The organism is Ruegeria sp. ABM4_193 (assembly GCF_056158705.1).
In genome coordinates, this window is sequence record NZ_JBSWTT010000001.1 from 1,820,973 (window position 1) to 1,936,315 (window position 115,343).

108 protein-coding genes and 3 tRNA genes (2 of these 111 cut by a window edge) are annotated in these 115,343 nt (G+C 55.6%); 57 read left to right on the plus strand and 54 right to left on the minus strand.

What is annotated here, in order from left to right; all coding sequences use genetic code 11:
- Positions 1-239 carry the beginning of an indolepyruvate ferredoxin oxidoreductase family protein gene (locus ACXADZ_RS09155; RefSeq protein WP_475198539.1) on the minus strand. It extends 3,181 nt beyond the left edge of the window, so the window shows 239 of its 3,420 coding nt (coding positions 1-239); the start codon lies at positions 237-239; the stop codon falls past the left edge of the window.
- A 169-nt stretch (positions 240-408) separates the two neighbouring features.
- On the opposite strand from ACXADZ_RS09155, the gene ACXADZ_RS09160 reads away from it, so the two are divergent.
- The 5 genes from ACXADZ_RS09160 (at position 409) to grxD (ending at position 7,167) form a co-directional block, all read left to right on the plus strand.
- On the plus strand, positions 409-1,317 hold the full coding sequence (locus tag ACXADZ_RS09160) for a LysR family transcriptional regulator (protein ID WP_171089824.1): 909 nt from the start codon (positions 409-411) through the stop codon (positions 1,315-1,317).
- Between the two features lie 270 nt (positions 1,318-1,587).
- Entirely contained in the window at positions 1,588-3,834 is a 2,247-nt protein-coding gene (locus ACXADZ_RS09165) for a mechanosensitive ion channel family protein (RefSeq protein ID WP_475195373.1), read from the plus strand.
- 179 nt (positions 3,835-4,013) lie between these two features.
- On the plus strand, positions 4,014-6,173 hold the full coding sequence (gene purL / locus ACXADZ_RS09170) for a phosphoribosylformylglycinamidine synthase subunit PurL (protein ID WP_475195378.1): 2,160 nt from the start codon (positions 4,014-4,016) through the stop codon (positions 6,171-6,173).
- A gap of 145 nt (positions 6,174-6,318) precedes the next feature.
- On the plus strand, positions 6,319-6,555 hold the full coding sequence (locus tag ACXADZ_RS09175; RefSeq protein ID WP_475195382.1) for a BolA family protein: 237 nt from the start codon (positions 6,319-6,321) through the stop codon (positions 6,553-6,555).
- A gap of 249 nt (positions 6,556-6,804) precedes the next feature.
- Positions 6,805-7,167, plus strand: coding sequence for a Grx4 family monothiol glutaredoxin (gene grxD, locus ACXADZ_RS09180; RefSeq protein ID WP_171089818.1), 363 nt, complete (start codon positions 6,805-6,807; stop codon positions 7,165-7,167).
- 6 nt (positions 7,168-7,173) lie between these two features.
- On the opposite strand, the gene ACXADZ_RS09185 is transcribed toward grxD, so the two are convergent.
- Genes ACXADZ_RS09185 through ACXADZ_RS09195 form a run of 3 tightly spaced genes read right to left on the minus strand, consistent with a single transcriptional unit; the run spans position 7,174 to position 8,767 of the window.
- Complete coding sequence (locus ACXADZ_RS09185) at positions 7,174-7,521, minus strand: MliC family protein (protein ID WP_171183026.1); 348 nt, start codon at positions 7,519-7,521, stop codon at positions 7,174-7,176.
- The gene (locus ACXADZ_RS09190; RefSeq protein WP_171089813.1) at positions 7,521-7,913 is read right to left on the minus strand and encodes a cell division protein ZapA; all 393 of its coding nucleotides are present in this window, start codon (positions 7,911-7,913) and stop codon (positions 7,521-7,523) included. Before ACXADZ_RS09190 ends, ACXADZ_RS09185 begins: the two co-directional genes overlap by 1 nt.
- On the minus strand, positions 7,913-8,767 hold the full coding sequence (locus ACXADZ_RS09195) for a hypothetical protein (protein ID WP_171183024.1): 855 nt from the start codon (positions 8,765-8,767) through the stop codon (positions 7,913-7,915). The genes ACXADZ_RS09190 and ACXADZ_RS09195 overlap by 1 nt, the downstream gene beginning before the upstream one ends.
- 237 nt (positions 8,768-9,004) lie before the next feature.
- Here ACXADZ_RS09195 and tkt point away from each other — a divergent pair, with 237 nt between their 5' ends.
- Positions 9,005-11,026: a transketolase gene (gene tkt, locus ACXADZ_RS09200; RefSeq protein WP_475195400.1), complete on the plus strand. Its 2,022-nt coding sequence runs from the start codon at positions 9,005-9,007 to the stop codon at positions 11,024-11,026.
- Between the two features lie 49 nt (positions 11,027-11,075).
- Here the strand turns inward: tkt and ACXADZ_RS09205 are convergent, their stop codons facing one another.
- Positions 11,076-11,876, minus strand: coding sequence for a thioesterase family protein (locus ACXADZ_RS09205; protein WP_475195404.1), 801 nt, complete (start codon positions 11,874-11,876; stop codon positions 11,076-11,078).
- An 89-nt stretch (positions 11,877-11,965) separates the two neighbouring features.
- Entirely contained in the window at positions 11,966-12,937 is a 972-nt protein-coding gene (locus ACXADZ_RS09210; protein ID WP_171089805.1) for a DUF808 domain-containing protein, read from the minus strand.
- Between the two features lie 181 nt (positions 12,938-13,118).
- Here ACXADZ_RS09210 and gap (ACXADZ_RS09215) point away from each other — a divergent pair, with 181 nt between their 5' ends.
- The 3 genes from gap (ACXADZ_RS09215) to gap (ACXADZ_RS09225) all read left to right on the plus strand — a co-directional run bounded on the left by gap (ACXADZ_RS09215) (position 13,119) and on the right by gap (ACXADZ_RS09225) (position 15,422).
- Positions 13,119-14,120 (plus strand): type I glyceraldehyde-3-phosphate dehydrogenase, encoded by a 1,002-nt coding sequence (gap, locus tag ACXADZ_RS09215; protein WP_171089803.1) that lies wholly within the window; start codon positions 13,119-13,121, stop codon positions 14,118-14,120.
- A 71-nt stretch (positions 14,121-14,191) separates the two neighbouring features.
- Positions 14,192-14,335, plus strand: coding sequence for a hypothetical protein (locus tag ACXADZ_RS09220; protein WP_171089800.1), 144 nt, complete (start codon positions 14,192-14,194; stop codon positions 14,333-14,335).
- Positions 14,336-14,417: 82 nt separating this feature from the next.
- Positions 14,418-15,422, plus strand: coding sequence for a type I glyceraldehyde-3-phosphate dehydrogenase (gene gap, locus ACXADZ_RS09225; RefSeq protein ID WP_475195412.1), 1,005 nt, complete (start codon positions 14,418-14,420; stop codon positions 15,420-15,422).
- Here the strand turns inward: gap (ACXADZ_RS09225) and coaD are convergent.
- From coaD to ACXADZ_RS09240, 3 genes are all read right to left on the minus strand, one after another.
- Complete coding sequence (gene coaD, locus ACXADZ_RS09230) at positions 15,414-15,905, minus strand: pantetheine-phosphate adenylyltransferase (RefSeq protein WP_171668150.1); 492 nt, start codon at positions 15,903-15,905, stop codon at positions 15,414-15,416. The two genes, gap (ACXADZ_RS09225) and coaD, sit on opposite strands and share 9 nt — an antisense overlap.
- 85 nt (positions 15,906-15,990) lie before the next feature.
- Positions 15,991-16,428, minus strand: a complete 438-nt coding sequence (locus tag ACXADZ_RS09235) for a CBS domain-containing protein (protein WP_171089793.1) — start codon at positions 16,426-16,428, stop codon at positions 15,991-15,993.
- A 61-nt stretch (positions 16,429-16,489) separates the two neighbouring features.
- The gene (locus ACXADZ_RS09240; RefSeq protein WP_475195418.1) at positions 16,490-17,392 is read right to left on the minus strand and encodes a LysR family transcriptional regulator; all 903 of its coding nucleotides are present in this window, start codon (positions 17,390-17,392) and stop codon (positions 16,490-16,492) included.
- A 104-nt stretch (positions 17,393-17,496) separates the two neighbouring features.
- Here ACXADZ_RS09240 and ACXADZ_RS09245 point away from each other — a divergent pair, with 104 nt between their 5' ends.
- Both ACXADZ_RS09245 and ACXADZ_RS09250 read left to right on the plus strand, forming a co-directional pair.
- The gene (locus ACXADZ_RS09245; protein WP_475195424.1) at positions 17,497-18,996 is read left to right on the plus strand and encodes a CoA-acylating methylmalonate-semialdehyde dehydrogenase; all 1,500 of its coding nucleotides are present in this window, start codon (positions 17,497-17,499) and stop codon (positions 18,994-18,996) included.
- A 205-nt stretch (positions 18,997-19,201) separates the two neighbouring features.
- Positions 19,202-19,786: a L,D-transpeptidase gene (locus ACXADZ_RS09250; protein WP_475198541.1), complete on the plus strand. Its 585-nt coding sequence runs from the start codon at positions 19,202-19,204 to the stop codon at positions 19,784-19,786.
- A 66-nt stretch (positions 19,787-19,852) separates the two neighbouring features.
- Here the strand turns inward: ACXADZ_RS09250 and ACXADZ_RS09255 are convergent, their stop codons facing one another.
- Both ACXADZ_RS09255 and ACXADZ_RS09260 read right to left on the minus strand, forming a co-directional pair.
- Entirely contained in the window at positions 19,853-20,329 is a 477-nt protein-coding gene (locus ACXADZ_RS09255; protein WP_475195431.1) for a fasciclin domain-containing protein, read from the minus strand.
- A gap of 71 nt (positions 20,330-20,400) precedes the next feature.
- Entirely contained in the window at positions 20,401-21,252 is an 852-nt protein-coding gene (locus ACXADZ_RS09260) for a class I SAM-dependent methyltransferase (RefSeq protein ID WP_475195435.1), read from the minus strand.
- Positions 21,253-21,389: 137 nt separating this feature from the next.
- Between ACXADZ_RS09260 and ACXADZ_RS09265 the strand changes: the two genes are divergently transcribed.
- From ACXADZ_RS09265 to ACXADZ_RS09285, 5 genes are all read left to right on the plus strand, one after another.
- Positions 21,390-22,505, plus strand: a complete 1,116-nt coding sequence (locus tag ACXADZ_RS09265) for a carboxylate-amine ligase (RefSeq protein WP_171183627.1) — start codon at positions 21,390-21,392, stop codon at positions 22,503-22,505.
- Between the two features lie 102 nt (positions 22,506-22,607).
- Positions 22,608-23,750, plus strand: a complete 1,143-nt coding sequence (locus ACXADZ_RS09270; RefSeq protein ID WP_475195438.1) for an acyl-CoA dehydrogenase family protein — start codon at positions 22,608-22,610, stop codon at positions 23,748-23,750.
- A gap of 7 nt (positions 23,751-23,757) precedes the next feature.
- Entirely contained in the window at positions 23,758-24,798 is a 1,041-nt protein-coding gene (locus ACXADZ_RS09275) for an enoyl-CoA hydratase/isomerase family protein (RefSeq protein WP_475195440.1), read from the plus strand.
- A gap of 3 nt (positions 24,799-24,801) precedes the next feature.
- Entirely contained in the window at positions 24,802-25,677 is an 876-nt protein-coding gene (gene mmsB / locus ACXADZ_RS09280; RefSeq protein WP_475195441.1) for a 3-hydroxyisobutyrate dehydrogenase, read from the plus strand.
- Positions 25,678-25,779: 102 nt separating this feature from the next.
- A complete protein-coding gene (locus tag ACXADZ_RS09285) occupies positions 25,780-26,103 on the plus strand; it encodes a hypothetical protein (protein ID WP_475195445.1) in 324 nt (107 codons plus the stop codon).
- 16 nt (positions 26,104-26,119) lie between these two features.
- Here ACXADZ_RS09285 and uvrA read toward each other — a convergent pair whose 3' ends face one another.
- From uvrA to ACXADZ_RS09300, 3 genes are all read right to left on the minus strand, one after another.
- Positions 26,120-28,978, minus strand: a complete 2,859-nt coding sequence (gene uvrA / locus ACXADZ_RS09290) for an excinuclease ABC subunit UvrA (RefSeq protein WP_475195451.1) — start codon at positions 28,976-28,978, stop codon at positions 26,120-26,122.
- Between the two features lie 178 nt (positions 28,979-29,156).
- Positions 29,157-29,233, minus strand: a tRNA-Asp gene (locus ACXADZ_RS09295).
- 45 nt (positions 29,234-29,278) lie between these two features.
- Positions 29,279-29,355, minus strand: a tRNA-Asp gene (locus ACXADZ_RS09300).
- Between the two features lie 180 nt (positions 29,356-29,535).
- On the opposite strand from ACXADZ_RS09300, the gene ACXADZ_RS09305 reads away from it, so the two are divergent.
- Positions 29,536-29,610: transfer RNA gene (locus ACXADZ_RS09305), tRNA-Val, on the plus strand.
- Between the two features lie 111 nt (positions 29,611-29,721).
- Positions 29,722-31,308: an APC family permease gene (locus tag ACXADZ_RS09310; protein WP_475195454.1), complete on the plus strand. Its 1,587-nt coding sequence runs from the start codon at positions 29,722-29,724 to the stop codon at positions 31,306-31,308.
- A gap of 48 nt (positions 31,309-31,356) precedes the next feature.
- On the opposite strand, the gene lon is transcribed toward ACXADZ_RS09310, so the two are convergent.
- From lon to ACXADZ_RS09330, 4 genes are all read right to left on the minus strand, one after another.
- Positions 31,357-33,765 (minus strand): endopeptidase La, encoded by a 2,409-nt coding sequence (lon, locus tag ACXADZ_RS09315; protein WP_171668141.1) that lies wholly within the window; start codon positions 33,763-33,765, stop codon positions 31,357-31,359.
- A 223-nt stretch (positions 33,766-33,988) separates the two neighbouring features.
- The gene (locus tag ACXADZ_RS09320; protein WP_171646887.1) at positions 33,989-34,396 is read right to left on the minus strand and encodes a DUF6636 domain-containing protein; all 408 of its coding nucleotides are present in this window, start codon (positions 34,394-34,396) and stop codon (positions 33,989-33,991) included.
- 93 nt (positions 34,397-34,489) lie between these two features.
- Complete coding sequence (gene tgt / locus ACXADZ_RS09325; RefSeq protein WP_475195459.1) at positions 34,490-35,620, minus strand: tRNA guanosine(34) transglycosylase Tgt; 1,131 nt, start codon at positions 35,618-35,620, stop codon at positions 34,490-34,492.
- Between the two features lie 63 nt (positions 35,621-35,683).
- Positions 35,684-36,595, minus strand: a complete 912-nt coding sequence (locus ACXADZ_RS09330; RefSeq protein ID WP_475195463.1) for a nucleoside hydrolase — start codon at positions 36,593-36,595, stop codon at positions 35,684-35,686.
- Positions 36,596-36,770: 175 nt separating this feature from the next.
- Here ACXADZ_RS09330 and ACXADZ_RS09335 point away from each other — a divergent pair, with 175 nt between their 5' ends.
- The 3 genes from ACXADZ_RS09335 to ACXADZ_RS09345 all read left to right on the plus strand — a co-directional run bounded on the left by ACXADZ_RS09335 (position 36,771) and on the right by ACXADZ_RS09345 (position 38,396).
- Complete coding sequence (locus tag ACXADZ_RS09335) at positions 36,771-37,661, plus strand: SPFH domain-containing protein (protein WP_171089763.1); 891 nt, start codon at positions 36,771-36,773, stop codon at positions 37,659-37,661.
- A complete protein-coding gene (locus ACXADZ_RS09340; RefSeq protein ID WP_475195472.1) occupies positions 37,661-37,939 on the plus strand; it encodes an NfeD family protein in 279 nt (92 codons plus the stop codon). Before ACXADZ_RS09335 ends, ACXADZ_RS09340 begins: the two co-directional genes overlap by 1 nt.
- A gap of 94 nt (positions 37,940-38,033) precedes the next feature.
- The gene (locus ACXADZ_RS09345) at positions 38,034-38,396 is read left to right on the plus strand and encodes an SUF system Fe-S cluster assembly protein (RefSeq protein ID WP_171174302.1); all 363 of its coding nucleotides are present in this window, start codon (positions 38,034-38,036) and stop codon (positions 38,394-38,396) included.
- 40 nt (positions 38,397-38,436) lie between these two features.
- On the opposite strand, the gene ACXADZ_RS09350 is transcribed toward ACXADZ_RS09345, so the two are convergent.
- Positions 38,437-38,778 carry a hypothetical protein gene (locus tag ACXADZ_RS09350; RefSeq protein ID WP_171182994.1) on the minus strand — a complete coding sequence of 114 codons (342 nt, stop codon included), beginning with the start codon at positions 38,776-38,778 and terminating at the stop codon, positions 38,437-38,439.
- Between the two features lie 216 nt (positions 38,779-38,994).
- On the opposite strand from ACXADZ_RS09350, the gene ACXADZ_RS09355 reads away from it, so the two are divergent.
- Entirely contained in the window at positions 38,995-39,360 is a 366-nt protein-coding gene (locus ACXADZ_RS09355; protein WP_171089755.1) for a HesB/IscA family protein, read from the plus strand.
- Between the two features lie 110 nt (positions 39,361-39,470).
- Complete coding sequence (tpiA, locus tag ACXADZ_RS09360; RefSeq protein ID WP_171089753.1) at positions 39,471-40,220, plus strand: triose-phosphate isomerase; 750 nt, start codon at positions 39,471-39,473, stop codon at positions 40,218-40,220.
- Between the two features lie 9 nt (positions 40,221-40,229).
- Here tpiA and ACXADZ_RS09365 read toward each other — a convergent pair whose 3' ends face one another.
- The 7 genes from ACXADZ_RS09365 to ACXADZ_RS09395 form a co-directional block, all read right to left on the minus strand.
- On the minus strand, positions 40,230-40,676 hold the full coding sequence (locus ACXADZ_RS09365; protein WP_475195483.1) for a nucleoside deaminase: 447 nt from the start codon (positions 40,674-40,676) through the stop codon (positions 40,230-40,232).
- A 65-nt stretch (positions 40,677-40,741) separates the two neighbouring features.
- Complete coding sequence (locus ACXADZ_RS09370; RefSeq protein ID WP_171668136.1) at positions 40,742-41,053, minus strand: DMT family transporter; 312 nt, start codon at positions 41,051-41,053, stop codon at positions 40,742-40,744.
- 151 nt (positions 41,054-41,204) lie between these two features.
- A complete protein-coding gene (locus ACXADZ_RS09375) occupies positions 41,205-42,581 on the minus strand; it encodes a TRAP transporter large permease (protein ID WP_171089747.1) in 1,377 nt (458 codons plus the stop codon).
- The gene (locus ACXADZ_RS09380; RefSeq protein ID WP_171089745.1) at positions 42,581-43,258 is read right to left on the minus strand and encodes a TRAP transporter small permease; all 678 of its coding nucleotides are present in this window, start codon (positions 43,256-43,258) and stop codon (positions 42,581-42,583) included. Before ACXADZ_RS09380 ends, ACXADZ_RS09375 begins: the two co-directional genes overlap by 1 nt.
- A gap of 116 nt (positions 43,259-43,374) precedes the next feature.
- Positions 43,375-44,376 (minus strand): DctP family TRAP transporter solute-binding subunit, encoded by a 1,002-nt coding sequence (locus ACXADZ_RS09385; protein WP_475195493.1) that lies wholly within the window; start codon positions 44,374-44,376, stop codon positions 43,375-43,377.
- Between the two features lie 292 nt (positions 44,377-44,668).
- Positions 44,669-45,898: a sigma-54-dependent transcriptional regulator gene (locus ACXADZ_RS09390; RefSeq protein WP_475195496.1), complete on the minus strand. Its 1,230-nt coding sequence runs from the start codon at positions 45,896-45,898 to the stop codon at positions 44,669-44,671.
- Complete coding sequence (locus ACXADZ_RS09395; RefSeq protein ID WP_475195499.1) at positions 45,895-47,676, minus strand: sensor histidine kinase; 1,782 nt, start codon at positions 47,674-47,676, stop codon at positions 45,895-45,897. Before ACXADZ_RS09395 ends, ACXADZ_RS09390 begins: the two co-directional genes overlap by 4 nt.
- Here ACXADZ_RS09395 and ACXADZ_RS09400 point away from each other — a divergent pair.
- Complete coding sequence (locus ACXADZ_RS09400; protein WP_475195502.1) at positions 47,675-48,856, plus strand: cytochrome P450; 1,182 nt, start codon at positions 47,675-47,677, stop codon at positions 48,854-48,856. The two genes, ACXADZ_RS09395 and ACXADZ_RS09400, sit on opposite strands and share 2 nt — an antisense overlap.
- A gap of 34 nt (positions 48,857-48,890) precedes the next feature.
- On the opposite strand, the gene ACXADZ_RS09405 is transcribed toward ACXADZ_RS09400, so the two are convergent.
- On the minus strand, positions 48,891-49,373 hold the full coding sequence (locus ACXADZ_RS09405) for an Lrp/AsnC family transcriptional regulator (protein WP_171089735.1): 483 nt from the start codon (positions 49,371-49,373) through the stop codon (positions 48,891-48,893).
- A gap of 144 nt (positions 49,374-49,517) precedes the next feature.
- Here ACXADZ_RS09405 and cobA point away from each other — a divergent pair, with 144 nt between their 5' ends.
- The 7 genes from cobA (at position 49,518) to infC (ending at position 55,140) form a co-directional block, all read left to right on the plus strand.
- Positions 49,518-50,294 carry a uroporphyrinogen-III C-methyltransferase gene (cobA, locus tag ACXADZ_RS09410; RefSeq protein WP_475195506.1) on the plus strand — a complete coding sequence of 259 codons (777 nt, stop codon included), beginning with the start codon at positions 49,518-49,520 and terminating at the stop codon, positions 50,292-50,294.
- Positions 50,294-50,608 carry a DUF2849 domain-containing protein gene (locus ACXADZ_RS09415; protein ID WP_171089731.1) on the plus strand — a complete coding sequence of 105 codons (315 nt, stop codon included), beginning with the start codon at positions 50,294-50,296 and terminating at the stop codon, positions 50,606-50,608. Before cobA ends, ACXADZ_RS09415 begins: the two co-directional genes overlap by 1 nt.
- Before the next feature lie 66 nt (positions 50,609-50,674).
- Positions 50,675-52,339, plus strand: a complete 1,665-nt coding sequence (locus tag ACXADZ_RS09420; RefSeq protein WP_475195509.1) for a nitrite/sulfite reductase — start codon at positions 50,675-50,677, stop codon at positions 52,337-52,339.
- The gene (locus ACXADZ_RS09425) at positions 52,329-53,090 is read left to right on the plus strand and encodes a phosphoadenylyl-sulfate reductase (RefSeq protein ID WP_171089726.1); all 762 of its coding nucleotides are present in this window, start codon (positions 52,329-52,331) and stop codon (positions 53,088-53,090) included. The genes ACXADZ_RS09420 and ACXADZ_RS09425 overlap by 11 nt, the downstream gene beginning before the upstream one ends.
- The gene (locus tag ACXADZ_RS09430) at positions 53,087-53,494 is read left to right on the plus strand and encodes a DUF934 domain-containing protein (protein WP_171668130.1); all 408 of its coding nucleotides are present in this window, start codon (positions 53,087-53,089) and stop codon (positions 53,492-53,494) included. Before ACXADZ_RS09425 ends, ACXADZ_RS09430 begins: the two co-directional genes overlap by 4 nt.
- A gap of 106 nt (positions 53,495-53,600) precedes the next feature.
- Positions 53,601-54,434: a ferredoxin--NADP reductase gene (locus ACXADZ_RS09435; RefSeq protein ID WP_475195519.1), complete on the plus strand. Its 834-nt coding sequence runs from the start codon at positions 53,601-53,603 to the stop codon at positions 54,432-54,434.
- A gap of 244 nt (positions 54,435-54,678) precedes the next feature.
- Positions 54,679-55,140: a translation initiation factor IF-3 gene (gene infC, locus ACXADZ_RS09440; RefSeq protein WP_475198545.1), complete on the plus strand. Its 462-nt coding sequence runs from the start codon at positions 54,679-54,681 to the stop codon at positions 55,138-55,140.
- A 68-nt stretch (positions 55,141-55,208) separates the two neighbouring features.
- On the opposite strand, the gene ACXADZ_RS09445 is transcribed toward infC, so the two are convergent.
- Together ACXADZ_RS09445 and ACXADZ_RS09450 are read right to left on the minus strand one after the other, a co-directional pair.
- Positions 55,209-56,525: an aspartate aminotransferase family protein gene (locus ACXADZ_RS09445; protein WP_475195523.1), complete on the minus strand. Its 1,317-nt coding sequence runs from the start codon at positions 56,523-56,525 to the stop codon at positions 55,209-55,211.
- Positions 56,522-57,295 carry a beta-keto acid cleavage family enzyme gene (locus ACXADZ_RS09450; protein WP_475195525.1) on the minus strand — a complete coding sequence of 258 codons (774 nt, stop codon included), beginning with the start codon at positions 57,293-57,295 and terminating at the stop codon, positions 56,522-56,524. The genes ACXADZ_RS09445 and ACXADZ_RS09450 overlap by 4 nt, the downstream gene beginning before the upstream one ends.
- Positions 57,296-57,399: 104 nt before the next feature.
- Between ACXADZ_RS09450 and ACXADZ_RS09455 the strand changes: the two genes are divergently transcribed.
- Complete coding sequence (locus ACXADZ_RS09455; RefSeq protein ID WP_475195528.1) at positions 57,400-58,284, plus strand: MurR/RpiR family transcriptional regulator; 885 nt, start codon at positions 57,400-57,402, stop codon at positions 58,282-58,284.
- 38 nt (positions 58,285-58,322) lie between these two features.
- Here ACXADZ_RS09455 and ACXADZ_RS09460 read toward each other — a convergent pair whose 3' ends face one another.
- Both ACXADZ_RS09460 and ACXADZ_RS09465 read right to left on the minus strand, forming a co-directional pair.
- Entirely contained in the window at positions 58,323-59,324 is a 1,002-nt protein-coding gene (locus ACXADZ_RS09460) for a molybdopterin-binding protein (RefSeq protein WP_475195530.1), read from the minus strand.
- Complete coding sequence (locus tag ACXADZ_RS09465) at positions 59,321-60,289, minus strand: XdhC family protein (protein ID WP_475195534.1); 969 nt, start codon at positions 60,287-60,289, stop codon at positions 59,321-59,323. Before ACXADZ_RS09465 ends, ACXADZ_RS09460 begins: the two co-directional genes overlap by 4 nt.
- 228 nt (positions 60,290-60,517) lie before the next feature.
- On the opposite strand from ACXADZ_RS09465, the gene ACXADZ_RS09470 reads away from it, so the two are divergent.
- Positions 60,518-61,018 carry a hypothetical protein gene (locus ACXADZ_RS09470; protein ID WP_171089709.1) on the plus strand — a complete coding sequence of 167 codons (501 nt, stop codon included), beginning with the start codon at positions 60,518-60,520 and terminating at the stop codon, positions 61,016-61,018.
- A gap of 4 nt (positions 61,019-61,022) precedes the next feature.
- Here the strand turns inward: ACXADZ_RS09470 and ACXADZ_RS09475 are convergent, their stop codons facing one another.
- Together ACXADZ_RS09475 and ACXADZ_RS09480 are read right to left on the minus strand one after the other, a co-directional pair.
- Positions 61,023-62,282, minus strand: a complete 1,260-nt coding sequence (locus ACXADZ_RS09475) for a vWA domain-containing protein (protein WP_475195543.1) — start codon at positions 62,280-62,282, stop codon at positions 61,023-61,025.
- Between the two features lie 57 nt (positions 62,283-62,339).
- A complete protein-coding gene (locus ACXADZ_RS09480; protein ID WP_475195546.1) occupies positions 62,340-63,248 on the minus strand; it encodes an AAA family ATPase in 909 nt (302 codons plus the stop codon).
- 161 nt (positions 63,249-63,409) lie between these two features.
- Here ACXADZ_RS09480 and pyrC point away from each other — a divergent pair, with 161 nt between their 5' ends.
- Positions 63,410-64,447 (plus strand): dihydroorotase, encoded by a 1,038-nt coding sequence (gene pyrC, locus ACXADZ_RS09485; protein WP_475195550.1) that lies wholly within the window; start codon positions 63,410-63,412, stop codon positions 64,445-64,447.
- On the opposite strand, the gene ACXADZ_RS09490 is transcribed toward pyrC, so the two are convergent.
- Complete coding sequence (locus ACXADZ_RS09490; protein WP_475195554.1) at positions 64,444-65,736, minus strand: MmgE/PrpD family protein; 1,293 nt, start codon at positions 65,734-65,736, stop codon at positions 64,444-64,446. The two genes, pyrC and ACXADZ_RS09490, sit on opposite strands and share 4 nt — an antisense overlap.
- 37 nt (positions 65,737-65,773) lie before the next feature.
- Positions 65,774-66,220: a type II toxin-antitoxin system RatA family toxin gene (locus ACXADZ_RS09495; protein ID WP_475198547.1), complete on the minus strand. Its 447-nt coding sequence runs from the start codon at positions 66,218-66,220 to the stop codon at positions 65,774-65,776.
- A gap of 72 nt (positions 66,221-66,292) precedes the next feature.
- On the opposite strand from ACXADZ_RS09495, the gene hpt reads away from it, so the two are divergent.
- Positions 66,293-66,829 (plus strand): hypoxanthine phosphoribosyltransferase, encoded by a 537-nt coding sequence (gene hpt, locus ACXADZ_RS09500; protein WP_171668121.1) that lies wholly within the window; start codon positions 66,293-66,295, stop codon positions 66,827-66,829.
- A 27-nt stretch (positions 66,830-66,856) separates the two neighbouring features.
- Here the strand turns inward: hpt and ACXADZ_RS09505 are convergent, their stop codons facing one another.
- Together ACXADZ_RS09505 and lipA are read right to left on the minus strand one after the other, a co-directional pair.
- Positions 66,857-67,999 carry an amidohydrolase gene (locus ACXADZ_RS09505; protein WP_475195561.1) on the minus strand — a complete coding sequence of 381 codons (1,143 nt, stop codon included), beginning with the start codon at positions 67,997-67,999 and terminating at the stop codon, positions 66,857-66,859.
- Entirely contained in the window at positions 67,996-68,946 is a 951-nt protein-coding gene (lipA, locus tag ACXADZ_RS09510) for a lipoyl synthase (protein ID WP_171182947.1), read from the minus strand. The genes ACXADZ_RS09505 and lipA overlap by 4 nt, the downstream gene beginning before the upstream one ends.
- Before the next feature lie 261 nt (positions 68,947-69,207).
- Between lipA and ACXADZ_RS09515 the strand changes: the two genes are divergently transcribed.
- The gene (locus ACXADZ_RS09515) at positions 69,208-69,756 is read left to right on the plus strand and encodes a redoxin family protein (protein WP_475195568.1); all 549 of its coding nucleotides are present in this window, start codon (positions 69,208-69,210) and stop codon (positions 69,754-69,756) included.
- 61 nt (positions 69,757-69,817) lie between these two features.
- Here the strand turns inward: ACXADZ_RS09515 and ACXADZ_RS09520 are convergent, their stop codons facing one another.
- Positions 69,818-70,900 (minus strand): DUF6456 domain-containing protein, encoded by a 1,083-nt coding sequence (locus ACXADZ_RS09520; RefSeq protein WP_475198551.1) that lies wholly within the window; start codon positions 70,898-70,900, stop codon positions 69,818-69,820.
- Positions 70,901-71,140: 240 nt separating this feature from the next.
- On the opposite strand from ACXADZ_RS09520, the gene ACXADZ_RS09525 reads away from it, so the two are divergent.
- The gene (locus ACXADZ_RS09525) at positions 71,141-71,440 is read left to right on the plus strand and encodes a DUF6477 family protein (RefSeq protein WP_475195572.1); all 300 of its coding nucleotides are present in this window, start codon (positions 71,141-71,143) and stop codon (positions 71,438-71,440) included.
- Here the strand turns inward: ACXADZ_RS09525 and ACXADZ_RS09530 are convergent, their stop codons facing one another.
- Both ACXADZ_RS09530 and ACXADZ_RS09535 read right to left on the minus strand, forming a co-directional pair.
- Complete coding sequence (locus tag ACXADZ_RS09530; protein WP_475195575.1) at positions 71,441-72,985, minus strand: trimethylamine methyltransferase family protein; 1,545 nt, start codon at positions 72,983-72,985, stop codon at positions 71,441-71,443.
- 137 nt (positions 72,986-73,122) lie between these two features.
- Positions 73,123-73,818: an MgtC/SapB family protein gene (locus tag ACXADZ_RS09535; RefSeq protein WP_475195579.1), complete on the minus strand. Its 696-nt coding sequence runs from the start codon at positions 73,816-73,818 to the stop codon at positions 73,123-73,125.
- A gap of 159 nt (positions 73,819-73,977) precedes the next feature.
- Between ACXADZ_RS09535 and guaA the strand changes: the two genes are divergently transcribed.
- The 9 genes from guaA (at position 73,978) to ACXADZ_RS09580 (ending at position 83,395) form a co-directional block, all read left to right on the plus strand.
- On the plus strand, positions 73,978-75,537 hold the full coding sequence (gene guaA, locus ACXADZ_RS09540) for a glutamine-hydrolyzing GMP synthase (RefSeq protein ID WP_475195583.1): 1,560 nt from the start codon (positions 73,978-73,980) through the stop codon (positions 75,535-75,537).
- A 208-nt stretch (positions 75,538-75,745) separates the two neighbouring features.
- A complete protein-coding gene (locus ACXADZ_RS09545) occupies positions 75,746-76,651 on the plus strand; it encodes a DMT family transporter (protein ID WP_475195586.1) in 906 nt (301 codons plus the stop codon).
- 127 nt (positions 76,652-76,778) lie between these two features.
- Entirely contained in the window at positions 76,779-77,942 is a 1,164-nt protein-coding gene (locus tag ACXADZ_RS09550) for an OmpP1/FadL family transporter (protein ID WP_475195591.1), read from the plus strand.
- 100 nt (positions 77,943-78,042) lie between these two features.
- Entirely contained in the window at positions 78,043-78,939 is an 897-nt protein-coding gene (locus tag ACXADZ_RS09555; protein ID WP_475195596.1) for a DMT family transporter, read from the plus strand.
- 48 nt (positions 78,940-78,987) lie between these two features.
- Positions 78,988-79,860, plus strand: a complete 873-nt coding sequence (locus ACXADZ_RS09560) for an ATPase (RefSeq protein ID WP_475195600.1) — start codon at positions 78,988-78,990, stop codon at positions 79,858-79,860.
- Positions 79,861-79,896: 36 nt separating this feature from the next.
- Positions 79,897-80,814 (plus strand): homoserine O-acetyltransferase MetA, encoded by a 918-nt coding sequence (gene metA / locus ACXADZ_RS09565; RefSeq protein WP_475195604.1) that lies wholly within the window; start codon positions 79,897-79,899, stop codon positions 80,812-80,814.
- Positions 80,804-81,757, plus strand: a complete 954-nt coding sequence (locus ACXADZ_RS09570; protein WP_475195608.1) for an alpha/beta fold hydrolase — start codon at positions 80,804-80,806, stop codon at positions 81,755-81,757. The genes metA and ACXADZ_RS09570 overlap by 11 nt, the downstream gene beginning before the upstream one ends.
- A 49-nt stretch (positions 81,758-81,806) precedes the next feature.
- On the plus strand, positions 81,807-82,676 hold the full coding sequence (gene ppk2 / locus ACXADZ_RS09575; protein ID WP_475195614.1) for a polyphosphate kinase 2: 870 nt from the start codon (positions 81,807-81,809) through the stop codon (positions 82,674-82,676).
- 104 nt (positions 82,677-82,780) lie between these two features.
- The gene (locus ACXADZ_RS09580; RefSeq protein WP_171089665.1) at positions 82,781-83,395 is read left to right on the plus strand and encodes a TetR/AcrR family transcriptional regulator; all 615 of its coding nucleotides are present in this window, start codon (positions 82,781-82,783) and stop codon (positions 83,393-83,395) included.
- Between the two features lie 6 nt (positions 83,396-83,401).
- Here ACXADZ_RS09580 and ACXADZ_RS09585 read toward each other — a convergent pair whose 3' ends face one another.
- From ACXADZ_RS09585 to ACXADZ_RS09610, 6 genes are all read right to left on the minus strand, one after another.
- Entirely contained in the window at positions 83,402-84,460 is a 1,059-nt protein-coding gene (locus tag ACXADZ_RS09585) for an adenylate/guanylate cyclase domain-containing protein (RefSeq protein ID WP_171089663.1), read from the minus strand.
- Positions 84,457-84,825, minus strand: a complete 369-nt coding sequence (locus ACXADZ_RS09590) for a group I truncated hemoglobin (RefSeq protein WP_171089661.1) — start codon at positions 84,823-84,825, stop codon at positions 84,457-84,459. The genes ACXADZ_RS09585 and ACXADZ_RS09590 overlap by 4 nt, the downstream gene beginning before the upstream one ends.
- 363 nt (positions 84,826-85,188) lie before the next feature.
- Entirely contained in the window at positions 85,189-85,896 is a 708-nt protein-coding gene (locus tag ACXADZ_RS09595; RefSeq protein WP_475195621.1) for an IS6 family transposase, read from the minus strand.
- Between the two features lie 71 nt (positions 85,897-85,967).
- Positions 85,968-87,344 carry a hypothetical protein gene (locus ACXADZ_RS09600; protein ID WP_475195626.1) on the minus strand — a complete coding sequence of 459 codons (1,377 nt, stop codon included), beginning with the start codon at positions 87,342-87,344 and terminating at the stop codon, positions 85,968-85,970.
- Positions 87,345-87,347: 3 nt separating this feature from the next.
- On the minus strand, positions 87,348-90,173 hold the full coding sequence (locus ACXADZ_RS09605) for a peroxidase family protein (RefSeq protein ID WP_475195631.1): 2,826 nt from the start codon (positions 90,171-90,173) through the stop codon (positions 87,348-87,350).
- Between the two features lie 13 nt (positions 90,174-90,186).
- Positions 90,187-91,917 (minus strand): thiamine pyrophosphate-binding protein, encoded by a 1,731-nt coding sequence (locus ACXADZ_RS09610; protein WP_475195638.1) that lies wholly within the window; start codon positions 91,915-91,917, stop codon positions 90,187-90,189.
- Positions 91,918-92,263: 346 nt separating this feature from the next.
- Here ACXADZ_RS09610 and ACXADZ_RS09615 point away from each other — a divergent pair, with 346 nt between their 5' ends.
- On the plus strand, positions 92,264-93,355 hold the full coding sequence (locus ACXADZ_RS09615; RefSeq protein ID WP_475195641.1) for a hypothetical protein: 1,092 nt from the start codon (positions 92,264-92,266) through the stop codon (positions 93,353-93,355).
- A gap of 172 nt (positions 93,356-93,527) precedes the next feature.
- Here ACXADZ_RS09615 and ACXADZ_RS09620 read toward each other — a convergent pair whose 3' ends face one another.
- On the minus strand, positions 93,528-94,913 hold the full coding sequence (locus tag ACXADZ_RS09620) for a glycoside hydrolase family 108 protein (protein WP_475195644.1): 1,386 nt from the start codon (positions 94,911-94,913) through the stop codon (positions 93,528-93,530).
- A gap of 542 nt (positions 94,914-95,455) precedes the next feature.
- Here ACXADZ_RS09620 and ACXADZ_RS09625 point away from each other — a divergent pair.
- Positions 95,456-96,664, plus strand: a complete 1,209-nt coding sequence (locus tag ACXADZ_RS09625) for a hypothetical protein (RefSeq protein WP_475195648.1) — start codon at positions 95,456-95,458, stop codon at positions 96,662-96,664.
- 152 nt (positions 96,665-96,816) lie between these two features.
- On the opposite strand, the gene ACXADZ_RS09630 is transcribed toward ACXADZ_RS09625, so the two are convergent.
- The 4 genes from ACXADZ_RS09630 to ACXADZ_RS09645 all read right to left on the minus strand — a co-directional run bounded on the left by ACXADZ_RS09630 (position 96,817) and on the right by ACXADZ_RS09645 (position 102,456).
- Positions 96,817-97,746, minus strand: coding sequence for a M48 family metalloprotease (locus ACXADZ_RS09630; RefSeq protein ID WP_475195653.1), 930 nt, complete (start codon positions 97,744-97,746; stop codon positions 96,817-96,819).
- On the minus strand, positions 97,740-98,354 hold the full coding sequence (locus tag ACXADZ_RS09635) for a hypothetical protein (RefSeq protein WP_475195657.1): 615 nt from the start codon (positions 98,352-98,354) through the stop codon (positions 97,740-97,742). The genes ACXADZ_RS09630 and ACXADZ_RS09635 overlap by 7 nt, the downstream gene beginning before the upstream one ends.
- Positions 98,355-98,684: 330 nt before the next feature.
- A complete protein-coding gene (locus ACXADZ_RS09640) occupies positions 98,685-101,564 on the minus strand; it encodes a DNA/RNA non-specific endonuclease (protein ID WP_475195660.1) in 2,880 nt (959 codons plus the stop codon).
- A gap of 184 nt (positions 101,565-101,748) precedes the next feature.
- Positions 101,749-102,456, minus strand: a complete 708-nt coding sequence (locus ACXADZ_RS09645; RefSeq protein WP_475195665.1) for an IS6 family transposase — start codon at positions 102,454-102,456, stop codon at positions 101,749-101,751.
- An 815-nt stretch (positions 102,457-103,271) separates the two neighbouring features.
- Between ACXADZ_RS09645 and ACXADZ_RS09650 the strand changes: the two genes are divergently transcribed.
- Both ACXADZ_RS09650 and ACXADZ_RS09655 read left to right on the plus strand, forming a co-directional pair.
- A complete protein-coding gene (locus ACXADZ_RS09650) occupies positions 103,272-105,266 on the plus strand; it encodes a hypothetical protein (RefSeq protein ID WP_475195667.1) in 1,995 nt (664 codons plus the stop codon).
- An 83-nt stretch (positions 105,267-105,349) separates the two neighbouring features.
- A complete protein-coding gene (locus ACXADZ_RS09655) occupies positions 105,350-106,405 on the plus strand; it encodes a hypothetical protein (protein WP_475195671.1) in 1,056 nt (351 codons plus the stop codon).
- Between the two features lie 480 nt (positions 106,406-106,885).
- On the opposite strand, the gene terL is transcribed toward ACXADZ_RS09655, so the two are convergent.
- The 3 genes from terL to ACXADZ_RS09670 form a co-directional block, all read right to left on the minus strand.
- Positions 106,886-108,364: a phage terminase large subunit gene (gene terL / locus ACXADZ_RS09660; protein WP_475195676.1), complete on the minus strand. Its 1,479-nt coding sequence runs from the start codon at positions 108,362-108,364 to the stop codon at positions 106,886-106,888.
- On the minus strand, positions 108,351-108,530 hold the full coding sequence (locus tag ACXADZ_RS09665) for a hypothetical protein (protein WP_475195679.1): 180 nt from the start codon (positions 108,528-108,530) through the stop codon (positions 108,351-108,353). Before ACXADZ_RS09665 ends, terL begins: the two co-directional genes overlap by 14 nt.
- A 146-nt stretch (positions 108,531-108,676) precedes the next feature.
- Positions 108,677-109,384 (minus strand): IS6 family transposase, encoded by a 708-nt coding sequence (locus ACXADZ_RS09670; protein WP_475195681.1) that lies wholly within the window; start codon positions 109,382-109,384, stop codon positions 108,677-108,679.
- Between the two features lie 192 nt (positions 109,385-109,576).
- Here ACXADZ_RS09670 and ACXADZ_RS09675 point away from each other — a divergent pair, with 192 nt between their 5' ends.
- The 7 genes from ACXADZ_RS09675 to ACXADZ_RS09705 all read left to right on the plus strand — a co-directional run.
- Positions 109,577-110,005 carry a MarR family winged helix-turn-helix transcriptional regulator gene (locus ACXADZ_RS09675; RefSeq protein ID WP_475195682.1) on the plus strand — a complete coding sequence of 143 codons (429 nt, stop codon included), beginning with the start codon at positions 109,577-109,579 and terminating at the stop codon, positions 110,003-110,005.
- A 432-nt stretch (positions 110,006-110,437) separates the two neighbouring features.
- Entirely contained in the window at positions 110,438-111,475 is a 1,038-nt protein-coding gene (locus ACXADZ_RS09680) for a TRAP transporter substrate-binding protein (RefSeq protein ID WP_475195685.1), read from the plus strand.
- A 56-nt stretch (positions 111,476-111,531) separates the two neighbouring features.
- Entirely contained in the window at positions 111,532-112,116 is a 585-nt protein-coding gene (locus ACXADZ_RS09685) for a TRAP transporter small permease (RefSeq protein ID WP_475195687.1), read from the plus strand.
- Positions 112,113-113,426 (plus strand): TRAP transporter large permease, encoded by a 1,314-nt coding sequence (locus tag ACXADZ_RS09690; protein ID WP_475195692.1) that lies wholly within the window; start codon positions 112,113-112,115, stop codon positions 113,424-113,426. The genes ACXADZ_RS09685 and ACXADZ_RS09690 overlap by 4 nt, the downstream gene beginning before the upstream one ends.
- 91 nt (positions 113,427-113,517) lie before the next feature.
- Positions 113,518-114,282 carry an SDR family NAD(P)-dependent oxidoreductase gene (locus tag ACXADZ_RS09695; RefSeq protein ID WP_475195697.1) on the plus strand — a complete coding sequence of 255 codons (765 nt, stop codon included), beginning with the start codon at positions 113,518-113,520 and terminating at the stop codon, positions 114,280-114,282.
- A gap of 10 nt (positions 114,283-114,292) precedes the next feature.
- Complete coding sequence (locus ACXADZ_RS09700; protein ID WP_475195700.1) at positions 114,293-115,060, plus strand: crotonase/enoyl-CoA hydratase family protein; 768 nt, start codon at positions 114,293-114,295, stop codon at positions 115,058-115,060.
- A gap of 4 nt (positions 115,061-115,064) precedes the next feature.
- Positions 115,065-115,343 carry the 5' portion of a MarR family winged helix-turn-helix transcriptional regulator gene (locus tag ACXADZ_RS09705; RefSeq protein ID WP_475195705.1) on the plus strand. 195 nt of this gene lie beyond the right edge of the window, so only the first 279 of its 474 coding nucleotides appear in the window; its start codon is at positions 115,065-115,067; its stop codon lies off the right edge, out of view.

The window sequence follows — 115,343 nt, forward strand, 5'->3', positions numbered from 1 at the left end:
AACTGAAACGTCACGTCGTTTTCGGCCAGCGGTTTTTGAGCCCGCATCATTTGCTGATCAACAGCGCCAAGGGGCGACCCCCGATACCCAGTTACAAGACCCGCCGTATTCAGGCCCGCCTGCCGATCTCTGGCTTTTTGCATCAGCATCAACCGAACAAGCGCCTGAGTTCCGTTCAACAGAACGGGGTTTTTCTCAAGATCGAACCTGTCGTTCAATGTTATCTGTGGCTGACTTATCAGACGTCTCCCCTCGTCAGATCAGTGTGCTTTATTTCGGTGCATTTTAGGTCATAATTTCTGACCTGTATAGGATTTATCCACTGATAAGTAACGATTTCGCCCTTTGAATGTGGAACTTGTCACCTCTTTCATATAGGCGTTCAAATGGATAACGAAAGTTGCGGCGATGGATTGGGACAAGCTTAGAATATTTCACGCAGTAGCCGATGCAGGCAGCCTCACCCATGCGGGTGACAAGCTCAATCTGTCTCAATCTGCCGTGAGCCGGCAGATCCGTGCCCTGGAAGAATCGCTGGATTCCACCCTTTTCCACCGTCACGCCCGAGGGCTGATTCTCACCGAGCAGGGTGAATTGCTTTTCGACGCCACTTCCGCCATGTCAAAACGTCTTGATGCAGCAGCCGCGCGCATTCGGGACAGTGAGGAAGAGGTTTTTGGCGTCTTGCGCGTCACAACGACCTTTGGTTTCGGCACACTCTGGCTGGCCCCGCGCCTGCCAAAATTGTACGAGGAATATCCCGACCTCAATATCGATCTGATGCTGGAAGAGAGGGTTCTGGACCTGCCCATGCGCGAGGCAGATGTTGCCATTCGAATGAAAGAGCCCAGCCAGGCCGATCTGGTTCGCAAGCGCCTGATGACAGTGCAAATGATGCTGTACGCGACTCAGGACTATATTGAGACCCATGGCGGAATGCTGAAATCGCTTGAGGAAATCAAAGATCACCGCTTGATCTGCCAGACCCCTGCGGCACCACAGGTCGGTGCAAGTGCCGCCATGGTACGTCACCTGATGACTTATAATCCCGGCTCATTGCTGACCGTGAACAACTATTTCGGTGTCCTGCAAGGGGTTCTGCACAATTTGGGCATTGGCGTTCTGCCGGACTATGTGACCCAGGATTTTCCGCATCTTGTCCCTGTCTTGTCTGACATCGAAACCGCTGATGTTCCTGTTTATCTGGCCTATCCCGAAGAACTCAGACATTCTAAACGCGTTGGTGCGTTCCGAGATTTTGTCCAGGACGAGATCATTGCACAGCGCAAACAACTGAAACAGATGGGAAAACTCTAGCTATGCGCCCATAGCATATCGGGCATGAGGTCTTTACAGAGTTAAATTCCTTGAACGTTCACAAACTGACCCCTAAATGAGCACTCGAAGGCGGTGATGCTGAAACGCTCATCATCTTCATACCTCCCTGTTGGACTACGGCCGAGCTTATAGCTCGGCCTTTTTTTTGCGCGGCCAAAAGCATTTAGCCAGCGAAAGCTCTGGGAAAAATACACGCATAGGCATATGATCCCAAAAAAACGAAACAATTTCGTGTTCGAGGGAAAATCAATGCTCCACCCACTCGGCCTCATGCTGGCGATCATTTCCGCTTTATTTTTAGCAGTGCCGCTATATGCGCAAGACACCGGCACAACCTCTACAGTGACCATTCCTGAAGACCTGACACCCGAACAGGTCGACGATCTGGTTGCGCGTATGTCCGATGACCAGGTACGCGCAATTCTTTTGGAACGGCTGGATGCAGTCGCAGAAAAACAAGCCGCCGAGAAAGCGGACGTGGAAGACCCCTTGACCGAAATAAGCGAAATCTGGGCCGAGATGGTCTCGTCCTGGACACACGTTCTGACCACGCTTCCCAACATCGTTACGGCGCAGATGACCGCGTTCAGCAACTTTAGTGACACGTTCGGAACGACCGGCGTATTTACTTTGTTCGGGCTTATCCTGTCTGTGCTGATTGTGGGATTCATAGCTGAAAAGCTGTTCATTTTCCTGACCCGTCGCTGGCATGAAGCGACTGAAGCCTCGGATGAGGCTGACCTTTGGGGCGCAGTCAGCTATCTATTCCGCCGGTTTTGCCGCGAAATCGCCGGGTTGATCGTGTTCTATGTTGTCATAAGGGCAATTGGTCGTGGTTTACTGACGCCTGAACAAATCACATATGCTGCTCCGTTTGTCTTCTATTTGATTTGGATTCCTCGTCTGGGCGCTGCCGCGTCACGCTTTGTTTTGGCACCTGAGAAACCACGACTTCGGTTGGTTAACGTTGACGACCATTGGGCAAAATACCTGTACCGCAACCTCATCGGTCTGTTGATACTGATCGGGTTTACGCTGTTCATCGTTCGGTTCAACGCGCTCAATGGTGTTACTGCTGGCGAGACACGCCTTGGCTTCTGGCTGAACGCAGCAATCCACATCTACATCGCAATAATCGCGTGGACCGCACGCGAAGGACTTTCTCAGATGATGCTGGGTACAGACCCGGATCATTCAAAATTCGACGAGGAAGTCGCGCATTATTACCCTTATTTCGCCATCGGCGTTTCGGTGGCAATCTGGCTGCTGGTCGAGTTCTTGGTCGCACAGCGCGATCCATCGACATTGAGACTGCTCACCAGCGGTGCGCATTTCACAACCATGTTCTGGTTGTTGATCGCTCCCGCGATGGACACACTGATCCGTGGATTGGTGCGCCATTTGCAGCCCCCCATGTCTGGCGAAGGCCCCTTGGCCGAACGTGCCTACCGTTCTGCGAAACGCAGTTACATCCGGATTGGCCGCGTTATCGCGGGTCTCATCGTGGTGTTCATGATCGCACGCACATGGCAACTTGATCTGCGTAACGTTGCTTCGGCTGGTGTCAGTGCCGAAGTTGGCGGCGCTGTCATCGAGTTCCTGCTGATCATCGCTGTCGGCTATATCCTGAACGAGGTTGTCTCGCTGTGGATCAACCGCCGGTTGGCCAGGGAACAAACTGCGGCCGAGGCCCTTGATGAAGAGGCCGGCGGCGAAGGTGGCGGTGCCGGAGGCTCTCGTCTGGCGACCGTTCTGCCGCTGATGCGGATTACGGCGCAGATCACGATCGCAGTGATATTCGGCCTGCTGGCGCTTGGGGCGTTGGGCATCAACATCACGCCTTTACTGGCTGGTGCCGGTGTTCTGGGTCTGGCCATCGGTTTTGGCGCTCAGAAACTTGTTGCCGATATCGTGGGTGGTGTTTTCTTCTTGATCGACGATGCGTTCCGCGTGGGCGAGTATGTGGATGTTGGAGGCACGATGGGCACGGTCGAGAAAATCTCGATCCGGTCGATGCAACTGCGTCACCACCGCGGTCCGGTGCACACCATTCCTTACGGTGAGATTCAGAAACTGACCAATTTCAGCCGCGACTGGGTGATCATGAAGCTGAAGTTCACCGTGCCTTTCGATACCGACCCCAACAAGGTCAAGAAGATCTTCAAAAAGATCGGTGCCGAGATGATGGAGGACGAAACCCACAAGGATGGTTTCCTTCAGCCCTTCAAATCTCAGGGTGTCTTCGACTTTGACGATGTCGGCATGATCATCCGGGGCAAGTTCATGGCCAAGCCAGGCAAGCAGTTCACCCTGCGCAAGGAGATCTTCAACAGGGTCAAGGCCGCCTTTAAGGAAAACGGCATCGACTTTGCCCGCCGCGAGGTACGCGTCGCGATCCCGGGTCTGGACGAAGCCGAGAACCTGTCACCGGAGCAGAAAGCAGCCGTGGGTGCCGCGGCTGCGGCCGAGCTCAACAAAGATCAAGGTTCAGCGTAATCCGCACTGGGTACGCCAAAGATTTGCGCTTACGATTGAGCGCCTTTTACGGAACCGACCCTAACGTCGGTTCCGTTTTTCTTTGAAAGACGCACCCTGCGCCGTCTTGACCCTTTCCACACGCGCCCGCTTGCCCTAAAAGGCGCGCAATCTCGGCCCACTTGGACACAGGACAGAAGATGCAAGAGCCCGCCATCACACCCGATCTGATTGCTGCACATGGGCTCAAGCCCGAGGAATACGACATGATCCTCGAGATCATTGGGCGTGAACCGACCTTTACCGAACTGGGTATCTTCTCGGCTATGTGGAACGAGCATTGTTCCTACAAGTCGTCCAAGAAATGGCTGCGAACCCTGCCCACCTCGGGCCCTCAGGTGATCTGTGGTCCGGGTGAAAACGCGGGCGTGGTTGATATCGGCGACGGTCAGGCCGTGGTCTTCAAGATGGAAAGCCACAACCACCCGTCTTATATCGAACCTTACCAAGGTGCCGCGACCGGTGTCGGAGGTATCCTGCGCGACGTCTTTACCATGGGTGCCCGCCCGATCGCGTCCATGAACGCGCTGTCCTTCGGTGAGCCCGGCCACCACAAAACCCGCCAGCTGGTGAATGGCGTGGTCGAAGGCATTGGCGGTTATGGCAACTGCTTCGGCGTGCCTTGCGTGGGCGGTGAAGTCCGTTTCCACCCGGCCTATAACGGCAACTGCCTTGTGAACGCATTCGCGGCAGGTCTGGCCGACAGCGACAAGATTTTCTACTCGGCCGCCTCCGGCGTGGGTATGCCCGTCGTGTATCTGGGCGCAAAAACCGGCCGTGACGGTGTCGGCGGTGCGACCATGGCATCGGCTGAGTTTGACGACACCATCGAAGAAAAACGCCCCACCGTTCAGGTCGGCGACCCCTTCACGGAAAAGCGCCTGATGGAAGCGACGCTGGAACTGATGCAGACCGGTGCCGTGATCTCGATCCAGGATATGGGTGCCGCTGGCCTGACCTGCTCTGCCGTTGAAATGGGCGACAAAGGTGGCCTGGGCGTACGTCTTGATCTGGAAAACGTGCCTCAGCGCGAAGAGAATATGACAGCCTATGAGATGATGCTGTCGGAATCTCAGGAACGCATGCTGATGGTGCTGAAGCCCGAACTTGAAGCTGAAGCCCGCGCCGTGTTCGAGAAATGGGATCTGGACTTTGCCATCGTAGGTGAGACCATTGCCGAAGACCGCTTCCTGATCATGCACAATGGCGAGGTGAAAGCCGATCTGGTTCTGTCCAAACTGTCTTCGACCGCACCGGAATATGACCGCCCATGGGAACCGACGCCCGAGGCCGAAGACCTAGCCGAAGTCCCTCAGATCGACCCTATTGACGGGCTGCGCGCCCTGCTCTCTTCGCCCAACTACGCGGGCAAGCAGTGGGTGTACGAACAATACGACACCATGGTCATGGCGGACAGCGCCCGCACACCGGGTCTGGGCGCAGGAATGGTACGCGTCCATGGAACCGACAAGGTGCTGGCCTTCACCAGTGACGTGACCCCACGCTATGTGCGCGCCAACCCGGTTGAAGGCGGCAAACAAGCTGTGGCCGAAGCCTATCGCAACCTGACCGCTGTTGGGGCCAAGCCGCTAGCTACCACCGATAACCTAAACTTCGGCAACCCCGAAAAGCCCGAGATCATGGGCCAGTTTGTTGGCGCCATTCAGGGCATCGGTGCTGCCGTCGGCGCGTTGGATATGCCTATCGTTTCGGGCAACGTGTCGCTGTACAACGAGACCGACGGTCAAGCGATCCTTCCAACACCGACCATCGGTGCGGTTGGCCTGTTGTCCCATTCGGACGAGATCATCGGCAACGAGGTTCGCGAAGGCCACGTCGCGCTGATCATTGGTGAAACCAAAGGCCATCTTGGTCAATCCGCCCTGCTTGCCGAAGTGTTCAACCGCGAAGACGGCGATGCGCCGCATGTCGATCTGGATGCTGAAAAGCGCAACGGTGACTTCATTCGCGCCAACCGCGAGATGGTCAAAGCGTGTACCGACCTTGGCGATGGCGGTCTTGCACTGGCCGCCTTTGAATTGGCCGAAGCGGCTGGCGTTGGTGTTCACCTGGACGAGGCCCCGACCGAATTCCTGTTTGGCGAAGATCAGGCCCGCTATCTGGTCGCCTGCAACTTCGATCAGGCCGAGGCACTGATGATTGCTGCCGGTCAGGCCGGTGTTCCGCTGGTCTCGGTTGGACGCTTCACCGGTGATAGCGTGAAAATCGGTGGCTCCGAGGCTCCGCTTGCCGAGCTGACGGACACCTTCCGCACCAGCTTTGCCGCGGCTGTGGCCTAAAATACAGGCTTCAGCTCGTCTCAAACACGGAAATCCTATGCGTCTAACCGCGCGTAGGATTTGCCGAGTTTGTCGACACGTGCCATCTTGCACGCCCCGCCCCATCGCTCTACATCTTGGGAAAGACTTTCAGGAGTGAACCTACATGCCGATGAGCGCCCACGAGATTAAATCCCTGCTGCGCGAGAGCTTTCCCAACGCGGAAATTCAGGTTGGCGGCAGCGATGGCGTGCATATGTCCGCCATGGTCGTGGACGAAAGCTTTCGCGGCAAGAACCGCGTTCAACAGCAACGCGCTGTCTACGCGGCCCTGAAAGGCAAAATGGACGGCCCGGATGGAGAACTGCACGCGCTGGCGCTGACCACCAAAGTGCCGGAGTGATATGGAGCACGCGATCGTTATTTTGATTGCTGTTTCCGTCTTTGTCGTGCTCATCGCGCTGATAGCGTTGAACCATTCAAAGACTGGGCGCAATACAAACCGAGGATCGTCACCTGGACGTGGAAACCACCTTCTCCACTCATCTTACTCATCACATGACGGTGCAATTGGCTCGGCGCAGACCCATATCCCCAAAGACCCACAAAACTTCGCCAAAGCAATAATGCCGAAGAGCAAAGGAAACGCGAAATGACCGATGTGAAAACCCAGATCGATGAAACCGTCAAAGCCAATGACGTGGTGCTGTATATGAAAGGCACCAAAGAGATGCCCCAGTGCGGCTTCTCATCCCGTGTGGCAGGCGTACTAAACTATATGGGCGTCGACTATGCCGACGTGAACGTTCTGGCAGACGAAGAAATCCGTCAGGGTATCAAGGACTACTCGGATTGGCCGACCGTGCCGCAGCTGTACGTCAAAGGCGAATTCGTTGGCGGTTGCGACATCATCACTGAAATGACCTTGTCGGGTGAACTGGACACACTGTTTGACGAAAACGGTGTCGGCTACAACAAAGATGCAGCCGACAAAATTCGTGAAGCAAACGCTTAAGCCAAATTACCGGCTGGAACAGTCCTGATAGATCGTCTGCTCATTGGCGGCACCTGCCGCCAAATAGCTGATCGACGCGTTCCAGCCTTTTGAGCGCAGGATATAGGTTCCCTCATCGCCGGTGGATTCGTACCGGATGCCTGATCCGCTTTCCACCTGGCGCATGGCGACCAGAGTATTATCCACCATTGTTGCCGCCGCGCCCGAACCATCTGGCGCGTTGAAGTAAGTCACAGGCAAAGGTATGCCGTTCTCGCAGGTGAATGTGACGGACAATATGTCAATCTCTGCCATTGCAGATGTTGCAGGCAAAGCCAGCGCAGCAGCGAACAGCGCGTTTCGCAACAAAGTCATTATGCTTTCTTCTCCTCGACGACAGCTGCAAGGGCTTCTGCCCGTGCTGCCAGCTCTGCCAGTGTGTCCGTGACAGAGGGCGGAACCACCGCCACTTCGACCCGCTCCGGCTCTGGCGGCGGAGCGTTCCTGAGGCCCTGAAGTTCAGCCTCAGCCTCGGCCAGCTTGGCCTCAAGCGATTTCACCTTGTCTTCTGTCGCCGCTGTTTTGTCAGCCAGCATGAGACCCGCCATCAGAAGCATCCGGGATTCAGGCATCCTGCCGATCTGATCGGACAAAACCTGGGCTTCATCATCCAGCATCTTGGCTGCGGAGTGCAGAAAAGGTTCTTCACCGTCCCGGCACGAAACGTCAAAGCCGCGACCGCCGATATTAATGGTCACTTCAGGCATTACTCTACCTCACCTTCTACAAGTTTCGCCTGCGACAGCAGAGGTTCCAGCCGCGCCAGAACAGCCTGCGCTTCAGCCGCGTCCGAGGCTTGCGCCGCGCGCGTTGCCTCTAGTTCGGCGACTGTTGCGCGGTTCAAGAGTTCCGCGTCTGTCAAACCCTCAGTGGCCGCCGCACGCAATTCGTCAACGGCGCTGCGCAATTGTTCATTCGCTTTGCGCATGCGCTGCAAATCGTCATCCAGACGAGACATTGCTGCCCCATGACTGGCCCGTTCAGCACGCAACATTTCCAGTTCAGCGCTCAGATCATCGACACGCACGGTATCTTCCAACTCGGTCTTTAGGCGGTTGTTTTCCGCCTCAACCGCCTTGGCCTGATCCAGCATTCCGCGCAGCTGTTCCAGTTCCGCCTTTAACGGCTCAGGATCTTCCAATGTGTCCAACTCTGCCCGCATCTTTTCGTTTTCGGCTTTTAGTGAGTCCAGCTCCGCGCTGTTGTCCAGCGCTGCCTTGGCTTCGGCCAGCTCGGCACGTGCCGCTTCCACCGAAGTGATCTTGGCACGGGCTTCCTCCAGCTCGGCGCGCAGTGCGTCGGTTTCAGCGCTGTCAGACGGGGCAGCGCGTAGTTCCTCAAGATCGGCGCGCAAGCCATCAACTTGCTGTTCATGCTGTTGTTTCAGAGATTTCAGCCGTTCCTGAAGCTGCGCGTTGGCGACGCGTTCGTCCTCAAGTGCAGTTTGAAGCCCCTCGTCCGGTGCAATATCCCGGGGTGCAGCGCCCAATGCATCGACACCCGCGCCGATGCGGTCCATCGCAGCAATAATGCGGTGCTGTAAGTCTTCTATCTGGCTCATGCCCCTGTCACCTCTTTATCAAGGTTCATTCTGTTTCGATGCGATCCGAATCAAAACCGAATCCCGCCTTCTGACAGTCTAGCGGAATGCGACAGAAAATACCCACTGTTTGCTTTCAACGACTTGAGCCCCGCTCTTCATGCATCCCACCCCGATTCACCCCGGTTCCGCTTGCACTTTGGGTATTGAATGGTATTGAGCGCGCAATCTGCTTCAAAACCCAAAGGAACAACGCCCGTGGACTTGACTGCGCTGCGCAATGCCAACCCCGAACACTGGGACAAAGCTGCGGCCATCCGCACCCTGACCCTTGATGCCGTCGCTGCCGCCAATTCCGGCCATTCCGGTATGCCCATGGGCATGGCCGATGTTGCGACCGTATTGTTCGAAAAGCACCTGAAATTCGACGCATCAAACCCAAGCTGGCCCGACCGCGACCGGTTCATCCTGTCGGCTGGTCACGGCTCGATGCTGGTATACTCGCTGCTGTATCTCACCGGCCACGCAGACGTGACACTGGAAGAGATCAAGAACTTCCGTCAGTTGGGCGCAAAAACGGCAGGCCACCCTGAAAACTTCTTGGTCGACGGTATCGAGACCACCACCGGCCCGCTGGGTCAGGGCATCTCGAACGCTGTGGGCTTTGCCATGGCCGAAGAAATCCAGCGCGCGCATTACGGCAAGAAGGTTGTTGATCACTACACCTACGTCATCGCGGGCGACGGCTGCCTGATGGAAGGCGTCAGCCAAGAAGCGATCACCCTGGCCGGTCGTCATGAACTGAGCAAACTGATCGTCTTCTGGGACAACAACAACATCACCATCGACGGCACCGTCGATATTGCCGACCGCACCGATCAGGTGCGCCGCTTTGCAGCCTCGGGCTGGCATGTGATCGAGATCGATGGCCATGATCCAAAAGCCATTGATGCGGCCATTGTCGACGCTAAGAAATCCAGCAAACCGACCATGATCGCATGTGAAAGCCATATCGCGCTGGGTCATGCAGCACAGGATACGTCAAAAGGCCACGGCGCGCTGACCGATCAGGATCAGTTGAAAGCAGCCAAAGAAGCCTATGACTGGCCTCACGACGCGTTCGAAGTGCCTGCAAACGTGAAATCCGCATGGGAAGCCATTGGCGCACGTGGTGCTGCAGAACGAGCAGCCTGGGAAGAGCGTTTCGCACAACTTTCCGAACGCAAGCAGGCCGAGTTCAATCGTGCCTACGCGTTTGAAGCCCCTAAAAAGCTGGCTGGCGCCATTCGTTCTTTCAAAAAGCAAGTTTCGGAAGATCAACCAAAGCTGGCTACGCGCGCTTCGTCGGAAAAAGTTCTGAACGTCGTGAACCCGATCATGACCGAAACCGTTGGCGGCTCGGCCGACCTGACCGGCTCGAACAACACCAAATCGGCCGATATGGGTGTGTTCCTGCCGGAAAACCGCAAAGGGCGCTATATCCATTACGGTATTCGCGAACACGGCATGGCCGCTGCGATGAACGGCATGGCACTGCATGGTGGCATCCGCCCCTATGGCGGTACATTCATGGCCTTCACCGACTATGCCCGCCCGTCCATGCGTTTGGCGGCTCTGATGAAAATCCCGTCGGTCTTCGTAATGACCCATGACTCGATCGGTCTGGGCGAAGACGGCCCGACCCACCAACCGGTTGAACATCTGGCCATCTCACGCGCAACGCCGAACACCTATGTGTTCCGCCCCGCTGACACGGTTGAAACGGCTGAAGCGTGGGAACTGGCGCTGACCTTCAAGGACAGCCCCTCGGTTCTGTCGCTGACCCGCCAAGGTGTGCCGACAGTGCGCACCCAGCATAAGACCAAGAACCTGGTTGCACAGGGTGCTTATGTTCTGGCCGAAGCCGAAGGCAAACGTCAGGCCATCCTGATCGCCACCGGGTCCGAAGTGTCGCTGGCCATGGAAGCCAAAGCGATGCTCGAGGCCGAAGGCATCGGCACCCGCGTCGTCTCGATGCCCTGTATGGAGCTGTTCGCGCAACAGGACGAAGCCTATCGCAAGCGCGTTCTGCCCGCTGGCCCCGTCCGCGTTGGCATCGAAGCCGCTGTTCGCGCTGGTGGCTGGGACCGTTGGTTGTTGGGCGAGCGTGGCCGCGAAGCCAAGGCCGGCTTCATCGGCATGTCGAGCTTTGGCGCGTCAGCCCCGGCAGGCGAGCTTTACAAGCACTTCGGCATCACCGCAGAAGCGACCGTAGCCAAGGTCAAAGAACTGCTGGGTTAATCCCTGCTTATCAGTTAAAAAAGCCCCGGTTTTTGCCGGGGCTTTTTTGTTAGACGAAAATAATAACTGACTGCATCCCGTCCACAATCAGATCACCGTCAGTATTCCACACACGCATGACTTGCGAGCTGTAGCCATCGTGCCCAGCTGTCAGTTGATGTTCCAACAGGAACCACCCTTCACGCGTCTCAATTTCTTCTGACAACACATTGAAAATCCAGTTCATCGAAGAATTTGGGCCGGGTTTCTTGAGGGTCGGATAGATCGCAGGCGGCGGTAGATCCGCGACCGAGATCAACCCTTCCATCCGGCTCCACATCCGCGGATCTTTGTGACGCGCCCAAAGGCGCAGGTAGCCTCTCTCTGCTCCTGAAAACGGCAAAGCACCGTCAACAAGTCTGACATCGAAATTCTCAAGAAACGGAATGGGTGGTCGGGGTAAACCCGGCGGGAAATAGGGGTCGGTTTCTTCGGGTTTCGGGGCTGGTTGCGCAGGATGATCAAACGCGACGTGGCTGTCCTGAGGGACACCAAACGAAAACGTACCCAGCGCCGCGACTTTTCCTTCGATTTCGGCTCGAACGTTGATGATCGTCACGTTACGGCCCTGCCGCAGAATTTCGGTGCCAATCGTTGGCGGGGTGCCGATCGGGGCCGTGAAATTGATCAATGCGGACCGCAAAGGAGGTAACCCGTCGTGCCGTTCGAAGATGGTAGCCAGCATCAGCGCAGACGAAAACCCACCAAAAGTCGTGCGGCCCTGCATCCAGTTCGCCGGGACAGGAAACTTTAGCCGGTTGTCAATTGTCTCTCGCGCTTCAAGAACATCGACCAATGAATAAGCGGACATGAGGAAACCAGTTCTGTTGCACCTTCGGCGACACTAACCTTTTGGCGGCATGTCGCCATTGCAACCTAACGTCACTTGTCGGCAAGGGTTCAATGCTTTGCTTCAGAACCAGAGAACATACCCAGCGCTGGTCCGATAACCTTGGTCGCTATCGGGATTAACACCAGGCCCCATGCCAAACCGAAAATGCCATCCATTGTAGCTTTGGAAATCCATTCAACTGCCCCAACCCATTGTTCAGACGCCGAATGTCCAATGGCATATGCCCAATCGTGGATGTGATGACCCAGCCAGCCAAAACCCAGAACCTCCATCCCGTGGATGACGATCGATCCCCCCACCCACAACATCGCTGCAGTTCCGACAATAGACAGGGTTTTCATTACGCCGGGCATTGCCTTGACCAACCCTCGACCCAGACCGCGACCGATAGGTGTCGGCGCGTTGTTCGCCAGATAAAGCCCGACATCATCCATTTTCACGATCAGCGCGACGGACCCATAAACGGCGACCGTTACCCCGATCCCGACCACGGCGAGCGTAGCGGCCTGCATCCACAGGTTAGGCGCTTCGATCGCTGCCAAAGCAATGGTCATGATCTCAGCTGACAGAATAAAGTCCGTCTTGATCGCGCCTTTTACCTTTTGTTCCTCCAAATGACCGGGGTCACGAACGTCCATGTCTTGTTCGATGGCGTGGCTGCCATGGGGGAACAAGACGTGAAATATCTTCTCGGCCCCCTCAAAACAAAGATATGACCCTCCAATCATAAGTAACGGGGTGATCAGCCAAGGCGCGAAATTGGCAAGCAACAGTGCCACCGGCAGCAACAGGATGATCTTGTTGAAAATCGACCCTCGCGCAATGCGCCAGATGATCGGCAACTCACGAGCAGGCGCAAACCCCTGAACATATTTCGGTGTGACCGCCGCGTCGTCGATGATCACCCCGGCAGTCTTGGCCCCGGCCTTACCTGCCGCCGCAACCACGTCGTCGACCGAAGCGGCCGCCACTTTGGCAATTCCCGCCACATCATCCAAAAGGGCCAACAGTCCGCTCATCGCGTGTCCTTTCCTGTCACCTGCCGCACCCGGACCCTACCTGATCTCTCAGCTAGCGCAAGCGTTAGCGCAATCGGCGCAGGTTTGCGCTAACACCTTAAAAATATGCCGTTTTTGCCCTTTTGAGATTCCCATTTCGCCGCTATATGGCCCACAAAGCAAGCGCATCTGGAGACGTCACATGACCATCAAGGTCGGTATCAATGGTTTTGGCCGCATTGGCCGCTGCACCCTGTCGCACATCGCCGCTTCGGGGCGCAACGACATCGAAGTGATAAAAGTCAACGCCACCGGCCCGTTGGAAACCTCGGCGCATCTGCTGAAATATGACAGTATCCACGGGCGTTTCCCCCGCGAGGTTTCCATCGAAGGCAACACCATGGATCTGGGCCGCGGTCCGATGCAGATGTTCTCGACCTACGACATGGCCGAGTTGGACTGGGAAGGCTGCGACGTCGTTCTGGAATGCACCGGCAAGTTTAACGACGGCACCAAGGCGAAAACCCACCTTGAGCGTGGCGCTGGCAAGGTTCTGTTGTCCGCCCCTGGCAAGAATGTCGACAAGACCATCGTCTTCGGCGTGAACCACAACACGCTGACCGCAAACGATAACATGGTTTCAAATGGCTCCTGCACCACCAACTGCCTGGCCCCGCTGGCCAAGGTTCTGGACGAAGGTATCGGCATCGAAAACGGCATCATGACCACGATCCACGCCTATACTGGCGATCAGCCGACCCTGGACCGTCGCCACAGCGACCTGTACCGCGCCCGCGCCGCAGCTATGTCGATGATCCCGACCTCGACCGGAGCCGCCAAGGCGTTGGGCGAAGTTCTGCCAAACCTGAAAGGCCGTCTGGACGGGTCCGCGATCCGCGTCCCTACCCCGAATGTCTCGGCTGTTGACCTGACCTTCCGTGCCGCGCGCGATGTAACCGTCGAGGAAGTCAACGCTATCGTCGAAGAAGCCGCCAAAGGCCCGATGCAGCGCGTACTCGGTTTTGAACCCGCACCGCTGGTCTCGACCGATTTCAACCACACCGAAGAAAGCTCGATCTTCGCGCCGGATCAGACCCGCGTTGTCGACAATCGCCTGGTCCGTGTTCTGGCCTGGTATGACAACGAATGGGGTTTCTCGGTTCGTATGGCCGATGTGGCCGTTGCGATGGGCCGTCTTAACTGACCCTTCGGACTTCGCTTGTACCTTAATGCCCGCTCAGGTTATCTGAGCGGGCATTTTTGTTCGGGACGACCATGACCAACCAAATCGCCATCTGGCTCGGCATACTTCTGCTTGGGGGCGTGATGTTGGACATGACGCTGTATAGCGGCGACCACCTGCTGTTCCTTGCCAAGAAGCTCTACGAATTTCTGGACTGGCTCGCTTTCTGGCGCTGACCGAGGTTTTTCTTGACTCTTTCGTTGATCTGGAGTTGTTAGCGCTAACTAATCTGACAGAGAAATTTCGACGGAGCGGACCATGACCCTGAAACTTGCGATCAACGGATTTGGACGGATTGGGCGCGGCGTTCTGCGCGCGGTGATGGAAAGTGGCCGCACAGACGTTGAGATTGTGGCGATCAACGATCTGGGCAAGCCGGACATGAACGCGCATTTGTTTGAGTTCGACAGTGTGCATGGTCGCTATGCCAACCCGGTTACACTCAGCGATGCAGGTTTGGATGTGGGTCGTGGTCCGATCCGTCTGACCAGCGAACGCAACCCCGAAGACCTGCCGTGGTCGGATATTGATGTCGTGCTCGAATGCACCGGCGTGTTCCGCACCCGAGAGGCCGCTGAGCGTCACTTCAAGAACGGCTCGAAAAAGGTTCTGATCTCGGCCCCGGCCCGCGGTGATGGCAACGTCAAGACCGTCGTATTTGGTGTGAACGATCACGAACTGACCGCCGAAGACTTGGTCGTGTCGAACGCATCCTGCACCACCAACTGCCTGTCTCCAGTTGCCGCAGCCTTGGATGCTGGGCTTGGTATCAAGCACGGTAATATGACCACTGTTCATGCATATACTGCCAGCCAGCCGGTACATGACTTGGTCGGAAAAGACCCTTACCTGTCACGCGCCGCTGCGTTGTCGATGATCCCCACCACAACCGGCGCGGCCGCTGCTGTTGGACTGGTTCTGCCGCAACTACAAGGCAAACTGACGGGTCAGGCGATCCGTGTCCCGACCCCGAACGTTTCGGTCGTTGATCTGGTGGCCGAGGTTTCCCGCCCAACCACCGAAGAGGAAGTAAATCAGCTGTTTATTGATGCCGCCGCCAAAATCCCCGGCGTGTTGGCGGCAGAAAGCCGTCCATTGGTTTCCATTGATTTCAACCACGATCCGCACAGCTCGACCGTGTCGCTGGCCGAAACCAAAGTCACCGACGGCACACTTGTTCGCGTACTGGCCTGGTACGACAATGAATGGGGCTTCTCGAACCGGATGCTGGATACAGCCGCCGCAATGGGCGCCCTAGCCTAACCGATCTTTCAGCGCAGTGTTGACTCGGGGCGTGACGAATTTCGACACGTCCCCATTCAACCGGGCGATTTCTTTGACCAGCTTCGAGGCAATTGCCTGATGGCGCGCTTCTGCCATCAGAAAAACGGTCTCGATGGAATCGTCCAATGCACGGTTCATTCCAACCATCTGAAATTCATACTCAAAGTCGGCGACAGCGCGCAATCCACGCACAATGATCTGCGCACCGACATCCCGCGCACAATCGATCAGCAGGTTTTCAAATGGATGGGCGACAATCTCGGTCCCGGTCTGTTCAGAAAGCTGGGCACATTCGGCTTCAATCATGGCGACACGCTCTTCCAACGAGAATAAAGGCCCTTTATCCCGGTTGATGGCAACACCAATCACCAGCTTGTCGACCAAAGCTGCCGCCCGACGAATGATATCGATGTGGCCCATGGTGATGGGATCAAAGGTTCCAGGATACAATCCAACCCGCATCGCGCCCTCCTGCGCAACAAAATTTCTGCGCAAGCAAACATAACTTTGCTGCAGGTGCAAGTGATTGCTGTGGCAACCCTTGCCGTCAGTGCCCCATTATCATGCCTTCCAAAGCATCTTTTTCCATGGCCAATTCGGCCAGCTGCGCTTTCACGACATCGCCAAGTGTGACGATACCGACCAGCTTGCCATCTTCCACCACTGGCATATGGCGGAACCGCCCTTCGGTCATGCGGGACATGATGTCTTCGACCGTCGCCTGACGAGTCGTCGTGACAAGATCTTGCGTCATATAGGACTGGACCGGCTGGTTCAGGCAACCACTGCCACTGGCCGCCAGTTCCCGGACGATGTCACGTTCAGACAGGATGCCGGACGCGGTTTCACCGCCGTCTTCGGAAATGATAACCGTCCCGATCCGCTTCTCCGCAAGAATTTTCGAGGCCTCCGAGACCGTCGCCGTTGGCGCGACCGTCACAACGCCGTCTGTCGCCTTGGACTTCAGGATGGCCTGTACAAGCATGAAGAATACCTCCGGAAATAATGACACTTATTCCAAAGCGTTGCGCGATTGTGGCGACCTGTCAAGCGTCGGCCTCTGCTTCCAAACGAAGCACTTCCTCGCGAATACCGCGTGTCAGGGCGTCAGCAAAGCGGTTCAACCGTTCGTTGCGCTGATCTCCTTCATGCCGAACAAGATAGAAACTGCGCGTCAAACTCACTTGATCCGTCAGGATTTTCCGCAGATCGGAGTGAAACGGCAGCGTGAAATCATGGGCCACACAAACCCCGGTTCCCAGCGTGACCTGTCGCAATTGGACCGAGACCGAGTTCGATGCAAGCGCGACACGGTCAATGCCTATGTCATTCAGGTAATCCAGCTCTCGGTCAAAGATCATGTCGGGGATGTAGCCGATCAACCTGTGCCCTTTCAGATCCGCCACAGATTGGATAGGACCATATATTTGAAGATAGTCGTCCGTGGCAACCATGTGCAGTTTATAGTCGCTGATTTTTTTCACCCGCAACTGTCCGGCTGTTGGCGCGCTCACTGTCACGGCCATATCCGCCTCGCGCCGAGACAGGTTAATCACCCGAGGCAGCGCAAGTATCTGAATGTCCAGATCAGGGTTCGCGTCGCTGATTTTTGCGCAGACCTGCGGCAACAGGTAATTGGCACTGCCATCCGGCGCGCCGATCCTGATCTGCCCGCTCAGCGATTTCGTTGATCCGGCCACCGCCCCGGCGGCTGCGCGCATCGCCTCTTCGGCGTGCAGCCCATGTTCCAAAAGGCGTTGTCCCGCCGACGTCAGAACATAACCCTGCTGCGATTTGGTGAATAAAGTGGACTCTAAGGTGGATTCGAGCCGGGCCACGCGACGCCCTACAGTGGCGGGATCAATCTTCAGTATGCGACCAGCGGATGACAGGCTTTCTTCCCGTGCCACGGCCAGAAAGATCCGCATATCGTCCCAGTTCGGTGTCATCCACAACCCTTTTGCATTTTTGCAAAACTCTTTTGGGACATTGCCTCTGTTCGCGGGATTTCTGCAAGTCTATTCTGCGCGCAAACCTATCGGAGGAGCTCTTGATGCAAGAACTGACCCATTTTTTGAACGGCGAAATGGTTGCCGGAACATCCGGTCGTTTCGACGACGTTTACAACCCGGCGACCGGCGAAGTTCAGTACAAATGCCCAATGGCCAGCGCGGCAGAAACCACCGCAGCCATTGAAGCGGCGGCAGCGGCCCAGCCCGCATGGGGCGCGACCAACCCGCAAAAGCGCGCGCGTGTCATGATGGCCATGGTTGGCCTGATGAACCGCGACATGGACAAGCTGGCCGAAGCGCTAAGCCGCGAGCATGGTAAAACCATCCCCGATGCCAAGGGCGATCTGCAGCGTGGTCTGGAAGTGATTGAATACTGCATCGGTGCGCCTCAGATGCTGAAAGGTGAATTCACTGACAGCGCAGGCCCCGGTATCGACATGTACTCAATGCGCCAACCTCTGGGCGTTGTTGGTTCTATCATGCCGTTCAACTTCCCTGCCATGATGCCGCTGTGGCACGTAGGCCCGGCGCTTGCGTGTGGCAACGCGGTGGTTCTGAAACCGTCCGAGCGTGACCCGTCTGTTCCGCTGATGCTGGCTGAACTCTTCATCGAAGCTGGTCTGCCCAAGGGTGTGTTCCAGGTCGTGAACGGCGACAAGGAAGCCGTTGACACGATCCTCGACAGCGAAATCATTCAGGGCGTCAGCTTTGTGGGTTCGACGCCGATTGCGCAATATATCTACAGCCGCGCAACCGCCAACGGCAAACGCGCCCAGTGCTTCGGCGGCGCCAAGAACCACATGATCGTCATGCCGGACGCTGACATGGATCAGGCGGCCGATGCGCTGGTCGGTGCCGGCTTTGGCGCAGCAGGCGAACGCTGCATGGCAATCTCAGTCGCGGTTCCCGTTGGTGAAGAAACCGCTGACAAACTGATCGAAAAGCTGATCCCGCGTGTCGAAAAGCTGAAAGTTGGTCCTTACACCGCCGGTGATGACGTTGACATGGGCCCGGTTGTGACCGGAGCCGCCAAAGAACGTATCCTGGGTCTGATCAACTCGGGCGTAGAGCAAGGCGCAAAGCTGGTAGTCGACAACCGCGATTTCAGCCTGCAGGGTTATGAAGACGGCTTCTTTGTTGGCCCGCATCTGTTCGACCACGTCACCCCGGAAATGGATATCTACAAACAAGAGATCTTTGGCCCGGTCCTGTCCACCGTGCGTGCCGGTTCGTATGAAGAGGCGCTGAAATTGGCGATGGACCATGAATACGGCAACGGTACCGCAATCTTCACCCGTGACGGTGATACCGCGCGTGATTTTGCAAGCCGGATCAATATCGGCATGGTCGGTATCAACGTGCCGATCCCTGTTCCGCTGGCCTATCATACCTTTGGTGGCTGGAAGAAATCGATGTTTGGTGACTTGAACCAGCACGGCCCTGACAGCTTCAAATTCTATACCCGCACCAAGACCGTCACGTCCCGTTGGCCGTCGGGCATCAAGGAAGGTGGCGAGTTCAACTTCAAAGCCATGGACTGATCTGAACGTCCATTGAGTTTTCAAACCCGGCCCGATTGTTGGCCGGGTTTTTTGCATCTTTCCGCCGATAAACCGCTCTGCGTTCTCGCCTTCACAAGAAATTCAGACACGGCCCACTGGAAAAATGCCTCGAAGACAAATATTTTGTCCGCCAAGTGTGTACCGAGCAGTAAAATTATCGGAGGCAGTTTTGTCACATTCCCGTATGACCCGTCGTTCCGCCCTGTTGGGCGCAGCATCATTGGTGGCAACCCCTGCCCTTGTTCGGGCGCAAAGCACAGATGCTTTCCCAGAAACGGAAGATGCCATCAGCACGCAATTGCCGGTGCGCCGCAACGTGTCTTCCTTCTCGCAACAGAACTGGCAGGATCACTTTGATGAGCTTGGTGTGGGCTGCCTGTTGGCCGATATCACCAGCCGCGCTGTGCATTACTGGAGCCCGGACGGAACTTACAAGCTTTACCCAAGTTCGGTCCCGATGAGTGAAGAACTCACCAAACGCGGTTACACAAAAGTCGTACGCAAAACCGAATTCCCAAGCTGGACACCAACGGCGTCCATGCGTGAGCGCGATCCCTCGTTGCCTGCACGGATGGAAGGTGGCGACCCTGGCAATCCATTGGGCACCCGCGCTATGTATCTGGGCTGGCCAGCTTATCTGGTCCACGGAACCCATGACACGCGCAAGATTGGCCGGCAGAGCTCGTCTGGATGTATCGGACTCTACAATCAGCACGTGGAAGAGCTGTATCCGCTGGTTCAGATTGGGACACAGGTGCGTCTGGTCTGATTTGCCAGTCGTAAAAAGCAAAAGCCCCGGTCAATCGCCGGGGCTTTGTTGTTTTTGAACCGTGGTTTATTCCGGCAGGATAACTGCGTCGACCACGTGAATCACGCCGTTGCTTGCCTCAATATCGGCCTGCACAACCTTGGCATCATTCACTTTTACACCGTTTTTGGCGTTAACACTCAGCCGGTCACCCTGAACGGTCAGAACCTTGGCGCGCTTGCCAGCAATGTCGCCAGACATCACTTTGGCCGGCACAACGTGATAGGTCAGGATCGATACAAGCTGATCTTTGTTCTCGGGCAGCAGAAGGGATTCCACCGTACCTTCAGGCAATGCTGCGAATGCCTCGTCAGTCGGGGCAAATACGGTGAATGGGCCATCGCCCTTCAACGTATCAACCAGCCCAGCAGCCTGAACGGCAGCAACCAAAGTGTTGAACGATCCGGCGGCAACGGCCGTGTCGACAATGTCAGCGGCCTGCGCCTTAAGCGGCATGGCAAATGCAAGTGCGGCGGCTGCGCCAATGAATGTGCGACGGAACATAGCTGTCTTCTCCTCTCCAGCGTGTTATGGAAAGGGGTACGGACCTTTTGCCGCAGCGGATCACTCTGAAATCATTTTTCTTTGAGTTGCACCCAGATGCTCTGTGCTCGCCCCTCAGTCAGAAACGGCAAGGCGGCAACGGCATCCGGGCGTTCCTGTTGAAGGTAATATCCCGGCCAAAGCATTGAATACGCGCCAGATTGCAGCAACGCGTGCAGCATGTACTGCTCTCCCCAACCGGGGCAATCATAGAAGAAACGTTTAGGATATTCGTAGGGTAAAAAAACATCGTGCACGTGAATGACCACACCGGGTTTCAGCGCAGGAATGATGCGGCAGAACAGATGGGCGACGTCGTTGCTCATCCGCACTACGTGGCTTGAATCGATGAACAGAACGTCTCCGGCTTCAAGCTCGGCAAAAAGCGACGGGTCAACTTCTTCAAGACGTTTTTGTTCGAAGTGGTCCACGACATGCGCAATATCGGCCCGCGGGTATGGGTCAATGGCAGTGATCCTAGTGTCCAACCCGCCGTCAATAATCGCTTGCCGGGTCACGCGGGTTGAGTTCCCGCACCCCACCTCGATCACGCGCTTGGGCTGAAAGCGGCGGATCATCAGATACAACGCATCTGCATCCGGGCTGTCGTAATAGCCGTTGCCTGTGCCATAGCCAGTCTGATTGCGCGCCGGGTCTTTCAACGCCTGCAGATCCGCCTTGTGACGGTCATACTCCGCCACCAGTTGCGCGATGTCGAAACCTTCCATACCCGGAGATAACGCGTAGGCCGGGCGTGTCAGCCCACCGGCAGCTTCAAAAGCCTCAAGCCGCGCGCGTTCATCCTGTTCGGTAACCTTGTCGATCAGCCTCACCCCCAACTCGTCCAGAGCGGCGTTAATCTTTGGGAATTTTCTGGGTTTCACGGCGATGGCTCCACGGTCTGTGCTGATCCGTTCCTTACAATTGCCGCCCGTACCAGTGCAAGGACAAGCCGGGCAAACCCTTGGCAAAAGGCAAATTTCCGTATTCACTGGATCGCACGACAGACAAAGGGGTCGCCATGCAGCAGGAATTCACACTGGGCATTGAAGAAGAGTACCTTCTTGTGGATCGCGACAGCCTGCAATTGTCCGAAGCGCCCGAAGCGCTGATGGAGGCCTGTCAAAACGATTTCGAAGGTCAGGTGAGCCCCGAGTTCCTGCAATGTCAGATTGAAGTCGGAACGCGCCCGCACACAACCATCGCCTCGGCGCGGGAAGACCTCAAACGCCTGAGATCTTGCGTGTCAAAACGGGCTGCTGACTACAATCTGTCCCCCATCGCTGTGTCCTGTCACCCCTTTGCCAACTGGAAGGATCAACACCACACCCGTAAGGAACGGTATGACGCGCTGCAACACGCGTTAGGAGGCGTGGCGCGTCGCATGTTGATCTGCGGGATGCATGTGCATGTGGGGGTCGAAGACCCTGCCCTGCGCGCCGATCTGATGCCGCAGCTGTCTTACTTTTTGCCGCATCTTCTGGCCCTGTCCACATCGTCTCCCTTTTGGAGCGGCGAGGATACCGGCCTATCCTCATACCGCTTGACCGTGTTCGACAACCTGCCCCGAACCGGCCTGCCCCCAGTTTTTGGCAGTTGGGCCGAGTATGAGCGCACCACAGGTATACTTGTCGAACTGGGCGTAATCGAGGACACGACCAAAATCTGGTGGGACCTGCGCCCGTCGCATCGCTTCCCCACGCTCGAAACCCGGATCATGGATGTACAGCCCCGACTGGAACACACGCTGTCCTTGGCGGCCCTCGTTCAGGCACTGACCCGAATGCTGTGCCGACTAAAAGACCGTAACTTGCGCTGGCGGCAATATGATCGCTTCCTGATCGGAGAAAACCGCTGGCGCGCGCAAAGATATGGCGTGGGCGAAGGGCTGATTGACTTTGGCGACCGCTCAGTCAAACCGATGTCCGAACTGATTGGCGACCTGATGGGGTTGTTGGCCGAAGATACCGAAGCGCTTGGCACGATGACCGAACTGGCGCGTCTACGGCAGATTGCTGAAAACGGCACCTCAGCCACCCGTCAACGCCGGGTTCACGCCGAGGCTGTCGCGCGCGGAGACGACCCCGGGCAAGCCGTCGTGCGTCACCTGATCGAGGAATTTCACGCGGATCTCTAGGCTGCTCCGCCCTCTTCGCGACCCATTGTTGAGCCTGCAAAATTTCTGTAAGAATTCGGAAATAAACAACCGTTCAATTCATTGCCGACGGGAGGGAACGCCATGGATTTCGCACTCAGCGAGGAACAGACAGCCATTTTCGACATGGCCTACGCGTTTGGGCAGGAAAATATCGCACCCTTTGCGCGGCAGTGGGAATCCGATGGCACCATTCCAAAAACCTTGTGGCCACAGATCGGCGAGCTTGGCTTTGGGGCTTTGTATGTATCCGAGGACAGCGGCGGTTCGAACCTGACCCGCCTGGATGCCACCTTGGTATTCGAGGCGTTGTCGATGGCCTGCCCTTCGGTCGCAGCGTTCCTGTCGATCCACAACATGTGTGCCAAGATGTTGGACAACTTCGCGGATGATGACCTGAAGGCACGTATCATGCCCGATGTTCTCAGCCTCAATACGGTGCTGAGCTATTGCCTGACCGAACCCGGTTCCGGCTCCGACGCGGCGGCCTTGAAGACACGCGCTGAGCGTACGAACGAAGGCTATACGTTGAACGGCACCAAGGCGTTCATCTCAGGCGGCGGATATTCCGACGCCTATGTCTGCATGGTGCGTACCGGCCAAGATGGCCCCAAGGGCATTTCCACCGTTTATATTGAGGACGGCACACCCGGACTTAGTTTTGGAGCACTGGAGGAGAAAATGGGCTGGAAAAGTCAGCCCACCGCGCAGGTGCAGTTCGACGATTGCAAAATCCCGGCTGGCAACCTTGTCGGCACCGAAGGCGACGGGTTCAAATATGCCATGATGGGCCTCGACGGCGGGCGACTGAACATTGCGGCCTGTTCGCTTGGTGCCGCTCAGGCCGGTTTGGATATGACGTTGCAATACATGTCTGAACGCAAGGCGTTTGGGCAATCCATTGATCAGTTTCAGGCCCTTCAGTTCCGACTGGCGGATATGGAGATTGAATTGCAAGCAGCACGGACCTTTCTGCGTCAAGCTGCTTGGAAACTAGATAACGGCGCGCCCGACGCCACGAAATTCTGCGCCATGGCCAAGAAGTTCGTGACCGAAACTGGATCGAAAGTGGTGGATCAGTGCCTGCAACTGCATGGTGGTTACGGATATCTTGCCGATTACGGCATCGAAAAGCTTGTGCGCGATCTTCGAGTGCATCAGATACTGGAAGGCACGAATGAGATCATGCGTGTGATCGTATCGCGCCAGATGCTTGCCAACCGCTGAGGCCCCAATGTCAGACATCGAAATCCGCACCACAGGCCGTGCCGGACGCATCACCCTGACCCGTCCACATGCTTTGAACGCACTGAGTTACGAGATGTGCATGGCGATCGACACGGCGATGCACAACTGGCGCGAAGACGATGCCGTTGACCTGATTATTCTGGACGCCGAAGGGGCAAAAGCCTTCTGCGCGGGCGGTGACATCGCCGAGCTTTATGATACAGGCACCAAGGGCGACTATTCCTACGGACAGACATTCTGGCGCGACGAATACCGCCTGAATGCGATGATCTTTGAATACCCCAAGCCGGTCATCAGCTTTCTTCAGGGCTTTACCATGGGCGGCGGTGTGGGCATTGGGTGCCACGGTAGCCATCGCGTTGTCGGGGAAAGCTCGAAAATCGCGATGCCAGAATGCTCGATTGGTTTGGTACCGGATGTGGGCGGCTCGCTTATGCTGGCCCTCGCCCCCGGTCGATTAGGCGAGTTTCTGGGAACGACTGGGTTCCGAATGGGGCCTGCGGATGCGATATTGGCCGGGTTCGCGGACCATTACATCCCTCAATCACACTGGTCCGATCTGATTGAGATGCTTGAAGCCTCTGGCGACGTAGCGCTGATTTCACAACATGCCGAAACCCCACCCGCCGGAGAACTGGCCGGGTTGCAGGCCGACATTGATCAGCATTTCTCGGGCGAAACACTAGGCGACATCGTGACAAGCCTGCGCAACAGCGACCACGAGTTTTCACAGAAATCCCTGTCGACGCTGGGAAAAAACGCCCCCCTTTCCACGGCTTGTACGGTTGAAATGCTGCACCGTCTGCGCGGCCCCGCTTTGTCCATACGACGCGCCCTGGAGTTGGAATACCGTTTTACTCACCGGTCGATGGAACATGGTGACTTTCTAGAAGGTATTCGCGCGCAAATCATCGATAAAGACCGCAGCCCGAACTGGCAGTTTCCCGATATGAACGTCCCTTTGACAGCCGTTTCGAAAATGCTTCAACCACTGGGCGCGGATACCCTGACATTTGAGGAGGACTAAAAGATGCAGATCGGTTTCATTGGGCTAGGAAATATGGGCGCGCCCATGGCGACCAACCTGGCAAAAGCCGGGCATCAGGTTCTGGGGTTTGATACCGCAGGCGTCAATGTAGAGGGTGTCACCCACGTCGAAACGGCGTCTGACGCGGTCGTGGGTGCTGATGCGGTCATCACCATGCTGCCAAACGGTGCTATTTTAAGGGCCGTAGCAGATCAGGTCATTCCCGCAATGTCAAAAGGGGCCGCGCTAATCGACTGCTCAACGGTGGACGTGGACAGCGCGCGCGCTGTTGCGGATCAGGCTATGGGAGCCGGACTTTTGTCCGTGGATGCGCCGGTTTCCGGCGGTATCGGCGGTGCGGCGGCAGGTACGCTGACGTTCATGGCCGGCGGATCGGAAGCCGCATTCGCCAAAGCTGCCCCCCTGTTCGAGATCATGGGGCAAAAAGCGGTTCACTGCGGCGAAGCCGGGGCCGGACAAGCCGCCAAGATCTGCAACAACATGATCCTTGGCGTCACCATGATTGCCACCTGCGAGGCTTTTGCACTGGCGGACAAACTGGGGCTGGACCGGCAAAAGATGTTCGACGTGGTCAGCACGTCGTCAGGCTATAGCTGGACGATGAACGCCTATTGCCCCGCCGCCGGCGTTGGCCCGCAAAGCCCGGCCGACAATGACTACACGCCTGGATTCGCTGCCGAGCTCATGCTGAAAGACCTCCGTCTCAGCCAGCAAGCAGCAGACAGCGCTGATGCGGATACACCGATGGGTCAAATCGCGACTGCCCTGTACGAACAATTTGTTGAAAATGAAGACGGATTGGGCCGGGATTTCAGCGCGATGCTACCACGTTTTGAAAAACGTGGGCGCGAAGAGTAACGTCGGCGGCCTCTTGCCCAGCCGTTTGACAGACAGGCGGCAAGAGGCCATCTAACCGTCATGTTCCAAGGCGTCTTCAGCCTGTTCGCAAAGGAAAGCGGCATGACACAATCACTGGTGACAATTGCGATGCTTGCGGTCATGGCGCTTGCCCCAGTTACAGCCGTGGCCAAAAACAAAAACGGACATTGCCCACCGGGCTTGGCCAAGAAGTCCATTCCTTGCGTGCCGCCCGGTCAAGCAAAAAAGATCTATGGAAACGGTGATTTCATCCGAAACGATTATCGTTGGATCGACAATCCTTATAGATATGGGCTGAACCGGAACTATTCCTACATCCGCGCTGGCGACTATGTGTACCGGGTCGATACCGATACTCGTAAATTGCTGAACCTGATCGGTGCGGTCGCCGATATTCTGAACTGAGCTGGCGTCGCTGCAGCTATTCTGCGGCGACGCGCGCGTTGTCCAACATCGATTTCAGATAGCGACCGGTATGGCTGCTCTCGACCATTGCGACATCTTCGGGTGTGCCAGTCGCCACTATCTCACCACCGCCATCACCACCTTCGGGACCAATGTCGATGATATGATCCGCAGTTTTCACCACGTCCAGGTTATGCTCGATCACAACAACTGTGTTCCCCTGATCGACCAGTTCATGCAGCACTTCCAACAGCTTGCGCACATCTTCGAAATGCAGACCCGTGGTCGGTTCATCCAGGATATAAAGCGTCCGTCCGGTTGACCGTTTCGACAATTCTTTGGACAGCTTCACGCGTTGCGCTTCGCCACCAGACAGCGTGGTGGCTTGTTGCCCAACCTTGATATAGCCCAGCCCAACGCGGGCCAAAGCATCCATTTTATCGCGGATCGACGGCACGGCCTTGAAGAACTCCTGCGCGTCTTCCACGGTCATATCAAGCACGTCCGCGATGGATTTGCCCTTGAACTTGATTTCAAGCGTCTCGCGGTTGTAGCGCGCGCCTTTGCAAGTCTCACAAGTCACGTAGACATCGGGTAGAAAGTGCATTTCGATCTTGATGACACCGTCACCCTGACATGCCTCGCACCGGCCGCCCTTAACGTTGAAACTGAACCGGCCCGGCTTGTATCCCCGCGCTTTCGCCTCGGGCAGTCCAGCAAACCAGTCTCTGATCGGGGTGAAGGCCCCGGTGTAAGTGGCTGGATTCGAACGCGGAGTCCGTCCAATCGGCCGTTGGTCAATGTCGATGACCTTGTCCAGATGCTCAAGCCCCTTGATCGTCTCACACGGCGCTGGAGTTTGTCGCGCACCATTCAGACGCATCGATGCTGTTTTGAACAGTGTCTCAATGGTCAGCGTAGACTTGCCGCCACCAGACACCCCAGTGACACATACAAACTTGCCCAAAGGAAACTCGGCCGTGACATTCTTGAGGTTGTTACCAGTGGCTTTCACCACAGTCACTTTCTGCTTCTTGCCTGCGCGCCGCTCAGCCGGAACCGCGATTTCACGCGTCCCCGCCAGATATTGCCCGGTGATCGAGGCCGCATCACCCGTGATGTCCGCAGGTGTACCATGACTGACGACCTGCCCCCCGTGAACGCCCGCTCCAGGTCCAATGTCGAACACATAGTCGGCCTCGCGGATGGCCTCCTCATCATGTTCAACAACAATCACTGTGTTGCCCTGATCCCGAAGGTTCTTGAGTGTCCCCAACAACCGGTCATTGTCGCGCTGGTGAAGACCAATTGACGGCTCGTCCAACACATACAGAACCCCAGTCAGACCCGAGCCGATTTGACTGGCCAAACGAATACGCTGGCTTTCACCACCAGACAGCGTTCCACTTGAACGTGACAGCGTAAGGTATTCCAAACCAACGTTATTTAAAAAACCAAGACGTTCGCGAATCTCTTTTAGAATGGCGCGCGCGATTTCATTTTTCTGGGCGCTCAGATGGTTCGGCGCGTCCTCAATCCAGGCCAGAGCTTCCCGGATTGACATCTGCACCACCTGCCCGACATGCAGACCCGCGATCTTGACCGCCAGCGCCTCGGGCCGCAGGCGATACCCCTCACACGTGCCGCACGGACGGTTGTTCTGATAGCGTTCGAACTCTTCGCGAATCCATGCGCTGTCCGTTTCACGATAGCGGCGCTCCATATTCGGGATCACGCCTTCGAAACTGCGCGTCACCTGATAAACGCGTCCGCCTTCATCATAGCGGAACTGGATCTCTTCGTCGCCAGAGCCGCGCAGGAAAACCTGCTGCACCTTTTTGGGCAGGTCTTTCCATGGCGTGTTCTTGTCGAACTCATAATGCCGCGCGATGGCTTCGATGGTCTGAAGGAAATACGGAGACTTGCCCTTGCGCCACGGTGCCAAGGCCCCATCATAAAGTTTCAGCGACTGATCGGGCACCACAAGTCGCTCATCAAAGAACAACTCAACCCCCAACCCATCACAATCGGGGCAAGCTCCAAACGGCGCGTTGAAGGAAAACAGGCGCGGTTCGATCTCGGGGATGGTAAACCCGCTGACCGGGCAGGCAAAGTTTTCGCTAAAGGTGATGCGTTCCGGATCACCCTCACGCGGGGCAGTTTCCAGAATCGCAATACCGTCTGCCAGATCCAAGGCTGTGCGCAGGCTGTCGGCCAAGCGGGTCTCCATACCCTCTCGGACAACCAGCCGGTCCACCACCACGTCGATGTCGTGCCGGAATTTCTTGTCCAGTGTCGGCGGTTCATCCAGTTCATAGAACTCACCATCGACCTTAACGCGCTGGAACCCTTGTTTGCGCAGTTCCAGGAACTCTTTTTTGTACTCACCTTTGCGGTCGCGCACGATTGGGGCCAGCAGGTAACCTCGCGTGCCCTCCTCCATCGTCATGATCCGGTCGACCATGTCCTGTACCTGCTGCGCCTCGATCGGCTGTCCGGTTGCAGGGCTGTAGGGTGTCCCGGCGCGTGCAAACAGCAGGCGCAAATAGTCATAGATTTCCGTAACCGTCCCAACAGTTGAACGCGGGTTCTTCGACGTTGTCTTCTGTTCGATGGAAATCGCCGGGCTCAGGCCGCTGATATGATCCACATCGGGCTTTTCCATCATATCGAGGAATTGACGCGCATAAGCTGACAGGCTTTCCACATAGCGCCGCTGCCCTTCGGCATAGATGGTATCAAACGCCAGCGAGGACTTGCCCGAACCAGACAAACCGGTGATCACCACCAACTGATCCCGAGGGATATCAACATCAATGCCTTTGAGGTTATGCTCGCGCGCGCCGCGCACCTCGATATTCTTCAGCTCAGCCATTTCCGGCCCCCAACAAATACGTCCCTCAGAAATAGGCGAGCAGAGCTGAGTCTCCAACAGAAAAGTTAGAACAAAGTGTGAACAGACAGATTATTGCCGACACTTCCTGACATCATGCACAGCTACAATGCGCCAAGCGATCTGTTTCAGTAACGCAGGATGTTTTTTTAAGGGAAAATGGCGCGGTTGACGGGGCTCGAACCCGCGACCCCCGGCGTGACAGGCCGGTACTCTAACCAACTGAGCTACAACCGCGCATCTATTTTCGTGGCCTTTACCCTGGACCAAGGAGTGCAGCGATGGCGCGGTTGACGGGGCTCGAACCCGCGACCCCCGGCGTGACAGGCCGGTACTCTAACCAACTGAGCTACAACCGCCCGCTGCACGTTCATTGCTGAACGTTGGGGTGTATTATGGCTACGCTCGGGCAGCGTCAAGCGGCGTTTTGAAGTTTTTTGTCAGAATCCAGATTTTTGTTTGCCCGCCGTTTTTTGCACGCAGAACAAAGCCAAATCCACTTGCAGCCGAACCACAGGACAGATATCAACGCGTCCCATGGGTGATTAGCTCAGTGGTAGAGCGCTTCGTTCACATCGAAGATGTCAGGAGTTCAAATCTCTTATCACCCACCATTCCCGATCTAAGATTACGCTTGAAATTGAAAGGCTTGCCAGCTCGCGACCTGGATGACTATCGTGCACTATCGGCCAAGCCTTGTGCCGACAGCAACGTCAGAGGTCATCATGGCAGAGCTTAAGCGGGACATTGGCCTGATCGGACTGACCTTCATTTCGGTTGGAGGAATCATCGGTTCGGGCTGGTTGTTCGGCCCCCTTCTGGCGGTTCAGCACGCCGGGCCTGCGGCCATCCTCTCTTGGCTGATCGGTGCGGCTGCGATGTTCATCTTGGCGATCACATTCGCGGAAATTTCGGCCATGCTGCCCATTCCCGGTGGAATTGCCCGGGTCCCGCAGTTTTCGCACGGCAATATCGTTTCGATGGCCATGGGGTGGACGGCATGGATTGGCTATAACACCACTGCCCCCATTGAGGTGGAGGCGATGCTGAAATACCTCGCGCCTTACGCCCCCTGGCTGCACGCTGCCGATACGGGCGATCTAACAGGAGCCGGAGTTTTTGTAGCCCTTGTCTTCATGCTGCTTTTCGTTGCGGTCAACGCGCTTGGGGTCAAGTTCTTCACACATGTCAATGCGGCGCTGACCTGGGCAAAGATAGCTATTCCAGTGGTCCTGTCCGCATTGCTGATTGCCAGCTGTTTCAACGCCGACAATTTCACACAACCGGACGGCTTTGCTCCATATGGGCTGCAGGGAATCATGGCCGCGGTTTCGACCGGAGGCGTCATTTTCTCGTTCATAGGTTTCCGACATGTCGTTGATATGGCAGGCGAAGTTCGCAATCCAAAGTTCGCCATCCCCGCAGCTTTAGTCCTGTCGATCATCATGTGCGCCGCAATCTATCTTGGCCTCCAGGTAGCTTTCATCGGCGCGCTGGATCCATCACTGCTAACCAATGGTTGGGCACAGTTGAATTTTGGCGGCGAAGGCCCGTTAGACGCTGTAATCATGTCGGTTGGATTGGTCTGGTTCATCAGCCTGTTGAACGTCGGATCAGTCGTTGGCCCCTTTGGCAACGGATTGGTCGCAACCGGGTCGAATGCCCGTATTGCCCTTGCCCTGTCCCAAAACGGTTTTCTGCCAAAACGTTTGCAAAACCTGTCTTCGTTTGGGGTTCCGGTATGGGCCTTGGCGTTGAATTTTTTGATCGGGACCCTGTTCCTTTTGACCGTTCCCTTTACTACCGTCATCGCCCTGAACGGAGCCGCCATCGTCTTGTCATTCGCGGTTGGCCCAATCGCCGTGGTTTGCCTAAGGGATCTTCTTCCAGACCAACCCCGTTCGATCCGCATTCCAGCGGTACGTCTGGTCGCGTTGACCGCCTTCGCCATTGCAACACTGATTGTGTATTGGAGCGGTTGGGACACCGTCTGGCGCCTTGGGATCGCGCTGATCGTCGGAAAAATTCTGCTGCTTATCCGGTTCCGAGGGCGCCTTGATGAAATGGACCTGACCGAAGCCGTTTGGTTGATGCCTTACTTTGCCGGGCTCGGGTTAATCTCATTCTTGGGTCAATTCGGAACCGGGGCTTTGAAACAGATCCCGTTTGGGTGGGATATTATGCTTTGCGTCGTGTTTTCCGCCATCATCTTCGCGCTGGCCATACGTTCAGCGCTGTCGGATGAAAAATTCATGAAATACATAGCGGAAGAAGAAATACTTGATCCAAAACAGCCTGTAATCGGACTATAAAAAAAGGCAGAGCAACGCTCTGCCTTTTTCCGTTTGTGTATACGCAGCCTAGTGCGCTGTAGCAGATGCATCCGCGGATTTGGTTGAAGCAGCAGCCGCAGCTGCAGCTTCCTCTGCCGCTTCATCCCATTCGATCGGCTCGGGCGTACGCACCAGCGCTTGTTCGAGAACTTCCGAGACATGTTTGACAGGGATGATCTCCAACCCTTCCTTCACATTGTCTGGGATATCCGCCAGATCCTTTTCGTTCTCTTCCGGGATCAGGACTGTCTTGATCCCACCACGCAGTGCGGCCAGCAGTTTTTCTTTCAAACCACCAATCGGCATTGCGTTCCCGCGCAGAGAAACCTCACCAGTCATCGCGATATCTTTGCGCACCGGAATGCCAGTCAGTACGGAAACAATCGACGTCACCATTGCAAGACCAGCCGACGGACCATCCTTGGGCGTCGCCCCATCCGGCACGTGGACGTGAATGTCGATCTTGTCGAACTGTGGCGGCTTCACCCCGATCTTGGGCGAGATGGACCGCACGTAAGACGAAGCCGCATCGATGGACTCCTTCATCACATCGCCCAGCTTACCGGTGGTTTTCATCCGCCCTTTGCCCGGCAGTTTCAGCGCCTCGATATGCAGCAGATCGCCCCCAACCGAGGTCCAGGCCAAACCTGTTACAACACCGATCTGGTCATCCTGCTCGGCCAGCCCATACCGGAACTTCGGCACACCCAAAAACTCATCCAGATTTTCCGGCGTAACTTCAACGGTTTCCGCCTCTTTCTTAATGATCTTGGTCAGCGATTTCCGCGCCACTTTGGCGATTTCACGTTCAAGGTTCCGAACGCCCGCCTCACGGGTGTAGGTGCGGATGATCGATTGCAACGCCTCATCTGTCAGTTCAAACTCCTTGGCTTTCAGACCATGGTTTTTGACCTGCTTGCTGATCAGGTGTTGTTTCGCGATCTCGCTCTTTTCCTCTTCGGTGTAACCGGCCAGCGGGATGATCTCCATCCGGTCCAGCAGAGGCCCAGGCATGTTATAGCTGTTCGACGTGGTCAGGAACATCACGTTGGACAGGTCATATTCGACCTCCAAATAGTGGTCCATGAACGTGCTGTTCTGTTCCGGATCCAACACTTCCAGCATCGCCGAGGCCGGATCGCCACGGAAGTCCTGACCCATCTTGTCAATTTCATCCAACAAGATCAGTGGGTTCGTGGTTTTCGCCTTTTTCAGCGCCTGAATGATCTTGCCGGGCATCGAGCCGATATAGGTCCGACGGTGACCCCTGATCTCGGATTCGTCACGCACACCACCCAGCGAGATGCGAATGAACTCGCGCCCCGTGGCTTTGGCAACTGACTTACCCAACGAGGTCTTACCGACACCCGGAGGGCCAACAAGGCACAGGATCGGGCCTTTCAGCTTCTTCGAACGCTGCTGAACCGCGAGGTACTCAACAATACGCTCTTTGACTTTCTCCAGCCCATAGTGATCGGCATCCAGAATGTCCTGCGCGCGGCCCAGATCCTTTTTGACGCGGGACTTGGTGCCCCAGGGCAAGGACAGGATCCAATCCAGATAGTTGCGTACGACTGTGGCCTCAGCCGACATCGGGCTCATGTTGCGCAGCTTCTTCAGCTCGCCTTCGGCCTTTTCGCGCGCCTCTTTCGACAGCTTGGTCTCGGCGATTTTCTCTTCCAGCTCGGCAACTTCGTTCGAGCCGTCCTCGCCATCGCCAAGCTCCTTCTGAATGGCCTTCATCTGCTCATTCAGATAATACTCGCGCTGCGTCTTCTCCATCTGGGATTTGACGCGGGTTTTGATCTTTTTCTCGACCTGCAGAACCGACATCTCGCCCTGCATCAGGCCATAGACCTTCTCAAGCCGCGCACTGACGCTAAGGGTTTCCAGAAGTTCCTGCTTTTGCTCCACTTCAATGCCCAGATGACCTGACACAAGGTCAGCCAACTTGGCAGGCTCGGTGGTTTCACCCACGGCCGCCAGCGCCTCTTCGGGGATGTTCTTGCGCACTTTGGCATAGCGCTCGAACTCATCCGCGACAGTGCGCAACAGGGCTTCGGTTGTTGTTACATCACCGGGAATTTCGGTCAAATATTCGGCACGGGCTTCGAAAAACTGTTCGTTTTCAAGAAACTCGGTAATCTGCACACGTGCCTGCCCTTCGACCAGCACCTTCACGGTGCCATCGGGCAATTTCAGCAGTTGCAGAACATTGGCCAAAACGCCCGAGCGATAGATACCGTCTACGTCGGGATCATCGACACCGGGATCGATCTGGCTGGACAAAAGAATTTGCTTGTCATCCTGCATTACCTCTTCCAGCGCGCGGACCGATTTATCACGGCCTACAAAAAGAGGCACAATCATATGCGGGAACACCACAATGTCGCGCAGCGGCAGGACGGGGTATGAGGAATTCAGAGGCTCTTGCATGCTCTATCCTTATCGTTGGCAAGACGGCACTTGTCCCTCATCGAGGCAACATTTGGCCGTCTCCTGTCTTGGACGATAAAGGTGGGGCCTCATCGCCCTTTTTCAACCTTACCGCCGTGTATCGTGTTTCAGCATGAACCGAGGTTTTCGGGACTGCAAGACGTCCAAGGAACATATCCACCGAAATTAACACGACATGCATAGGCAACATGCACTTCAAAGGTCAGAACACCCGTTGCACTGCGCGAGACAAGAAAAACCCGTGACCGTCTTTGTTGCGACATTCCAGACCTTTTGTCGAAGAGCTGCAGGTAAATCCTCCGAACTGACCGGTGACCCCATATTCCGCACGATCATAGCCGTCTTTGTTGCGGTTCAGCGGCTGGCACAATATCTCTACCGGGCCGGTGTCGAACATCAGAAAATCATGCCCCCAGTCCGATTGACAATTCGCGGGGCGCGGCATCGCTGGTGGGCCGGATTTTTCTATGATGGTGCATTGAATATCCGAGGACGACGCACTTTCCCCGACCGAGCATTGAATGTTTTCGGATGGGGTTTCAAAAGTCCAGACATCTGACATGGCTGGCGTCGCGCAGAAAATTGCTGCGCCGAGAACAAGGCGAAACATGAAAAACTCTCCGGGGTCATTGACTAAAATGGCATCGCTTGAAGTGGCCCCAGAATACCAGGAAACCATGCAATAGTCACCCGACGGGAAAGGTTACAAGGGTTCAATATCGCCTTGCGCACGCTGCGCGTGAAACTCGGCCTGCCAGACGTCAAAGGTTCCCGCAGCAATCGCATCGCGCATGCCCTGCATGATCTCTTGGAAGTAATGCAGGTTGTGCCAGGTCAGCAACATGCCCGAGATCATCTCGTTTGCCCGAAATACATGGTGCAAATAGGCGCGCGAATAGTTCGAACAGGCGGGACATGTGCAATTCTCGTCCAGCGGGCGTGGGTCATCCGCATGGCGCGCGTTCTTGATGTTGACCACGCCGCGACGTGTGAACACTTGCCCCGTGCGGCCGGAACGCGATGGCAACACACAGTCCATCATGTCGATCCCACGCGCGACGGCGCCAACGATATCGTCGGGCTTGCCGACACCCATCAAATAACGCGGCTTGTCTTCAGGCAGAAAGTCGGGGGCGTAGTCGAGACAGCCAAACATGGCCTCCTGCCCCTCACCCACGGCCAGCCCGCCTACTGCATAGCCTTCGAACCCAATGGATTTAAGTGCTTCGGCGCTTTCTTCACGCAAGTCCTGCTCCAGACCACCTTGCATGATGCCAAACAGTGCATGACCCGGACGATCCCCGAACGCGTCACGCGACCGTTCGGCCCAACGCATCGACAACCGCATGGACTCGGCGATGCGACCCCGGTCGGCGGGCAGCGCGGGGCATTCGTCAAAACACATCACAATGTCCGAGCCCAACAAGCGCTGAATCTCCATTGACCGCTCGGGTGTCAGTTCGTGTTTTGATCCGTCGATATGAGATTTAAAGGTCACGCCCTTTTCGGTCAGTTTGCGCAGCCCTGCCAAGGACATGACCTGAAACCCGCCCGAGTCGGTCAGAATGGGGCGGTCCCAGTTCATGAACTTGTGCAACCCGCCCAAACGATCAATCCGTTCCGCTGTTGGACGCAGCATCAGGTGATAGGTGTTGCCCAGCAGAATATCCGCCCCGGTGGCACGCACACTTTCGGGCATCATTGCTTTGACCGTCGCGGCTGTGCCCACAGGCATAAAGGCCGGCGTCCGCACCTCTCCGCGCGGCGTGCTGATCACACCCGTGCGTGCCTTGCCGTCTGTTGCCTTAAGCTCAAATGAGAATTTCTGCGTCATGTCATCGCCTCGGATCGCCGAACCGGGCAGGCTTTGCCCGATCCGTTCCGTCTTTGCAACCCGTCAGGGCAACGAGGCCACGCGGTCCGTGAACATACGTACAACCCCTGTCCCGTCCACATCGCGGCACACCCGGATCGCGGGTCGTTCAGGATCTGGTTGTGTCGCCCCCATTTGATCGCCTTCGGTGACAACCCGCAGCCCGGTTTCAACCATATCGAACATGGCTTGATGGGAACACGCAATCACGGCTGTTGAATCGTGCAGGCCGCAGCCTTCCAGCCCCCCGATCTCTTTGTAAAACTTCAGATAGAATCTGGAGATGTCGCGCAGAAACGCCCCCATATCGGATGACTTTTGCGCCAATGCTTCGAAGTCCGCAGTTTCGTACAGCGTCTTCAGCGTAACGTCCAAACCAACAAGAACAGTGTTGGGCGGTGCGGAAAAGACCGCCTCAGCGGCAAGAGCGTCGTGATAGATATTGGCTTCGGCGTGCCGGGTGATGTTGCCGGGGCAAAAGACCGCGCCCCCCATTATCACCAGTTCGCGCAGGTTGCCTGCGAATTCCGGGTCCAGGCGCATCGCGTTTGCAATATTGGTCAACGGACCCACGGCGCAGACCACCAGTTCGCCCTTGTGGGCTCGGGCCATCTCAACCAGAAACTCGGCTGCTGGCAACGCGTGGTTCTGTCCGATCTGGGGGATATCGGTCAAATCACCAAAACCTTCGGGGCCGTGAACGTGCTCTGACGGGGCGTGTGTGTCCGCCCCCATCGGCACCGCAGCCCCTTCGGCCACAGGCAAGTCCAACCCCAGCTTGTGAAGTAAAAACCGCGCGTTGCGGCTGGATTGGTGAACATACGTGTTTCCAAACACCGTGGTCAGACCGATCAGGTCAAATTCCGGTGCGGCGGCGGCATAAGCAATGGCCATGGCATCGTCGATGCCGGGATCAGTGTCGATAATCAGTTTCATCCCCGCCCGATACCGCAAACGCTGTTGGATGCAAAGCCGCCACAGCGGCAAATTTCCAGACCACTTTCATACGTTCAGGCATTTGCATACCGGCCCATTCCACTCATACCAGAGTTGAAATTGGGCGACTCAATCCCAATATGTATACCATAGTACACAAAAATAAGAGGACAGAATGATCGAAGATCAAATCATCGGATTGATTTCGTCAAACATTGTTTTGCTGCTGGCCGCTGTGCTGGTGATTGTTGTTATTCTCAAAGGCATCAAGATTGTGCCGCAGTCTGAGAAATACGTGGTTGAGCGGTTTGGCCGCCTGCATTCGGTGCTTGGCCCCGGCATCAACTTCATCGTTCCGTTTCTGGATGTTGCACGTCACAAAATCTCGATCCTTGAACGCCAATTGCCGAATGCGACGCAGGACGCGATTACCAAGGACAATGTGCTGGTGCAGATCGACACCTCGGTCTTCTATCGCATTCTTGAGCCGGAAAAGACGGTTTACCGCATCCGGGACGTAGACGGCGCGATTGCAACCACTGTAGCCGGGATCGTGCGCGCCGAAATCGGCAAGATGGATCTGGACGAGGTACAATCGAACCGCGCGCAGTTGATCACACGCATTCAGGAAAGCGTCGAAACCGCCGTTGACGATTGGGGTATCGAAGTCACCCGCGCTGAAATTCTGGATGTAAATCTGGATCAGGCCACGCGTGATGCCATGCTGCAGCAGTTGAACGCGGAACGTGCCCGCCGCGCCCAGGTGACCGAGGCCGAGGGTCAGAAACGCGCCGTGGAGCTGCACGCTGATGCCGAACTTTATGCCGCTGAACAAACCGCCAAGGCCCGCCGCATTCAGGCCGAAGCCGAAGCCTATGCTACGGGCGTGGTCGCCAAGGCCATTCAGGACAACGGGATCGAGGCCGCGCAATATCAGGTTGCTTTGAAACAGGTTGAAGCCCTTAATGCTTTGGGCAACGGTTCTGGCAAGCAAACCATAGTTGTGCCCGCAAACGCGCTTGAAGCATTTGGTGATGCGTTCAAAATGCTGAAGGGAGGAAAATGATGGCTGATCCCTTTTGGCTGACTTGGTGGATCTGGCTGGCCGCCGCGCTGGCGCTGGGGATTCTCGAGATTGTTCTGCCAGGGTTTATCTTTCTTGGCTTCGCCATTGGCGCAGCGATTACGGGTCTTTTTCTCGTAATTCCGGGCCTGACAATGTCACTGCATGTCCTCGCGCTGGTCTTTGCAGTGCTGTCGTTGATCGCATGGCTTGTCTTGCGCAAACTCTTTGCGCTGCCGCATGGTCAGGTCAAAACCTTCAAGCATGATATCAATGACTGAATCGCGGTGGCGCTCGTCTGAGCGCCACGCCACCACTGGACGCTGTTGCGGCTATTCCCTATATAATCAGTCAGGCAACTGACCCGAGGCAAAGATGACTCACCCGAGCGAACAGTTTGAAGGCACCCCGCTGATTGCGCCGTCAACAATTGAACACCCATTGTACGACGCCGTGGTCGAAGCGTGCCGCACGGTCTATGACCCGGAAATTCCGGTCAACATCTATGACCTCGGCTTGATCTACACGATTGATATTACTGCGGATAACGCAGTTAAAGTGATCATGACCCTGACCGCGCCCGGCTGTCCCGTCGCCGGTGACATGCCCGGCTGGATCGTGGAAGCGATCGAACCGGTCGCGGGCGTCAAAGAAGTTGACGTTGAACTGACCTGGGAACCGCCCTGGGGCATGGAGATGATGTCAGACGAGGCGCGATTGGAACTGGGCTTTATGTAAACCTAAAGCCCTGCGCTTTGCCTGTTTGCCCGAATGCAAATTAATTTAGATTGCAGGTTTCTTTGATTTCTGCCGCTCGGTCGCTCAGCGCTTTGACGTAGTCGCCAGACAGCATTTGCAAGTGTTTGTGCTCGGTTCCCGTGACCAGACCCAGCAAAGCCCCTGCAGGAGTCAGCGAGGCAACGCTTTCCAATTGCTTGTCTTCGGCATGTTTCTTTTCCGCCTCAATCGCGCGCAGATCGCCCTCGGCTGTTGCACAGTTGACCGGATGCCTTTCAGCGTCCGTGGCGGCTGATGCATCCCCGGATGGGAAACCGGCAACCGCCAGAGCAAAGATCGATCCTTGCAGAACAGGTTTAGAAACGCTCAATAACTTATTCATAACAATATCCTTTCCATCCCAAAATGTTCTCTCCGAACACTGCAATCTGCGTGTTCAGACACAGCTAAACCCGCTTTCTGGCGCGATGCAAGGTTGCACGGCGTCAACCTTGCATCGCAATATGAGCGTTCTTGCGTAAATCTTTAACCCGGTCGATCTTGAGCCTGCGACCATTGAGCCCTAAATTGGGTATGACGCGCGACAACGGAGACTTACATGTTCGGCATCCCCGGCAAACAGGCTGTGACCATGACGCCTAAAGCCGCAGAGCAGATCACCCGCTTGATGAATTCAGGCGGTCACGCTGGCCTGCGCATTGGCGTCAAGAAAGGCGGCTGTGCAGGCATGGAATATACCATGGAATATGTGGATCAGGCAGATCCGCATGACGAGGTTGTCGAACAAGATGGTGCACGGGTGATGATCGCACCGATGGCGCAAATGTTCCTGTTCGGAACCGAGATCGACTACGAAGTGTCGCTGCTGGAATCAGGGTTCAAGTTCAAGAACCCGAATGTTGTTGATTCCTGTGGCTGCGGTGAATCGATCAAGTTCGACGAAACCATCGCTCAGCAAAGCTAAATCATCGGTCGAGGCACCAGTACCTGTCAGGTCTGCAAGCGGAATTGTAAGATTGCGCAGACAATGCTATCCGCATCCTTAAATCATCGAATGATCAGGGAGATACGGGTATGCGGCGGAAGCTGGCGGCTGGAAACTGGAAGATGAACGGAACCGGCGCGGCGCTGAGTGAACTTGAAACGCTGTCACAAAGCCATCCCGAAGCGTCGGTCGATATTCTGATCTGCCCTCCCGCCACCTTGCTCAGCCGCGCCACCGATACTGTGGCTGGCTCGGCGATAACTGTTGGTGGGCAGGATTGTCACGCGGAACATTCCGGGGCGCATACAGGCGACATCAGCGCAGATATGCTGCTGGATGCCGGTGCGACTTCGGTCATTCTGGGCCATTCAGAACGTCGTGTGGATCACGGAGAGCATGATGAGGATGTACGCGCCAAAGCCCGCGCGGCGATGGACGCGGGCCTAAAAGCGGTCATTTGCGTCGGTGAAAGTCTGGAACAGCGTGAGGCGGCCAACACGCTCGATATTATCGGCGGTCAGATGTCCGGCTCGATCCCGGATCAATCAACAGGTGAAAACCTGATCGTCGCATACGAGCCGATCTGGGCGATTGGAACTGGCAAGGTTCCCACCCTGGAAGAGATCGGCGAGGTTCACGACTTCATGCGCGCCCGGCTGGAACGTCGTTTTGGCGAAGGCGTGGGCCGGTCAGTGCGACTGCTTTACGGCGGGTCCGTCAAACCCAGCAATGCGGCCGATATCTTTGCGGTCTCGAATGTGGATGGCGCTTTGGTCGGTGGGGCCAGTCTGAAGGCTACGGATTTCTCGGGCATTATTCAGGCGCTGGAAAGCATCTGACCCCGGTCGTTATTCGGCAATATCTTCGGCCCAAAGCTCTGGTTTTTCTTCGATAAATCGTTGCATCAGCGCGATGCAGTCGGGGTCGTTGGCTATAACCACTTCGACCCCGCGCTCGCGCAGGAAGTCTTCGTTGCCTCCGAAGTTCTGCGTGTCACCGATCACGACGCGCGGAATACCGAATTGAACGATGGTGCCCGAACACATCATGCAGGGCGACAGCGACGTATACAGCACCGTGTCGCGATAGGTTTTCTGCCGCCCGGCCTTGCGTAACGCGTCCATCTCGCCATGGGCAATCGGATCACCGCCCTGAACTCTCTGATTCCGTCCGCGCGCCACAACCTCGCCCCCACGGGCCAGGACCGAACCGATGGGACAGCCGCCCTCATCATACCCGACTTTCGCCTCCTCAAAGGCGATGCGCAGCAGGCGGCTGTCGGTCTCGGTCAACATAGGGATGATCCTTGGTTGGGGCGTGTACCGGCAGCCTGCCCAATGACGCCCCGACCGTCAACGGATCAGGCCAGCTTCATGGTAATAATTCCGGCAATGATCAGCAGCGCCGCCAGAACCCGCAGCGGCGTCACCGCCTCGCCCAGCAGGGCAATCCCCACCACAAAAGCCCCCACTGCGCCGATGCCAACCCAAATCGTATAGGCCGTGCTCAGCGGCAGTTCACGCATCGCCAGCGCCAGCAGGCCGAAAGACCCGATCATGGACACTCCCATAATCGCGGTCGGCAAAAGCCGCGTGAACCCGGCGGATTGCTTCATCGCACCCGCCCAGACAACTTCAAGAATTCCGGCAATAAGCAGCATGATCCATGCCATTAGATGACCTCTTGTCAAAGCGGGTCGTCCCGCATGATCTACCCGTGTTGGGGAGGTCGTCCTCTGTCCGTTAGATAAGCACCCGCACGGGTGTTTCAAGGCATGAAAAGGCCGGGCAGTCGCAACCGCCCGGCGATACGGGTCAGGCCCGCTAGTTGGTGATGATTTCCGGCCCCATGAAGGTGTTGGGCAGGAACGTCGATATCCACGGTATGTAAGTCACCATGATCAGGAAGACGAACAGGACCGCCAGGAACGGCAGCGCCGCCTTCACAACGCTCATCATCGGCATCCCGGCCACGCCAGAGGTCACGAACAGGTTCAGCCCGACCGGAGGAGTAATCATCCCGATCTCCATGTTCACCACCATGATGATGCCCAGGTGGATAGGATCGATGCCCAGCTCGATGGCGATCGGGAACACTAGCGGCGCCACGATGACCAGCAGTCCCGAGGGTTCCATGAACTGACCGCCGATCAGCAAGATCACGTTGACCACGATCAGGAAAGTGACCGGCCCCAGTCCCGCCGACAGCATGGCACTTGCGATATGCTGGGGCACCTGTTCATCCGTCAGCACGTGTTTCAGGATCAGCGCGTTGGCAATGACGAACAGCAGCGTGACCGTCAGCTTGCCCGCCTCGAACAGCGTGTGCTTCGTGTCCGGGTGGAAGAAAGCCGTCACCAGCGCATATGGCTTCTTCAGCAATGAAAGGTTCGATTGACCTTCTTCTGTGCTGAGCGGCCCCATGTCTTTGTAGACAAAGCTGGCGATAAAGAACGCGTAGACAGCAGCGACAGCAGCGGCTTCAGTCGGGGTAAAGATACCCCCGTAGATGCCGCCCAGAATGATGACGATCAGGAACAGGCCCCAACCGGCTTCGCGGGCCGAGATAAAGACCTCTCCCCAGCCTTTCCATTCACCTTTGGGCAGGTTCTTGACCTTGGCCATGACGTAAATGGTGATCATCAGCATCAGGCCCGCCATCAGACCCGGAATGACACCCGCCAGGAACATGCGCCCAACCGAAACCTCGACGGCAGCGGCGTACACAACCATCACGATGGATGGTGGGATCAGGATGCCAAGTGTACCCGCGTTACAGATCACACCAGCAGCAAATTCCTTGGAATAGCCCACCTGCCGCATCCCGGCGATGACGATCGAACCGATGGCCACAACGGTTGCCGGGGACGAACCCGAAAGTGCGGCAAACAGCATACAGGCAAACACGCCTGCAATCGCCAGACCACCGGGCAAGTGCCCAACACAGGCAATCGAGAATCGGATGATCCGCCGCGCCACGCCGCCCGTTGTCATGAAGGACGAGGCCAGAATGAAGAACGGGATCGCGAGAAGGGTAAAGTGCCCCTCGAACGCCTCGAACAAAGTTCCCGCGACCGAGGCCAAAGAACTGTCGGAATAAATCAGCAGGAACAGGGTCGAGCTGAGGCCAAGCGCAACCGCAATCGGAACCCCGATCAGCAGCAGGCCGATGACCATCGAGAAAAGAAGAATGACGTCCATCAGTTATGCTCTCCTTGCTGAGCGCGGACTTCTTCGATCTCGTCCTCGACTTCGTGGCTGGCGACAAGGCGATCCGTCTCACCACGCCAAATTTGAACTGCGACCTGCGCAAAACGGATGACCAGCAGCAACATCGACAAAGGCAGGATGAAATACGGGACAACCTTGGGCAGTTTTTCGTAATACTCGCCATAGTTGATCAGGTCCTCAAGGAACCTCAAAGGCGCGACCATCGGAATGTCGTCGACCTCATAAAAACTCTGGCTGCGGGCGTCGAAATTGAACCCGGTCGGGAACCAGCGCCCGGATGTGGGCGGCAAATCGGCAAAGACGGCCCAATAGTCGTAGGCCCCTTTCAGCATCAGCAACGAAAACACCAGGCAGCAGCCCACTGCAATCAGCGCCAGAATGCGTCGTGGTGCTGGCGACAGCATGTTCAGAATAGCGTCCACACCCAAATGCGCATGTTTCTTCACCGCATAAGACGCACCCAGCAGCACCAGCCAGCCAAAGGTGAACACCGTCAGTTCAAGCGCCCAGAGGATATTGGAATTAAATACAAACCGCGCAATCACGTTGGCAAAGGTTACGACCGTCATCAGGCCCAACAGCAACGCAATCAGGGTTTCTTCGATATGGTCGACCAGCCCGCCTTGGCCGGATTTCGCACCAGACATCTATCTGTCCCCGCATTTTTTGATGGTGAGAGAGTGTGTGTGGGCGGGCTTTGTCAGCCCGCCCGGCCTACGCGTCGAATACTCCCCAGTCCCCGGACGCGTGGCCTCGATCCGGTTTAGAAACCGGCGTTGATGGCCTGTGCCGCGTCGATCTTGTCCTGACCAACGTCACCGGCGAACTGATCCCAGACAGGCTTCATTGCATCAACCCACGCCTGACGCTGTTCAGGTGACAGTTCACGAATGATACCACCCGCGTCAGTGATCGAGGCTTTGGCCGCTTCGTTCACTGCAAAGGCTTCTTTGTTCCGGGTCTCGGTCACTTCGGCCAGAATGGTCGTGAACTGATCACGCACTTCCGGGTCCAGGCTGTCCAGCCAGTCAACCGAGGTCACAACCAGATAGTCGATGATACCGTGATTGGTCTCGGTGATGCCGTCCTGAACTTCGAAGAACTTCTTGCCATAAATGTTCGACCAGGTGTTTTCTTGCCCGTCCACAACACCCTGCTGCAGCGCACCGTAAACTTCCGAGAACGCCATTTTCTGTGGGCTGCCACCGATCGCTTCCATCTGTGCAACCAACACGTCCGAGGACTGCACGCGGAATTTCAGGCCGTTTGCGTCTGACGGATCTTCCAGCGGCTTGTTGGCCGACATCTGCTTCATGCCATTGTGCCAGAAGGCCAGACCCTGCAGGCCACGGCGCTGCATGCTGTCTTTCATTGCCTGACCATCGGCCGACGCCTGGAATGCGTCTACGGCATCAATGTTTTTGAACATGAATGGCAGGTCGAACAGGCGGAACTGCTTGGTGAATTTCTCGAACTTGGACAAGGACGGCGCGGCCAGTTGAACGTCGCCTTGCAGCATCGCCTCAAGCACCTTGTCGTCATTGTAGAGGGTCGAGTTCGGATAGACCTCCATGCACATCACGCCGTTCATCTCGTCATTGACGCGCTGTTCCAGCAGCGAGGCCGCGATGCCTTTGGGGTGTTTATCGGTGTTCGTCACATGCGCGAACTTCACAACAATCTCACCGTCGTCACATGCCGCCATCCCCGCAGTTGCGGTGACCGTCAGCGCCAGAGCCGTTGCTGCTGTTGTCAAAATCTTCATCTGTTTTCCTCCCAGACTTCCAAGAAACAAGCGATCAGCGCCGGGTTGGCGCCGTATGGCGTGCAGTGAAGCGACTCAGCCGCAACCACACAACATTTCCGTCTTACAGTCAGATGAGGGCATTTATTCATGTAATTTCATTGTGTTACATCAAACCAAACACAACGCCAAGAATCACCTTTTCTTCGACGTGCGAAAATCCGCACATATGAAAATGCCACTTGTGCGGATTTCCGCACAATTTCCGAATCATCCATGCAAATCAATATGGAGGTTGCGTTTGTCGGCTGAGTTACCTGCGGTAATCCTCTGGCCGGATTTGGTAGCGCGCCAGCTTGTCATAAAAGGTCTTTCGCGGAAGCTTCAACGCCTTTGCCGCATCAGACGCTTTTCCATTGTGCCGCCCCAACGCCGCGATCAGCAACGATCGTTCAACACGCGCCATTTGTTCACTGAGGCCCAGATCTGTGGCCTGTGCGACCTCTTCCGGCATCCCCAGAACAAAGCGCATCGCGGCGGACATGAGCGACCGCGCATTCCCGGGCCAATCGTTGGCCATCAACGCTGCCAGATGTTCCGATGAGATTTCAGGAACCGGAATCCCTGCCTGCTCAGCTGCCTGAGCCACGTAGTGACGAAAGATAACGGGAATATCGTCTGGCCGCTCTGCCAAAGATGGAATCCGAACGCGCATCACGTCTAACCTGTAGAAAAGATCGGCGTTGAAGCGGCCTTCGGCACTTAAGGCAGATAGATCAGCGGTGGTGCCAGCAATGATCCGACCACCCGGCCCTTGTTCGATCAGTTCAAGCGCCGCAAATTGCGTGGCCTGCGGCATGGCCGAAACTTCGTCTAGAAACAGCGACCCACCCGCTGCATCCTCACAACTGCGGGCCAGATCTTCTGGGCTGAGCGTCGAGGCCGGGCGTTTCACGAACGGCCCCTGCCCCACAGATGACATCAGGTGCACAACCTCGGCCACTTTAGAGATGCCACTGCCAGGAGGGCCAGTCACCAGAACTTCGGCCTGTGTGGGTGCAACGGCGCGAACCCTTTCGCGCAACGCCTCGGCCTGCGGCGAAAGGCCAAACAGCAATCGTGCGGCCGGGTCACCGCGTTCCAGTTCGGATCTCATTGCCCTCTGCTCGATGACTTCGGCTCGGGCTGCGAATGCACGCTCCAGCACATCCAGCAGATCGGACGCGGCACAGGGTTTTTCCAGAAAATCGAACGCGCCCTTACCCATTGCATCAACAGCCATGGGAATATCCCCTTCACCGGTCAGAAGAATGACGGGAAGATCGGGATCGACCTCTCTTGCGTAGGTCAACAGATGAAACCCATCCCGACCCGGCATTCGGATGTCCGAAATGATGACACCGGGAAAGTCCGCTCGGATATGATCCTTGGCCGCGACAAAAGAGCCTGCCGTAGTCGGTTGAACATCCGCCAGTTCAAGCGTTTGTGCCAAAGCCTCACGTACGGCTGCATCATCGTCGACCAAAAGAACTTTTCGGGTCATGCCGCCTCGTCTTCCCGATAGTATTCCAAATCTACAGTAAACATCGCGCCAGTGGGCGCGTTGGTCCCGCGAATGTTTCCACCGAAACTCTGAACCAGCCCGTAAGAAATCGAAAGCCCCAGCCCCATTCCTTCGGACGAACCTACGGCCTTGGTGGTGTAGAACGGCTCAAACAGCTTTTCCGTGTTTTCGATGCCGGGACCTATGTCACGTACAGTGACCGACAGCCTCTCGCCATTTTTGATCACAATTTGAATGAGGCGTTCATCCTGCTGGCTCATCGCATCTGCGGCGTTGTTGATCAGGTTCACAAAGACCTGCACAAGCCTTACCTCACCACCCCAAGCGTAAACAGGCGCGTTTGGCGGTTGCCAATCCATGGCCACGTTTTCCGTGTTCAGCCTGGCTTCGGTCAGTTCAACGGCCGTATTCAGAACCTGCACCAAATCCACGCGCCCCATCGGTTCGCTTTCGTTGCGGGCAAAGGCCCTCAGGTTCTTGATGATCCGCGCCATACGCGCAGCCATCTCAGAAATGCGGCCCAAGTTCTCGCCCGCTTTCTCGGGTTTTCCACGTTCCACGAACGCTGTGCCATTATCAGCAAACTGCTGGATCGCCATCAGGGGCTGGTTCAGCTCGTGGCTGATCCCTGCTGACATCTGACCAAGCGCGCTGAGCTTTCCGGCCTGTACCAAATCCGCCTGCGCGCGTCGCAGCGCCGCTTCGGCTTCCTGTCGTTCCGCGACCTCTTTTTGCAAGCTGTCGTTTGCAACCGTCAGGTCGAGGGTCCGTTTGGCCACTCGGCTTTCAAGAACCGCATTGGCTTCGGCCAGCGTCCGCCGCCGTTCCATCGCAAGAAAAAGCATTGCACCAAATGCCAAACAGATTGCTGCGACTGCGGCTGCCTGAAGTCGCGCAAGTTGCAGGGCTGGGGCCACGTCCACCAATACCTCGGCAGTCATATCGATGACCGGCAATTCGAGGGTAAGGTGCAAAGCATCGCGCGGAAGATAGCGCCCCCAGTTCAATTTCCACAGCTCGTGCCCCCCGACGCGCGCCGAAGCAAAGTCGACCGTCGCGCCATTGGGCGGTGTTAGTCCTGCCTCTCCTTCCTCTCGAGACCAAAACAGCAGGTCCGACCTGTTCGAGATGAACACAACACCTTCTGCATCAACAAAGAAAACCGCCTCGGTACTGCCACGCCACGTCTGCTCTACATCCTGAACATCGGCAACAACCATCAGTACACCTGTGATCTGACCAAATGGGCCAAAAGCAGGCGCAGCGTAAGAGTAGATCCGATCATCTCCGACAGGCGTAACCTCATGCGCACTGCCCAAAGCCCCCTGCATTGCACGACGGAAAGCGGGGTGTTCGGCCATGTCGGGCTGAGACACAGGCTGCGCTGAAACCAATACCTGCCCTTTTTGGTCCAGGTACATCATGTTGACTGCCGCTGTCTTGTCGGCAACGTCCAGAAAAATTGCCTGAGCTTGTCGCTTGTCGGCTTGTTGATCTAATTCTTGCAGAATCGGATGGGTCGCCATCAGCACTGCAAGCTCTTGATACACTTGCATTTGCGTGCTCAGCCGGTCGGCCGCCAGTTCAAGATCGGCCTCGGCCTTTTCGCTGAGCTGAGACAACGCCTGACGGTAGCCATAAGACCAGACAAATCCGGACAGTACCCCAACGGCAATCAGAAAACCGGCTATGAACCAAACCCTGTGCATATACAGGGTCTTGCATTCAACGCGGCGCGTGGCAAGTGTGCGTCGCATGAAGTCGCTCTCACAATCCCCGACAGAACCGGGTTTCGTCCAGAACCCCTATCCGTTTTACGACACAGCCCGACACGCCGGAGATCTGTTCTATTGGACCGATTACAGCATGGTTGCCGCTGTGTCCTGCCAGGCCGTCCGCACCTTGCTGAAGGATCGCCGGTTCGGGCGCGAAGTTCCGCCCGAGTACGCGACACAAGGCCCTGCGCATCTGGCCCCATGGTTGTCTGTCGAAGCCCATTCGCTGCTTGAAGCCGAGCCACCACGGCACACGCGTCTGCGGGCGTTGGTCATGCGGGCCTTCACGTCGCGGGCGATTTCGGCATTGCAGCCTTCGATTGAAACCCTTTGTCACGATCTGATCCGGGACTTCCCACAAGAGCCGTTTGACCTTTTGCATGCCTATTGCACTCAGGTCCCCGTGATTACGATCTGTCGTCTGCTGGGAGTACCCGAGGAAATGGCACCGGACTTGCTGCGCTGGTCGCACAACATGGTGGCAATGTACCAAGCCAATCGAACGCGGGACACCGAAGACAGGGCAGCACAATCGGCGCAGGAATTCACCACGTTTCTGGAAGACTACATCGACCAGAGGCGGAGTGATCCGCGTGACGATCTGATTACACGATTGATCACTGCAGAAGAGGAAGGCGAGAAACTTTCCCGAGAGGAGTTGGTCGCGACCTGTATTCTGCTGCTGAATGCCGGTCACGAGGCAACAGTGCACTCCTTGGGGAACGGGGTCAAAACCCTGCTTGAAACACAGACCGACCCAAGCGTTTTCCGGTCAGACAAGATTGACGCCACGATCGAAGAAATCCTGCGTTTTGACCCGCCCCTGCATATGTTTACGCGCTATGCCTACGAGGATGTCGATATTTTTGGGCATAGATTCAAACGCGGCGATCAGGTTGCTTTGTTGCTGGGGGCCGCGAACCGCGACCCTGCTGTCTGGCAAGAACCGAACGCTTTCCGCCCCACGCGGTCCATCGATGTGAACACCAGCTTTGGTGGCGGAATCCACTTCTGCGTTGGTGCGCCTTTGGCACGGTTGGAAATGCGTATCGCGCTTCCAATCCTGTTCGATGCCTGTCCAGACCTACGGCTGGCCGCGCCCTCGACTTATTCGGACAGTTATCATTTCCATGGCTTGGAGCAGGTTCTGGTACAAATCTGAAGTCGCATTTCCACCTTGCTGACAGCCCGCACTGCTACGCCTTATCAACCAATGCGTTCAACGGCAGCATTGTGGTGGATTTGATTTCTTCCATCGACAAAAGCGCCGTGACGTTGTGCACCCGCACCTCTGAAATCAGTGATTGATAGAAAACGTCATAGGCGCGTGCATTCTTGACCCTGACTTTGAGGATATAGTCGATGTCGCCAGCCAGCCTGTGTGCCTCTTGCACTTCGGGGTGATCGCGCAACGCTTTCAGAAATTTGCGCTGCCATTCGGCCTCGTGCTCGGACGTACGGATCAAGACAAAGAATGTCGCCTCGAATCCAAGCGCTTCGGCGTCCAGCAAAACTGTTTGCTGACCAATGATACCGGCCCCTTTGAGCTTACGGATGCGATTCCAAACCGGGGTCTTGGAACTGCCTACACGGGCCGCGATTTCATCCAGCGACTGACCCGCATCGCGTTGCAGTTCGGCCAGAATTTTCCGATCCGTTTCGTCTATTCGAACCGACATTCCAGTTTTCCTTCCAATTCGAGGTTTTCGTTCCAATTTTCAACAATAATGGAACATGTGTTCTTATTTAACCGCCCATATGGCACTTTAGTGGGAATATTTCCTATATTGGAGGTCAAGTCAAACCACACCCGAGACGATCCAATGCAGGACATGCTCACAATCAGATCCAAAGGACATGTCGATTTTGTCGGCGCCGGTCCCGGTGATCCCGAATTGCTGACGCTCAAAGCGCTCACCGCGTTTGAGCAGGCTGATATCGTTCTGCATGACCGCCTGATCAGTACACCTGTGCTGGATTTGGCCGGCCAAACCGCAGAACTGGTTGATGTTGGCAAAGCCGGGTTTGGTCCGTCCTGGAAGCAAAGCGATATTGATGCGCTTCTGGTGGACTATGCCCAAAAGGGCAAGCGCGTGGTGCGCCTCAAGTCAGGGGACCCAACCGTGTTTGGTCGTCTGGATGAAGAAATCGAAGCGGTCGAGGCCGCTGGCATTGACTGGCAAATCATCCCCGGCGTTACAGCTGCATCTGCGGCTGTTGCAAGCATTGGGCAAAGCCTGACCCGTCGGGGCCGCAACTCTTCCGTGCGGTTTCTGACCGGGCACGACATGAAAGGCTTTGCCGATCATGACTGGGCCGCGCTGGCGCGCGCAGGATCGGTTGCTGCGATTTACATGGGGAAGAAATCGGCCCGGTTCATCCAAGGGCGTCTGATTATGCACGGTGCGGATCGTGCAACTCCGATCACGCTGGTCGAAAATGCCTCGCGCCCGAACCAACGCATTCTGGCCACCACATTGGACAAACTGCCAACTGATCTGGCCGCCGCTGAATTGGACGGCCCTGCCCTGACCTTCTATGGCCTTGCCCCGCGCGAAGCGGTGCAGGCCGTGACTGAATTCAATAAGGAGCTTGCCTGATGGCCCGCGCTTTTACCCCCAAAGTCGTCACCGCAAATGATCTGCTGGAAGGTGATGTGATTTATCAAACCGAAGACGACCGCTGGTCGCGCGATCTTTCCGATGCGGAACTGATCACCGATGAAGCGCACGCTCAGGTGCGTCTGCTGGATGCCGCGCGTCAGGCGAACAAGATTGTGGGTGCCTATCTGGCTGACGCCGTTGCTGGCGAACACGGCCCTGAGCCCACCCATTTTCGGGAAGACTTCCGCCGGACTGGTCCGTCCAACTATGCCCACGGCAAACAGGAATCTTCCTCGCAGCCCCGGGCCTGACCTCAGGCCCTCTCTCTCCCCTTCTATGGCCCCAAGGTTCGGGGCTGCAACCAAGGACAGCTAGACATGTATCGCTACTCCGAGTTTGACACAGCTTTTTTGGCAGAGCGCAACAAGCAGTTCCGCGCGCAGGTCGAGCGTCGTATCGACGGCTCACTGACTGAGGATGAATTCAAACCCCTGCGCCTGATGAACGGCCTGTATCTGCAGCTGCATGCTTACATGCTGCGGGTCGCCATTCCGTACGGCACCCTGTCCAGCGCGCAGATGCGCCAGCTGGCCTTGCTGGCCGAAAAGTGGGACAAAGGCTATGGCCATTTCACCACCCGTCAGAACATTCAGTACAACTGGCCCAAGCTGAACGACGTGCCAGATATGCTGGACGCGCTGGCCGAGGTTGGCATGCACGCCATTCAGACCTCGGGCAACACCATCCGCAACGTGACAGCAGATCACTTTGCCGGTGCCGCCGCGGATGAGATCGCTGACCCGCGCCCCTATGCCGAACTGCTGCGCCAGTGGTCGACCGACCACCCGGAGTTCCAGTTCATGCCGCGTAAATTTAAGATCGCCATCACCGGCAGCGAAAACGACCGCGCCGTGATCAAAGCACACGACATCGGCCTGCAACTGGTTGAGCGTGATGGTGTTCTGGGCGCGCGCGTGATCGTGGGCGGCGGACTGGGCCGGACCCCAATGATCGGCAAGGAACTTTCCGAATTCGTCGCGTTTGACGACCTGCTGGCTTACCTCGAAGCCACCGTTTCGGTTTGGAACCAGATCGGCCGCCGTGACAACAAATACAAGGCGCGCATCAAGATCACCGTGCATGAGCACGGTATCGATGCCATCCGCGCCAAGGTCAACGAGCGTTTCCTGCAGGTTCGCCCTCAGTTCAAAGGAGCCGACATGGCGCTGCTGGAAGAAATCAAGGGCCACTTCGCGGCGCCTGACTTCCGTGAGGGCTCGGTTGCGTCGTTTGAAAGCGCCTACACCAACGATCCGGTTTTCCGTTCGTGGGTCGACACCAATATCGCTCCGCACAAAAACGCGGACCACGCGATCGTTACGATCTCGATCAAGAAACATGGCGCAACGCCGGGCGATGCGACTGCCGAGCAGATGCGCGTAATGGCCGATCTGGCCGAAGAGTTCGCCTATGACGAGCTGCGCATCAGCCACGAGCAGAACGTGATCCTGCCGCATGTCCACAAGTCGGACCTGCCTGCGATCCATGCAAAGCTGAAAGAGTACGAACTGGCGACCGCCAATATCGGCCTGATCAGCGACATTATTGCCTGCCCCGGCATGGACTACTGCGCGCTGGCAACGGCCCGCTCGATCCCCGTGGCGCAGGAAATCGCAACGCGTTTCGAAGACCTGAAGCTGGAGCATGATATTGGCCACCTGAAGATCAAGATCTCGGGCTGCATCAATGCATGTGGTCACCACCATGTCGGCCACATCGGCATCCTGGGCCTGGATCGTGCAGGCGTCGAGAATTACCAGATCACCCTGGGTGGCGACGCGACTGAAACCGCCGTAGTCGGCGACCGCACAGGCCCCGGATTTGCCTATGATGAAATCGTGCCGGCAGTGGAACGCATCGTCGACACATACCTGACCCAGCGGGAGAGCGCTGAAGAAACCTTCCTGGAGACCTACCGCCGCGTCGGTATGGCTCCGTTCAAGGCCGCTCTCTACCCCGAGGCTCAGGCGAATGCCGCTTGACCTGATCCAGACGGAACTGGGCAAAGACCGCAGCGAGCTGACCGAAAAAGTCGAAACGCTGAACGCCCGGTTCCGGCACCACAGTGCGCATGACGTCATGCACGGCGCGTTGGAGGAAATTGACAAATTGGCTCTGGTCTCAAGCTTTGGGGCCGAGTCGGTTGTGTTGCTGCACATGGCCGCGGTGGTCGACAAGATGACCCCGGTGCTGTTCGTAGACACGCAGATGCTGTTCACCGAAACGCTGGAGTACCAGCAGGAGGTCAGCGAGCGTCTGGGCCTGAAGAATGTCCAAATCATTCGTGCAGATGATGAGGATGTTCAACGTGACGACCCTTATGGTGCGTTACGTCTGCGGGATACGGATGCGTGCTGCAACCTGCGCAAGACTTTCCCGCTGCAAAAGGCTCTGACGGGCTATTGCGGCTGGATCACCGGGCGCAAACGGTTTCAGTCGGGCACTCGCGCCGCGCTTGACTTCTTTGAGGTCGAGGACGGCACGGGCCGGATCAAGGTCAACCCGCTGGCCCATTGGGCGCGCGAAGATGTGCGCGCCTACATGGAAGAAAACAACCTGCCCCGGCACCCGCTGGTGGCCAAAGGATACCCTTCGATCGGCTGTGCGCCCTGCACCTCGCCGGTCAAAGAGGGCGAAGACCCCCGCGCCGGGCGCTGGCGCGACCAGAACAAGGAAGAATGCGGCATCCATTTTGTCGATGGCAAGATGATGCGCGCCGGAGAGAAAACATGAACGTAATCGTAACGGATGAGGGCTTTTCGCCCGATGACTGGACCGACGGCTTTGTCACTCTGGACGATGCCGCCAATGATGTGGTCGCGCTGGACGTCGCTTCGGACACCGACCCGGATGAACTGATAGACCGTTTGGGCAGTGCCAAGATGGTGCGCGTCGATTTCCCGTCCTCAGCGGATGGACGTGGCTTTACCATTGCGCGCGTCCTGCGCCTGAAAGGCTACACAGGCCGCCTGCGCGCCAAAGGCCACGTGCTGGCGGACCAATACGCCATGGCCCGCCGCAGCGGTTTCGATGAGGTCGAAATTGATCACGCCCTTGCGGACCGTCAGCCCGAAGATCAGTGGCTGGCGCGTTCCAAATGGCAAGACAACAACTATCAGGCCCGCTTGCGCGGCTGACACCGCCATCGCCAGCTTGTGATGTAAGGGGGCAATCTGTCCCCTTTTCCTGACTTGGATCAAAGATTAAACGGAGATGTCGGTTTAGCTGACCGGCAGTGAAATGATGACAGAGATGAAATCCGTGACTGAAGCAACCGCCGTTAAGGCCCCCGTTCTGCCAGATGCCCAGACTGTCACCGAGGTGAAGCACTGGACCGATAGCCTGTTCTCGTTCAAGGTCTCGCGCCCGACCTCGCTGCGCTTTCGTTCGGGTGAGTTTGTGATGATCGGCCTTTTGGGCGATAACGGCAAACCGTTGCTGCGCGCCTATTCGATTGCGTCGCCGTCCTGGGACGAAGAGTTGGAGTTCTATTCGATCAAGGTTCAGAACGGCCCGCTGACCTCGAAACTGCAACACATCAAACCCGGCGATCAGATCATCCTGCGCCCCAAGCCGGTTGGTACTCTGGTGCATGACGCCCTGCTGCCCGGCAAACGCCTGTGGTTCTTTGCCACCGGCACCGGCTTTGCACCTTTTGCCTCGCTGCTGCGTGAACCGCAGACCTATGAGGATTACGACGAGGTCATCATCACCCACACCTGCCGCGAAGTTGCCGAACTGGAGTATGGCCGTCAGCTGATCGAAAACATCCGTCAGGACGAACTGCTGGCTGAGCTGATGGGCGAAGGGTTTGCGGACAAAATCCGCTACTACCCGACCACTACCCGGGAAGACAGCCCCAAAATGGGCCGTATCACCACCCTGCTTCAGGACGGCACCGTGTTTGAAGATCTGGGCATCGAAGGCGGCATCAAGCCTGAAACCGACCGCGCGATGGTTTGTGGATCGTTGGCCTTCAACCTGGATATCAAGGAAATCCTCGAAGGGTTCGGCCTGCGCGAAGGTGCAAATTCCGACCCGAAGGAATTCGTGATCGAAAAAGCCTTTGTTGGGTAATTCCAATTTGCGTTCGGGGCTTTCCGGCTCTGAACGCGAAGAATGCCCGATAAAACAAGTTTTTTCACATCATCCTGTATTTATGCCGCTTGAAGTGCGGCGCAGCCCGGTTTAAATTCCGGGCTCGAATTTCTGCAATTATCAAAGGAATGAACCCATAGCTCGCAGACCTCACAACGCGCCGCCTCAACGAGAAACCGGCCCGCGCGTCAATGACAGAATCCGTGCCCCCGAAATTCGCCTGATTGGTGCCGAAGGTGAAAACGTCGGGGTGGTTCATCCCGCCAAAGCCATGCAACTTGCGGCCGATGCCGGCCTTGACCTTGTCGAGATCTCGCCCAATGCGAACCCGCCGGTCTGCAAGATCATGGATTTCGGCAAATACAAATACGAACAGCAAAAACGCGAAAGCGAAGCCCGCAAGAAGCAAAAAGTCATCGAGGTGAAAGAGGTCAAATTCCGGCCTAACACCGATACCCATGACTACGACGTCAAGATGAAGAACGTCGTCAAGTTTCTTGAGAAAGGTGACAAGGTCAAAGTCACGCTACGGTTCCGCGGACGTGAAATGGCGCACCAGAATCTGGGGCGCGAATTGTTGGAGCGTGTGGCCGAGGACATCAAGGAAATCGGCAAGGTTGAAAACATGCCGAAGATGGAAGGCCGTCAGATGATCATGATGATCGGCCCGCTTCCCCAGAAATAAGCCAAACACAGGCTGCAAGATCACAGGCTCTCGCTGGATTGGCGAGAGCCTTTTCGTTTCTACAGCTGTCAGATGACTGCGTTCAACGCCCGTTCCAACTTGCCGACAAGTTCGTCAATCTGCGCGTCTTCGATGATGAACGGAGGTGCCAGCAGAATGTGATCCCCGTTTCGCCCATCCCGTGTCCCCGCCATGGGGTAACAGATCAAGCCTTCAGACATTGCGACCTTCTTCACCTTTCCGGCGATGCCTAGGGACGGATCGAACGGAGCCTTGGTGTCCCGATCCGACACAAGTTCGATCCCGCGGAAGAGGCCCCGCCCGCGCAGATCGCCAACATTTGCGTGCTGTCCAAACGCTGCCTCCAAGGCCGATTGCACTTTGTCTCCCATGACCCCGGCGCGGGCTGGCAAATCCCGTTCCGTCAGCTCACGGACCACCGCGAGCGCAGCGGCTGTGGCAACCGGGTGACCGATATAGGTGTGCCCATGTTGGAAAAACCCTGACCCATCCCGAATAGCATCATAGATCGCGTCAGTGCACAGCATGGCTCCGATCGGTTGATACCCGGCCCCTAAGCCTTTGGCGATGCACAGAATATCCGGCGCGATACCGTCATAATCGCATGCAAACAGGTGGCCTGTTCGCCCCATGCCGCACATTACCTCATCCAGGATCAACAGCACGCCATATTGGTCGCAGATTTCTCGGATACGTTTGAAATATCCTTCGACGGCCGGAACCGCGCCCAGCGTTGCACCGACCACCGGTTCCGCCATAAACGCCATGACAGTCTCGGGGCCCAGGCGTAGTATTTTGGCCTCAAGCTCGTTGGCAACGCGCTGACCATAGTCAAAGCTGCTTTCGCCCTCGGGTTTTTCGGCATATTCATAACAGGCCGAAATATGCGTCATCTCGATCAGCATGGGCGCGAACTGAGCCCGTCTCCAGGCGTTGCCCCCAGCTGACAAAGCGCCCAGCGTGTTGCCATGATAACTTTGTTTGCGCGCGATGACGTGCCGACGCTCGGGCTGACCAATTTCAAGGAAATACTGACGTGCCAGTTTGATCGCCGCCTCGGTTGCCTCGGACCCGCCCGACACAAAATATACCCGGTCCAATTCGCCCGGCGCGTGCTGGATCAACAGGTCCGCCAGCGCCTCAGCCGGTTCAGAGGTCATGAAACCGCTATGAGCAAAGGCGATCTGTTCCACCTGTTCTTGAACGGCGCGGATCACTGCAGGGTTGGAATGCCCCAGGCAAGACACGGCCGCATCACCGCAGTCCAGATAACGCTTGCCTTGGGCGTCGATCAGATAGCAGCCTTCCCCACCTGCTGCGATGGGCAGGTCCGATTTGGTGTGGCGTGGGAATACGTGACTCATGTTCTGGCCTTTCCAAGCAGTTCAACCAAAGCCGCGACCGAAGCGGCATTGTCCGCCCACGGCGTGCCATCCGGCCCCGTCAGGCTGTTTTCAAATCCAACGCGCACATCACCCCCGCGCCGCGCTGCTTCGGCCAGACAGGCGTGTTCTTGCGCACCAAACGCGCAGACCATCCAATGGCTTTGACAGTTCGGGAAGGCATCCAGATCTGCCGGTACAGATTGCTGACCGTCGCTATAGCGTCCCAGAACAAACAGCCGGTCCGTCTGATCCTTACGGACAATGTCATCTTGCTGCCACTGGTCCAACAGCCGCGCGTCTTCCGCATCGTAAAGAATATGCTGCACCCGCGTTCCCTGATCAGCGCAGAGCGCGTAGACACGCGGTGCAAGGTTGGGGTCGCACGCAATCTCTCGTATCGAAATCGAGGCCCAGTCTGGACGCACCTGCTCCAAGCAGGCCAGCTGCGCGGGAACGTCAAATATCCCTGCCGCTTCGGTTGTGATTTGAACATCCAACCCCGGCGCGATGCGGCGCAATTCGGCGATCGTTTCCAGATATGATCCAGCGTCCAGCGAGTGCTGACCATTCGCGTCCCGCACATGAACATGAATGCCCTGCGCCCCTACAAGGTGGCAGGCCCGCGCGGTTGCGACGATCTGATCTATCGTGACCGGAAGGGCAGGATGATCTGCTGTAGTCCGCCGCGCGCCATTGGGCGCGACTAGAATATAGGGGGTTTTGTTGTCGTCGGCAGGGATGGGATTCATCTGTTCTTTCCTTGTACAAGGTTGCACCTAGACCCCACTCCATTCGTTTTCAATTTACCCCATAGAAAACATATGTTTTTATTATAGCCATGACCCCTACCCTGATGGCACTCACGGATCAGTTAAGGCGCGAGATCGATAAGATGCCTGCGCAAATGCAGGTAGCGGCGAAGTATGTTGTCGATCATCCTGGCGACTTTGGGCTGAACCCGATCCGCGAAACCGCCGACAGGATCGGCATCAGTTCAAACGTGTTGGTACGGCTTGCGCAGCGCATGGGCTTTGACAGCTTCGACGCTTTTCGCCAACCGTTTCGCCGCGCCTTGACGACAGACAGTGAAGACCGTCTGGGGCAAGGCTGGTTAGAAGCTCCGGCGGGGCAAGACCCGTTTCATCTGGCGCAGGTCAAATTCGCTCAGAACGAGATGAATGTTGTTTCGCGATCCCTGCGCCTGATGGACCCGCTTCTGACACAACGCGCCATCGGGCACATGATTTCCGCGCGGCGCTGTTACGTGACAGCGACCCGGTCCAGCCACGCCTTGGCCTATTACTTTCACTACGCAGGTCGCATGGCGCATCCCGGATTGCAGCTGGTGCCCCGTCACATGGGCTCAGCCATTGACGATTTGGTCGAAGCCACGGCGGAAGATTGTCTGTTTGCCATCACCGTCCATCCATATTCCGCCGATACGATACAATCGATGCGCTTTGCCCGCGACCGGTCCATGCGCATTGTGTTGCTGTCGGATAGCGAGGTGATCGCGCCGGGGGTTGAACCGGATGTGGTGCTGCCCGTCAGCACCCGAACCTTGCACCCATTCTCAAGCTTTTCCGGCGCGATGGTCGTGTTGGAATGTTTGCTCGGGCATCTTTTTGAGGCCAGCGGCAAAGAGGCCCGGGAACGCGTGGAACAGTATCAAAAAGCACGTGAAGACACGGGCGCCTATTGGCGGCCCGGTGTTTTGCCAAAGCTCAGGAAGCCCTAACAACCTGGCTGCGTCGCGGCCCGCGCGCAGCTATACGGCTAGGTTTTACGTTTGGCACGGGGCTGCGGTCTGGTCGGGATTTCCTTGAGAAGCCCGCCAACCCCCATCGCTGCGATGTCTGCACCCCTAGTCTCAATTCCACACGCGATCCTGGATAGAACCCAATCGGCACCGTTCAACGCCGGAGAGCGCGCGCAACCGGGCAATCCAATCACCGGGCGATCTTGCAAGGCGCCCAAAAACAACAGGTTTCCCGGATCCACCGGCATTCCAAAGCGATCCACCTGCCCGCCAGCCAGACGCACAGCCGAAGGTGCCACATCTTCCGGGTCTGACGTCGCCGAACCTGTCAGGATCATCAGCACATCCCCTTCGCTTTGCGAGACTGCTTCTGCCAGAGCTTCGACGCGGTGCGGAACGATCTGCACATCACACAGGTTCATATCCAGCAGCTCGACCCGGCCCCGAATGGCGGCAATCCCTTTCTCATTTGATGGTCCGCCCGGAATGTCCGTCACGATCAACCCGGCTGTTTGGTGAACCGGACGCGCCAAACGGATTGCGCCCTGCGCCAAAGTCGCGGCGCGTTGGACATCCTCTGCCGGCACAGCGTAAGAGATGACCTTGATGGTCGCCACCATACCACCTGGCCCCATTTGCTGATGCTGGGGCACCGTGGCCACTGTGATCATCGGATTGACTTGGTTGAAACGCTCAAGCGCAGCGACATCCAGAACGGCCACCCCCGGTCCATCGGCCAAAAGGTTGACGCGCCCGGTAAACGCCTCGGTCACGCGCAGGTTGGCTGCGGCAGCATCAGGCGCAAGGGCTGCCGCCAAGTTACGTGCGGCCTCGTCCTCATGGCAGTCACCGGTATCAAGCTGAGCGACAATGACTTCGCTTAGCCCAGCTTGCGTCAGCTGCACGATATGTTCGGGCTGCAATGCCAGTCCCTTTCGCAGCTTGCGCCCACCTGCAGTGACCGAATGCGCCAGAATGGCCCCTTCGGCCTGCGCTACGGGAACCGGGCCAAACCTCATGCTTTGCCCCGCAGGACCGCAGTCATCTGAGCAAGAATAGCAACGGCGATTTCTGCAGGTCCCGCAGCACCAATATCCAATCCGATCGGGCCGTGAATTCTGGAAATCTGTTCCTCAGTGAACCCTTCGGCTTTCATGCGATCCACCCGTTTGGCGTGGGTGCGCGTCGAGCCCAGAGCGCCGATATAAAATACACCTGCATCAAGTGCCGCTTGCAGCGCCGGGTCGTCCAGCTTGGGATCATGGGTCAGCAAGACAATGGCGGTCCGCGCGTCCAGCCCCAGCTTGGCCACCGCTTCGTCCGGCCAATCAGTCAGGATCGTTTCCCCCGGAAATCGCGCGCTGGATGCAAAGGCATCGCGCGGATCGATGATGGCCGGATCATAGCCCGCAATGCGCGCCATCGGTACAAGTGCCTGTGCGATATGGACGGCACCCACAACGATCAGCCGCAAAGGTGGGTTGTGAACCGCCACAAAGGTTTCGCCGTCCTCCTCAAAACCGGACCGATCCATACGCAGCCGTTCCGCATACGCGTTGCGGCGCAAAGCCCTGTGCCCGGTGTTTGTATTCACTTCATACGCCACCGGCTCGCGTGCGGCGCGCGCCGCAACCAGTTCGGCCAGCATGGGCTCGGGCAGGACCTTTCCAATGGGTTCGACCAGAACACGGATCGTTCCGCCGCAGGCCAGACCAACGGCAAAGGCATCCTCGTCGCTGACACCAAATTCCAAAAGCCGGGCTTCGCCCTCGTCCAAGGCTTCAAGCGCTTCAACGATCACCGCACCTTCTACGCAGCCGCCGGAAACCGAGCCTTCAATCCGCCCGTCGCCGCCGATCACCAGTTGAGACCCTACGCGTCTTGGCGCGCTGCCCCAGGTTTCGACAACGGTCGCCAAGGCCGCGCCCCGCCCGCTGCGGTGCCAGTCCAAAGCCGTTTCCGGGCTGTTGTCGAATTGCTCCATCAAACCCTCCAGATGTCACCCGTTTCCAACATAGGCAGGATTGACGCGAAGAAAAGCGCGGCAGTCTTGCCAAAAGGTCTATGTCTGCTCTTTTTCAACGCTATCAATGGCTGAACCACATTCAACAAATCATAGGATTGATTGTTAGGTGTCAGAGCTCTAGCTTGCACATGCAACCGGTATTCTACCGGACTGCGTATCCAAAATTTATATATCGGAGACAAGCAGTTGAAACGTTTTTTGACACTGGGTGCCGCAGTAGGTCTTTTGGCCTCGACGGCGGCGTGGGCTGACACATTCCAACGGTATGGAGAAGTCGAGGGCTGGAAAGTCTTCATCGACAATGAACGGAAATCCTGCCTGATCGAGGCCGTGGATGATGCGGAAAACGTCGTGCAGATGGGTCTGACCGAAGATCGCAGCGTCGGTTATGTCGGTGTGTTCACCAAAGCCGATACCGATATCAAACGGGGCGAGACGCAAGAGGTTGCGATCCTGATTGGTGACAACATCTACTTGGGTGAAGCCACTGGTATGAAAGGCAACATCACCAAGGGTTATTCAGGCGGCTACATTCTGTCGGACAACCCTCAATTCGCGGACGATCTGGCCAAGAAAAAGGTCATGATCGTGTTCCCCGAGACAGCGTATGCCTTCACTGTTGATCTGACCGGCACATACAAAGCCATGGAAATGGCGCGTAAGTGCAATGACGAGCAGCTGTCGTAATCGACTAACCGGAAAGCGCGGCCATCAGCCGGGCTTTCTGACCCTGGTCGTCGGTTTTTGAAATCACGTCGGCCAGGTCTTCGAGTGAGGCAATGGAATGCCCTGCCCGGAAACTGTCCACATGCGGCAGCATGGTCGCCACGCCTTGCGCTTTTGGGGCGAACCCATCCCAGCGCAGCAACGGATTCAGCCAGATCAGCCGTTTTGAAGACAGGTGCAGGCGCTCGATCTCTTTCTGCAGAACCTTAGGCTCGCCCCGTTCCAGCCCATCCGTAATGAGCAAAACAACCGCCCCCTGCCCCATGACCCGGCGCGACCAGTCACGGTTGAATTGGTGAAGGCACTCTCCTATACGCGTGCCGCCTTCCCAATCCTGCGCCTCGGCCCCGGCGGCGGCAAGCGCTGCATCCACATCCCGTTGACGTAAATGTCGGGTGATGTTGGTCAGGCGGGTGCCGAAAGTGAAAGCGTGAACTTTGGCCCAGCCCGCCCCCTTGGCATTCGATACCGTATGCAGGAAATGCAGGATAATCCGACTGTACTGGCTCATCGATCCTGAGATATCACACAACGCCACAAGGTTAGGCCAGCGTGGCTTGGGCTGCAGCCTGTAGATATCGTGCAGCTCGCCGCCTTGCCGCATAGCCCCGCGCAAGGTGCGGGCCCGGTCTATGCGGTGCCCAAGATGGCTCGCCTGCCCCCGGCGCGACTCGATGGGTTTGACCGGCAGAGTCATCCGCGCCAAGACGCGTTTGGCTTGCGCTATTTCAGCGGTGCTCATCTGTTCAAAATCCAGATTGCGCAGTCGTTCCTCGGATGACGCCGTCTGAGTGGCGTCTATCTCGATTTCAGTTTCGCCTTCGTCTTGCGCGGCGGGTTCAGGCATATCCCGTTCAACGCCGTCCAACAGTGCCTCGGCCGCCCGTTTTTCACCCGCGTCCGCTTTACGCTCTTCCTGCACGCCGCGAATGGCGGGCAGCATCATGGCCATCATGTGTTCCATGTATCGCGGATCGCGCCAGTACATTCGGAAGACTTGCGCGAACACCGTTCGATGTTCCGGGCGGTTCACAAAACAGGCGTGCAGAGTCCAATAAAAGTCTCGTTTCCTAGTAAACCCAGCCGCCTGCACGGCGTTGATGGCATCAATCACGCGCCCTGGGCCAATTGGCAAACCCGCCTTTCTAAGGGCACGGGCGAAGTGCGTGATATTCTGCGCCAGCTTTGGATTGTCCGGTATGTCCAGAGGGAGTTGTTCTGCCATCAGCATCCATGGGGGCTCTGCCCCCATACCCCGGAGTATTTGTGAAAAGATGAAGCATCAGGCCGGTTCGAGGGTGGCCTTGGCCTCGTCCAGAATGCGTTTCGCCTCGGACCCTTGCAGTTTCTGGATGTCGTCCTGGTATTTCAGGATTGCGCCCAGAGTGTCGCCGATCACCTCTGGGCTGAGGTTCATCACATCCAGCGCCAGCAGACATTTGGCCCAGTCAATGGTCTCGGCCACACCGGGTTTCTTGAACAAGTCCTCGGTGCGTAGCCGTTGAACAAAGGCCACGACCTCACGGCTGAGCGCATCAGCCGCTTCAGGTGCACGGGCGTGCAGGATTGCCATCTCGCGCTCGAAGTCCGGGTAATCGACCCAATGATAAAGGCAGCGGCGTTTGAGGGCGTCATGCACCTCGCGCGTGCGGTTTGACGTGACAATGACAACGGGCGGCTCGGGCGCTTTGACGGTGCCGAGTTCCGGGATCGTGACCTGAAAATCGCTGAGGGCCTCAAGCAGGAAGGCTTCAAAAGGTTCGTCGGTGCGGTCCAGTTCGTCGATCAGTAGAACCGGCGCGCCATGTTCATCAGGCCGCATCGCTTGCAACAAGGGGCGTTCGATCAGGTATTCGTCTGAGAACAATTCCGCCTGAAGCGCGCTTCGGTCCGCCCCGCCCGACGCCTCAGCCGTACGGATCGCCACCATCTGCGCCGGAAAGTTCCACTCGTAAACAGCAGAGGACGCATCCAGACCTTCGTAGCATTGCAGGCGGATCAGGCGACGATTTAACCCCGCAGCCAGTGCTTTGGCGATCTCGGTTTTCCCAACGCCTGCTTCACCTTCCAGAAACAGCGGTCGGCCCAGTTTCAACGACAGAAAAACAACAGTCGCAAGAGCGCGTCCGCAGACATAGCCCTGGGCTCCCAACATCTGCTGCACGGCATCAATTGAATTTGGTTGCGTCATGGACCCCTCTCTCCTTAGCGGACAAACAGGTCATGCACCGACCTGCGCGTCAAGACCTCGCGCCAAGACACAGCTACGACGTTCGGGTTGGTTGACAAGTTTTTTCACCAACGCGTGCGGTCGCGGTTGGTCTTTTTCAACAGCTATGCTAGCGGAAGCCCATGACCGATACCCTCACGATCCGCCGCCCCGACGACTGGCATCTGCACCTGCGCGATGGCGCCATGCTGCAGGCCGTTCTGCCCGAAACTGCACGCCATTTTGGCCGTGCGATCATTATGCCCAATCTGGTGCCTCCGGTCGTGACCGGCGCGCACGCCGCAGCGTATCGCGACCGCATCATGGCCGCGCTGCCCGACGGTATGACGTTTGAGCCGTTGATGACACTTTATCTGACCGAGGATACGGACCCGGACGATCTGGCGGCTGCCCATGCAAGCGGTTTGGTCAAGGCCGTGAAGCTGTACCCCGCAGGGGCTACGACCAACTCGCATTCCGGTGTGCGGAACTTTGACAACGTGCGCCCTGTGCTGGAGCGTATGGCCGAGATTGGCCTGCCCCTGTGTGTACACGGCGAAGTTACCGACGCTGAGATCGACATTTTTGACCGTGAGGCCGTGTTCATCGACCGTGTACTGGACCCGATCCGAAAGGCCACTCCGGGTCTGCGCGTGGTGATGGAACATATCACCACCCGAGACGGTGTTCAGTATGTCAAAGCCAATGAGGCAGACCTGGGCGCGACAATCACGGCGCATCACCTGATCATCAACCGCAACCACATTCTGGTTGGTGGGATCAAACCGCATTATTACTGCCTGCCCGTCGCCAAACGTGAAGAGCATCGGTTGGAGTTGCTGAAAGCCGCGACTTCGGGCGACCCGCGGTATTTCCTTGGCACCGACAGCGCGCCGCACACGGATGACAACAAGGAAATGGCCTGCGGCTGCGCGGGATGCTTCACGGCAACCAACACTATGTCCCTTGTGGCCGAGATGTTCGACCGCGAAGGCGCATTGGACAAACTGGAAGGCTTTGTGTCGCTGAATGGTCCCGCGTTCTATCGCCTGCCCGTGAATGAGGACACCATCACGCTGACCAAGGGCGAGCCGGTCGAATACCCCGACAAGATCGACACAAAAGATGGACTCGTTACCGTTTTCGACGCTGGCTTTCCATTGCACTGGCGCGTGATCTAACCCGCCAGTTTGGCGGCCAGATCGCGGGCGCGGCCACCGGTGCGCAGCATCGACCAGATCGCGTCCGCCTCATCCGCTCCGATCAACTTTGCGGCTTTGGCACGTACACGATCCTCGCGGTCAGACAGTGAGATTGGGGTCAGCAGATCATGCGTTGCCTCACGACGAATACCGTCGCGGCGCAGCAAGGCCAAATGCGCCTGTGTCTCTGACAAGCTTTCATCTGCTTCAACAGTGATGCGGTCGCGCAAGGACGTAATGCGTGGGTCAGCGCAAACCTTATCCGTATAACTGCCGGGCAAGGCGGTATCATATCCCAAGGCCTGCATCGCGATGACAGTGCGGTATGAGAATTTAGCCCCTAACCCGCTTGCAGGTGTCAGCTGATTGCACACACTCATCCAACGCGGATGGGTTTTGATCTTGATCTCGGCCACTTCAGGCTCGGCGATGTCCAGTTCCCGCGCCGCTTCGAGCGCGGCGTGCAAGCCGTGACAACAGGCATGGAACTTGTGACTGACGCTTTCGAACAACCATTCATCGCCCAAACCGTCCAGCGCGCTTAAATCAGACGCGCCCTGATGGGTTGCACCAAAGCCAAACGGGCCTTCGAGCGCATCGGCATTGGCCTGAAACCCGTGATGCACCAGCAAGGCTGTTTCGACACCGGCTGACGCCGCAAGGCCCGCGTTATATGGCTTGCCCATCGTCCCGAACTGCGCCTTCAGTCCGGCTGCACGGGTGGCGGTCAGACCCAAAACGGATCGCATCTGGTTTATATCGAAGCCCAACAATCGCCCTGCGGCGACGGCGGCCCCAAATGCACCGGACGTGGCTGTCTGATGAAACCCGACCTGATAGTGGCCCCGACCCAACCACAGGCCAACACGAATTGAGGTTTCCATCCCAATCAAAGCGGCTTCGAGCAAGTCGACAAGAATACGATCATCCCACTCGGCCACAGCAAGCGCCGCCGGAAGGATGGCAACAGACGGATGCCCGATATGGGCAAAATGCGTGTCGTCATAATCCAGCGCATGAGACACGGTGCCATTCACCAACGCGGCTCCGCGCAATGGCGCTTCACCGCCGCCAAATAGATGGGCCTGTGCCTGACCACCCTCCTCCAGAACCATCTTGCGAATGATGGATGAGACAGGTTCGTTCGCACCCGCTCGACCAACCGCAACCCAGTCCAGCACGGACAGAGACGTCACAATCCGCGCCTGAGATGTCGTTGAAATCGGTCCCGCCGCAAACGCGGCCAATGATGTAGTGAAATCCGTCATGGGCGCAGTCTAGCGAGCGCAATTGCGGCGTAAAGACCTAGCCGTAGAGTTCTTGGGCCCGCGCCTCGAACGCACGTACGATCCTTTGCATGGCTTCGTTGAACACGACGCCAATGATCCCTTGCAGAATCGCGTTCTTGAACTCGAAATCCACGTGGAACGAGATATTGCAGCCTCCATCCGGCGTATCCTCGAATTGCCAGTCGGACTTCATGTATTTGAAGGGGCCATCCAGATACTCGGTATCGATCTTCTTCTGGTCTGCAAATAGAGTCACCCGGCTGCCAAAACGTTCGCGGAACACTTTGAACGAGATGACCAGATCAGCTTCCATCACCTGCGCCTCGCCCACAGCATATGTCTTGCGGATCCGAGCTGCAGCGCACCACGGTAGAAACTGCGGATACTTGGCCACGTCCGCCACCAGATCATACATCTGCTGGGCCGTGTATGGCAGGTGGCGAGTTTCCGAATGGATAGGCATGACGTCCGGTATTTGCAGGTGACAATGGCGCGTCATGTCGTATGTTGCGCGCCAAAGATCAAGGGGGCAACGATGACTGACCGCGCATATGTGATAGATGAGATGATCTCGGCCAAGGCCATCGCTGCCAGAATTGAAGAGCTCTGTCGCGAAATCACAGCAGAATTCGGCAACACCGACAAGCTGGTTGTCGTGGGCTTGTTGCGCGGCAGTTTTGTTTTTATCGCCGATCTGGTCCGCGAATTGGATTTACCGATCGAAGTGGATTTCCTTGAGGCGTCATCTTACGGCGACGCCATGGAAAGTAGTCGGGAAGTTCGTATTCTCAAGGACTTGCGCGGCGCTATTGAAGGGCGCGATGTGCTGGTCGTTGAAGATATCGTGGATACAGGTCACACGCTGAATCACGTCACCAAACTGCTTCAAAGCCGCAAACCTGCACGCCTGAAATCCATTGCTCTGCTCGACAAGCCAAGTCGTCGTGAAGTGGATTTCCGGTCAGACTGGATCGGGTTCGAGATCCCGGACGAATTTGTGGTCGGTTACGGCATCGACTACGCGCAGCGAAACAGAAACCTACCCTTTATCGGCAAGGTTCGGTTTACCTGAGACTACAATACACCCTAAAGCTGAGTCTTATCCCAAAATCTGCCGAATGGATGAGGTGAAAATTCCAACACCTACGGGTATCAACGCATCTGGAAAATCATAGTCCGGATTGTGTAGTTGGGGATGATCCCAACCCGATCCCAACCAGAACATTGCGGCTTTTGCGCTTTTGCCAAACTGCCCGAAATCCTCGGAAAAACGCTGCGGCTGATCGACCAAACGGCATTCAATTCCCTGATCGGCACAGGATCGCTTCAGAATTGAGACGGTTTCCGGGTGATTGACGCAAGCTTCGAAGACCTCATCGTAAGAAATCTCCACCGAAAGTCCCTCGTCCTGCGCCGTCTTGCGGACCATCGCTTCAGCTTCGTCGATCAGGCGCGTCATCCGTTGGTCCGAGACTGTGCGCAGCGTCACCCACAAATCAGCCCGTCCGGGGGCGACACCCACAGTGCGCTCGCCCAGATTGGCGTGCGTGACGGTGGTTAAGGCGTAGTCGTCGTTCGAGTCGCCACCCGCCCCCAAATCAGCCAAGGCTGGCATCAGTTTGGCCAAGGCACCCGCAGGTGACACGCCATCCTGTGGGGCCGCCGCGTGCGAGGTCTTACCCGTCAAAACAATCTGCATACCGCGCGAGGCACAGTTTGCCGGACCGGTACAGAGTTCGACCGCTCCAAGCTCCAACCCCGGCAAGTTGTGCAATGACAACACGATGTCCGGGGAAATTCCGGCAAACTGGGGATCTGCCCGGAATGCGACCGCGCCATGCCCTGTCTCTTCGGCGGGTTGGAAAATCAAAACGACACGACCGGAATTTGGACGTTTGTGACCCAAGGCGTCAGCGACACCCAGAACCATTGTCATATGGCCGTCATGGCCGCATAGATGCCCTTTGCCATCTGTTTGTGAGACATAAGGCAGATCAGATACTTCCTGGATCGGAAGGCCGTCCAACTCGCACCGAATAGCCAGAGTTTGCCCCGGCAGTCCGCTTTCGAAAACACCGGCAACCCCATGTCCCCCGATGCCGGTCAGAACATGATCTGCTCCGGCTTCGCGCAATAAGTCAGCAACGCGCGCCGCAGTTTGCACTTCCTGCCCCGAAAGTTCCGGGTTCTGATGCAATTCGCGGCGCAGGCGGGTCAGCCGTGCGACAAGATCCGGGGTCACGCTTGCTGCAGCTTTTCTTGACGCGCCGCCCTCAGACGGGCGAAATCGTCGCCCGCGTGGTAAGACGACCGGGTCAATGGTGTTGCCGACACCATCAGGAAGCCTTTTCCATAGGCCGCCTTTTCGTAAGAGGCGAATTCTTCCGGCGTGACGAAGCGATCCACACCATGGTGCTTTGGAGTCGGTTGCAGGTACTGACCAATGGTCAGAAAGTCGATATCCGCGGCGCGCATGTCATCCATGACCTGACGCACTTGCTGCTCGTCTTCGCCCAATCCAACCATGATGCCGGATTTGGTGAAAATCGACGGGTCCAGCTCTTTCACACGTTGCAGCAAACGCAGCGAGTGAAAATACCGCGCGCCGGGTCGGACCTCGGGGTATAAACCCGGCACGGTTTCCAGATTGTGGTTGAACACATCGGGTTTCGCCTGAACCACAACCTCCAACACCTCAGGCTCACATTTCAGGAAGTCAGGTGTCAGAATCTCGATCGTGGTCTTCGGCGAACGGTGGCGCACTGCGCGAATGGTCTGCGCGAAATGCTCTGCTCCACCATCATTCAGGTCGTCGCGGTCCACCGACGTAATAACAACGTGGTTCAGGCCCAGCTTTTCAACCGCATGTGCCACGCGACCCGGTTCAAACGCATCCAACTCGTCAGGGCGCCCGGTGGCGATGTTGCAAAAGGTACAGCCGCGCGTACAGATCTCACCCATGATCATCATGGTGGCGTGACCCTGGCTCCAGCATTCGCCAACATTGGGGCAACCCGCTTCTTCACAAACCGTTACCAGATTGTTGTCACGCATGATCTTGCGGGTGTCCGCATAGCCCTTGCCACCCGGTGCCTTGACCCTGATCCAGTTCGGCTTCTTGGGTTGCGCGTTATCCGGGCGATGCGCTTTTTCTGGATGGCGTTGTTCTGGGATCTTGAGATCTCGCACGGGCTGTTATCCTGACTTTGGGTCAACTTTGTGTACCTATAACATAAACAAGTCGCCATTGTTACACCAGCGACGCATAGCCGCTATGCGCGTATTTTCCGCAAGCAAAATGATTTAAGGCTAAACTATATTTTTACCTTTTGTTTTCAAAGCGCAAAGGCAAGAAAAAAACTTCATAGGCGCAGAACTTCTTCGATTGAAGGTGTTTTGGAACTGTTTTAAGTCCCGCTCAGATCACATCTGACTCACAGGAGCTTGAGCATGAAAACCGGAGCGAAACTGCCCGACGTGACCTTCCACACACGTGTCCGGGACGAGGCTGTTGAAGGCCCAAACCCGTTCCGTTGGGAAGACAAGACAACCGCCGATTACTTCGCTGGCAAGCGCGTAATCCTGTTCTCATTGCCCGGTGCGTTCACGCCGACCTGCTCGACCTACCAATTGCCGGGTTTCGAGAAAGGCTTCGTCGATTTTACCGCCCAAGGGATCGACGAGATTTACTGCATGTCCGTCAACGACAGCTTTGTGATGAACAAGTGGGCGCAGGATCAAAGCTTGAAAAATGTCAAAGTCATCCCTGACGGTTCGGCAGAGTTCACGCGCAAGATGGGTATGCTGGTTGACAAGGACAATCTGGGTTTCGGCATGCGTTCGTGGCGCTACGCCGCCATCGTCAATGATGGCGTGGTCGAAGCTTGGTTCGAAGAGCCCGGCTTGATGGATAACTGCCCCGAAGACCCCTATGGCGTATCTTCGCCGGAAAATCTGATGACGCATCTTCAGGCAGCGGCAGAACCGGAATTGGCCTGATCACTGGCTTAAGGTATGAAAAAGGCCCGCTTTGCGCGGGCCTTTTTGTCTCTGGTGACTCTCAACCGATCATGCGGTCACGTTCAGCCTGATCCTTGTAATGCTGTTTGAGCCTCTGCAAAGCAATGCGTAGGACAATCTTGCCAGACCGGGCCGACCACCCCATGCGTTTTTCCGCCAGTTCCAGCCCTTCGAGATAACAGCAACAGCGCAGCGCAACATCACTTAAACCCGGACCTAGATCTGACAGTGCGCGCGCAACCCTGTCCCTTGCATCAGAAAACCCCCTGCCACCATGCGCATCACTGTCGTAGGTGCCGCGACCACCCGCGGTCAGGAAATGATCCCAGTTCTGAGAAACCTGCGGACCGATTTGCGCCAGTTCGAAGTCTTCGCGCAAACGCTCTCCGGCTTTCACGAGTGTTTCATCCAGAAACGGTTTTCCGTCCCGATCGCGGCGCCGTGCCAAAGCGGTCAATGGACTTTCCGTGGCGCTGTATCGAATACGACTAATGCTTTGTGCAAGCCCACCTGACGGCTTTGCGTGAAACCCGCTTTGCGCTTCGGCAAAGCCAGGCTCTGTCCCGGCCCGGGCCTGGTTTTCGGCCTGAGCGATCAAGTGGCTTAATGCCGTTCGTCCCGCTGACGAGATCCGATACCGCGAGATACGCCCGGGATTGTCGCAGGAAATCCAGTCTTTGAGCGCCAAGGCCTGTGCAATCTTGCATTCGACTACTGCAGTTCTGGTTGCAGCGCTGTTACCTGTGTCGCGGACAACAACGGCCTTGTCCATCTCCTCGGCTACGGCAAGCACGGATCCGGTTTCGCTCAGGCGACGCAGAATACGCAAAGCTTCGCGCTCAAACTCCTGCTCTTCAGCAGCCTCATCCTGAGAGGCAAATGACCTGTTACCCGTGCTGGAAACAGAAAAGTGCGTTTCAGCAAGCGATTGCAGGGCCGCATCAACCAGAGGATCATCGCGACGCATTTCGATACGTCGAATTTGCCTAAGGATGGTTGACGCATGGCATCCGGCTGATCGCGCTATTTCGCGGATCGAGCGGCCCGTTTCGGTATGGGCAAGGTATCTTTGCGCCCCCTCTGGAACCCATGCCGGAATGGTGAAAGCCATGTTGTTTTCCATCATTATTTGCCCTCATCGACAAAACAAACTGCTACTTTTCGCCCTCGGAATGCGGGTTAACCAATTCTAACTAGAGGTCCTTTCGTTACTCGTTCGTTAACCGCACGAGGCACAAACCAGATTTGATTCAAAAAGATAAACAGTCGTGAAACCATCGTTCGGCGAGACTGACGCAAAGGCAACACCCGCTTAGGTTGTGCAACAAGGGATCCCGGAAATCTTAAGGAAAAGGGACAAAATATGCAGGACCTGATGACGATGATCGCAACCCTTCGCCGCCCTCGTATGCTGGCGCGGGCGGCCAAGTTCGGGGCCAGAGATTACAATCGGGACAGGCACTTGCAGCGCATTCTGGGTTACGGTTCGCTACCCGGATCCGGACAGGCCCTACTGCGATTGATGGAGATGGAGAAAGAAGTAAACGAACAGCGCAAAGAAGAAGATGCGGCCTATTCCCTGGTGCGGCATCTGGATCTGCTTATCGCGCTGTTGGGTGAGGCGCAGTTGTATCAAGCCAACCGCGCCTCAGCTTTTCAGTGATCAGGTGAACGCATCCGGCATGGAAGCCTTTTTCTCGGCGATATAGGCTTCCAGCGCTGCGGCGGTATCCGGATCCATTTGCGGTTGCTGGTAGTTTGCCAGCAAATGCTCGACCCGCGCGGACGCCAATGCGCGCGTGTCACGTGCACCCTCTTCCTGCCAGGTTTCGTAGGGTTTGTAGTCCAGCAGATCAGACTTCCAGAAGGATTCCTTAAAGTTTGCCTGCGTGTGCGCACAACCAAGATAGTGACCGCCCGGCCCTACTTCGCGAATTGCGTCCATGGCCTGCGCGTTGTCATCGTACGCGACACCCTTGGCCAATGAATGCAGAATACCCAACTGGTCTGCATCCATGACGAACTTTTCGAAATCGGCAACAAGGCCACCCTCAAGCCAGCCGCAGGAATGCAGCATGAAGTTCACACCGGACAACAGGCCCATGTTCAGCGAGTTTGCTGTCTCGTAAGCCGCCTGCGCGTCTGGCAATTTTGAACCACAGAAGGACCCTGCAGATCGGTAAGGCAGGTTCAAGCGCCGTGCCAACTGACCCGCACCATAGGTAATGTGTGCTGCTTCAGGCGTGCCAAAGGTGGGTGCGCCCGAATTCATGTCGATCGAGGTCACGAATGCACCAAAGATCGCTGGCGCGCCGGGGCGGATGATCTGACTGTAGGCCACACCCGCCAAAACTTCGGCCAAAACCTGCGTCAGGGTACCTGCAACCGAAACCGGAGCCATCGCGCCGCCCACGATAAAGGGCGAGATGATGCAAGCCTGGTTGTTGCGCGCATAAACCTCCAGCGCGCCCATCATCACATCGTCAAACGTCATCGGCGAGTTGATGTTGGTCAGTGAGGTCATCACTGTATTTTCCTGTACGAACTCCTTACCGAACAGGATCTCGCACATCTCGACCGAGTCCTGCGCCCGGCTAGGATCTGTCACCGAGCCCATGAAAGGCTTGTCTGACAAGGTCATATGCGCCTTAAGCATGTCCAGGTGGCGTTTGTTCACCGGAATGTCGGTTGGTTCGCACACCGTGCCGCCCGAATGGTGCAACCACTTGGACATATAGGCCAGTTTCACGAACTTGTTGAAATCGTCCATGGTCGCATAGCGACGGCCGCCTTGCGCATCACGCACAAAAGGAGGGCCGTAAACAGGTGCCAGAACCATGTTGCGGCCACCGATGACCACCGATTTCTCGGGGTTGCGGGCGTGCTGCGTGAACTCGCTGGGGGCGGTTTTGATCAGCTCGCGCGCAAGACCGCGTGGGATGCGAACACGCTCGCCGTCGATATCTGCACCAGCATCGCGCCAGCGTTCAAGCGCGGCGGGGTTGTCGACGAAGTTGACGCCGATTTCTTCCAACACGGTTTCCGCGTTGTTCTCGATGATTTCAAGCGCCTCTTCATTGAGGATCTCAAAATTCGGAATGTTCCGTTCAATGTATTTCGCGGTCTCGATACGGACTGCGGTACGCTCGGCACGGCGGGCGGCGCCACCGCCACCTCTTGCCCTGCGTCGGGTGTTTGCCTCTGCCATGAGAAAATCCCGTCTGGTTGGTTAGATTGGAGCTTTTGATACAGGTTTACCAGAACTCAGGCATCGGGATTGCGGCGCTCTGGGGGAAAAAGCGACATTGGCACCCTGCCGAGCAGCAAACACCTCCTCAAAGTTAATCAGGCCTCTGAAACACTATCCCACTCAATGCTTTCGATACTCGGCTCCAGCATCAACGGCGCGACCACCTTGTGCTGCAGCTCTTCGGGGTGATCCTCCATCGAAACAAGAACCGCTATGGTCTGCGAACCGTCAGCACTGTCCCCTTTCTCAAACCCAACGATGCGAATGTCATTTTGGGCCAGCGCCTTGAGAACCGCGACGCGCGCATCGGCCTGCGTCTCTTCTTTGCATTGCAAAAGAATCTTGAATTCCTGCGTCAGCGGAACGCCGGCGCGCGTTGTCCGTTTGAGCCATTTGACAAGGGGCCTAAGGCCAAGGTTCACAAAAATGACGAAGCCAGTCATCATCAAGGCGAAAAACCAAGCCCCCGTCCCCGCCATCATTCCAACAGCGGCCGAACACCACAAGGTTGCCGCCGTGTTCAGCCCGTGGATCGTGAATCCGTGGCGGAAAATGATTCCGGCCCCTAAAAAGCCAATGCCCGACACGACCTGTGCGGCCACACGGGTTGGGCTGACTTCGTCCGGAAAAAGAGCAGAAAACACAACAAAGGCCGCGGCGCTCAGGGCCACAAGCGCATTTGTCCGCAAACCGGCCATTCTCTGCCGGACTTGCCGTTCGGACCCTATTAGTGCCCCGCAAAACAACGCAAGCGCCAGATTCAGCGCGGCAATTTCTATCGAAATCGGCAATTCATGATCCTTATCCAGACGAATCCAGACTTGGATCCTTTCAGGTTGTCATATTTTTGTTACAAAACTTTTACAATTGGGTTTTTGTGGAGGCCCGAAAATCCAAAGGAATTGGACGTCGCCCTTGCGAAATCACCGGGCTTGCCCTAAGGCGCAGACATGACCCAGACATCCCACGACCGCCTTCTTATCATCGACTTCGGTAGCCAGGTAACGCAGCTTATTGCCCGCCGCCTGCGTGAGCTGAATGTTTATTGTGAAATCCACCCTTACCAGAATGTCACGATGGATTTCGTGCGGGAAATGTCCCCCCGTGCCGTGATTTTCTCGGGTGGCCCTGACAGCGTGTCGCGCGAGGGTTCGCCCCGTGCTCCGCAAGAGATATTCGATTACGGCGTTCCAATTCTTGGCATCTGCTACGGCCAACAAGTGATGATGCATCAACTGGGCGGCAAGGTGGAAAGTGGTCACGGCACTGCCGAGTTCGGTCGGGCCTTTGTCACCCCCGGAAACACGTTGGATATTCTGGATGGCTGGTTCGCTGATGGGGATGAGCAGGTCTGGATGAGCCACGGCGACCACGTCAGTGAGATCGCACCCGGCTTTGAGGTCTTTGGCACCTCGCCCAACGCGCCTTACGCGATCACGGCGGACCCTGCGCGCCACTTCTATGCAGTGCAGTTCCACCCCGAAGTGCATCACACTCCCAAGGGCGCGAAGCTATACGAAAACTTCGTCAAACTGGCGGGCTTCAAGGGCGACTGGACCATGGGCGCCTATCGCGAAGAGATGATCCGCAAGATTCGCGAGCAGGTCGGCGACAAAAAGGTAATCTGTGGTTTGTCCGGTGGTGTCGACAGCTCGGTTGCTGCGATTCTGATTCACGAGGCAATCGGGGATCAGTTGACCTGTGTCTTTGTCGATCACGGTCTACTACGAAAGAACGAAGCCGAAGAGGTCGTGGGCATGTTCCGCGACAATTACAACATTCAGTTGATCCATGCGGACGAATCCGAGCTGTTCTTGGGCGAGCTCGAAGGTCAAAGCGACCCGGAGACTAAGCGTAAGACCATCGGCAAGCTGTTCATCGACGTGTTCCAGAAACATGCCGACACCATCGAAGGGGCCGAGTTCCTGGCTCAGGGCACGCTTTATCCTGACGTGATTGAGTCGGTGTCCTTCTCGGGCGGTCCGTCAGTGACAATCAAGTCGCACCACAATGTGGGTGGCCTGCCCGAGAAGATGGGTCTGAAGCTGGTCGAACCGCTTCGTGAGTTGTTCAAGGACGAAGTCCGCGCACTGGGCCGAGAACTCGGCCTTCCGCAGAGTTTCATTGGCCGCCACCCCTTCCCCGGACCGGGTCTGGCCATTCGCTGCCCCGGTGAAATCACCCGCGAAAAGCTGGAGATCCTGCGCGAAGCCGATGCCGTCTATATCGACCAGATTCGCAAGCACGGCTTGTATGATGAAATCTGGCAGGCGTTTGTCGCCATCTTGCCCGTGCGCACCGTGGGCGTCATGGGCGATGGCCGTACCTACGACTATGCCTGCGCGCTGCGGGCTGTCACTTCGGTTGATGGTATGACCGCAGATTATTATCCCTTCAGCCACGAGTTCCTTGGTGAAACCGCGACGCGGATCATCAACGAGGTTAAGGGCATCAACCGCTGTACCTATGATATTACCTCAAAACCGCCGGGCACGATTGAGTGGGAATGATAGGCGAACACTGCACTGAAACAGGAAGTTGAACGCGCGGAATGTTGTGCGCGTTCAACCCGTTTCCACAGTAATTCACTGTTACATTCTTGCATCCCTTCATTCTTCGGCGTTTGATTGGCTAAACACATTTAACTGTCTTTTCTAATGCCTGGCTTTGCGCTCCATCGCATGTTTGGCCTCGCGACTAATTCTGGATGCGTTAGTAATGAGCCACGGACAAAGTCACGTCTTTAAGGCTGCTCTATGGATGACCGGTGCCATCGCCTCGTTTTCATCCATGGCCGTTGCCGGACGAGAGTTAAGCCTCACCCACGACACGTTCGAGATCATGATGTATCGCAGCATCGTCGGGTTTCTTGTTGTGGCTCTTGTCCTGACAATCACCCAGAACTGGGCGCAGGTTTCAACGAAAAGCGTGGGGCTGCACGCGATACGAAACACACTGCATTTTACCGGACAAAACCTTTGGTTCTACGCCGTAGCAGTTGCGCCGTTGGCACAAGTCTTTGCCCTTGAGTTCACGCAACCACTCTGGGTCATACTGTTATCCCCTTTGTTCCTGAAGGAACGTCTGACCCCTCTTAAGATAGTCGCAGCGCTTATTGGGTTTGCAGGCGTTCTGATTGTCACTCGCCCCGGTTCTGCCCCGCTAAGCCCGGGTCTTGCTACCGCGGCGCTTTCTGCTGTTTTCTTCGCGTTTACAACAATTACCACCAAGAAACTCACCCGGTTTGCAAGTATTGGATGCATCGTCTTCTGGCTGACGGCCATGCAGGCTGTCCTGGGTGCCGCAGCCGCCGGGTTCGATGGTCAGATTTCGCTGCCGAACGCAAACACCGCTCCGTTTCTGGTTCTTGTTGGTTTGGCCGGATTACTGGCGCATTTCTGCATCACCAATGCCCTGGCCATTGCCCCGGCCACTGTCGTGGTTCCCTTCGACTTTGCCCGTCTTCCCACGATCGCAGTGGTCGGGATGATCCTGTATCACGAGCCCATCGACCAATGGGTCATGATCGGCGCTGTGGTCATTTTCTCTGGCATCTTCTTAAACATCTGGTCCGAAAATCGTAGCAATTTGGCAACAACTCCAAACATGAGTCGCACCAAGTAACGCTCCGTCACCAGTTGACCTTAAAGTAACCAAAAAGAAAGTATCGTGCGGAATAAAACGGGCAGGCGATCATTTCACTCACAACAATCGCCAACATAACCCGCAGGAGACCCATAGGGAGGACAGAATGAAAAAAACGCTACTTACAACCTGCGCGCTGTGCGTTGGGGCAGCAACTGCCCATGCAGGTGGCCTTGACCGAAGCGGTCAGGGGATCAATTTGATTTTCGAAGAAGGTTCAGTTGTTCAGTTCCGTCTTGGTTACACTGACCCGAGTGTGACCGGCACTATGCCCGCGTTGGCGGGTCCAAATATCGGCCAGCCTCAGGACTCTGGCGAAGTGGCAAATGATTTCTTCACGCCGCACCTGGGCTACAAGGCAGCCCTGACCGAAAAACTCGATTTTGCAATCATGTATGACCAGCCGTTTGGTGCTGACATCCAGTATGCAGCCAGCTATCCGCTGTCGATAAACCCAATTCCAGGCGGTCGGTCTGACGTTCTGAGGGCGACAGCGGACACCGACGCGATCACTGCGTTGCTGCGCTATAAATTCGACGGAGGCTTTAGCGCAATCGGCGGTATTCGCGCGCAGCGCGTTGAAGCATCAGTCACCGTACCACTTGCCGCGGGTTATAACGTAGACACAAACGCCGACACAGCATTTGGATACGTTATCGGTGTAGCCTGGGAAAAGCCTGAGATCGCGGCCCGTGTGTCTCTGACCTACAACTCGAAGATCAGCCACGATCTCTCGCAGACCGAATCTCTGAACCCACCGCCAATTCCCCCAATTCCACCGGGAACGGTTGCGACGTTCAACACAAACAGCGAAATTGAAACGCCCCAATCCATCAATCTGGACTTCCAGACAGGTGTTGCCCCGAAAACCTTGCTGTTCGGATCGGTTCGTTGGGTCGACTGGCCACAGTTGGTCTACAACCCGCCAAACTATCCACCGACCAGCAACCTTGTTGACTATGACGATGCCACCTTCACCTACTCACTGGGATTGGGCTACCAGTTCTCGGAAGAGTTCTCCGGCGCTGTGACTCTTGGCTACGAGTTGTCTCAAGGCACCCCGGTTTCAAACCTCGGCCCGACCGACGGTTTCTGGAGCATTGGCGTAGGTGGCACCTACTCGCTTGAAAATGCACAGATTTCTGGCGGCATTCGCTATACGGATATTGGTGACGCAACAGCAGACGGCGCTGGCCCCGGTGCGCGCGCAACATTCACGGGCAACAGCGCCTGGAGTGTTGGGTTCCAGATCACCTACGCTCTGAACTGATCGCCACCATCTTAGAACATGTCAAAGCCCCGCTGTTTCAGCGGGGCTTTTTCGCAAGAACCGGGTCGCAGTTTCACCTTCCGAATGAGACAGTGACGCCATGAATACACAAAAACACCTTTCGCCCCGCGCGTGGGCCGAGCTTTTGCTACTTGGCATCATCTGGGGCGCGTCCTTTGTCTCGATCCGGATCGCGCTGGACACCATTCCGGTCATGACGTCCGTGCTTCATCGCACGTTCTGGGCCATGCTGGTGCTTTGGCTGGTGGTCTGGGCTCAGGGGCACGAATTTCCGCGTGCTCCAAGGGTTTGGGCTGCCTTTCTGGTCATGGGTCTTCTTAACAACGTGATCCCTTTCAGCCTGATGGCCTGGGGGCAGCTTTACATCGACACCGGCCTGACCGCGATCCTGAACGCCTCGACCGCCGTGTTTGGGGTGCTGGTTGCAGCTATGTTTTTTCGCGATGAACGGCTGACAAAATCCCGACTGATTGGCGTTTGTCTGGGCTTCGTCGGCGTCACGATTGCAATTGGCGTACAAAACTTCACAGCGTTCAGCCTGCAAAGCACAGCCCAGCTTGCTGTTCTGGCTGGAACAGTGTCATACGCTTTCGCTGCCGCATGGGCCCGATATGCGCTGACCGATCTTCCCCCCATCGTTGCCGCAGCAGGCATGTTGACCGGATCGACCATCTTGGCGCTGCCGCTAACCCTGATAACGGATGGTTTGCCAAGTCTTGCGCTGCCAGCAATCACCTGGGCGGCCATTGGCTATTACGCAATTTTTGCAACCGCCGGGGCGTACCTATTGTACTACCGTGTTCTGGCCATGGCCGGCAGCGGCAACCTTATGTTGGTGACGCTGGTTATTCCCCCGGTCGCCATCGTATTGGGGGCATTACTGCGCGGCGAAGCGCTGTCACCCAATGCCTATTTTGGCTTTGCTATTCTTGCCGCAGGTCTTTTGGTTCTCAATCGCTCTGGCCGTCGTGATTGACGCCGCCCGTTGCCCGATTTAGCAAAGGCAAAAAAGGGACAGCGCATAATGATCTACTCCTCAGCCGAAGACTGGCGCACCGCACGCCGTAAGAAAGTGCTGTTCTTTGGCATGTCCGGCCTGGGCAAAACGTATGTCTCGAACATCCTCAGGGATTCGGGGAACTGGTTCCACTACTCGATCGATTACCGGATCGGCACGCGTTACATGGGTGAGTACATCACCGACAACGCCAAGGCCGAGGCTATGAAAGTTCCGTTCCTGCGCGACCTGCTGTTGTCGGACTCGATCTATATCGGCTCGAATATCTCGTTTGAAAACCTGACCCCTGTTGCCGCCTATCTTGGCAAACCGGGCAATCCGGCGCTTGGCGGGTTGGAAATGCCAGAGTACCGCCGCCGGCAGGAGCAGTTTCGTCTGGCCGAGATCCATGCCCTTTTGGATACCGAATATTTTATCGACCGCGCCGAGCGTTTGTATCAATACCCGCACTTTATCTGTGATACGGGTGGTTCGATCTGTGAATGGGTCGACACCGAGGATCCCAAAGATCAGATCTTGTCAGAACTGTCGCGCCAAACCCTAATGATCTGGTTGCAGGGGGATGAAGGTCATACGGCCGAATTGGTGCAAAGGTTCGATAAAGCACCGAAACCAATGTCTTATCAGGCAGATTTCCTGACCCGCACATGGGCCGAGTATCTGGATCAAAAAGGGTGTGCCGAATTTGATGTGGACCCTGACGATTTCGTTCGCTGGACCTATGCGCAGGCTCTGGCGCACCGCCAACCGCGCTATGAGGCGATGGCCAAGAACTGGGGTGTGACGATTGCAGCCGATGATATCGGCAAGATCCGCGACGCCGGTGATTTCGATGAGTTGATCGAACGCACCCTTGAGACCGAACCCAAGAACGCCTAACTAGCAGTTTTCCTTACTCTCTTCGAAGTCTGACACATGCCCATCAAAATCCCATCTGATCTTCCTGCTTTTGACGTCCTGACCAAAGAGGGCGTCATGGTCATGGACGAAGATCAGGCCATGCGTCAGGATATCCGCCCGCTGCGCATTGGATTGCTGAATCTGATGCCCAAGAAAATCCAGACGGAAAACCAGTTCGCGCGCTTGATTGGTGCGACCCCCTTGCAGATCGACCTGTCCCTGATCCGCATGACCGAACACCGTACCAAAAATACTGCGGCCGAGCATATGTCTGAGTTTTACCGCCCCTTTCAGGAGGTCAAGGATGAGAAATTCGACGGCCTGATCATCACGGGCGCTCCGATCGAGCATCTGGAGTTTGGTGACGTTACTTATTGGGATGAGATCAGCGAAGTCTTCGAGTGGACGCAGACCAATGTTCAATCGACCTTTGGTGTCTGCTGGGGCGGAATGGCGATGATCAACCATTTCCACGGTGTGCGTAAACACATGCTGGGCGCCAAGGCGTTCGGCTGTTTCCGTCACCGGAACCTGAACCCGGCCTCGCCGTTTTTACGCGGGTTCTCAGACGACTGCGTGATCCCTGTCAGCCGCTGGACTGAGATGAAACAGGGTGAAATCGACAGCGCCCCCGGTTTGAACACTCTATTGGGCAGCGACGATGTTGGGCCTTGCCTGGTCGAGGATCCCGATCACCGTGCGCTCTATATCTTCAACCATTTCGAATATGACAGCGATACGCTGAAGCAGGAATATGACCGGGACGTTGCCAACGACACGCCGATCAACGTGCCGGTCAACTATTACCCGGATGATGATCCATCACAAACGCCACAAAACCGGTGGCGCAGCCATGCGCACCTGCTCTATGGCAACTGGATCAACGAAATCTACCAGTCCACGCCTTTCGATATGAGCAAAATTGGCAAGTAAAGCGTTCATACTCCTTGGCCTCATCGTACTGGGCCTGACCGTGCTGACCGCTTGGCGCAGCGCCAGGAATGAGGCGATGGCAGAAGCGGCCTTTCCACCCGAAGGTCAGGTTCTTGATGTTGATGGCGTCGCCGTACACGCCGTTGTGATGGGCGAAGGCCCGGACGTGGTTCTGATCCATGGCTCTAGCGGGAACACGCGCGATATGACCTTCGCGCTGGCCCCCATTCTGGCACAGAACTTTCGGGTTATCGTGTTCGACCGCCCCGGCTTGGGGTATTCAGAAAGCTTCAACCCCGACGGCGAAACCATCATCGAGCAGGCAGATATCCTGCAACGGGCGGCAGCGCAGCTGGGGGCCGAAAAACCCATCGTTGCAGGCCAAAGCTATGGCGGATCGGTCTCGCTTGCGTGGGCAGTAACGCGTCCTGAAAACATCTCGGCCCTGGTTCTGATCGCGCCTGCGGCCATCCCGTGGGAAACGCCCTTGGATGGCTTTAACCGGCTGGCATCAACCACCGCAGGTAATGCTCTGGTCCTGCCCCTGATCAGCTCTTTCGTGCCTGAATGGTACGTGACGCAAGCGTTGGACAAAGTATTTGCGCCACAGACCGCGCCTGAGGGGTACGCAGAGCACTTCGGCCCCGGCCTCACGATCCGGCGTGGATCAATGCACGCAAATGCCAAGCAACGCGCCAATCTGCTGGATGAGATTACCCGTCTGCAGCCCAGATATGGCGAAATTTCCGTGCCAACAGAAATCATTCACGGAACCGCTGACGACACGGTTGGTCTTGAATGGCATTCCGAACGCCTGATCGACCAAATCCCAGGGGCCGAGTTGATCGACTTGCCCGGAATCGGCCACATGCCGCAGGTGGTCGCCGCCCCCGAGGTCGCTGCCGCCATAGATCGTGCGGCCCAGCGTGCGGGTTTGCGTTAATCCAGGCTCTAATCCATAGTAAGATATGGATTTTATCGCGAGGTGACATATGGCCCGGTCCGAAAAAGGTTCAATCGAAAGATACTATCAAAAAGACGCCCCCAAGGCGGTACGGGACGAAATCAAGAAGTCGGGAAAAGGCGATATTCTAAACGCCACATACCCGTATCGCGAGAAAATGAAGACCAAGGACTATGATGCTCAGATGGAGCTTCTCCAGATCGAGTTGGTCAAGATGCAGTCCTGGGTGAAAGAAACAGGTCATCGGGTGGCGATCATCTTTGAAGGGCGCGACGCCGCTGGTAAAGGCGGCACTATCAAGCGGTTCCGCGAAAACCTAAATCCGCGCGGCGCGCGCAATGTAGCGCTTGCCAAGCCTTCGGATGCGGAACGCAGCCAATGGTATTTTCAACGCTATATCGCCCACCTGCCCGCCGCTGGCGAAATCGTTTTCTTTGACCGGAGCTGGTACAACAGGGGTGTCGTCGAGAATGTCTTCGGTTTTTGCACGCAGGAAGAGCGTGAGAGGTTCTTCCGTCAAGTTCTGCCGCTGGAAATGGGTTTGGTGAATGACGGGATCCATCTCTTCAAATTCTGGCTCAATGTCGGGCGTGCCGAGCAGTTGAACCGCTTTTTGGCGCGCGAGACGGATCCGCTCAAACAGTGGAAGCTTAGCCCGATTGATGTGGCGGGTCTGAACAAATGGGATGAGTATACGGAATCGATCTCAGAAACGCTGACCAGATCGCACACTGACGCCTGCCCTTGGACGATCGTGCGTTCAGACGATAAGAAGCGTGCGCGTCTTGCAGCCATCCGTACGGTCCTGCATGCGTTGGACTATGATGAGAAAGACAAGAAGAGCATCGGCAAGATTGATCCGCAGATTTGCGGTGGCCCGGATGTCTGGGATGCGTAACCCTACACTCCAACGAAGTGTTTTGACGGACAGGGTTGGACGGATCTGCGTGTTTGCTCTATCTCATTGTTTTCAAACACTGCATCAAGACAGCTGAGGCCGGAATGACGAAACGCGGGTATCACCACGGGAACCTGAAACAGGCTTTGGTCGAAGCCGCGTTGTCCCTGATTGAAGAAAAAGGGCCTACTGGTTTCACCCTATCCGAAGCCGCAAAAACCGCCGGAGTGACCCCTGCCGCTGTCTATCGCCATTTTCAGGGACGTGAAGACCTGATTGCCGAGGCGGCGCGGCAAGGGTTCGAGATGTTCGCTGATCTGATGCAATATGCCTATGACAAGGGGCAGCCATCAGCGCTTGCAGCGTTCGAGGCAACCGGCCGGGCTTATTTGGCCTTTGCCCGCAAGAACCCCGGCCATTATATCGCGATGTTCGAAAGCGGGATCTCTTTGAACCGCACGACCGAGCTTTCTTTGGCCGCCAATCGCGCCAAGTCGGTTCTGGAAAAAGCGGCGGCGGACCTGTCCCAACATATACCGCCGGAAAAGCGCCCACCTGCATCGATGTTCAGTGCCCATATCTGGGCGATGAGTCACGGTGTTGTTGAGCTTTTTGCCCGCAACACTGGCGCAACCTCTCCATTTCCGCCAGAGGATTTACTGGAAAGTGGGATTGGCATTTACCTACGCGGTTTGGGCCTCATTCCTCAAGACGACTGAAACGGGTCACAGCAACCTGTTACCTTGTGGCATACTCAGACCCGAGGTCACATTAATCAGGTCCATCTCGCCCATTCCCTTGATGTCAACACAACCAAGGTCGGAAACCTGAAATTCGTCGATCAGGGCATACTTCATCTCTTCCGGTGCCACGATGTTCATTGGGTTGGCGAAGACTTGCAAGCGGGACGCTATGTTCACAGCCGGGCCAAAAACGTCATAGACATATTTCTGAATTCCAACGACCGATCCGACCGCAGCCCCCATCCCCAGGCCAATCCGGGCCTGCCATTTGTGCGGATGGCTTTCGTTCCGGCGCTCGAGATAACGGAGAAACCGCACGGCACAATGCGCGACAGCCGTGGCATGATCCGGGGTTGGGTCAGGCATGCCGGACACAGCAAGGTATGCGTCACCTATTGTCTTGATCCGCTCACACCCAAACTGTTCGACGATACGGTCAAAAGCCGTGAAGATATCGTTCAGTTCACTCAGGGTTACGGTTGGGTCGGTCTTGGCTGCAAAATCTGTGAACCCAACAAAATCCAGCATCACCACCGAAACCTGCTGATACAGCTGAGGTGTGACGACGCCAAATGTCTTGAATTCTTCATAGACGGCCCTTGGCATCAGGTTCAGCAACAGGCGTTCAACCCTTTCTTTTTCGCGCTCAAGTTCTCGGGTATTGCGCTCGACCATGGTGGAATAGCTGTCGATCATGCTTTCCAACTCGCGAATGCGGGTGATGTTCTGGCATTCCACAATCAGCACCTGTTCCGACAACCCATTGGCCAGCGACACTGTCACCGCAAAGATCAACGTCCGGCGTTTTGGTTTGATCTGAAGCTCGACGGAATACCTGAGGCCAGACTGTTTGACATCTTCCAGTTCTTTGGGGTCGAGATCCGGCAGAATATCTCCAAGCGTATTGCCTTCTTCCGGGGTCCCGAACCATTCTGCGAAAGGTCCATTGTGAAACACGAACTCCAGATCCGAGGCACGCACCACGGCGACACCAACACCAATGGCACGCAACAGTTGCTCGTTGATTGCCAGTATGCTCATGCCGCAGTCCGGACGACGATGATGGACCGTTTGCCCTCAATTGCGGCGAGCGCTGTTTTGATATCCCCGTCCGACATGCCATGGGCGCTCAGCGCATCGCCGAACAGTTCCGCCATGACGTCAAATTCATCATGTGAGATGTTCAGATGCCGGTGAACAGCTTCAATTCTGTCGTCGTTGAATGATGCAGGTCCTCCGATTAGCGAAGACACAAACTTCGTCTGATGGTCAATCAAACGGGGCATATCAATGTCCTCGAAGTAATGGCCGATGTCGTCAGAATCCAATGCCATCTCATAGAAGGTCATCACGACGCGGCTGATTGTTTTGAAGCCGCCATACTTTTCATAAAGTGTCTGTGTCACACGAATACCCGCGCGTTACTGATCAATAACACCACAACTCTATATCAAATTGATATTTTTGTTAACGTTTATGATCAGTATGCTCCGACCGGAAAAGAGTTTTCAGGCAAGTCAATTGAAATCTGCCGCAGGTCTTTGCACCCGAATAACTTAAAACAGTGAAACGAGTAGATGAAGCCAACACACCCACCTGGTTTCAAATGCTTCTCCTGCCCCTTCATCCTTCATGTGATTTTCAGTGGCGGCATCGGTGAATCAAACCGATCTGCACCCGTGCACCAAAGATCATCACAGTTAGGAAAATTATGGCGGTGCTGTCAGACGAATTCGAACCAGTCTCAGTTTGCCGCAGAAACCGTGAACCTATCCGGAACAAAGTTCGCGCCACTCGCTAAGTGCGGCGGCGCGGGTTAGCTTGAAGGTGTCTCGGCTGGCTAGCGATCTTTCCTGGTTGAAGTGGTTGTATACGGAGGAATGGACGGAAGCGAATTTCTGTAAACTTCTCATGCGCCTGAACCGTTGCATAGCGCGTTCGCGTCGTCGAAACGGCAGGTGCGAATTCTCAACCCGGTTGTTGAGCCACCTGCCCGTCCGCTGTTTTTCGGTAGCTCCGAGCTCTCTGAGCGCGGCTCTGTATGAGGCGAAGCGATCTGTGACGACGTTTTCCGCTTTGCCGTGTCGCTTCATCAATTTCTTTAGGAATTTCAACGCTGCAGCTTTGTTTCGGCGTTTGGTGACAACGGCTTCCAGCACCTCGCCTTCGTGATCAACAGCCCGCCAAAGATAATGCCGCTTACCATTCACCTTCACGAAAACCTCGTCCACGTTCCACTTCCATTTCGAGAATGTGCGCAGTTGCTGAACACGCTTCCGCCGTATCTCAGCAGCAAACATCGGGCCAAACCTGTTCCACCAATATCGGACAGTTTCGTGGCTCACGTCGATGCCTCGCTCGTGCAACAGATCTTCGACATTCCGAAGCGACAGCGGGAAACGGATGTACAGCATCACGGCCAAGCGGATGATCTCCGGACTGGTTTTGAAGTATTTGAATGAGGCAGGTCTGATCATGGGCAAAAACTACGCAACACCCCAGCCCCGCTCAAGCGAAGTTAATCTGACAAGGCCACCCGGTTAAATCCCTAGGCCAACCATATTAAATCATGCTCGCGTTGCGCGGTCGTCAGGCCGTTCTGAAAATAGGTGTCATAATAGTCAATTTCCACACGATGGGCCTGCAGCCAGACACCTGGTGCATGAACAGCTTCGCAATGGGCAGGAAAGCGACCGTGGGTTTCATAGACATAGGTGCAGATGTCGCGGGCGCACTCGATGATGTCCTGCTCGTATTCGCCCGCCTCTTCCAGGTATTTGTTCCCGAAATCACCTTTGTAGATTTTTTTGAACAATGCCTCGTTCTTGTATATGCCGTCCGGGCCAAATTTACCTGCCACGACGGCATCTACTGCATCGGACATGGTCGGATAGTAAGGTGGGCATTTGCCCTTGATCAGATGCTCTCCGTGATGGCGCAGGCCCACTGCATGGGCACGGACATGCTTCATTGCTGCGATGGGCAATGTGTGCCAGCGTAACAGATCCATCAGGCGCCATTTGGGCGTGATGTAGTCAAAGCTCAGCATGGTACCGTAACGGTCGCTGAATTTCGGATCACCCATCAGAATGGGGGGTGAAATGGCGGCGTGAATCCAGCCGCCCAGGCCCATCGCCTCTGTCACCAGAAACAGGTTTTGTATCAAGAGATCTGCTTCGATTTGTGTTCGCATCTGCCCAAGAACACCAAGCGGGATCTTGATATCCGGATTCAAAAATCCCTTGTCGATCCACTTTTTCACGCCTGCAGGTCGATAAAAATTTCGATCATCGACAATGACGGGACGCGCCTTGTCGGGCTGCGTCAGAATATACATCAAGGCGTTGATGTATTGGTGCGACAGGTCAACGACCGGAAAGAAAATTGTGGAACCGGGTGTGTTCGACAGAAACCGGTTCGAGTCCAGATAGGCCGGAAAATCGCGCATACCGGCGGGTACGTCGATGCGACGATCAAGTATCTGAACCTTTGCCTGTTCGGCGCGGTCAATAAGTACCTCTGGTGTCCAGTTTTCCGTCCCACCCTGGAGCGGATCAAGGCGACGCAGGAAGTAGGTACCGCTGTCGTTGATCATGAAAAAATGGGTGCCCTGAGCGTTGTCCGGGCTGCCTGCGGTACGACCTTCCATTACCAGATTTGGTTTGGACATGATCGGGTCGCCGCTTTCATCGTCGAAAAACGGCCGGTCCGGCATGGTTATGCCTGTTGCTCCTGTCGCGGCAATCAGGATCGCCTCTTGCAATGGTGACAGTGGGGATCGGTCGTTCTGAGTCTCCCAGCTTAGCGTACCCGCAACCACGTTCGATCCGCGGCTGACCCGCTTGGTTCGGCGGTTCCACAAAGTTCGCGCCAGCGGGGCGCTCAGGAAATAGTCCAGTCCATTTTGCGCTTTGTCCTTTGGCATGCCTCAGCCCTCCTGCACGATATGCCATGGCGCAAAGGCCGTGGCGGCTTTTGGCAGCACTGGCGCAAATTCGGGAAAATGGCGCAGCAGCACCGATTTCATTCCATTCTGTGCAACCCAGTCCATGCCCAGATGCGTATATATTTCCGGTCGGAAATCGGTGGTCAGAAAGCGATCCGACTGCAATCGGCGCGAGGCCATCAGGATGAAGACACGAAAGGCGGTGTCCGAGAAGCCAAACCCGTCCGGTGGGGTTTCGCCCAACAGACCGATCACAGTGTCGACTTTGTCGATGTCTCCATACAGCTCTTTCAAAATCCTGTTTGTCTCTGGGCTTGCGGTCAGTTCGTCCCAATCGGTCACGGGCGGCATGTGCAGCCCCTTGCGGAATTCATTGTATCGCGGCACGCGGCGGGCTCGGGTACGTACAATGTCCACTACGGATAGGTCGATTAATTCACCAAAACGTTCAAGATTTTGGAGGGACTTCGGAAAGTTGTGCAGCGTAATCGCGCCCGGATGGGCGATCCCCTGAGAATAAAGGCAATCGCGTAGTCCAAGCATGCGCAACTGCTCGTCTGTCTGTTCCCCCTGAATGTCGAGGAAACCACGCCGCGCTTTTTCTTTGCCAGTTGTAAAGTCATAGAAAATATAGTCATCCGGGATCAGGGGATGCATCCGATAAACGGTCGCAAATTCTTCGGTCAGGGCGTACCGTCCGGTGTGGTGATCCGGCTCGGTTTCGGGAATACCTTTCAGCGCGTGAACATCCGTCAGCCAGATACCCAGCCGTGTCAGCCAGGATGTCGGCGGGCCATACCAATTGGTTTTCATACCGATATCCAACGCTTCGGTGCCCAGAACGGCGGGGGTCCATTCCACCGTATGGATTTTGGCGATCAGAGCGGACACGATGAGGCGCGCCGTCTGGTAAACGCGTTCTTCGTCCATGTTGGGATACGCACGCTGCAACGCGTCGCACAATAGGTTGTGTTCGCGGGCAAACAGCGTATGTAGCGTGGACAGGCCCAGCCACCAGCTTTCGTTGAAACCGGTAAGTTCGAAGCCTTTGACGCTCAGGGGCAAATAACCCTCTTTGGTTAGTTTAACCTTTGGACCGTCACGCAGCTTTTTCGCCGCATCAGTATTTACGCCGTAAACCTGCGACCCGTCCCACCAATGGGAATTCTCATTGGCGAAGAGGAAAGGATCATTTGCGCCCTCTTTTGGAATATTGCCCGCGATGCGCATATTGCGTTCGGGCTTGCCATCAGGCCGGTTCTTCCAATCGGGATAGCCATCCGGGATCGGTACGATATCATCGTCTTCGTCCAGCTTGCGACGTTCGTGTGCGACCCAGTCGTGAACCTGAAACTGAATCCATGACGCGGCCAGAATGTTCAGGATCTTGGCCGGAATGAAGGCCTGCCGATCCATCAGTTTCCGAGCGACCTCGATTGGGTTCGGGCTGTCGCCGGGCTGATCCTGTGGTGGCATGTTGCGCCCGAAAGTGGCGCCAGCAGCCCCCATTTTCGGATCAGACAGGTCGTTGTAACTGCCATCATGGGTGCGATAGATACTATATTCCGGCTTGGGTTCCGGCGGGACCGCGCGGGCGCTTGGCGCAGCTTCTTCCGGGTCCGTGTCGATTAGGTTTTTTTGCCTCAGATCGTATCTGAGCGCGTCCAGATTGAGCAGTTGGATCAAAAGGAAGGGAATTTTGTGCCACGGCACACGGCGATTTACCGCCCGCAGGATGGATCGGGCGGCGGTACCGAAAATCCGGTTCTGGATCGGTGGCGGTGGCGCTTTGAACCGCCTACCCTGCCGATGCGATGCAGATGCGTCATAAGCAGCCTTACGCGCCCGGTTAAGATTTCCAAGCGGGCAAAAATCGTCGGTCGTGTTCCATGGATTGAAGCCCATACTTTCGATTTCCAATGACTCGGCCAAAGCCTCTGGAGTCGACAGGTCGCGCTGCGGCAGGACCAGTTCCGCAACCTTAATCGGCGGGCTGACCAATTCGTCCCATTCATGGGCCGCATCCTCGATGGGGGTTTGCTCTTCAGAGACGAACCTCTGCACGAACAGATCAAAGACAATGTCTCCATTCGCCTGCCGAGCAGCATATTCCGACGACAGGCGCGCGGCACCGGCATAATTGCCCTGAACGCCCGGTGCGCCCGGAGCGGGCTTAAACGTATAGCGCACCGCCTCGTTGCCCCAGGCGATTGCGCCCCGGCTCCAGTAACTCTCCAGCGCGACGCTTTCGCAGACGCGCAAAGCTTCGCGGACGTTGCCGAGCATGCGCCGGGTTTCCCCGAAGCCCAAAACGAAGCACAGGCGCACCAGCCCGATCAGTTTCGACACTCGCCCGCCGGAAACCGCATGGGCAAAGACCACGAATTGACGGGCGTTGCGGGCATGGGGCACCGGAAAATTTGTAGCTAGAAGATCATGCGCGACATCGTCGGCTTCACTGACGCGAACCGCCAATCCGCGCAGATCCTTTTCTTCGTCGGATTGGGTCTGCGTGGAGGCGTTCGAAAATCGTACGGTCGTAGGATACCGTGCCCCGGGCTGTGCAAATCCAACCTGCATATCGTCGGGCAGATCATCGGCAAACCGCAATTCGCCCCCCCTGAAAGCCGCAATGGCCTTTTTGTGAAAGGCCCGATCAACCTGCCGCGCGCCGCCAGCCGCCATGGATTTCAGCTGCGCTGCCATCATCATTTCCGCAAGCGCCTTGGTTTCTTTCAGTTCGGCCTCGGGCGATCCCCCCACATAAACCTCGCGCCATTTCCGTAAGGATTCCGAGCTGCCGTCCATGGTGGTCTCCTCTTTACAATCCGAAGCGTGTGCGAATGCCTTCCCGGATCGCCGCGAGCACCCCCTCGGGATGAGGTGAGTAATTTGGCAGCGCCAAACGCGTGATCCTTGCGTCAATGAGAGTTGGCTTGCCGCTTGCCAGCGCCGCACCAAAGGCCTGCTCAAATTCATCCAGTTGATTGACGACAAAACCTTCGGCGCCACAGGCGCGGGCGTAGGCTTCATAATCCGGGTTGTCGAACTCAACCAAACCGGTCTTGAAGAAGGCCGATAGTTGATAAAGCTTGATCAGTTTGAATTCGCGGTCGTTGAAGATGACCCAAATCACCGGAATGCTGTACTGCACGGCCGTCATCAGTTCGAAACCGCTCATCAGGTAGGATCCATCACCCACGGCGGCGACCACCGGGCGGTGCATTTCGGCGTATTTCGCGCCGATCGCTCCACATACACCAATACCCATTGGCCCATATGTGCCTGGTTTGCGGAAATTTTGGCCGTCTTTGAGTTCAAGGTAATACCCTGCCCAAGCCGCATGTGCCCCTGCATCAGCCAGGACAATTCCACCCGGAGGCAGCATTTGCGAGATCTTCTGAACCATCTCGCCCGGATGCAGTTGCTTCTGCGGAGAGATGATAAAGCGTTCGTCATAATCCTTTGGACGAAAATCACGTTTTGACACCGGCCCCACTGCATCATCAATACGATCAAAAAGTCCCTGCAGCGCCTGCCGTGCATCGCCGAGTATCACGTGATCCGCTTTGTAGAACTTGTCGAATTCTCCGGCATCAATGTTGATGTGGATCAGGGTTTTGTCGTCAAACAATCCATCGTGGAAATCAAAAGTCGCATGCTGTGCAAAGGAGTTGCCAACTGCCAACACCACATCCGCCTCGGAGAACAACTCCCAGGCCGCCTTGTGGCCAGAATCGCAGTAAAGCCCGATAGCCAGAGGGTTCTCCTCGGCCACGATGCCTTTTCCGTCCATCGTCGTGAGTAACGGTATCTGGAACCGTTCGATGAATTTTCTGGTGAGGTCATTGGCCCCGGCCAGAATCGTACCAAACCCGGCCAGCATTACGATGGTCTTATTCGCACCAATCGCCTGCGCCAGAACTTTGGAAACTGCATCCAGTGCCTCGGGATCTGGTGCCACCCCTGTTTGAGGCATACGCAAGGGCCGGAAGTTCGTCACTTCGATCTTGGGGTCAGTTATGTCTTCTGCCACCGCTACATGCACGGGACCCGGCCGCCCTTCGAAGGCGATGTTGATGGCTTTTTGAAGCGTATCGATCAGATCATCCGGATCGGTGACCAGAAAATCCGCTGGCTCGCCCGTTACAGGGTCTTTTTTGGTAGCGGCACGGAACATCATTCTGGAATTGGGTGTGCGCGCCAGGCCGGATGTCTCGTTCAGACCGCCCCTCCCCTGCCAGGCAACCGTGGAATATCCGCTAATTGCCAGCAGCGGATAGCTGTCCGTCAGGGCGACACACATGCCCGAGATCAGGTTAAACGCACCTGGTCCTGCTGTGGCAAAACACACGCCCAGCTTGCCGCTGAACATTGCATGGCCACAGGCCATGAATGCAGCGCCCTGTTCGTTCTTTGCAATGACCGATCTGATTTGGTTCGATGCGTCCAGCGCAAGCATGAGTCCTGCGGCATTCTCGCCTGCTCCACCATAAGCGGCATCGACTCCGATAGTTTCGAGTGCGGCAACGACCGCTTCGTAAACCCGCATCAAATGCAATCCTGAATTGATTTCTACAATACCCCAATAATAACAGAAATCGCCGCCATAAGAAACAGTGGGGAAGATTGTTCGCGCATAAGCAGAAACACATTTGGCTCAGACCACAACAAAGCGCGGTTTCAGAAGCATTTAGCTGTCCTAAAGAAATGCTTACTGATTATGTACGGTATGGGAGTACTTCTTCTGCCCTGTGCTTTGTCCAACAAGCCAAACGAAAAACAGCCAAATATTCAATTAGAGTACCTGACTTCCAATCAGATAAATCGAGTTGAAAAGTCAGCGGAAAAGTTTCCCCACGATCACTGAAATATAGGTCCCTCAGGCAACTGTGCCTGTGATCGATGCCGACAGCAGCAATATGTGCTATGATTTCCTTTGTTATTTTCAGAAACGCAAGAGGTCGGACTTGTCTAACCGTCGTGTAGAACTGCGTTATTTTTTAATAGCATTGGCGCCGGTTTTCATTTTCGGATTGCATGAGCTGATCCACCATCATCTGATTGCAACAGATTTGAACGTGCCGCTCGAAATTCTGAATGACGAGAATACATGGCTGGAAGCCGTTGGCCGTTTTCGGTTTCTTGCGGCGTCCTGGTTTTTTGCGTCTCTTGCTGTGTTGGCAGTAGCTTTGCTTATCCGCAATCTGACACGACCAATGGCGCGCGATACAAGAATTGCAGCAATTGCCACGGTACTTGCCATATTCATGCTGGCGGTGGTTCCTACGATCCAACAATATGTGACGTCGACCACTCCCAGAATTTATCATCAGGTCGGTAAGGCTGTGTTTGAAACGGCGTTATCACGTGGAACCCTGCCAGGGTGTTTGGAACCTGACGATTATTGGCTGTTGGGCACGTGCGGAGAGATACCTGTTTTTACGATGTTTATGCGGGTATTGGATATTATCAATGCGCTCGCCGGGCTTGCGGTCGGTGCACTGATAGTTGGCATGATCCTGTGTCTGGCGACCGGAAATCATGAAAGTGTCGAGGAAACGGCTGCAGAATTGGCCAGAGGCCTTCACCAGATGCGGCAGCAACTATACTTGTCCAGCCTGGTTCTGACCTTTGGAATGTTCTTTGCGTCGAGCTGGATGTATTGGCCTCTGCCTTTGATCTCCGAAACAGAAAAAGCCGCTTATAACTCGCTCATTACTGCATCAGCGCTCTTCACGGGAACTTACTTCTGCCTGCTTATGCTAAGTTTCTACCTTCCGGTCGCACTGATACTGGATAGCAGGGTCAAAAACCTTACTTGTGTGGTCAGCCAAGTTGAAATGAATAAGAAGGGCTTTGATATCGAAGACTGGAAGGCCTCGCGTGGGTTGAAAGAAGGTGTGGGTGAAGTCTTGCGCACAGGGCTCGCAATCGTTGCACCAATTCTGGCATCGTTCGCAGGTGGAATAGCTCCCCTTGCTGTATAGTCCGTGTTGCAGGACGAATGCCATCCGGTCTCTGGCAGGTCATCGAGGCTAACATTAAGCCTCCCCGATCGAACGAAGTACCCGGTCAATACGGGAGCCAGATTATCACCCCACCGGATGAAACCGCAGACCGTCTCCTCTGACCTATAAGTGCTAAACCCAGGCGTCCACCTTAGCTTCCGCGTGCGAGCGCCAGAGCTTGAGCTTCAGTTTTTTGAACTCGGCGTGTCCAGCCCCTGCCGAAGGTTTCGAATATCCTTAGGCCTCGATAAAACTCCATCCGCAGCTCACCAAATCGGCGAATAATGTGCATGGGGTCGACGGCAGCGACGGCGGCTAGTGTGATGGGTCCAATAACACCGTCGTCCTTAACTCCGACGACACGTTGCAGGGTCTTTGCAGAACGACCCGGACCGGCATTCACACCAAAATCAAATACAACTAAATCAACTCCGTCCGGCAGTTCGTCGCAACTTAGCGCGTTCCAGTAATTTGCATGGTAGATCTGCTTGGCTTCGTCTTCGGTGAGGTTTCGAACATCGTCCACAGTAATTTCATCAGGGCGACGCCATGCCTTGAGCGTGTTGAATGTGATACCCATGTTCGTCGCGCCTCCGGGATCATCCGGGTGGTCAATAAACCCACCTTCGGCTTCCAGAATCGGCCCGATACAACGAGAGAAATTTGACTCGTTCGCCAACTTTCGTTTCTCCCCCGCAGGTTGGGGTGCTGTCGCAGCATGGCCCGAGGAATTAAACTCCGCCAGCTTGGTTGTGTCTGTTTTCGCAACGTGTTCCATCAAACGCTCTTCGCGGCGTTCTTCGGCCGCAACCCGACGGGTATCGATCGTAAGTGTATTGATGTCCTTTTGCTTCGATCCCTGGGAGGAGCCGAGCCAGAAGCTGACGACTGTAGCGAAGGCCGCTGTGAGCGCGCCGATCACGATGTTGATTATTTGGAACAGACGTTCTCCCTGATCAGTTTCCAGATCAAGCGCCGGAATTTCAAATAGCAACAGAACAGCAAGGATCGAGAAGAAGCCAACCACAATGATTGTTGATATGACAGGGGCTGCCCAAGCGAACTTGCTTCCACTGGCCGCAAGTTCCTCAAACCCTTCTCGGGCATCGCGCACGTCCGAAAGACGTTTCTGGAGTTCGGTAAAGTCTTGTTTTCGAGCGGATTCTGCAGCGGCCAAATCCGTCTTGAGCCGATCCATGGACTGAGCATGTGATGTTTCAAGTTGCTGCAGCTCGAATTCCCGTTTGCGCTCATCGGCGCTTCTTTCATTTTCGCGCTTTTTTTCCTCGGCTTCACGCTTGGCGCGTTCCTCTTCGGCAGCAATTTCCGCGAGACGAATTCGCAGATTGGCCGCGACTTGCGGATCTTGCTCAATGATCTTTGTTGCTGCTTCCGGATCGTTGGAATTAGTGGCCTCTTTTACTGCGCCTTCAATCGCACCTGATATTACGTCAACGGAATCATGGTGTTTCTTTCCAAGAACCAGCTTTAATATCTCTGGCAATACACTGCCAGCAATTGCAATAAATGGACTCATAATCGGCGCCTTTCAGAACAACTCTTCAAGTGCAAAATCTTCAATATTTTATCATATTTCTCCGTCTGCGTCATTTGCTTTGCAGGTACCTGAATACTACGGCAAAATTTCATATGTCGAACCCGTAGCAAGATTGACACTATATTTGCGAATTCAAAGTTGCATTGCACCACGTTACCGACGAAGAAATTACAGGGCCGGCAACTCCAAATTGGGGAAGTCAGAAACTCCCATCTGGTTGGCAATTACTCTTTGTTAAAGATTATTTTTGGATGCATCCGCATTTGATGTCAAGATTATGGTTGTGCGCCCATAATTTGTTCAATTATTCAGAGGTATTTCGGTATGGTACGCTCATTCATTTTGGCCGCCGTTCTTGTGGCGATCCCTTTTGAACCGGTTCTCTCGCAAGCGCCCGGTTCCCGTTGCATGACCAGTCAGGGATGGTGCTGGGCCTCGCCGCCAGGGACACCCGGCCAACCCTGCGTTTGCCCAAATCCCAATGGGTCAGGTACGATTCCTGGCACTCTGGTGTAGCAGTTATGACAAAGGACGATGATCGCTTCGTTCGTCAGGTGCGTCGTGTATGTGATTATCTCGTCGCCTCTGGCTCGCCTCATGCGTCCGAACTCGAAGATGCTCTCAGTGGATATGACGATACAGAAAATGGCGTCGATCAGCGAAACGAGCTACGCCGGGCGGCTAGCAAAGTCTTTCCGACAATAGAGAAGCGTACACTTGCGGCTGTCCTTTCCGGCGACTTCAGGCTCGGAGAAAAAAACCAAACCGGACGAACCTCTCGGCTTCTCGCACCGACCAATGTTGTTGCTGCCTTTGGCGTTATATTAATCATTTTGTCGTTGCACTGGACTTATTGGTCGACCCGCGCAAGTGCCGCCATCGCCAGTCTCGACAACGTACTCGAAATACATCGCAACCTTAATATTGAAGAAATTGTTTATACACGCGACTTTTGCCAGTATCAAAAAACTGAACTCGACGATCAGGATGTAAATCGGTTCATCTTGGCGGTTCGCGAGATGGCTCATTATGACACGGTTTGGTATGATTCGAGCCAAGATGCGCAATATCTGACAAATGAATTCTGGCCTTTTCGGCAACTATTTTACGCGGCCAAGGGCGCAATTAGTGGCCTTTTGGAAGATCCGGAAGAGAGAAGTGTCCAAGAAAAACAACTTTCCGTCCCTGTCTCATCAGTTGGCAACAAGGACGATATCTGTGAATTTTTTTCAAAACTTGAGAAGCGCACCCTGGATACAGAGTATCTCTGGTACGAAAGTTCGTATGCCGACCTGGCGAAAACGATTCCGCTCCGTCAGGGCTCCGATGTCGTGTTCCTAGGGAGAGTGACCGCAAACATAGAAGTGCAGAAGAGGAATCTCACTGAACTTCAGCTAATTGTACATCGATGGATACTCCCTACGCTGCATGGCGCTCTGGGCGCTATCATCTTTTGTTTAGTACGGGCCATTCGTGAACCGTTTCTTGTGCCGTTTAGTCCCCGCGACATCTTACTGCGCTCGTTTTTTGGCGCCTTTGTGGGCTATCTGGTTTCAGCGCTCTTCGTTCCATTTGGCATGCTCGGACAGACAACGGCGGGAGCGGCCCCGATAGCCTCTATCGCCGCATTTATCCTAGGTTATTCCATCGACTCGTTCATCAGTCTTCTTAACCGAATGAATCGCTACATCGTCGAACTGCCGGAGCAGAAGGATCCCGAAAAATCTTAGGCGATGCATTCGAAGACTGAACAGTCCGGGTTGCCGTGTTACGCTCTTGGGTGCTCAGCTACGGCATCGAATGAATTGGACCCGTAATCAGTCATTCTGGCTCTGAAACACATGCTAAATTTAGGGCGTGCCGTCCAGTTCTAAAAATGTACTTAATGCGGGCATGAATGGCGCAAGTTGGAGACTGGATAATCATTGAACATCGCAGGCGCGATCCAATTCAGGAAACTGTCGTCATCTATTAGGTCGGAGAAAGCAGCGGTCATCATCCCCAGTTGAGAGATCAGTTTGGCTTCACGCGCAGGATCAGCCTCTCCATGCGCAAACTCGTCCGGGCTATCTATCAGCCTCTCAGCCATCGCTCGAATGCGCTCAGCCGAAACAGGATGTGTATTCTCACGCCGCCCCTTCTCGCTTGCCGGGTCGTGCCACCAAGCAGCCTGATAGTACCAGAAGATACCCATCGGATTGCCGCCCAGCCGCGCGAAATGATCCAGCGCAAAGGTATCCGCCTCGGTTTCCTGTCGCTGGCTCTCCGCACCCTCTATTCCAGTGCGATGATCAAGCAGGATATGCCCCAATTCATGTGCCAGAAGAAACTGCACACCTGACGAGAAGATCTTGCCGCTAAGATCGTAGGTATAATTGTCAGCGAACAACTTGTCCCGATCCAGCCCGAACGCGACGAGTGGCGCGGGCAGGTTTTCATCAGCTCGAAGCAGCGCCGCCAGATAGGTCTGAATGTACTCTTGCGGACATGAGCGGGACTCAAACCAGGCGTGCAACGTCGCGATGTCGTCATAGAAGCGCAAAGATGTCAGCGGCAAATGGATCTCCTGCCTCGCAGGTGCCGCATAGAACGACATCGGGCCCGGACCGCGTTCGGGAAATATCAATTTTACGTCGCTGGCACGGGCTCTGTACTCGGATGGCAGGCGAGGCACGATATCCTGCCACATCACAGACTGGATCGAAGGGACCGTACGTTCTCGAACACGTTGAATTTCTGCCGGGCTGTAGACGACCTCGGCTGTCGAAAAACCCGCGGTGGCAATCCAAAGGAAAAAGGCCTTCTTTAGCATCCGGTGTGCTTTCCATCAAAGAATTCAATCGCTTCCGGTGTCGGATTGGTGCCCAGGTTGGGATTGCGCGCCCAGTTTTCGAACTGAAGCACGGCACCCCAATTGCTGTCCCAAACTTCTCGCATGAGCTTCAGCTTGATTTCTGTCAGTTCAGATTGCGCAGGTGGACGTACGGTGGTCGAGGCCGCCAGACAGTTGAGCGTCCAAATCTGGTGGCGGACGCGCTGGCGCGCGTAGCTGCTGACCTCAGCCGCGGCGATGTCATGCGTTTGGGTGTTGACCGCGCCCGTGAACTGACCCGGAGCAGTTGCTTCCAAAGCGGCGGTCTGCCCGGAAACGGCTTCACTAGCAGGAGGTGGCGCGCTGTAGGAAATCGGGTGCGACAAGCTTACCCAAGCGTAGAGAATAACCGCCAACAGTGCGAAGACCGGCGTAGACAACGCCACTGAACCCGTGATGCCAAGCGAACCGCCATCCTTCAGCGTCACTCGCTGCACAGTTTTCCAGAAGCCGACGAGTACGACCAATGCCACGACGATAACAATTGCGGTCAGCAGCAGACGTTCGGACATACGGAAAACGATAATGGGGTTCAATCCTTCGAACATACCATAATCCCGTATCTGAATACGAAATCATACCACAGCGCGCGCGCGACACCAAAACTCGGCGCATCAATCTTCTGTAGGAAGGTACACGCGGAGACGTGTCAAATCGATTTCTATTGAATGCTGTGTGTTTACTAAACGTGCGTCTGCCAGCCTTCAAAATCCCTTTGAAACGCTTCTGATCCGGGTCGCACCTGATTGTTGGGTCTCCGTAGCCGCCCCTCGCCCCAACATTCACCAGCAAAATCTGAGTTAATTTTTTTCAATCCAAAACAGTTGTTTAGCGCGAACTTTTCCCTCATGCTTATCGCTGTTCCAACATGTTGTTGATCAGAGGCCCAGATCTTCTGGTCCGTTTACCTCTCTTCGTGCGGCCATGCTTTCAAATTCACCACCAGCAACATCAAATGCTTGGAAGTCGCTGGTTTTCAAACCCGTCAGTTCGCCAATTACATGTATTGGCAATCGATGCGTTCGATAATCGCCGAATGCCTCCTCGACAGTCGGGATGAGGTTCTTTTGCGTATGGAGGTACCCTACGGCGCGAAGCCCCCCCGGGGTATCGGCCACAGCGATCTTCCAATAATCCGACGGCACCTGCACGATGCCACGATAGACCGGATCATCCGCACGGAATATGGGACCGGTAAAGATCGAAAGCTTGGCGGCATTCCGTTCAGCCCAGTCGAGGAGATAATCCTCCAGCTCCAACCAAACACCTTGATTGAGGCGCGCGTGCTGAGGTGCACAAACGGTGTAATGAAACGTATCCGCCATCGCCATCCGGGCATCGTCCTCGGTCCCCCACATTGGCGCGAGGCGCCGCACCAGATGTCCGCGGTCGTAGTCGTTATGGCGGTACGCCTCGTTGTCGATCTGGGACGCCCGGGGAATCCGCAGATCAATACGCCAGTCCCCTGAACGGTGCAGACGGCGCAGGCGGCTGCCGTCAGTGTTGCATGCCGTCATCATGGCGAGCTTACGATCCGCGTGCATCACAACCGAGAAATGCTTGTAGGGCAGATCAGGCCGACCATTGACCTCAAGTATCCCCGTCTCTTCAGGGGGTAACGGCAACTCAATCCGTTGACTCAGGAAATTCGGGTCGTACCCCGGTATGCCGTCCCAGCGATCTGGCCGAAAGGCTTCCCCCGAAGTGCCAATCTCGCCGGCCGGTAAATCCGCATTTAATCCGGGAAGAAAATGGTCCTCACCTTTGCGAAGCTGGCCCATAGGTGCGGAAAGTGGGTCGGGCACCTCAACTGACTCGGCTCCGACGAGTCGAATTATGTTTCGTGCACTTGCGTCTCCCTGCTGCGCGGCCTCACGCACATGCCGGAATATCTGGCTGATCCGAATACCTCGGTTTGCGATCCACTTGTCGGGAACGGTCGGGTGTGGCACCGAGCGATGATGCAGAGCAACTGGAAGCCATTGGTCATTCAGAACCGGCGCACCGGAAGAGCCCGGCTCTGTGTCGGTGCTGTAATAGATGAAATCGCCCTTTACACCGATGATCGTACTATCCCGAAGAGCAATGCTTTTTCTGTCGCCCCTCGGGTGCTGGATGATTGAAACCGGCTCGCCCTTCACGGCCTTGCCGCTTTCTTCAATCAAGGTGAACTGCCCGAACCTGGAGAGGTCGTCACCTGCATCATTATCCATCCGCACCGACACGAAGGTAAAATCGAGCGCGGTACGATCCGAGGTTAAGAAGATGTCGTCGGTAACATCAAAAGTCACTGTCGGCATCGGTTGAAAAGTATCATTGTCTTGATAGTTGAATATCGCTTTCGCACGCCGGGCGGCATCGCGACTGGCGATGACGTGATTATTGGTCAGCAACAGCCCCGGCCCCACCAGGAAACCCGATCCCGAGCCGACTGGAATCTCCCCGCGGGCGAACAGCTGGATTTTCGCAACCGCGGCAGCCTTACGTGCCCCGCGGGAAAGGTAGTTGACCGGAAACAGGTTGGACTTGCCCAAAATACGCTCGAAGGCACGATCGTCATCGTTAGGCACCATGTGGCGACGCGCGCGAAGGCGTTTCTCCTTGTCAGGGCGCGCCTCTTGGCGCTGAAGTTCCTGGTAGTCTTCGAGGATCTCCATGTCCATCCGACTCAAATGCCCCCTAGAAGCGGCACCAATCAACGTTGGGGTAGACCCGTCGATGATCGCCTCCTCCGCGGCAGCCGCTTCCAATGCCGCAAGTTCAAGATCAAACGGTGTCGCGGATTCATCTTCGACCGAAATGCTGATGCCGGGTTTCGGGCGGGCAATCTCTTCTGAGGAACGGATTTGGGCTTCAAAAAGGGCGGCAACACGGGCGTAGCCCGGGTTGCGTGGATGAAGCTCGTCATACCAGCTGTTGGCAGAATTCCCAACGCGGCCGCGGCAGTCCACATGATGGGCGCGACCAGGGAACCGACCTTCAAGGCGCTGCATTCGGGTATTCAAAAGGTCGATCAGATATCCTGTGATCGCCCCTTGAAACGCTCTGGGAATCCCCAGCTTTTCCATTGGCTTTCCAAGCCACTTGCCACCGCGACGAGGTATCGGGCGGTCATAGCCATGAAAGAAAATTCGAAGAGTGGGACGCACCGAAAGGGCATCGCGGATAACCAACTCATAGCCATCCTCGACGCGCGCCAACGTGGCCCCAACCGCATCGGTCCGGATGATATCGCCGATCTCCATTCCTGGCTCAAACTGGTGCAACAGCAACGCCAAGTCGCCGCCGCCGAGTACATCGTTACCCGAAGCCGAGAAAAGGAACACATCCGCGTTTTGCTTGGCGATCGCCTGCCGGTATTCCCGCATCGCAAGCATATTTGACAGCGTATCGCCTGCTGCGCCGAGTGAGTTCACAGCGAACGGCTCTATCAAGTTGTCTATGGTGTCGTGAAGCAGCCAGGGGTACTGAAACCAACTGTCGCCTTCTGATACTATGATCGGGCCAGAATAACCGGTACGCAGGCGTTGACGGAACTTCGCAAGACGGTACCCGCGGGCCCAACCGTTTGCGGCCGCCATCGCTGCGGCACTCTCATCGGCATCGTCTGGATCTTGCCCCCGCAACTGGATGTTGGGCTGAAAGGGGTGCTCAGGGCTACCGCCTTCAACAAACATGGCACCCAGTCGTTCAAGCTCTTCGATGTTGTTGTCTTCGAGCGCATTGCTAACATTATCGAGGAAGTCGTTGGCGTCCATAAGCGTCGCCTCCTGCAGATCAAAATCGAAAGACTGTTATTGATGCTTGCCCATCTGCGAGATGGGTCGCGTTATAAAAAACTACTGAACAAGGGCTCAACTATAGCACCAAGCCATCTTTTCTCAAAATGGGTTCTGTCAGACAAATTCGAACCAGTCTCAGCTAGGCCAGTAGAGCTGTCCTTTATTCGGCACAAAGACCGCGCCACTCGGCAAGAGCGACGGTGCGTGTCAACTTGAAGGTGTCTCGGCTGGTGAGCGATCGTTCCTGATTGAAGTGATTGTAGACGGAGGAATGAACGGAGGCGAATTTCTGTAAACTTCGCATGCGCCTGAAACGTTGCATCGCGCGTTCGCGTCGTCGGAAAGGCAGGTGCGAGTTCTCGACGCGGTTGTTGAGCCACCTGCCCGTCCTTTGTTTTTCGAGCGCACCCAGTTCTCTGAGCGCGGCTCTGTATGAGGCAAAGCGATCCGTGACGACGGTTTCCGCTTTGCCGTGTCGCTTCATCAATTTCCTGAGGAATTTCAGTGCTGCAGCCTTGTTTCGGCGTTTGGTGACAACGGCTTCCAGCACCTCGCCTTCATGATCAACGGCCCGCCAAAGATAATGCCTCTTGCCATTCACCTTCACGAAAACCTCGTCCACATGCCACTTCCATTTTGAAAAGGCTCGGAGTTGCTGAACACGCTTTCTTCGGATCTCAGCAGCAAACATCGGCCCGAACCTGTTCCACCAATATCGGACAGTTTCGTGGCTCACGTCGATGCCTCGCTCGTGCAACAGGTCTTCGACATTCCGAAGCGAGAGCGGGAATCGGATGTACAACATCACCGCAAGGCGGATGATCTCGGGACTGGTTTTAAAGTACTTAAAAGAGGCAGGATTGGTCATAGGCTAAAGCTACGCAACCGCCCGGCCCGCCTCAAGCCAAGTTCTTCTGACAAGACCGTTTCGGCAGTAAATATGCTTAACACAAAAAGTCTAAACCCCCTAAAAGTGTCGAATGCCAAGGTCTCTTATGGGCTCGAAACAGCCATTCGCTACAGCTTGCATGAATGTCCGCCATGCGGACAAAGCTGACGTCGGTGGGACTAGAACCAATGTCTGCTTTTTGGCGATTGCCGCCGTTCAGGGAACGCTTGTGAAGGTCCGCTTTACGTGCAGTGCGCATGGTGTGAAAAACGCGCCGGGCAAAAACCGGTCATTCGCTGCATGGGCGAAGAATTAGTCCGCGATTTCTATAGACGGCGCTCACGCAACGTATTTGCGAGACTTGATCTGAATGGATGATTCAAAAGCCCCAAATCCTCTCTCATCAAGTCGGCCCAATCCGTCTCGAGACTACTAAAACCGACTGCATTGGTATTGGTTTGAACGTAAATCTCGAGATTCTGGCACGGCGGCTGGTTTGACTTTAGGACTTTTTTGTGCACAATATTGGTAATAATTTAGAAAACTTTTAAAAATCCGTTGACGTATGCGCTGTCGGTATTGCTTGGCGCTAATTCCCTGTGAGGCAGTAGTTTTGAGAGCATTTGGCGAAGTAACCCTTTAGAGACACTTTTGAGGTGATCGTATGCGATTCGTGTTACTCTCTTTTTTTCTGACTTTTGCATCCCCTGCCGCTGTTGTGGCGCAAACCTGCCCGCCGGGTGAATGCCGCTAATCGATTAGCATAAGCTTTTTAAAACGTCAGAGATACCGTTATGTCAGAATCATCTGGTTGGCTTGGCCTACTATTCGGGGCCATAGTAGTTGTTTTTTATTCGTTCGAACAATTCAACCGGGCAAACTACGAAGAGCGATACAATCTTGACGAATTGATGCAGCTGCTCCCTCCGGATCAGTTGCGCGGACGCACCGTAGTGATGCGTGCGTATATAGGATATACGGTCATGATATTGAGCGTGTATTTCTTAGTCTGCGGTTTCTCCAACGTTTTTGCTTTGCTGGGACTTCCCGGGTCATCGGGCTCGCAACTGGGGGGAGGCGCGGAAACGATCGGGAGCAACGCCGACGGCTCTACCACGCAGTCGAAAACAGGTATCGATCCCAAAGTGTCGTTGGGCGTTGCTCTGATCATGGTCGGCCTTGCCCCTTCAGTCCCTGTTCTCAAGCGTCTGGAAGAGCAGGCGCGGAATTGGGCGCACAGGCTGGCAGGTATACCAACACATGTGCTGAATATCCGCGACACACTTCGCCATCGCAAAATCTCACTACCGAAGGATCATGATTACAAGCTGGATGGGTTAATGATCGACGCGAATGACTGGAAGCGTATCGACTCTTGCAATCACATTCTGAGAAAGCTGGATATGGACCCGCGGAGTTTCGAGCAGAAACTGCTGATCATCTTCGCGGCATCCAACTGGATTTTGGACAAAAAACTGAAACTGCACCGCGTCTCGGATAGGCAGCGTTTTCTACAATTGGAAGACAAGCTTCGCATTCAAAGGAAAGAGTTCGTGGCCACGCTGGATGAGTTGACCAACTTTCACACTCAAACGGATAGTACTCTGGCCGAACAAAAACCAGCCGCGGAAAAGGACGGCGACGAAAACGCCGATAACGGCGACGTTCATGTTGACAGGTTGATCAAATGGGAAAGGATCAATGAAAGGGCAGACGAACTGGTCAACGGGTTTTGTTTGCTGATCGCTTTGTATATCGAGCGTGGAATTATTCTGCAGGTTGCGGATGATATCGTCACGCGCGGGAACGGCAACCAGGCACATTGGGCGCGCCAATATGAAAAGGCGAGGGCACTGCTAAAGGAATTTACCGACAATACAATTAACGAGTCTAGAATCCAAGACGCCACCACCCGGGAAGCGATCCGGATTTTTGTCTGGACTTCGATATCGACGATTCTATTGACGTTGGCATGGAGCCTGACACTTGGAAAGCTCTCTTATGGGCTCCAGTATTCGCAAACTGTCGACAACTGGTTCGAGCCCGCTTGGGTCCAGTTCTTAGAGGCCTTATTCAGTTTTTGCCTGCCATTGGGCGTTGCGCTGATGGTTTGCACCTATCTCAAGAACCAGAGTCGCTGGCAAAACACCTGGTCAGCACGCATGACAGGTTTGCTTCCCCAATACTTTATGATGGTCTTGATTTCCTGGCTTTTGACGATGCTGATCGTGCTAGGTGTCTTCATTTGGTTGACGGCTGTGACTGAGAACTGGGGGTGGGACCTGGCGGTCGACAGGATACCTTACGTGTTTGAATATGAGGCTATCCCTAAGCTGCGCGGAGTGGTTCTAGCGGTGTTCATTGTCGTGTTACTGGACGCCTTGCCGACCCATAAATCGACCGAGAAACAGTACCATCCTGTAGCAGGGCCCACAGAACAACGTTTGGACGAAGCTAAAAGTGAGCCCGCGCCCGACCGGCCGCGAAGCCCGCCGGAAGATCAGAACCAAGTTAACGAACGACGTCTTGCAACTTGGTTTGTGCTTCTTACCGTTGGGACGACGATGGGGTTCCTCGGATTTTCTGGCCAATACATCAGATCTTCAATATTCGCGCGTAGAAACAACCTGACGGCATTTGACTCCATAGACGGAGGAATGATCGTTTACTCGACACTCTATTCGGCGTTTGTTGGAATGATTGTCATGTATGTTTTTACCCGGATTCTGCGGGACTGGCACGATGCTGAATCTGCCGAAGGTAACGCGGCTAAGGTTGAGGTGACTTAATGCAAACACTAATTGCTGCACTTTTGATCAATTGCTTATTGGTATGCCCAGCTCTTGCGCAGAGCCACGATAAGTCAGGAGAAGTGATCGTTGGCGTTCGTACGGATGCCCGACCCTACGTTTGGTGGGATGAAAACACAAAAGGGTACAATGGCTTCCTCTATGATCTGTGCCTGAAAGCCGTGGCGCGCACTGGCTATGTGCCCAAGGAAATGCCCGTCGATTCCAAGGCGCGTACCGAATTTCTGAACTCCGGGGTTGGGGGATACGATTTGTTGTGCGATCCGACAACACTGACGCTAAACCGAGCCATGAATTTTGCGGATCATGCTAGGCGTGGCAGTAACAGCTTGGGCGCGCTTCAGTTTTCTCAGATTTACTTCGTTGCAAACGGTGGCCAAGTGGAACTGAAAGCCAAAGACAGGATTGATGGAAAGGGGGCTTTCCTGATAAAGACAGAGAAACTCGGACATACGACGGAATGCGGAGGAATCGTGCAAGAGGTCTGGGCAGCACGGGATACCGACCAGGAAGCTGACCTCAAGAAAGACGCAGACAGTGGTCTAAGGCAACAGGACTTTCGTCAGTGGTTTAAGGACAACATTCAGCTCAGATATCGCGGGCCAGACGAAAAGCTTGAAAAACTCAACACAAATGTTTCGGTATGGGGTTATGTCAGCGGGACCTCGATCGAGAAACGGGTCATGTCCGACCGGCAGAGAAGTGATGAGGACAACAGGACCAAGGTCTGCTTAGTGGTCTTCGAAAACCATAAGGATGCCGTGGCCAGGTTTTGCGACGGGTATCTTGCCCGGTATTATGGGGATCTGGACATAATTCGCGCCACGATATCAGCCTCGCCTGGGACGAAATCTACCTGCGAGTATGAAGAACCGCCCGAACAGCAAAGGAGTTACGAACCCTATGCGTTTGTTATGTCGTCTGAGAGGCACCCGGATTTCCCGAACAGATTTGTTGCTGCTCTTTATGGGCTTTTTCATGATAACAGCGTGCAGAATGTTCACACTGCTAGCTTTCCGGGGGTCGACAAGACCAACTACCTCAATACATTGTTTCTGATTAACAAAGTTCCGTCTGGCGAGAGCGATGTTGCGGCAGCGCAAGACCTTGATGAGTGATTTTGCGGCCTGCGTAAGTTTACGGGCCACCGATCATACGCTCACCTGCGCCTCTGTTCGGACCATCCAGCTGGCGACTTACTGCGGGTTTAGTCCTAGGACGGATCGCCGCTCCCCGAGCGATCAGTTGTAAAACTTCAGACTTGATCTGACGGACACTAAGCTTGCGACGCTGAGACCGAGTTGCGCACTGTCCGATTGGTCGAGCGTTTTGATCGTCTTCTCGACAGCGATGTGTAGCGTTTCGCGGAGCGTGTGCATAGACATTTCCGTTCGCCCGACAAGGCCAGCTTTGCGGTGAAAGCGGTCTTTGCTGGACACTGCAGCATCCGACAATTTGGGCTCAAAGCCGTCATCCGACGGCATTAGCGATTAGACCGGTTTGTGGTTGCGAGCGGTCATTGGGGCCGCTCTCAGGATTGGTCCGACATCGGCCCTCCCAGTACTATTCAACGAGTTTTCAAGCTTGACGCTGAGGTTCTACCGCCGTCTGATCCGCTCGCGACGGCGCTCGCGACGTTCGATGTTTATCTGATGATCATGGCCTAGCGCCCGATAGAACCCCACTCCCTTGGACCAGTTCACAAAGTGGGCAAAGCTGTCGACCTGATCGTCGTTGCGTCCGCGTGGAAAGGATTGAAGCTCTCGTTTGAACACCGGCAGCCAGGGTGCATCTGCAGGCAGATAAACCTTGCCCTCTTCGACAGGACCGCAAGCGGACTGGAACCGGGTTTCCTTGTCCTTGTCGGGTTTAATGCGTTCGTAGCGCCGACGGTCATCACGAAACAGCTCGTCCAAAAGAGGTTTGCCTGAGGCCGCATCTTCGATCAGGACACGATCGGGATCCCAACGGCCGACAAGTTGCAGTGCCTTGGCTTTCAGGTCTGGGTAGTCTACCTGCCCGCGCCAGACGTCGATAAGATACCACGCATTTTCGCGGAACCCCCAGGTTGTACAGACAGAGAAATCAGATCGGGGGTCTGCCGACATGCCCGTATCCCAGCTCTGAACCACCAGTTGGAACCAGCGGCGATCTTCGATGGCCTCGTAGGTGCCAAACCACTCCCAGCGCAAGGGCGACCCGTCGGGAGCAATGGGGTTCTGCTGATACTGGCAATTGAACACGGCCGCGCCCATTTCGCGACGCTTGGTATCAAGCGTGTCCTGATCCAAACGGGACGGGCACAAGAGATCACCCGGTTTGCGGCGCATGACCCTTCCGCGCCCAAGTGGAACCACCTCATGTTCTTCGGCGATGGCAGGCAGGTTCAGGTGCCGATAGGTACCGCAGTCCAGCAGATAACCCGGCGGATCCATCTCGTGCAACCGTTGCGCAACCATAACCACACGCCCTTCGGCCGGATTGTCGAAGCGCGACAACAAGGTCCCCTCAATGAACTCCTGCGCCTTGACCAGCTCGGCTTCGGAGCCGGCATCTCCGGCTTTCAGCAGGTCATCGATGATGATGTAATCGGCGCCATGACCGGTGACAGAACTTCCAATGGAGACAGCCTTACGGCTGCCTCCCTTTGTGGTGCGGATTTCTTCTGAGGTGTTGCCCTTTTTAGCCAAGACCGTTTCAGGGAACATTTCCCGGTACCAGCGCGCAGACATGATCCGACGACAATCTTCGGAATGTTTGCGCGCCAGATCCAACCCATAGCTGGCAACGATGATCTTGGCGCTGGGGTTGTGACCGAGAAGATAAGCGACATATGCAACGGCCACGGTGACCGATTTCAGGCAACGTGGCGGGATGTTGATGATCAGTCGCTTGTTTTCGCCTCGACGGACATTGTCCAACTCATGGCACATGGCCCGCACATGCCAGGCCGGATCAAAGCTGCGGTCAGTCCCTTGATGCAGCGTGCCAAACACACGCCACACGAAGGGAAAGAAATTGTCCCGGCAAACCTCGCGCGCTGCTTGCAGGACCATTTTTGGATCAGGAGCCGTCATCTTCCGCCTCCTCATCTTCCGCACCGCCGTCACCGTCCAGTTGGCTGGAAAAGAAATCTCGGAGGATGTCGTAGTCGACAGCGTCCGGCTCAACCGCACGGACGCTTTCTTGCGCGTCCAATTCACTTGCGTTGAACAGATCTGTGTCCAGCTTAAGAAGCGCCATCAGCAATTTCGTGTCGCCCTTCAAAGCACCGGCCGTGAGCCGCTTGGCAATTGCCTCAGCCTTGGAAATCCGGATTTCGTGGCTGCCTTCGCGGGTGCTGTCAGACTAATTCGAACCAGTCTCAATTTGCTGCGGAAACCGCGAACCTATCCGGAACAAAGTTGACGCCACTCGCTAAGAGCGGCGGCGCGAGTCAGCTTGAAGGTATCTCGACTGGCTAGCGATCTTTCCTGGTTGAAGTGGTTGTAGACAGAGGAATGGACGGAGGCGAATTTCTGTAAACTTCGCATGCGCCTGAAACGCAGCATCGCACGTTCGCGCCGTCGGAAAGGAAGGTGCGAATTCTCGACGCGGTTGTTGAGCCACCTGCCCGTCTGTTGTTTTTCGAGCGCGCCCATTTCTCTGAGCGCAGCCTTGTAGGAAGCAAAGCGATCTGTGACGATCTCTTCGGCGCAACCGTGCCGCTTCATCAATTTCCTGAGGAATTTCAGTGCAGCCTGCTTATTTCGGCGTTTAGTGACAATGGCTTCCAGCACCTCGCCTTCATGATCAACGGCCCGCCAAAGATAATGCCGCTTGCCGTTAACCTTCACGAAAACCTCGTCAAAGTGCCACTTCCATTTGGAGAAGGCGCGCAGTTGCTGAACACGCTTCCGTCGGATCTCAGCTGCAAACATTGGACCAAACCTGTTCCACCAATATCGGACAGTTTCGTGGCTCACGTCGATGCCTCGCTCGTGCAACAGATCTTCGACATTTCGAAGCGATAGCGGGAAACGGATGTATAGCATCACCGCAAGGCGGATGATCTCTGGGCTGGTTTTGAAGTACTTGAAAGAGGCAGGTCTGGTCATGGGAAAAAGCTACGCAACCGCCCTTCCCGCCTCAAGCAAAGTTCTTCTGACAAGACCCGAACGAAAGTCCAAATTAGTATGTATACTTATTAACCAAAAGACGCAAGAATAATGTGTATACATATCTTATTGCATCCTAAATGTATCTGCAGGAGACTACCGAAACCAGAAGACCCAACCTTTGAGGCCTCTATGAAAGCGACTCGCATGGCCGGACACCTGATCCGGCGTTTGCACCAGAAGTCCACACAGGTTTTTGCGTCCAAACTTCAACAAGAAGGATTGGATCTAACGCCTGTCCAGTTTTCGGCAATGGACGCCGTTCGCTCAGTACCCGGATTGGATCAGGCTCAGGTCGCGACTCTCATTGCTTATGATCGCGCCACCATCGGAGGCGTAATCGATCGGCTTGAGAAGAAAGGATTGGTAGTACGCACAGTAAGCACCAAAGATCGACGTGCACGCGAAGTGCGACTGACAGAAGCAGGCAACGAGCTTTTTCAAAAGGCTCTTCCAGTCGTATTCAATCTTCAAAATGACATTTTGGACGGGTTGGATGACGTAAGCCGTGGTGTATTTTTAAAGTTGATTGAAACCGCCCTGCGAGAAGACAAGGCCTAGAACGCCAAATTGAAGCTGATTCTGCACTTAGTGAACCAATTTCACATCCCGACCAACCCATAGAAGGCAACGTTATAGTTTCTCAAATTAGAAACTATAACCTATAAATCATCAATTTACCTTTTGGGTTTGTATAGGCAAACTACTTTCTGGAGGAGTTCTAGGCGCGGGCATAGCTTGCTGTCTGCGCGGGATTGGGTGGAGATCTAAGCAGTTTTGGTACCGGCTAACCCGGCGTCTAAAAGTCATACAAAAAGCAATGAACTGTTATTGAAACGCGCAAGAGTCAGACCCACTACACCCCGGCCTATGCCAACTACAAGAACCGAAAGAACGAAAAATCTAGATGCATATTGTTATGCGATATAATCATTGTAGAGGCCAATTGTTGTCGATGACACAACGGCTTTGAGGTCATCAAGGGAGGAGACCATGAAGAAAACTCGCAGAACCATTCTCAAGACTGCGGTAGCAGCAATTGCCTTTAGCGCCGTGACCACCAGTGCATTCGCGGCAGACGTTACTTTGCGCATGCATCAATTCCTGCCCGCACAGGCAAATGTTCCCAAAAACATTCTCGATGTCTGGGCGGATAAGATCGAAGCCGAATCCGACGGGCGCATCGAAATCCAGCGCTTCCCGGCCATGCAGCTCGGCGGGAAACCCCCTGAACTGATTGATCAGGCCATCGACGGAGTGGCGGACATCGTGTGGACTGTTGCGGGATACACGCCGGGTCAATTCCCGCGCACCGAGGTATTTGAGCTGCCTTTTACCATGACAAATGCCGAAGCCATGTCCCGTGCGTATTGGGAATTAGCGGAAGAGACGATGATGGATGAAGACTTCAAGCAATTGAAGGTTCTTGGTCTCTGGGTACATGGACCAGGTTTGATCCACTCAAAGAAGCCAATTGAAAGTGTAGGAGACTTAAACGGTGTCAAACTTCGCGCACCGACGCGCGTGACCAATGGTATGTTTGGCTCGTTGGGAGCGACGCCGGTAGGCATGCCCGTCCCCGCGGTTCCTGAAGCACTGTCCAAAGGGGTAATCGACGCCACAGTCATCCCTTGGGAGGTCACCGGCGCCCTAAAAGTGAATGAGCTGGTCGACAACCACACCACCTTTGGTGATGACTCGCTTTACACCACGACCTTCATCTTCGCGATGAACAAGGACCGCTGGGATGCTCTACCTGACGACCTGAAAGCAATCATTGATGCAAACTCAGGCCTTGAGTTCTCGGCATTTGCTGGCAAACAGATGCAAATGGACGACGAAGGCCCACGACAGCAGGCCGTGGATCGCGGCAATAATATAATAACGTTGTCGCCAGAACAGGTTGCGGAGTGGAAAGCTGCCGCGCAGCCCACCACTGATGCCTGGATTGCCGAAATGGACGAAAAAGGAATGGACGGTACTGGCCTCCGTTCCCGAGCGCTTGAACTGATCGAGCAACACTCGAACTAAGCGACTTCCTCCCCAGAGCGATCTAAAGCTCTGGGGACACTTTTCCGGAGATCATCATGCAGAGATTGGTGGAACGCTTTGCGCGCTTCATGGCCATCACAGGTGGACTGGTCCTAACCCTGTTGGTCGTGTTGACATGCGTCAGCGTCATCGGACGCGGGCTGAATACGTTTGGTCATTCAGAGTTTTTGAAATCCATCTCTGACTCTGCTGCAAGTGCATTAATTGCGACAGGCGTTGGTCCACTAAACGGGGACTTTGAGCTAGTGGAGGCCGGTGTCGCCTTTTCGATCTTTGCTTTTTTGCCGATATGCCAGCTCTACAGCAGCCACGCGACGGTCGATGTATTCACAAACGCACTTCCAATCAAAGCAAACAAGGCCCTCATTACCTTCTGGGAATTGGTCCTCACAGTCGTGATCGTTCTTATAACATGGCGTTTGTACGTCGGCATGGAAAGCAAGATGGCCTACGGTGAAACCACCTTCCTTTTGCAATTCCCGGTGTGGTGGGCCTATGGGCTGAGCTTTCTCGCTGCTGTCGTCGCCTCAATGGTTGCCATCTACTGCGCCATCGCGCGAGCCGTTGAATTGGTTACCGGGCGTCACATACTTCCTTATGCCGGGGAGTCAGTCCATTGAGCATGCTTGAGTTGGGCTACCTGTCCTTTCCAATCCTTCTGACTATGATTTTTCTGCGCGCGCCGATTGGCCTTGCGATGTTTCTATGCGGTATCGGCGGACTTTTTTTTGCCATGGGCGGAACCAATATGTTCATGGCCAAGCTAAAGACCGAAACCTATTCGACGTTCTCCAGTTACTCGCTGACCATCATCCCGATGTTTTTGTTGATGGGCCAATTTGCCACCCTCTCCGGCATGTCGTCGGCCCTATTCAAAGCGGCCGAAAGCTGGCTTGGGCATCGCAAGGGTGGCGTTGCGATGGCCGCAGTCGGTGCATGCGCCGGATTTGGTGCAATTTGCGGATCATCGCTGGCGACAGCAGCAACCATGAGCCGGGTCGCCTTACCAGAGCTTCGTCAGTATGGTTATTCTGGTGGTTTCTCGACTGCGACGCTGGCGGCCGGTGGTACCCTGGGGATTCTCATCCCGCCATCAGTGATCCTTGTAATCTACGCAATACTGACCGAACAAAACATCGCAAAGCTGTTCCTTGCAGCCTTTGTACCAGGCATTCTGGCCGCGATCGGTTATATAATCACAATCTCAATTTACGTCCGGCTTTACCCTGACTCTGCTGGAACGCGTGAGGCCATCCCATATGCAGAGCGCATGCGCGCGCTTTTGGATGTATGGCCTGTACTTTTGGTGTTCGGCCTTGTGGTGGGAGGAATCTATCTGGGTTGGTTTACACCCACAGAAGGCGCTGCAGTAGGGGCTGCGGGTACAGGGTTGATCGCTCTGGTCTCGGGAAATTTAAACTGGAAAGTCTTTGTGGAAAGCATCATTGCTACGGCAACCAGCACCGCAATGATCTTTTTCATTGTGTTGGGCGCGGGCCTTTACAACAGCTTCCTTGCGTTGACTCAGGTGCCTCAGGAGCTTTCCAATTGGGTAGTTGGCCTGGGTCTGAGCCCGTGGATGGTACTAACCCTGATCCTGGCGTTCTACCTGGTCTTTGGCTGCCTAATGGATAGCCTTTCAATGATTCTGCTGACGATCCCGATCTTCTTTCCGGTCATCAGCGTTCTAGATTTTGGAATAAGTCCCGAACATGTCGCCATTTGGTTTGGGATATTGGTTCTAATTGTTGTGGAGGTCGGACTAATCACGCCTCCAGTCGGGATGAACCTCTTTATCATCAACGCAATGGATCGCGGCACCCCAATGGTAGAAACCTACAAGGCTGTAATGTGGTTCGTCACTTCTGACATTGTCCGGGTCATCATTTTGGTGCTTTTCCCCGCCATCACGCTCTTTCTAATTCCATAAACTAAACAACTTAGTAAACGGTGCGCCGTCTATCCAAAAAATAGATATGAGACAAAACAATGATTGATCATACAAAAATGGAGGTTCCCTCATGTACTTAAGCGGAAATGTTGCTCTGGTCACCGGGGGTGGTAGCGGTCTGGGAGCAGCCACCGCGCGTCGCTTTGCTGCCCAGGGCGCAAAGGTTGCCATCCTGGATTTCAACATCGAAGCGGCTCGCCAGGTCGCGCAGGAGATTGATGGTTTTGCCGTACAAACGGATGTTGCCGATGAAGCTGCAGTTGCCGCTTCATTTGACACAGTCACCGGGACCCTAGGCTCCGCGCCTCGCATCGCAGTCAGTTGTGCCGGTGTTGGCATGGCCGCACGCATAGTTGGGCGTGAAGGGAAACTCTCATTCGATGTCTTTGAGAAAACCCTGCGCGTGAACCTGTTCGGTACCTATAACGTCATGAGCTATGCGGCCAAACGCATGCTCGATTTGGAACCGCTATCCGACGGCGAACGTGGCGTGATCATCAATACGGCCTCGGTTGCATGGCAAGATGGTCAATTGGGCCAAGCAGCCTATGCAGCGTCGAAAGGCGCGATTGCCTCGATGTGTCTGCCCGCTGCACGCGAGTTTGCCCAAAACGGCATTCGCGTCATGGCGATAGCACCAGGATTATTCCACACGCCGATGATGGAGGGTCTGCCCGAGGATATTGCAGCAAAAATCACTGCGAACATTCCCTTTCCAGCCCGTCTTGGTGAACCCGATGAATTCGCGTTGCTGGCCGAACAAATCGTTGAAAATCCTTTCTTGAACGGAACCACAATACGTCTGGATGGTGCAGTGCGTCTGCCGCCTCGTTAAGGAGCCCCCTATGTCTGAACCCATTCTCGATATCCAGGTCGAAGGCCCGATCGCGACTTTGACCATGAATCGTCCGGGCAAACGCAATGCAATGTGCGAAGAGCTTTTGGAGGCGCTACAAGCCTTCTACTTCGATCCACCCGCAGATGTTCGCGTTGTTATCCTGACTGGCGTGGAGGGCCACTATTGTTCGGGTCTGGATTTGTCCGAGCATGTCCACCGCTCCGCCGAAGACAACCTGCATCATTCGCGCCATTGGCATACCGTCATGGAGAAGATCCAGTTTGGGGGGCTGATCACAGTCTCGGCAATGTTCGGCGCTGTAATCGGTGGCGGCTTGGAGATGGCCGCGTCTACGCATGTTAGAATCGCAGAAGCATCCACCATTTTTCAGCTTCCCGAGGGTCGGCGTGGTATCTTTGTCGGCGGTGGCGCCACGGCGCGCGTTGGTCGCCTGTTAGGGCCGGATCGCATGACCGAGATGATGCTCACCGGTCGCAAATACGGTGCGGACGAAGGGCTTTCATTGGGCCTTGCGCATTACTCAGTCGCAGATGGAACGGCGATGGAGTTGGCGCGAACACTGGCCGGTAAGATTTCCCGCAACGCCCCCTTGTCAAACTATCTGATGGTTCAATCGATCTCCCGGATCAACGACATGTCTCAGGCCGATGGGCTGTACACAGAATCTCTTGCCGCTGCCCTCTCACAAACCACCCCCGACGCACAGGAGGGCTTAAACGCTTTCCTTGAAAAGCGCGCCCCGAACTTCAGGTAGGACGATGAAAAAAACTGTATCTTCCACAACTGAAGCCGCCGAAGTCATAGACGTCGACGATAGCACGTTGCGTGGCTTTATCGGCTACCACATGAAACGCGCCTTCAACGTTGTCCAAAACGATCTAACCCGAACGCTAAAGCCCTTTGATCTGCGTATGTTGACGTACACCGCGCTGGTTATGATCGTCGACAACCCTGGCCTGCGCCAGTCTCAGCTGGCTGATGCGATGGACATCGAACGCCCAAACCTTGTGGTCATCATCGACGAGCTGGAACGCCGC

Coding starts and splice junctions, on each gene's coding strand:
- ACXADZ_RS09545 (WP_475195586.1), top strand. CDS start 75,746: ATGAGCCACGGACAAAGTCACGTCTTTAAGGCTGCTCTATGGATGACC.
- ACXADZ_RS09445 (WP_475195523.1), bottom strand. CDS start 56,525: ATGAGTCACGTATTCCCACGCCACACCAAATCGGACCTGCCCATCGCA.
- ACXADZ_RS09340 (WP_475195472.1), top strand. CDS start 37,661: ATGGCTGATCCCTTTTGGCTGACTTGGTGGATCTGGCTGGCCGCCGCG.
- ACXADZ_RS09475 (WP_475195543.1), bottom strand. CDS start 62,282: ATGGCAGAACAACTCCCTCTGGACATACCGGACAATCCAAAGCTGGCG.
- ACXADZ_RS09285 (WP_475195445.1), top strand. CDS start 25,780: ATGACACAATCACTGGTGACAATTGCGATGCTTGCGGTCATGGCGCTT.
- ACXADZ_RS09560 (WP_475195600.1), top strand. CDS start 78,988: ATGATCTACTCCTCAGCCGAAGACTGGCGCACCGCACGCCGTAAGAAA.
- ACXADZ_RS09320 (WP_171646887.1), bottom strand. CDS start 34,396: ATGTTTCGCCTTGTTCTCGGCGCAGCAATTTTCTGCGCGACGCCAGCC.
- ACXADZ_RS09635 (WP_475195657.1), bottom strand. CDS start 98,354: ATGTTCGAAGGATTGAACCCCATTATCGTTTTCCGTATGTCCGAACGT.
- ACXADZ_RS09405 (WP_171089735.1), bottom strand. CDS start 49,373: ATGTCGGTTCGAATAGACGAAACGGATCGGAAAATTCTGGCCGAACTG.
- ACXADZ_RS09620 (WP_475195644.1), bottom strand. CDS start 94,913: ATGAGTCCATTTATTGCAATTGCTGGCAGTGTATTGCCAGAGATATTA.
- ACXADZ_RS09255 (WP_475195431.1), bottom strand. CDS start 20,329: ATGTTCCGTCGCACATTCATTGGCGCAGCCGCCGCACTTGCATTTGCC.
- ACXADZ_RS09605 (WP_475195631.1), bottom strand. CDS start 90,173: ATGGACGGCAGCTCGGAATCCTTACGGAAATGGCGCGAGGTTTATGTG.
- ACXADZ_RS09525 (WP_475195572.1), top strand. CDS start 71,141: ATGCAGGACCTGATGACGATGATCGCAACCCTTCGCCGCCCTCGTATG.
- ppk2 (WP_475195614.1), top strand. CDS start 81,807: ATGGCCCGGTCCGAAAAAGGTTCAATCGAAAGATACTATCAAAAAGAC.
- ACXADZ_RS09165 (WP_475195373.1), top strand. CDS start 1,588: ATGCTCCACCCACTCGGCCTCATGCTGGCGATCATTTCCGCTTTATTT.
- ACXADZ_RS09695 (WP_475195697.1), top strand. CDS start 113,518: ATGTACTTAAGCGGAAATGTTGCTCTGGTCACCGGGGGTGGTAGCGGT.
- ACXADZ_RS09420 (WP_475195509.1), top strand. CDS start 50,675: ATGTATCGCTACTCCGAGTTTGACACAGCTTTTTTGGCAGAGCGCAAC.
- ACXADZ_RS09430 (WP_171668130.1), top strand. CDS start 53,087: ATGAACGTAATCGTAACGGATGAGGGCTTTTCGCCCGATGACTGGACC.
- ACXADZ_RS09335 (WP_171089763.1), top strand. CDS start 36,771: ATGATCGAAGATCAAATCATCGGATTGATTTCGTCAAACATTGTTTTG.
- hpt (WP_171668121.1), top strand. CDS start 66,293: ATGACTGACCGCGCATATGTGATAGATGAGATGATCTCGGCCAAGGCC.
- ACXADZ_RS09630 (WP_475195653.1), bottom strand. CDS start 97,746: ATGCTAAAGAAGGCCTTTTTCCTTTGGATTGCCACCGCGGGTTTTTCG.
- ACXADZ_RS09240 (WP_475195418.1), bottom strand. CDS start 17,392: ATGACACCGAACTGGGACGATATGCGGATCTTTCTGGCCGTGGCACGG.
- terL (WP_475195676.1), bottom strand. CDS start 108,364: ATGACGGCTCCTGATCCAAAAATGGTCCTGCAAGCAGCGCGCGAGGTT.
- ACXADZ_RS09270 (WP_475195438.1), top strand. CDS start 22,608: ATGGATTTCGCACTCAGCGAGGAACAGACAGCCATTTTCGACATGGCC.
- tpiA (WP_171089753.1), top strand. CDS start 39,471: ATGCGGCGGAAGCTGGCGGCTGGAAACTGGAAGATGAACGGAACCGGC.
- ACXADZ_RS09355 (WP_171089755.1), top strand. CDS start 38,995: ATGTTCGGCATCCCCGGCAAACAGGCTGTGACCATGACGCCTAAAGCC.
- ACXADZ_RS09460 (WP_475195530.1), bottom strand. CDS start 59,324: ATGAGGTTTGGCCCGGTTCCCGTAGCGCAGGCCGAAGGGGCCATTCTG.
- ACXADZ_RS09385 (WP_475195493.1), bottom strand. CDS start 44,376: ATGAAGATTTTGACAACAGCAGCAACGGCTCTGGCGCTGACGGTCACC.
- ACXADZ_RS09195 (WP_171183024.1), bottom strand. CDS start 8,767: ATGAGCCAGATAGAAGACTTACAGCACCGCATTATTGCTGCGATGGAC.
- ACXADZ_RS09595 (WP_475195621.1), bottom strand. CDS start 85,896: ATGATCAGACCTGCCTCATTCAAATACTTCAAAACCAGTCCGGAGATC.
- gap (WP_475195412.1), top strand. CDS start 14,418: ATGACCCTGAAACTTGCGATCAACGGATTTGGACGGATTGGGCGCGGC.
- purL (WP_475195378.1), top strand. CDS start 4,014: ATGCAAGAGCCCGCCATCACACCCGATCTGATTGCTGCACATGGGCTC.
- mmsB (WP_475195441.1), top strand. CDS start 24,802: ATGCAGATCGGTTTCATTGGGCTAGGAAATATGGGCGCGCCCATGGCG.
- ACXADZ_RS09330 (WP_475195463.1), bottom strand. CDS start 36,595: ATGAAACTGATTATCGACACTGATCCCGGCATCGACGATGCCATGGCC.
- ACXADZ_RS09185 (WP_171183026.1), bottom strand. CDS start 7,521: ATGACTTTGTTGCGAAACGCGCTGTTCGCTGCTGCGCTGGCTTTGCCT.
- ACXADZ_RS09480 (WP_475195546.1), bottom strand. CDS start 63,248: ATGACGCAACCAAATTCAATTGATGCCGTGCAGCAGATGTTGGGAGCC.
- ACXADZ_RS09490 (WP_475195554.1), bottom strand. CDS start 65,736: ATGACGGATTTCACTACATCATTGGCCGCGTTTGCGGCGGGACCGATT.
- ACXADZ_RS09515 (WP_475195568.1), top strand. CDS start 69,208: ATGAAAACCGGAGCGAAACTGCCCGACGTGACCTTCCACACACGTGTC.
- cobA (WP_475195506.1), top strand. CDS start 49,518: ATGCAGGACATGCTCACAATCAGATCCAAAGGACATGTCGATTTTGTC.
- ACXADZ_RS09650 (WP_475195667.1), top strand. CDS start 103,272: ATGTCAGAATCATCTGGTTGGCTTGGCCTACTATTCGGGGCCATAGTA.
- ACXADZ_RS09310 (WP_475195454.1), top strand. CDS start 29,722: ATGGCAGAGCTTAAGCGGGACATTGGCCTGATCGGACTGACCTTCATT.
- guaA (WP_475195583.1), top strand. CDS start 73,978: ATGACCCAGACATCCCACGACCGCCTTCTTATCATCGACTTCGGTAGC.
- ACXADZ_RS09175 (WP_475195382.1), top strand. CDS start 6,319: ATGCCGATGAGCGCCCACGAGATTAAATCCCTGCTGCGCGAGAGCTTT.
- ACXADZ_RS09450 (WP_475195525.1), bottom strand. CDS start 57,295: ATGAATCCCATCCCTGCCGACGACAACAAAACCCCCTATATTCTAGTC.
- ACXADZ_RS09665 (WP_475195679.1), bottom strand. CDS start 108,530: ATGGCGCTTCTTAAGCTGGACACAGATCTGTTCAACGCAAGTGAATTG.
- ACXADZ_RS09205 (WP_475195404.1), bottom strand. CDS start 11,876: ATGTCCGCTTATTCATTGGTCGATGTTCTTGAAGCGCGAGAGACAATT.
- ACXADZ_RS09400 (WP_475195502.1), top strand. CDS start 47,675: ATGAAGTCGCTCTCACAATCCCCGACAGAACCGGGTTTCGTCCAGAAC.
- ACXADZ_RS09245 (WP_475195424.1), top strand. CDS start 17,497: ATGCAAGAACTGACCCATTTTTTGAACGGCGAAATGGTTGCCGGAACA.
- ACXADZ_RS09265 (WP_171183627.1), top strand. CDS start 21,390: ATGCAGCAGGAATTCACACTGGGCATTGAAGAAGAGTACCTTCTTGTG.
- ACXADZ_RS09610 (WP_475195638.1), bottom strand. CDS start 91,917: ATGCGGGTTTACGAAGCGGTCGTTGCCGCACTCGAAACTATCGGAGTC.
- ACXADZ_RS09675 (WP_475195682.1), top strand. CDS start 109,577: ATGAAAGCGACTCGCATGGCCGGACACCTGATCCGGCGTTTGCACCAG.
- ACXADZ_RS09190 (WP_171089813.1), bottom strand. CDS start 7,913: ATGCCTGAAGTGACCATTAATATCGGCGGTCGCGGCTTTGACGTTTCG.
- ACXADZ_RS09345 (WP_171174302.1), top strand. CDS start 38,034: ATGACTCACCCGAGCGAACAGTTTGAAGGCACCCCGCTGATTGCGCCG.
- ACXADZ_RS09465 (WP_475195534.1), bottom strand. CDS start 60,289: ATGGAGCAATTCGACAACAGCCCGGAAACGGCTTTGGACTGGCACCGC.
- ACXADZ_RS09425 (WP_171089726.1), top strand. CDS start 52,329: ATGCCGCTTGACCTGATCCAGACGGAACTGGGCAAAGACCGCAGCGAG.
- ACXADZ_RS09395 (WP_475195499.1), bottom strand. CDS start 47,676: ATGCGACGCACACTTGCCACGCGCCGCGTTGAATGCAAGACCCTGTAT.
- ACXADZ_RS09380 (WP_171089745.1), bottom strand. CDS start 43,258: ATGTCTGGTGCGAAATCCGGCCAAGGCGGGCTGGTCGACCATATCGAA.
- ACXADZ_RS09520 (WP_475198551.1), bottom strand. CDS start 70,900: ATGGAAAACAACATGGCTTTCACCATTCCGGCATGGGTTCCAGAGGGG.
- ACXADZ_RS09600 (WP_475195626.1), bottom strand. CDS start 87,344: ATGCCAAAGGACAAAGCGCAAAATGGACTGGACTATTTCCTGAGCGCC.
- ACXADZ_RS09210 (WP_171089805.1), bottom strand. CDS start 12,937: ATGAGCGGACTGTTGGCCCTTTTGGATGATGTGGCGGGAATTGCCAAA.
- tgt (WP_475195459.1), bottom strand. CDS start 35,620: ATGACGCAGAAATTCTCATTTGAGCTTAAGGCAACAGACGGCAAGGCA.
- metA (WP_475195604.1), top strand. CDS start 79,897: ATGCCCATCAAAATCCCATCTGATCTTCCTGCTTTTGACGTCCTGACC.
- ACXADZ_RS09370 (WP_171668136.1), bottom strand. CDS start 41,053: ATGGCATGGATCATGCTGCTTATTGCCGGAATTCTTGAAGTTGTCTGG.
- ACXADZ_RS09495 (WP_475198547.1), bottom strand. CDS start 66,220: ATGCCTATCCATTCGGAAACTCGCCACCTGCCATACACGGCCCAGCAG.
- ACXADZ_RS09700 (WP_475195700.1), top strand. CDS start 114,293: ATGTCTGAACCCATTCTCGATATCCAGGTCGAAGGCCCGATCGCGACT.
- lon (WP_171668141.1), bottom strand. CDS start 33,765: ATGCAAGAGCCTCTGAATTCCTCATACCCCGTCCTGCCGCTGCGCGAC.
- ACXADZ_RS09670 (WP_475195681.1), bottom strand. CDS start 109,384: ATGACCAGACCTGCCTCTTTCAAGTACTTCAAAACCAGCCCAGAGATC.
- ACXADZ_RS09530 (WP_475195575.1), bottom strand. CDS start 72,985: ATGGCAGAGGCAAACACCCGACGCAGGGCAAGAGGTGGCGGTGGCGCC.
- ACXADZ_RS09645 (WP_475195665.1), bottom strand. CDS start 102,456: ATGACCAATCCTGCCTCTTTTAAGTACTTTAAAACCAGTCCCGAGATC.
- ACXADZ_RS09350 (WP_171182994.1), bottom strand. CDS start 38,778: ATGAATAAGTTATTGAGCGTTTCTAAACCTGTTCTGCAAGGATCGATC.
- ACXADZ_RS09235 (WP_171089793.1), bottom strand. CDS start 16,428: ATGCTTGTACAGGCCATCCTGAAGTCCAAGGCGACAGACGGCGTTGTG.
- ACXADZ_RS09455 (WP_475195528.1), top strand. CDS start 57,400: ATGGCACTCACGGATCAGTTAAGGCGCGAGATCGATAAGATGCCTGCG.
- grxD (WP_171089818.1), top strand. CDS start 6,805: ATGACCGATGTGAAAACCCAGATCGATGAAACCGTCAAAGCCAATGAC.
- ACXADZ_RS09375 (WP_171089747.1), bottom strand. CDS start 42,581: ATGGACGTCATTCTTCTTTTCTCGATGGTCATCGGCCTGCTGCTGATC.
- ACXADZ_RS09555 (WP_475195596.1), top strand. CDS start 78,043: ATGAATACACAAAAACACCTTTCGCCCCGCGCGTGGGCCGAGCTTTTG.
- uvrA (WP_475195451.1), bottom strand. CDS start 28,978: ATGGCTGAGCTGAAGAATATCGAGGTGCGCGGCGCGCGCGAGCATAAC.
- ACXADZ_RS09390 (WP_475195496.1), bottom strand. CDS start 45,898: ATGACCCGAAAAGTTCTTTTGGTCGACGATGATGCAGCCGTACGTGAG.
- ACXADZ_RS09250 (WP_475198541.1), top strand. CDS start 19,202: ATGACCCGTCGTTCCGCCCTGTTGGGCGCAGCATCATTGGTGGCAACC.
- gap (WP_171089803.1), top strand. CDS start 13,119: ATGACCATCAAGGTCGGTATCAATGGTTTTGGCCGCATTGGCCGCTGC.
- coaD (WP_171668150.1), bottom strand. CDS start 15,905: ATGCGGGTTGGATTGTATCCTGGAACCTTTGATCCCATCACCATGGGC.
- ACXADZ_RS09435 (WP_475195519.1), top strand. CDS start 53,601: ATGACAGAGATGAAATCCGTGACTGAAGCAACCGCCGTTAAGGCCCCC.
- ACXADZ_RS09625 (WP_475195648.1), top strand. CDS start 95,456: ATGACAAAGGACGATGATCGCTTCGTTCGTCAGGTGCGTCGTGTATGT.
- ACXADZ_RS09680 (WP_475195685.1), top strand. CDS start 110,438: ATGAAGAAAACTCGCAGAACCATTCTCAAGACTGCGGTAGCAGCAATT.
- ACXADZ_RS09685 (WP_475195687.1), top strand. CDS start 111,532: ATGCAGAGATTGGTGGAACGCTTTGCGCGCTTCATGGCCATCACAGGT.
- ACXADZ_RS09220 (WP_171089800.1), top strand. CDS start 14,192: ATGACCAACCAAATCGCCATCTGGCTCGGCATACTTCTGCTTGGGGGC.
- pyrC (WP_475195550.1), top strand. CDS start 63,410: ATGACCGATACCCTCACGATCCGCCGCCCCGACGACTGGCATCTGCAC.
- ACXADZ_RS09365 (WP_475195483.1), bottom strand. CDS start 40,676: ATGTTGACCGAGACCGACAGCCGCCTGCTGCGCATCGCCTTTGAGGAG.
- ACXADZ_RS09550 (WP_475195591.1), top strand. CDS start 76,779: ATGAAAAAAACGCTACTTACAACCTGCGCGCTGTGCGTTGGGGCAGCA.
- ACXADZ_RS09415 (WP_171089731.1), top strand. CDS start 50,294: ATGGCCCGCGCTTTTACCCCCAAAGTCGTCACCGCAAATGATCTGCTG.
- ACXADZ_RS09585 (WP_171089663.1), bottom strand. CDS start 84,460: ATGAGCATACTGGCAATCAACGAGCAACTGTTGCGTGCCATTGGTGTT.
- ACXADZ_RS09640 (WP_475195660.1), bottom strand. CDS start 101,564: ATGGACGCCAACGACTTCCTCGATAATGTTAGCAATGCGCTCGAAGAC.
- ACXADZ_RS09580 (WP_171089665.1), top strand. CDS start 82,781: ATGACGAAACGCGGGTATCACCACGGGAACCTGAAACAGGCTTTGGTC.
- ACXADZ_RS09275 (WP_475195440.1), top strand. CDS start 23,758: ATGTCAGACATCGAAATCCGCACCACAGGCCGTGCCGGACGCATCACC.
- ACXADZ_RS09160 (WP_171089824.1), top strand. CDS start 409: ATGGATTGGGACAAGCTTAGAATATTTCACGCAGTAGCCGATGCAGGC.